We start from the raw sequence: 115,343 nt of genomic DNA on the forward strand, positions 1-115,343 counted from the left end.
GGTGGGGTAAAAAATATTTGATACATCAAGCATAACTTTTCAAACACCCTCTAAGAGGATGTTTGAAAAGTGGTATTCCGTAATTTTCATCACATTGCTACCCCCCTTTCCCCTTGTAAAGGGGGGAAACAATAAAAATCCAGTTCCCTCCCCTTTACAAGGGGAGGGTTAGGGTGGGGTAAAAAATATTTGATACATCAACCATAACTTTTCAAACACCCTCTTACTTAATCAACAGACTGTAGCCAAATTATAAATGTAGTTCCTGGGATATGCGGTAATGTGATAATTGAGTGAATGGCCGGACTGAAAACCTCTATACTTCCCTGCATTTCTGCTATTAGCTGTTTAGCAATACTAATTCCTAAACCAGTTCCGGGTATTTCTGTTTTTGCCTGTACACCTCGATAATGTCTTTCTCCAAGATGTTCTAAATCTTCTGGAGGAATACCAGGACCTGTATCACTAATAGCAATACCTTGTAAATTTCCTTTTTGTTGCCCACATTGGACTAAGATTTTTCCACCGGGGGGAGTATATTTCAAAGCATTATCTATAATATTACTCAACACTTCTGTTAATGCTTTTTCATTCACTTTTACTAAAGGTAAATAGTGGGAAATTTCCGTAATTAATTGTAAATTTCTTTCTTGGGAAATAGCTTGAGCCGATATTAATAAAGGTGCTAATAAATCTGCTAGACAACAATCAGTTAATTGTTCTCCTGTTCCTGGCAATAATAATGCAGGTTTAACTGGCTTTTGCACATTTTCATTAATAACAACCTTTGATTCTGGTAGAGGTAGAGGTGCTAAATCTGCTGTATTTAAATCAATAACCTGATCAAATTGTTGCAATAGCTCTTGCAAGCGATCGCTCTCCCTGACTATACTGGTTGCTACTTCCCGATTAGGATCAACCGGTCGCATTCGCTTAAATAGTAACTTACCAAAGGTGCGAATAGCAGTTAAGGGGTTACGAAGCTGATGCAAAAGATTATCTAATAAATCCCGTTGTCTCTCTTGCAAAATTTGTTCTTGCTGGAGTTGGTGTTGTAACCAAGCCCTCCGCTGGTCTATAATGCAAGCGATCGCTAAAGTTTTGGCAATGCGTTCAATTTCCCCCTCTTCCCGTTGATTCCATTCCCTATCGTCCCTCGCAGTCACCAATAAGCCCATCATTACACCCTCATAAATCAGGGGTAAAACAATTTGGTTATGACTGAGTAAGTATTCATCCTGTTCATCGTGTAAATTTTGTTTTTCTGTTGTTTCCGATTCCACCGACGGATGAGAAGATACAGAAGTCGGTTTTAACAACCTCGGTTGCTGATTTGGGAATGCTAAAACATTAGCAAGCCTTACAGAATAGCTATTCTCTGGTTCACCATATTCATTACTAGAATTTAATGCTATAGTCTCTGGATACACCATTACCGGAATTAGTCGCGCCTCACTTATAGGCTTTTCTACCAGTTCCTGTGTTAAATAAACCACCGTAAAAGATGCCCCCATTCCTTGGGTTAGCAGGGCTATTTGTTCTCGACATAGAGCAAGGAAATCAGAACTGGCAGACATTAGCATGAGTTCAGGAATCTAGGAGGAAGAAAGAATCTAGGAGTCAGGAATCACCGAGTCAGGAGTCACCGAGTCACCGAGTCACCGAGCAAGGAAGAAGAAAATTACCCAGTCCCCAGTCCCCAGTCCCCAGCCCCCAGTCAAGGCTTATAGCTATCTAGTTTAATCTGGTAATGGGCGAAGAGGTAACAAGTAATGGCTGAAAAGGCAGCGATTTTTTAATTTTTAATTCTTGATTTTTAATTGTTTTTTCCCCAGTTGTATCAAAACATTAAAAACTATTGATTTTTTGAGATAGAACTTATATAATGACGACGGATTTTGTAGCCATAACTACAGTCTATAGCTTGAAACAGGAGGACAATAGGTTGGCACGGAGACGCAAGCGGAAGAGTCGTCGGAGACAGGAAGGACGGCGCATACTTGAGCATATTCCTCAGTACAGCATTGAAAGTGGCGAAGATAAACCTGTGACAGCAGCAAGAAAATTTATTCAAGCTGAAGGTATTTTGCCACCCGCGCTGCTACTAGTAAAACGTAATGAACATACAACAGACCGTTATTTCTGGGCGGAAAAAGGTCTGTTTGGCGCTCAATACGTAGAAGAGAATCATTTCTTGTTCCCTAGTCTTAGGACTTTAGAATCACCAACAGCACAAGAACCTGTTGCTGTTGCTGTTGCTGTTGCCAGTAACTAAACAACAAATGACCATCATATCTTGTAAGTGTGACTTCTGAATCTGTGAATAATTAACTGGTAATTTTGACCAGCTTATTCAAAAATTCCTTTTTTTAATTTTGTTGTTGAATTTGCCAGTAGGGTTTAAATGAATTCTCTCAAGTCATGGCATAATTAATTCCTCATCAACTAAATTTGGTTAGATGAATCAGTTTATTATCAGCTTATACACCAAGAGAATAGCGACAGAGCCAAGGTCATCCAAAAAATGAAGCATGAATTATTTATGCTCTCATTAATTTGGACTACTATCAAGCTCTGTCCACCAATTTAAATTTTTCCTTATGACATTTCAGGCATCAGGAAGATTAACAGCACAAGCAAAATTTTTCCTTCCTACTGCTGATTTACTCAAAATTGTAGTCAGAAGCCTACATGAATGTGGAGAATGCTGGTTTTTATCCCCAAAAATCAATCAAGTGTCCAGCGTCTTTAGCTGTAATGCCCTTTGTAACTCAGCAAGTTCATCTCTATGGGCAGTCACAGTAATTATACTTGAGAAGTCTTGTCCACTCAGGATATTTTCCATCTTGAGTGACACCTTCTCAAGTCTTCCAGATTTTTTCCAATACAATAACCCACTTAAAGGCGAAAATAGGATTATTCCCAGAAAAAACTGCCCAAAATCGGGAAAAAGCATTGATAAAACCAACGCCAGACAACCTAAACCCACAGCAGCTAATACAGTCAAAAATACTGCTAAAAACCAGCTAGGGCTGACAAATCCCTCAAAAGTGACTTGATTTTTGGCAGAGTCTACCGCTAAAACTCGATAAGCACGAGAGCGAAAATACTCCTTTAATGAAGTCATGAATGTATTTTCGTCCTGATCCGAAGTCAAGCGCATCATTTCTGTACGGTCTTTAGTTGAAGCACGTATAAAGAAAAATAAACCAACTGATAAGAGGAAAGTTAACAGGAAAGTAGATTGCAAAACGGTAAAATCCATAACTAATTTTTAAGTCGGAAATTTTCAGTAGACTTAAACCATTATCAATTATTCTGGAAACAGGTAACAGCTAACAAACAACAAACGGAAGTTGTTTTTAACTTTTAATTTTTAATTTTTATATGTCACAAAACTCCGAAACACCATCATCTAACATCCGGGCTATCGCCCAACAATTTCGCCTAGCAGGTTGGATTAGTTTCTGGATTCAGTTGGTATTAGGTGTAATCTCTGGAATAATTGTCTTATTATTTGGCATTTTTAGTCAAAAAGCCAACAGCCCCAATAATAATCCAGGCACAGGCTTTGGTGTATTTTTAGCAATTTGTGGCATAATTCTGTTGGGCGTTGGTATTTACTTGGCTTATCGCTACACCAGAATTGGCAAAAAACTAGAATCCCCTAATGCTAGTAATCGTCCCCGTAAGGCGGAAACCGTGCAAGTATTACGTTTGGGACTATGGATAAATTTAGGCGGCATATTAGTCACCCTGTTGGGAGCGCAGGCGATTGTTGGTACATTGGTAGCTAGGTCAATATCTCCTCAAGCCGCAACTACTCAATTATTTGACCCCACTCGGATTATTAGCGGTTTGGATATGCTCATAGTCCAGGCAAATACAAATACTGTATCAGCGCATTTTGCAGGTTTATTAGCATCTTTGTGGTTAATGAATCGGATTAATAAACCATAATTGACAGTGGTTGTAATATCCTAATCTTTGAAAACAGGTAGTTCTAAAATAAATCCTGGTAAAACATTTTCTCCCGATAAACTTGTCGGTAATGATACTATTTCTACAGATTGATTTTGACGGTAAATTTCTACTTGTTGATTTTGAGGATCAATTAACCAACCTAAACGTAAACAACTATTAAGATATTCCTGCATTTTCTCCTGTAATTGACTTAAAGAATCTGTACGAGAACGCAATTCTATGACAAAATCAGGACAAATTTTCGCAAATTTTTCTTTTTCTTTAATGCTTAAAGATTCCCAACGTTCATTAGCAATCCAAGCCACATCAGGAGAACGTTTACCACCATTAGGTAGAGTAAAAACAGTGGAAGAACTAAATACTTTTCCGAGTTTGGTTTGACGATTCCAAATCATCAAATTTCCATTTAATTCTGCTTCTCTATTACCAGTAATTAGATTAGAAGGAGGGAGGATAATTAATTCATCTTTAGCTGTTTGTTCAAATTTATAATATTCGTTAATTTGAGATAATTTATAAAATTGTTCATCACTTAAACCAACATTTTTGATATTTAAAATAACTGATTGAGTTGTCATCATTGCTGAAAACTCCTTAACGCTTAGGTAATGGAGAAGAGTATCTGAACTAATTATCAACCATATTTGGTAATTTTACCACTGATCATAATCAAACGCAGATGAACGCAGATGAACGCAGATAAGAAATGTGATATTAGTATATAGGGTTTAGCATTGTTCATAGGTGTCAACTTAACGTAAAACCCATAGCCCGCCTGGGAATGAATTCCCAGTCTCATAGCAAAAGTCATCTAAAGATGACTAAATAACCCGAAAATTTTTTAGTAAACTTTAGTTTACTTTGGCTATTAGACCGGAACTTAAGTTCCGGGCGGGTTTGGAAGCTAAACAAATAAGCTATTTGTAGCTTAAGTTGACACCTATGAGCATTGTTAAACCCCTACGATTAATCATCTCAATCAAGTATAATTGACAAAACTTAACGAAATTCACCAATGCTGGATATTAAACAAATTAGAGAAAATCCCCAACTGGTACAAGAGAAGTTGAACAGTCGTAGTGGCAAATACGAGATTCAACCTATATTAGATTTGAGTCAGAAACAACGGGAATTGGAAGTAAAACGCAATGAACTCCAAGCCCGGAGTAATGAAATTGGTAAACTGGTGGGACACAAGGTAAAATCTGGTGTTAATCCTCAAGATGCAGAAATTCTGGCTTTAAAGGAAGAAGGAAACAGCCTGAAAATCACATTAAGCTCATTAGAACCCCAGGAAAAGGAGTTAAAAGCCCAAATTCACCAATTACTCTTAGCACTTCCTAACCTTCCCAGTGATTCTACCCCCATTGGTAAAAGTGAAGATGATAACCAAGAAGTGAAAACATGGGGAGATGAATATAAACCCGAAAATCCGAATATTATACCCCATTGGGAAATCGGCGAAAAGTTGGGAATTTTGAACTTTGAAAGAGCGGTAAAAATTGCCCAAACTCGGTTTGTAAGTTTGATAGGTGCGGGTGCAGGTTTAGAAAGAGCATTAATTCAGTTTATGCTTTCTAAACATATTGAAAATGGCTATATAGAAGTTAGTCCACCGTTATTAGTAAATACAGATTCTTTAACGGGAACTGGACAATTACCCAAGTTTGCAGAAGACAGTTTTAAATGTGCAGAGGATGATTTATGGTTAATTCCTACCGCAGAAGTTCCAGTGACTAATTTGTATCGGGGGGACATTATCAACGGGGAAGAATTACCAATTTATCATACTGCATATACGCCATGTTTTCGGCGGGAAGCGGGAAGTTATGGACGGGATATGCGGGGTTTAATTCGGTTACATCAATTCAATAAAGTAGAGTTGGTGAAGTTAGTAAAACCGGAAAATTCTTTTGAGGAATTGGAGACGTTGCTAGTCAGTGCTGAGAGTATTTTACAGGCTTTAAAATTGCCCTATCGGGTGATTAATTTATGTACTGCTGATTTAGGTTTTTCTGCAACAAAAACTTATGATTTAGAGGTATGGTTGCCTTCTGCTGGGAAGTATCGAGAGATTTCTAGTTGTTCTAATTGTGTTGATTTTCAAGCGAGAAGGGCAGATATTCGGTTTAAGGATGCTGGTAAGAAGGGGACGCAGTTTGTGCATACTTTAAATGGTTCTGGTTTGGCTGTGGGAAGGACTATGGCGGCGATTTTGGAGAATTATCAGCAAGCTGACGGGACGATTAAAGTACCGGAGGTGTTGCAGGTTTATTTGGGTAGGGAGGTTTTGTAGATATTTTACCTATCTGAAATTCTGTATAATCACTGTGAATAGTGATTATACAGATAATTTATTGTTAAAATGTTAGTTACAAATATCAGATAAAATATTGTAGGTAGGTAAATTATGGCACATAGAATTTTTCCAAGTTGGGATCAAATGGGCGAACTTCCTGATAAATTCACGGCTGGTGAGATTGCTTTGGCGAGATTCTTAGATAAGTATTTACCAGAAGAATGGAAAATCTACATTCAACCCTTTTTGAATGGTCATCGCCCAGATATTATAGTTTTTAATCCTTCTGTTGGTATTACAATAATTGAAGTAAAAGATTGGAATTTAGTGCATTATCATTTTGCACAAGATACATTATTTGTATCTGACTCTAAAGGTAGCTATCCAATTAAAAATCCTGTTTATCAAGTTGAACAATATCGAGAAAATATTATTGGACAATTGATTCCAGATATCGGAGAAAAAGTTGACAAAACTATAAATGCACTGGGGTTAATTAAAACTGGTCTATATTTTCACAATGCAACAACAGCTTCAGCTAAAGAACTATTTAAGGATTTTTCAAAAGATTATCGTCCAATTTTTGGACATGATGAACTTAAAGCCGAAAATTTATTTAAGATAATTCCAGATTCAAACAAGAATAGCAGTTTTTACTGGAAAAAAGAATGGAATAATGATATTTTGTTCTGGCTTGATCCACCTTTTCATACTCTAGAAAGAACAATTCCATTAGATTTAACATCTCAACAGAAAAATCATGCAGAACCAAAATCAGGTCATTTTCGGTTGCGTGGGGTAGCAGGTAGTGGCAAAACTCAGGTAATTGCCTTTCGTGCCGCAAAACTAGCATCTCAGGGCTTTGATGTTTTAATTGTAACTTTTAATATAACACTATGGCACTATATCAAAGACCTCATACAACGTGCGCCTTTTCAATTTGATTGGAAGAAAATTACTTTTAAACATTTTCATGGTTTTTGTTCAGATATCCTAAATGAAATTGGAGTTGATTTTCCACAAGGAGAGGGAGATGATTTTTTCAGAATAGTAATCCCCAGCTATGTTGAGGAAGCTTTGGAAAAGTCTGGAATTAATTCCAAAAGATATGATGCGATTCTCATTGATGAAGGACAAGATTTTTGTCTTGAGTGGTATAAGTTGCTTGTCCGCTTTCTTAGAGATAGGAATGAATTACTATTAGTGTGTGATAAAAAGCAGAATATATATGGTGTAGAGCTTAGTTGGATAGATGGATCTTTGAAAGGCAAAGGCACACAATTTAGAGGAGACTGGCGTAAGTTGGAAACAGTTTTTCGCTTACCAGAGAAGGTAGCTATTGCTGCTGAAAAATTCAGTCTAATGTTCAATCTAAATCAGGAATTGAAGACTGAGAGAATTGTACAGCAAAGCTTGTTTGAACGCCCACTTAATCCTCACATTGTATGGCTTAACGTTGAACCAAATCAAAGATTGAAACTGATTTGGTACGCATTCAATCAACTAAAAGAAGAAGGATACAAAGCTTCAGATATGGTTATACTGCTACCAAATCATAAAATTGGTATGGAGTGTGTTAATCATTTTGAATCAAAAAATATATATGTAAATCATGTTTTTGATACTGACAATGAGTCATCTCGCTATCATAAAAAATCATTTTGGATGGGTGATAGCAGGATAAAAATGTCCACAATTCATAGCTTCAAAGGATGGGAAATACTAAATGTAGTTCTATATATTGATGATACTTTTTGGGGTGATAATTCACAACTTGATGCCGTTATTTATACTGCGATAACTCGAACTCGTGAAAATTTAATTGTATTTAATGCTCACCCAAGATATATTGAGTTTGGTAACATATTACCGACTAAATGGAATGAACAGTAGCGAATTAACAAATTAAATTATTAGTGCGATCGCTCATTTCATAAGGTGCGTTACATTTCATTAACGCACCTTTTTTATTAATATTTAACTGTCTGAATCAGGATAACCAGGATGAAAGGATTAACAGGATTGTATTTGAGTTTGATATTATGGGATATTTGAATTAGCGCAATTTCAGAAAATGCAGATTAATTTTAAAAAACATCCTGTACATCCTCAAATCCTGAGCATCCTGATTCAGACAATTTTTAGCTACAATTAAAGCATTAGAAGTGATTCAGAAAGCAAGCTATTATCCCCATTTGCTTACAGAAACAAAGTATATGATACATGAAAAAAATCTCCCAATGCTTTGGCTTGATTTTTGCTAATACTTCTTTTACCATTTATTACTTCTGAAGTAATACCTTTTGACCCAAAAATTTCGACGATATCCTTTTGTTTGAGTTGTCTTACTGACATTAACTCATGTAATATATCTAGGGGAGTTACAGCTTTCATTTGATAGACTTTATTTTCATATTGCTCAATTAGTGTTACCAGCAACTGCAAAACTTCAGCTTGTTCATCTGTCAAATTTTCCCCTAAATCCATAAATTTATCTACTTCATTTAGTAGACGCTTATGCTCTATTTCTGTGTCAATTATACGTGGCACAGTTTCAGAAAGTAGCTTAATGTATTCTTCCTTGTTTAGTGTAGTTGTCATATACAACCCCCTTTGGGGTAGAATGTTTTCACTAGGGACATAGTAAAGCCATATCCTAGATGTTTATGAGCTTCTGAGTAGTGTAATTAGACTATTAAGAAGCGAAATCCTCTAATTATTCGTTATTTTTTCCACTTATCTTCATTATATTCACTATGAGTTAATACATCCTCAATCTTAATGGTCTTGACTTTATAGGTAATTTTAGTAATTAACCGAAACTTATTTCCTCCTATATTAAAGACTGTGTACCCTTGTACAAAATCTGCGTGTGGATAAACTTCCCTTACATCTATAATGTGTTTCCATTCTTCCTTTTGAGCAGTTTGGAGCCAAACATTAAGACTAATTTCAGAATCTGGATGAATCTTACTAAATTCAGTTAGGTTTTCGATGCCAATTACTTTCATAATATATTATTAAGTTCGATTTTTTTAGTTTAAACATATCTACTTTACCTTGTGTCCTTATTCGTGTAACTCTATGTTCTCATAAAGAGAACCAAATGTCAAGCCTCTGTAAAGGAATTTTTGGAAATTCATTTCAAATTAGACGAAGTATTGAAATTAGCAGCACGTAAGCGTTGCGTTGCTGCAAGTATGATCGCTCATTTCGTAGGGTGCGTTAATGAAATGTAACGCACCGTTTTTTATTAATATTTAACTGTCTGATAGCGAAGCGTGGCGTTAGCCATATCAGGATATCCAGGATTAAAGGATTAACAGGATTGTATTTGAGTTTGATATTCTGGAATATTTGAATTAGCGCAATTTATGAGGATGTAGATGAATATTAAAAAAACATCCTGTACATCCTCAAATCCTGGACATCCTGATTCAGACAAAATGCAATTTCTGAAAATGTAGATGAATATTAAAAAAACATCCTGTACATCCTCAAATCCTGTACATCCTGATTCTGACAATTTTTAGCTACAATTAAAGCATAAACAACTAACATGAATTAGAGGAAATAATCATGAATACAGCCAAACTTAGCAGTGACGGTACTCATCAAATGGTGATATTACCAACAGATTTTAAAATGACGGGTACAGAGGTTTATGTTAAAAAAATTGGTAATGCTATTATTCTTATTAGTACAGATAATCCTTGGCAAACTCTAATTGATAGTTTAGATCAATTCTCTGATGATTTTATGATGACTAGAGATCAACTTCCTATTGATAAAAGAGAGGAATTTTAAATGCAATATCTTCTCGATACCAACATCTGTATTTATCTGATTAAACAAAAGCCAGAAAAAGTTATAGCTCGATTTCAAACCTTGTCAATTTCTGAAAATATAGATTAATTTTAATAAAACATCCTGTTAATCCTCAAATCCTGAGTATCCTGATTCAGACAAAAAGGATTAACAGAATACAGTATAGTAAATTTACCAAAGTAATCGCATTGGAATAATATGACCAAAACAATATACATAGAAACAAGTATTATTGGTTATTTAACAGCAAGACCTAGTAAAAATCTAATTATTCTGGAATATTTGAATTAGCACAATTTCTGAAAATGTAGATGAATATTAATAAAACATTCTGTACATCCTCAAATCCTGGACATCCTGATTCAGACAAAAAATTAAATTTCATGCTATTATTTATTATAATGTAATCTCAAAAAAAAAGATTATGATTTCAATTAATCAAGCAAAACAACAATTACAGGATTTAATTGATTCAGTCAATCAGTCTCATCAACCTATTGTTATTGCCGGAGACAATAGCAACGCAGTATTATTGTCTGAAGCAGACTGGAAATCTATCCAAGAAACTCTTTATCTTCTTTCTATTCCAGGAATACGGGAATCAATTAAAGAAGGATTAGCAACACCGATTGCAGAATGTGATGGGGAATTAGAGTGGTGAATTGGAATTTAGTTTATACTAAACAAGCTCAGAAAGATGCTAAAAAATTGGCTGCAAGTAATTTAAAAGATAAAGCACAAAGCTTACTTGATATTATTCAAATCAATCCGTTTCAAAATCCCCCACCTTATGAGAAATTAGTCGGAGATTTAGAACGTGCATATTCACGACGGATTAATATTCAACATCGGTTAGTCTATGAAGTAATTGAATCTGAAAATACGGCCAAAATTTTACGAATGTGGACTCATTATGAATAGTATGTTTTTTTATCTGATTCTCAAACATCAATTACCAGCCAAAAAACGCCGTACTCCTCCTAATACTATCATTGGTAAAGGTAAAACATTGGGTGATATTGTTAGTCCTATTGTTAACGCAGAAGAGTGGGAATGTCTCAAATAATAGTCCTTGTAAATTTGCCCCTAACTACAGAAATTCCCCATTTTTTAACTCAAAGTCTGGAAATTGGCGAAATTGCCATGATTCGCTGCTTTCGGGATTGGATTAGACAACAGATGAAAAATTGACATCAGCCGATTGAGTCCCTGCGCCCATTCCCAAACTACAATAAGAATATATTTCCGAATATTTTGATTAATTTGCTCTATGTCAGTTTTAGCAGCGATCGCAGTTTTGGCTATTTTGATCTTAGTACATGAGTCTGGACATTTCATAGCCGCCCGTTCTCAAGGTATTTACGCTAACCGTTTCTCCTTGGGTTTTGGTCCGATTCTTTTAAAGTACCAAGGATCAGAAACGGAATACACTATCCGCGCTTTCCCCTTGGGTGGCTTTGTCGGCTTTCCCGATGATGATCCAGATAGCGAAATTCCCCCCAATGACCCCAATTTGCTGCGTAACCGCCCAGTTTTAGACCGTGCTATTGTCATTAGTGCCGGTGTAATTGCAAATTTAATCTTTGCGTATTTGATGTTGGCTTTGCAATTGGGAATCGTTGGTATACCCCAAGAATTTCAGTATCAACCCGGTGTCCTTGTCAAACCTGTCAATGAACAGTCTGTTGCTTACCAAGCAGGAATTCGAGAAGGAGATATTATTCTGGCTGTAAATGGTCAAGAAATTCCTCTAGGTAAAGACGCAACTACATTATTGACAAAGGAAATTCAAACCCATCCTAATCAGGAAATTGACTTAAAAATTCAACACGAAACCCAACAAACTAACCTAAAACTAACTCCTAAACAGGGTGCTGATGGTAAAGGTCTAGTGGGAATTGAATTAGGTCCCAATGGTAAAGCAATTTATCGCCGTCCCCAAGATATTGTGGAGATTCTCAAAGTTGCAGCTAATCGTTTTCAACAGTTAGTTGTGGGGACATTTCAAGGTTTTGGGCAGTTAATTACTAATTTTGGGCAAACTGTGGGACAAGTCTCTGGACCCGTGAAAATTGTCCAAATTGGCGCACAATTAGCCGCTAGTGATAGCACAAATTTATTTTCTTTTGCGGCAATTATTAGTATTAACTTGGCAATTATTAATATTTTGCCTCTTCCCGCTTTAGATGGTGGACAATTAGCCTTTTTATTAATTGAAGGATTATTTGGTAAGCCTTTACCTAACAAAATTCAAGACGGTGTGATGCAAACTGGTTTGGTGTTACTGTTAGGATTAGGTATTTTCTTAATTGTGAAAGAAACAACTCAATTGGAATTTATCCAACAATTATTTCAGAAATTGTAAATCCAGTAATTGTAGGGGGTTTAGCAGTGTTCATTGGTGTCAACTTAACGCAAAATCTTCATCCCGCAAGGAACTCAAGTTCCTTGCTAATAGCGAAAGTCATCTAAAAGATGACTAAATACTAGGAAAATTTATTAGTCCGTTTTAACGGACTTGAGCTATGAGACAGGGAATTTATTCCCTGACGGGTGTGGAAGCCAAACAAATAAGCCACTTGTACTGAGCTTGCGATGCCCTGAGCCTGTCGAAGGGTCGAAGTATCTGTAACCTAAGTTGACACCAATGAGCAGTGTTAAACCCCTACACCAAATAATAATCTTAAATTTAAAATCTCCGACGTGACTCGTAAATCATTAACTAAAAAACAACGGGCTTTAGAAATTCTTGCCCGTATTCAGTATCTTTATCCTGATGCAACTTGCTCTTTAGATTATGCAACTCCTGTACAATTATTAGTAGCAACTATTCTTTCCGCTCAATGTACAGATGAAAGAGTGAATAAAGTGACACCTGGATTATTTGGGCGATTTCCTGATGTAGAAAGTTTAGCAAATGCAGATTTAACAGAGTTAGAAGAATTGGTACGTTCGACGGGTTTTTATCGCAATAAAGCCAAGAATATTCAAGGTTCTTGTCGAATGATTGTCAATGATTTCAATGCTGTTGTTCCCAACAAAATGGAAGAGTTATTAAAGCTGCCAGGAGTAGCACGGAAAACTGCAAATGTAGTTTTAGCCCATGCTTATGGTATCAATGCTGGAGTGACAGTAGATACTCACGTCAAGCGGTTAAGTCAGCGTTTGGGGTTGACGAAAAATACCGAACCTGTAGGAATTGAAAAAGATTTAATGCAGTTATTACCCCAACCACATTGGGAGAATTGGTCAATTAGATTAATTTATCATGGTCGGGCTGTGTGTAAAGCTCGTTCTCCTGGTTGTAATCTTTGTGAATTGGCTGATTTGTGTGATATGAATTTGTCTCTCGCAGAGTCGCAGAGTCTCAGAGAGTAATATTGGGGAGTATTGGGTTGGGAAAATTTATTTCTCATGTCCCTATAATTGTGAGTAAGGGTGTAGAATAGAGAATGCTGTCTTTCATTACATTAGGGAATTCATGGCGAAAAAGAGTATGATTGAGCGCGAGAAGAAACGCGCCAAAATGGTAGCTAAGTATGCTGACAAGCGGGAAGCACTACTAGAAGAGTTCAGAACAGCAGCATCTCCGTTGCTAAAGCTAGAAGTTCACCGCAAAATTCAACAATTACCCCGCAACAGTGCGCCTACTCGTAAGCACAACCGTTGCTGGTTAACTGGTCGTCCTAGAGGCTTTTACCGTGATTTCGGACTATCTCGGAACGTCCTCCGGGAATGGGCCCATGAAGGTTTGTTACCCGGTGTTGTTAAGTCTAGCTGGTAGTTAGTTGTCAGTGGTTAGTTGTCAGTGGTCAGTTGTTAGTGGTCAGTTGTTAGTTGTCAGTTGTTATTACCAATTACCAATTACCAATTACCAATCACCAATTACCAATAACTAAGATATTATTGACCACAACAATGATCAATTCCCAGACTATCTAAGAGTAGATCGCTAACGGCGTTGGCGATCGCAAACTCCCCAAAAAAGCTTTTAGAAAAATCAAATGATTGCATCTCTGTAACAATAGCAATTACCAGAGAACCTAAATCATTTTCTCCTTCCATGCGTTGTCTCACAAAAATCTGTGATGCCCGCTGGGCTATATTTTGATTTATTGCTTCAGGAATAAACTCTTGATCAAGCCAATGCAACAAGTTTTGTTGTAACCATTCTCCTTCTTCTTGGGGATTTTCCGAAGGTGGTAAGGTAATGGGTGGAATTGCTTGAGTCATTTTTGTTTGTATATTTTATATAGAATTTGTTTGCTGTGGGTAATCTCAGAAGAAGACAATGGAATACGATGTTGCTGCTATTATTCGGGGTTATGCTCAAGGTTATTTTCTCATGTCTGATGAGAGTAATAACCTGGGATGGTATGGAAGTAACGAACGGACTCTAATTCCTTTAGATGAACGCTTTCGCTATCCTAAATCATTACAGCGTGTTCTTAATCAGGAACGATTCACAGTAGCCGTTAACCGGGACTTTTTGGGTGTGGTTGCTGGCTGTGCTAACCGCGATACAACTTGGATTTCTCCAGAATTAGAAAAGATTTATTGGTTACTTTACCAAACTGGTTACGCTTATAGTTTTGAAACTTGGCAAGGTGATGAATTAGCTGGGGGAATTTTAGGGATTGTCATTGGTGGTATTTTTATTGGTGAATCCATGTTTTTCAATATTTCTGAAGGTTCTAAAGTGGCAATGGTGAAATTGGTAGAAAGATTACGAGAAAGAAAATTTCTACTATTTGACGCGCAAATGATGAATCCTCATTTAGCCAGATTTGGTGCTTATCATGTTAGTAGTGAAGAATATGAAATTTTACTAAAACAAGCATTACCAAGTCCTTGTAAATTAATTTGATTGGTAATTGGTAATTGGTAATTGGTCATTGGTGATTGGTAATTGGTGATTGGTGATTGGTGATTGGTGATTGGTGATTGGTAATTGGTAATTGGTCATTGGTAATTGGTAAAGGCAGGGTTTGGGAAGTAGTGAGTTGTCAACCGTGACAGAGAAATTGGATAAAATCGGGTTGATTAATTAGTAAGCGGTTAAGAAATTGTTGAGTGAGAGAAATAAAACTCTTGCCTGTTTCCTAATTAACTTTTTCCAACACAACACAGCTAACAGAAATATCTTTGAACAACCATAATGCGTATTTTAGAGAATCGAACCACCTCAGAGGTTGGTAAATGGGTAACATAAGTCGAATGACCATTGCGAGTGTATATAATACAGGTGTAATGGTAGTTGATTGCACTAAATAACCTCCTGCGAGAATTTCTCCATTGACAATTTTGAAATCGGGAAATAGGCTACTCAATTCCTGGATATCAGGTCGAAACATGGTATCTATAGGATCGCGGTGGTAGGGATATTTATAAGGAACTGTAACGAAAATATAGCCAGATTTAGGGATAATAGAGCTAATTATTTGACATATTTCTTCTCTATTCGTTACGTGTTCCAATAAGTTAGAACACAATACAGATTGAATATTCATTTCTGAAAGTTTCTGTAAAAAATCAAGGTCGCATAAATCCCCCACTAGATCAACACCTGTATCGTTTTTCATGTCCGCATGAATTACTGAGTAGCCCTTTGTTCTAGCAGGTTTGAATAATAGTTCATCAATCCAAGGTTGTTCATGTTCTCTAAATTTTTGGTTTGAACTACCAATATTGAGTATAGGGAATACAGTGTTTGGGTCGAGAGAATAGATAATATTTGCCAACCACCTAGCTTCTTCTTTGAACATAATGATTTAATGCACCGTCATTGGACTATATCAACTAAGAACTAGACTACTAACGATAGAATTAGATTGGTAAGATTATTCACTATAAAGCCATCAAGAACCATGCCCTCTGATATTGCTGTCGAGAAGAAAAAGTTAAAAAATCCACCTTTGCAAATGCACTACTTAGGCGATCGCGTGTTGCGACAACCTGCAAAGCGTGTTACCAAAATAGATGACGAACTCCGCCAAATAGTGCGCGAAATGCTGCAAACTATGTATAGCTCAGATGGCATTGGTTTGGCTGCACCTCAAGTTGGTATCAATAAACAGCTGATCGTCATTGACTGCGAACCAGATAACCCAGATCATCCGCCATTAGTATTAATTAACCCGACGATTAAACAGGTTAGCAGTAAGCTCTCTGTGGCTCAGGAAGGGTGTTTAAGTATTCCCAACGTCTATCTAGATGTAAAACGTCCAGAAGTGGTAACAATCGCCTATAAAGACGAGTATGGCCGCCCCCAAACTTTAAAAGCCGATGATTTACTGGGTCGCTGTATTCTCCACGAACTTGATCACCTTAATGGCGTGGTATTTGTAGATCGTGTAGAAAATTCCTTGACTTTAACCGAGGAGTTATCGAAGAATGGCTTCTCGTATCAAGCAGTGAAACCAGTAGCATAGGGTGGTCTAGTAGTGTATTTAACTCCAAAAAGCGGTTTATTTTTAGGTGGTGCTTGTTTTACAGCGATTGCGGCTGTTGGTTCGGTGTTTGAATTGAGTTATGGAGAACCAAATTTTGGTTTCCAAACCACTGCCATTATCCTAGCTTTGAGCATTCCTCTCACCGTATTCTTTTTTATTGCCGCAGTGAAGGATGCACGAGCTAATATGAAATAAGCATCAGGTATATGAAAAAGGTAAGGGGATGAACGAAGAATACACACTTCACCCTTTTACCTTTTATTTTTTACTAAGTAATGGAACACTATCAAGAAAAGTTACAGCAAATTGCTTGATTAGGTTAAAAATCGGAAAAAAACTACTCAACTACGCTATAATAAATGCTCTCTATACTTCAATAATAACTAATTATGAAAAAAATAGAAATAGAACTAGATCAAGAAACTTATGACAAAATACAACAATTAACTCAGACTAATCATTGTCAAATCTCAGACTTAATTAAAGCCATGATTGAGCAATTGACTCAACCAGAGATTCTCAACGATTCATTTATTGGCAAATGGTCAGATGATGCAGAATTAGTTGATCAACTGATTGAAGATATGTTAAAACATCGAACCTGAAAAATGCTAAATTAACAGTGAAAAATAAAACTTTAATTGATACAGATATTTTATCGGAAATTCGGAAAGGTAAAAATCCCCAAGTTATAGCTAAAGCTATTGCTTATAAAACTATTTTTAAAAATTATACAATATCTGTAATTACAGTCTCAGAAGTTATCAAAGGATGGAGAAAATTAAACCGCAATGATCGGATTCAGGAATTTTTAATAGATTTACCACAAATGGAAATCTTATCTTTAGAACAAAAAGGTGCTGAATTATCTGGATTAATTTATGCCGATTTAGAAAAAACTGGACAAACTATAGGATTAGCAGATGTATTAATTGCTGCAATTGCTATAGAAAATAATTTAATTTTAGTAACAGGAAATACTAAACACTATCAAAAGATTCAATTATTAGGTTATCCTTTACAATTAGATAATTGGAGATACTGATTTTGGGATAATTTAAATTCTGCCAAATAAAATTATGCTACCAACTTCTACCCAAATACTCCGACTTTCCCAAGGACATCTCAACTTACTCGCAGCTTGTCCGCGCAAATTCCAGCATAGCTATTTAGAACAACTGAATACTCCTTTAGATCCTAAACATGAAGAATATCAAATTTTAGGGAGTCGGTTTCACTTACTTATGCAGCAGCGAGAAATGGGTTTACCTATTAATAACTTACTACAAGCAGATCCTCAATTGCAAAATTGGATGACTGATTTTAGGAAAATTGCTCCAGAAATATTTATAACTAATATTGATAATCAAACTTTTCGAGAAAGTGAACATTATCGAACCTTGCAAATTGGAGATTATCTCCTCACAGTTATTTATGATTTATTAATTGCTGATCAAAATCAAGCCCAAATTCTCGACTGGAAAACCTATCCCCAACCACCAAAATCAGAAACATTAGCTCAAAATTGGCAAACAAGACTGTATATGTATGTCATGGCAGAAACTAGCAACTATTTATTAGAAAATATTTCCATGACTTACTGGTTTGTGCAATCAAAAGGGCAAACTAAAAAAATCAAATTTTTATATAATGAAAAAGAACATCAAAAAACAGCAGAGGAATTACATCAACTATTAAACAATCTTACAAAATGGATAAAAGATTATGAATATAATATATCCTTACCGCAAATTAAGGAATCTCAGAAAATCTGTGAATCTTGCCAATATGCAGTGAGGTGTCAACGTCAAAAAATCAAACAAGTGAATATAGATATTAATCAACAGTTTCCTAGTTTGGAAAATATTGCAGAAGTATCACTTTGAACTTTTAAAAATGTTAAAATAGAAATAGAAATAATATCCAAAATTATCAACATGGCTCCATTACCCGATTATCGTCCCAAACAAATGTCCCTAGGTCCCCTAGAAGCAGAAATCCTCAGTATTATTTGGGAATTGAGTTCAGTAACAGTCAAAGATGTACATGATCGGATTCTGGCTGATCCTAACCGCGAATTGGCTTATACTTCTGTTACCACCGTTTTGCGTCGTCTCACGGAAAAAGGTTGGTTAGCTTGTGATAAGCACAGCAAAGCCTTTTATTGGCGGCCATTGCTCACTAAGCAACAAGCAGATATTATTAAAGCCCATGATCAATTACAGCGATTTTTAGCAGTAGGAAATCCTGATGTAATTGCGGCATTTGCTGATAGTTTAGATCAAGCTGCTAGTGACCAAATCGAAGCGATCGCTAAACGCATCCAAGCCGCACGGGAAGCCAGAGGAGAAAAATAGAATTATGCACCTACTCATGATTATCACTGCTGTAACCATTGCTTGCTGGTTACGATCCTCTGGCAGTATCCAGCCAAGAAATTGGCATTTAAGATGGCAAAAAACCTTGTTTTTATTCCTTTTTCCCCCCTTACTCATATTCATGACAGTCACTTCTATAGTCTGTATGGGTACGCAGGGAAAAATGGGCGGAATGTATACCGACTCTTTTAGCTATCTCCTCGCATTAATTTTTCTAGGATTTTTGAATACCGTAGGTATCAACCTCGCTTTTCAGGGCTGGAAAGCCATTAAATCTGCCCGTGAATGTCCCCAAATTACTCTAGATGGTAAATCAGCCCGACTTCTACAAACAGAAGCTTTATTTGCTGGACAAATGGGTTTTTGGCAACCTGAATTAGTTGTTAGTCAAGGACTACTACAAATTCTCTCTCCAGCCCATCTGGAAAGTGTTTTAGCCCACGAACAAGGGCATTATCAGTATAGGGATACGTTTTGGTTCTTTTGGCTGGGCTGGGTGCGTTCTTGTACCGCCTGGTTGCCGAATACAGAGTCTTTATGGCAAGAATTGTTAATTTTACGAGAATTACGGGCTGATAGTTATGCTGCATCTCAAGTAGATCCTTTAGTATTAGCAGAATCCTTGCTGTTAGTCGTGAGGAATAATCTAATTACATCAGATATTTGTTGTGCTGCTTTGGGTGCAGGCGATCGCTTGGAACAAAGAATAGAGGCTTTATTAACACCATCTGAACCAGTATCAGAAACGCAATTACAATCTTGGCATATTTTTTTATTGGCGTTTCTACCCTTGATTACAGTAGTATTTCATACTTAAATGATTTCCTCTCTCCTGATGACGATACAAGGGGTTTAGCACTGCTCATTGGTGTCAATTTAAGACCCACCAGGGAATAAATTCCCTGTCTCATAGCTCAAGTCCGTTAAAACGGACTCATAAATTTTCCTAGTGTTTAGTCAAATTGGTAAGTATCCTCTAGCTCTATTGGAAAAAGTAGCTTAGGACACAATATATGAGATTAATGATCTTCACAAATTGATTTTTTTAGGAAATATTTACCAATATAACTGGTAAATATTATGATAATCTTGGTAAAAGTATACTGAGTGTCAATTCCATGAATAAAAATTTCTCTCAGTCCAGTTTGCCAATCAAAAGAAGAAAGCTACTAGTTTTAATAGCGACAGCATTAGCTACTTTACTACTGGTTATGGGCTTACCAATCCTGACTTCTTCTCCTGTATCAGCACAATCTAATAACAATTTACTCATATCCGCCGCTGCTAGTTTAAAAGAGGCACTGGAAGAAATTAAACCCCTCTACCAACAAAGTAAACCAAACGTCAAAATTAATTATAACTTTGGTAGTTCCGGTGCATTACAGCAACAAATCGAACAAGGTGCGCCGGCGGATATTTTTATATCTGCGGCTAAAAAACAAGTAGATGCTTTAGAACAAAAAGGACTTTTAGTTGCAGGGACTCGGAATATAATTGCTAAAAATCGGTTAGTTTTGGTAGTACCTAAAAATGTTGTTGGTATCACCAGTTTCTACAGTCTCAAAGATGCGAAAGTTAAAAAAATCGCTATTGGTGAACCGAGAAGTGTACCCGCAGGACAATACGCACAACAAGTATTAGAAAAGTTGAAAATTTGGTCAGAAATTAAATCAAAACTGGTTTTTGCTAATAACGTGCGTCAAGTTTTAGCATCTGTAGAAAGTGGCAATGCTGATGCAGGTTTAGTTTATATAACTGATGCCAAAATCTCTGATAAGGTCAAAGTTGTAGTTACAGCAGATGAAAAATACCACTCTCCCATTATTTATCCATTAGCAGTTGTTAAACGTAGCAAAAATGTTGATGCTGCTAAAGAATTCTCTCAATTTTTATCTAGCAATCAAGCTAAAACTGTATTTAAGAAATATGGGTTTATTTTGCCTTAATCATAGGTGAAATTTCAGATTCCCGACTTCTGACAAGCAATGAAAAGTAAAATCGCCCAAACCCTCTTCACTCTTGCCTCTGGTTACTGAGCGAAGTCGAAGTATTGCCTCAAGCCTAGTGCCATAAGGACGATTTTCAATGCTAACCTACTTAGTCAAACCTTAAAAACTATGCCACAGGATTTGTCACCGCTTTGGATATCTCTCAAAACTGCTTTACTAGCAACGTTTATTACTTTCTTTTTGGGTATATCTGCTGCTTATTGGATGTTGGGATATCGCGGTAAAGCCAAATCTTTAATTGAGGGGATATTTGTTGCACCGTTGATTCTACCACCTACTGTGGTGGGATTTTTACTGCTGCTATTTTTCGGTAAAAATGGTCCGGTTGGTAAACTGCTAGAACCGTTTGATACCACAATTGTGTTTACTTGGTATGGTGCAGCGATCGCTGCTACAATAGTTTCCTTCCCATTGATGTATAAAACTGCACTGGGAGCTTTTAGCCAAATTGATGCCAATCTGCTGCGAGTAGCGAGAACGTTGGGTGCGAAAGAATTCACAATTTTTTGGCGGATTAGTTTACCCCTAGCATTTCCTGGGATTTTAGCTGCCACTACCTTAGCATTTGCGCGGGCTTTGGGTGAATTTGGGGCAACTTTGATGTTAGCAGGTAATATCCCTGGACAAACTCAAACAATGCCAATGGCAATATATTTTGCTGTGGAAGCGGGGGCAATGAATGAAGCTTGGTTTTGGTCAATTGTAATTATGATTGTTTCTCTTTCAGGAATTATTATAGCTAATTTATGGCAAGAATTTCCAGCTAAACGCAAACTCACAAAAGTACCAATAAAGCAAATAAAATTAGCAAGTAAATCTGATTCTTTATTAATTGATTCCTATACATCTAGTTTAGTTTTAGATATTCAAAAAAGACTAGACAACTTTTATCTACAAGTTGCCTTTAATACTGACAATCAACCATTAGGATTATTGGGAAGTTCCGGGGCAGGAAAAAGTATGATTTTGCGTTGTCTAGCGGGGATAGAAACACCGAATAAAGGACGAATAATTTTAAATGGTAGAGTATTATTTGACTCAGAAAAGAACATTAATATTCCTATTCATCAACGACAGATTGGTTTTTTATTCCAAAACTATGCCTTATTTCCACACATGACTGTGGCGCAAAATATCACTTTTGGTTTACCGAAATATCTAAATGCTAAAGAAGAGGTAGAAAAGCAATTAATAGCCATGCAATTACAAGGATTTGGCGATCGCTATCCGCACCAACTTTCCGGGGGACAACAACAACGGGTAGCATTAGCTAGGGCTTTAGCCAGCAAACCAGAAGCATTACTTTTAGATGAACCATTTTCTGCCCTGGATACACATTTACGCAGTCAATTAGAACAACAAGTTGCAGAAATTCTGGATGATTATTCTGGAGTAACTTTGTTTGTGACTCATAATATGGAAGAGGCTTATCGCCTATGTCCCAATTTGTTAGTATTAGAACAAGGAAAAGCCGCTCATTATGGTTCTAAATATGAGATATTTCAACATCCTGCTAGTGTAAATGTTGCTCAAATTACTGGTTGTAAAAACTTTTCTCGTGCTAATATTTTATCACCTCAACAGATAGAAGCAATTGATTGGGGTTGTACTCTGGAAGTTAGAGAAAAAATTCCTGCAAAATTATCTCATGTTGGTATTCGCGCTCACCATTTGATTTTCACTAAAGATCCTCAACAAGTAAATACATTTCCCTGTTATTTAGTTCGTACCAGTGAAACACCTCACAGAATGACAGTATTCCTTAAACTTAATTCTGTGGGAAATCATCCCCATGATTATCATTTACAAGGAGAAATTTATAAAGAAAAATGGGTAAATATTCAAGATCAACCTTTTCCTTGGTATGTACATTTAGATCCTTTGAGGTTACTGTTAATGGAGTAAATAATATGTAGGGGTTTAGCAATGCTCATTGGTGTCAACTTAACGTAAAACCCATAACCCAACTGGGAATGATAGCGCAGCGTGGCGTAAGCCATATTCCCAGTCTAATAGCGCAAGTCATCTAAAGATGACTGAATACTAGGAAAATTTATTAGTCCGTTTTAACGGACTTGAGCTATTAGACAGGGAATTTATTCCCTGGCGGGTGTGAAAGCCAATAGATAAGCCACCAATGAAGCTCTTGCTTTACCCCTACTCTTAACTTAATTCCAACAAACCTTGATAACCTGTGACAATACGATTTCCATCTTTGAGAATGTGAACTTCAATTTGATCACTAGCCCAAGTAATTTTATCTGCAAATTCTGGGTTAAAGATATTTACATTTTGATTACTAGAAGAAACGGGAGAATCAGGAGAATTAACTGCTAGAGATTTGACAAAAGGACCATCAATTAAAATATCTAATTCTGCTAACAATTCTTTTGCACCTGGAGGGGCAGAATTAGATTGTAATTGTTGAAGAGTGAAACCAGTAAAAGACATGACATTTAAACCCGCTGCTTTTAACTTTTTCGCTAGAATTGTTAATGCAGGTGCTTGCCAAAATGGCTCACCACCGGAAAAAGTTACACCTGTATTCTGGGGATTTTTGAGAATACTTTCAGCTAGGGTATCAATAGCCACTAAATCATTAATCTCAAATGCCCAGGAGTCGGGATTAAAGCAACCAGAACACTCACGGTTACAGCCTTGTACCCAGACCACAGCCCGACAACCAGGGCCATTAACTTCTGATTGGTCAACATAACCCATAATGTTAAGATAACCGGGGGGAATGTCCGCGAGTCCTAGAGATGGGTTCATGGGCTTGGTTTCCATCTTTTGTCAACTCCTTTTCAACTTTTCCTATTACTTGCTAATATAGCGAGACTCTGAAAAAGTGTGGAGAAAGAAATTATAAGCTTTTTTAAAGATTGATTATTTTGTGTAATCAACCTTTAAGTTATCTTAAGATTTTGCCCAGGAGGGAGTGGATGAACGCGCAGCAGAGATAGCATGAAAGAATGCAAATAGCCTGTGGCTGGCTTGACCAGAATCCCGGCATTTTTGCAGATCGAAAGACCGTAATTCTTTTTCTATGACGTTTTCGACATCAGCAGCTAAATTTAACCTCCCTTCATTGAGATAACATTCAGTTAAAAATAGCAATTTCTCAATATTAATTTCATTGGTTTCCCATTGAATCTCGACAGGAAACTCATAATTTTTTTCTAATGTTCCCCCATGGTAAACATTTTCCATGAGTTTATTGCTGATAATATATTTAACTTTATGGGTGTTAGCCAATTCTAGCAAATCATCAGCAGTTGGCTTCAATCCCAGACGACGACGGAACACAGAATCAATAATTTCATACTTGCTATTGTCTGGAAATACTGTGACAACCACAGCCGCAATTCCTTCAATATTTCCATAACATCCGATGATGTTTTTACTTTCTTCACCGTGAACAAATAAGATATCCATAATATGCACCAACTAAATTAATAACAGGGAATTGAGTTGATAAAATTCTCTTAGATCAGAGTGAGAATGCAAAACTCAATACCGATAATCTACCAGACTTTTTCCAAAAATTGCAGCTTTGTTCAAAAAAAAAGAGCCTTTTTATAAATAGGTTAATTTTAGATTAATTACAAACTAAAATCTATTTCTCTAGATAGATGAAAGGGCAGATTTTATTTTGTTTAATCAAGTGTTGCTCAAGTCAGTCAGATCCCCGACTTCTTTAAGAAGTCGGGGATCTTATTGTTCATAATCTTAACCTGAATAAGAAATATTATTAAGATATCGTTCCGCACCTGCACCTAAAACCCAGCGAATAGTTGTAAAAAACCGAGGCCAATTACCTGTACCATTACCAAAATATTCTGCTGCAACTTTCTCTTCTAAATCATTTATATCAATTGTTTCATCATCAAGTTCTTCATTGATTTCGTCAATTATAGCTAATCGTTGATCTTTTAATCTTGTAACATTAAGTCCAAGGTGATCAATAGTAAAATGAATATTTTCAATAGGAATACCAGCTTTTAAACAAGCGATTTCATCAGGTTTAATTTCACCAGTTAAACTACTGAATTGAAATAAACATAATGTTGGTAAATTCAGAGGATTTAATAACTTACCATCAGGGATAAAACCATCTTTTTTGTGACCACAACAACGGGAATACTTGAGTAATTTTGAATTTTGCTCATGATCATCTTTCCTCGTTTGCTCGTTCTCACACTCTGTATAAGAATGAATTATTGAAGACGCTGCTTTTTTTTATTTTAGTGTTTGTACTTGGGGATAATTAAGAATTTTGGCATCAGCGGTTAATAAATTGCAATTATAATACCTAGCAGTAGCAACAATCATTTGATCAAATGGATCACTATGAAAACCATTTAATTTAGTTGAATCGACTATTATGGGCAAATTTAAATTTAATAATTGCACTCCTGGATAAGTTAATGCTAATTCTAACCATTCATTAATAGCTAATGGTAAAATTAAGCGCTTTTTTTCCACTAATTTTGCTATCTCCCAACAAGAAAGAATACTAATTCCTAAATCATCTTGTTGATAATTTTCTAGCCATTGTCTATGTTGTGCTGTCAATCTTGCATCATTTTGTACCCACCAAACCCAAATATGTGTATCAAGTATAATCATTGTAAAAACTCCCAATCTTCTAAAGCTACAGGTTCAGTAGGATCATCATAGCGGTAAGGCTGAGTATTCTGTAAAGGATAAAGATTGGTATTTTGTGTTTCTAGAGATTTAATTTGATGTTGTGCGGTTTGAGGTTGTAAAATAATCACTTCCACAACATCACCAGCATGGAAAGGCAAACCTTTTAATACCAAAGTTCCATCTTCAGTTAAAGCAGTTTCGATTTTATGAGCATTCATATTATCAATTTGGTGTGTTACAGTTGATTTTATTTTAACATATTACCTCGTTACCGTTAATTGCATTTCTTTGGTGTTAATAATTCTAACTTATTCTCTAAAATCGTCCCTTTCAAATTTGCACCCTGAAAATTTGCCCCCCTAATAGTTGCACCTTTTAAATTTGCTCCTGCTAAATTTGCACCTTTCAAATTAGCCCAACTTAAATCAGCTTCCGTTAAATTGGCTTCCGTCAAATTAGCTTTAGATAAAAATGCGTTTCCTAAATGAGCTTTGGTTAAATTAGCCTTATGTAAGTTAGCTTGATAAAGTTGAGCAGTCATTAATTCTGCTTCATATAAATTTGCTTCACTCAAATTAGCAGTAATTAAATTAGCTGCCATTAAAGTTGCAAAACCTAGATTACTACGAATAAGTTGGGACGCTGATAAATCAGCACCTTTTAAATTAGCATTTTGCAAATCTGTACCAATTAAATTTGCATCATTAATCATAGCATTTTCTAGATTTGCACCACTTAAATCAGCACCAATAAAGTTTCCAAAACTTAAATCAGCCTGTATCAAGATTGCACCACTCAAATTAGCAATACTCAAGTTAGCTTTACTTAAATTAGCTTCAATTAATTTAGCTTGGTAAAAAATAGCATTACTGAGATTAGCATGACTAAAATTAGTTCGCACTAATAAAGCGTGAGCTAAATTTACTTTATTCAAATTTACTCCTTGAAGATTTGCCCCCCGCAGGTTTTCTCCTAGTAGATTTGCACAGCTAAGATCAATTTCAATGTGGGGATTTTTGTTTCTCCATTCTATCCAAGTAACTGCACCTGATCGTAATAAATTGAGATGTTGTTGATTTGCCATTTTTTACTCCTTTACTCGTTCCGCTTACCTTGAGGATTTTCTCTTCCTGGTGAATTTTCAATTGCTGCTAAAGCGCCCGCTGCTCCTGCTAAAATATCCTGTTCTGAGCCACCTAAATAAAGTCGGCCAAAACTACCTACAGCTTGAACTTCCAGAATATTAATTTGCGCGGCTTTTTCTGCTTCATTGGCTGCTAATGCAGCATAAGCCGCTGGTTCAACTTCTAATACATAAAGGGTTTGTCCTGCTAATAGCAGTTGTCCCCGACGGGTACGGTTAATTAGTTGGGTTTGATAAGCGTCAATATTACGGATAATCTGACTAGAAACTACACGAGGTTTGAGACATTCCTCTTTTTTCACACCTAGAAACGCCAAAATTGCATCTCCAGCGGCTCGCGTTTCCCCTTGAGAGCCGGAATGCACTTCTAATAGTCCATATAGCCGTTCTACTACTTGCACTCCAGGACGAACAGAAGCAGATTTTAGGGCTACGTCCGTAATCTTGTTTATTTCGATACCAGGGGAAATTTCAATCCATAGGGATGTATCCCCCGGTAATGGTAAGAAACCCTGGGCTACTGTTCCCATGTATGCGGCGTGTTGAGGTTGTAGATTGTCTAGAAATACGAAGCTGCGTAATTCTATACCCAAGGTCTTAATTCTCCAGTTATGATGGTAGATTTAGATCCCCGACTTCTCGAAGAAGTCGGGGATCTGCAATATATGAGTTTACCGTTAAAGTGGACTGATTTGGTAATTGGTGTGCCTACCCGCTTTACCCAAGTGCCTAATGCTAGAATAAAAAACAGCCAATTACCCAGACGAATCTTGTAAAAACCTAGCTTGAAGTTAATAGAGAGGAGTCTGTAAATTTAACAAGTTTTTTACCGTCTCGGCTTTTAATTACTCGTGCTGGTACGCCCACAGCTACGGAAAATGGGGGAATATCTTTAGTGACAACAGCACCAGCACCTATCACACTACCTCTACCGATAGTGACACCATCCAAAACTTTCACTCCATCTCCTAGCCAACAGTCATCCTCAATCACGATTCCTTGACTAGTAATGCCTTGGTATTTGATTAGCTGTGTTGGATCTGTAAAGTTGTGATTATTAGCATATATCCCAGTATGGGCTGCAATTAAACAATGCTTGCCAATTGTAATATTTCCGGGGCCAGCAATACAAGCACTAGGTCCAATAAAAGTATCTTCACCAATGTGAATCCGAGTATTATCTAACGCCCCAATCACCACATTATGCTCAATCACAACTCCATTTTCTAGCTGAATTCTATTATTTTTATGTCCTCTTCCATCTATACGAACTCCTTTGAAAATATAAGTTCCATTCCCAATTTCAATAGCATCAGCACCTAGAAATTCAACGCCATCTTGAAGATAAACTGAGCTACCTATGCGCGAAAAAATAGCGTGATATAGAAAATTGCGTAACTTTACACCACCAAAAATTGTGGGGATATCACCAAGAAAAGTAGTTAAAAGAAGTTCTTGGAATCTTTTCAATCTTGAGAAATGTTGCCCGTGATTCATGACTTTATTGCTGCCAACTAAATTGTGATATTGGAGATTTGTGGAATTATGAACTGCTCAAATAAAGACATCCCGTATTTGAATCTTGCCGTGTACCATATATATTTCTATGTCTGCATTTTGAGTAAACAGATCAATAGAAAATAATATGGCTAATATGAAGTTTTCCAAATATTTGAAAAACCCAACGCAAGTTTTTAAGGCTAAAAGCTATTAAATACAGGTATTATTTAATTGTTAGACATAATTCTAGAATTACAGCAGTTTGCAACTGTCTGCATTCGTTATATATGTACTACTCGGAAATTAAGGCAATACTTTTTATATTTAGAAATAATAATAAATACTGAATTTTCATGCTTTAAGGCAACATCAAATTTCTAACTATTGCTGCATATAAGTTAGTAATTTGACAAACCATTATAAGTCAGATATTCAATTACCAAATATCAAAGTATTTATTTCAATTCAATTACATCTATTTATGCTACGCTGAAATAGGCGTGAAATTTCTTCACTACCATCCAGATGTAATTGTTGAATTATTCATTAAATTTCCCAGTAAGTACAATCACTTCAAATCAAGGGGGAGTGTCTCCAACTTCCGCCATCACATTAAAATTAATCATCGGAGCAAACAAATAAATACTTCCCCGATTACTATAACGGCTTACTTGCAGCCAATTTTTAGAATCTGCCGCTGTTGTAATCATAGTATGCCAATAAAATTTACTTATGCACTCTTCCTATAAAACGCCTTGATAGTGACATAAATAATGTCCTTCTACTATCCTAAAAGAAAGTTGCAAAATAAATATAAAGTAATAATAAAGTTTAAACATAAATTATGAAGATTTAAAAGTAAACTTAGTTTTATGATTAGTATGGTTACAGCCAGGATACTCTATCAATAAGACATGAGTATAAATAATAATTACGAAAAATAGGGTATTGATTATTGCTGTAGTTTGTGATTTATTAGCCCAATTTAATCTAATTAAAAGTAAAAATTGTATCTATGCTTACAACTTTAATTTTCCGAAATATACTTTTCATTACAGCTTTAAAAGAAAATAATAGCGAGAATAGGGGCAGAAGAAATTATTGTTTATTTATTTACTCTTGTGAAATCATGGTAGCGATATCAGAGAACATTCAGAACCGATTAACTATACAAACTGTAGAAATTGCCCCTAATACCACTGCGATTCGTTCTCTTGACTGGGATCGGGATCGTTTTGATATTGAATTTGGTTTACAAAATGGTACAACCTATAATTCATATTTGATTAGAGGTGAACAAACCGTTTTAATTGATACTTCTCACCAGAAGTTTCGTGATCTTTATTTACAGACTCTCAAGGGTTTAGTTAATCCTAAAACTATTGATTATATAATTGTTAGCCATACTGAACCTGATCATAGTGGCTTGGTAGAAGATATTTTACAGTTAGCTCCCAGAGCCACTGTTTTAGCTTCTAAAGTAGCTTTGCAATTTTTAGAAGGTTTGGTACATGAGCCTTTTTCTAAGCGAATTGTCAAAAGTGGCGATCGCATAAAAATTGGCAAAGATCATGAAATGGAATTTGTCAGTGCGCCAAATTTACACTGGCCAGATACTATTTTTAGCTTTGATCGCCAAACCCAAGTTCTCTACACTTGTGATGCCTTCGGAATGCACTACTGTGATGATCGCACTTTCGACGAAGATTTAGAAGCAATTGAAGCTGATTTTCGCTTTTATTACGATTGTTTAATGGGTCCTAATGCTCGTTCTTTGCTAAATGCAATGAAGAGAATGGGTGAACTTGGTGAAATTAAAATTATTGCCAATGGACACGGACCATTACTACATCATAACCTTGATATTCTTAGAGAATGTTATCACAATTGGAGTCAAAAACAAGCGAAAACAGAAACTACTGTCGGTTTGTTTTATGTCTCTGGTTATGGACATAGCGATCGCATAGCACACGCAATTGGTGATGGTTTACAAAAAGCTGGTGTTGGTGTCGAAGTATTGGATTTAAACACCGCAGAAAGTCAAGAAATTCAAGAATTAGCCGGGAGAGCTTCTGGTTTAATTGTAGGTATGCCTTCTACCAGTGCAATCAAAGCTCAATCTGCAATTAGTTCATTATTAGCAGTTGCTAAAAACAAACAAGTTGTGGGTTTATTCGAGTCCTATGGTGGTGATGATGAACCCATTGATACTCTCAGACGCAAATTTATTGATTTAGGTATTAAGGAAGCTTTCCCGGCTATTCGCATTAAGGAAACCCCCACTGATGCTACCTATAAACAATTTGCAGAAGCCGGAAATGGTTTAGGACAATTGTTAGTGCGGGAACGCAATATTAAACAAATCAAATCTCTCGACGTGAACATGGAAAAAGCGTTGGGAAGAATTAGTAATGGTTTATATATTGTCACTGCCAAAAAAGGCGATATTAGCGGCGCAATGATCGCTTCTTGGGTGACACAAGCCAGTTTACAGCCTTTAGGTTTTACCATTGCTGTAGCTAAAGATCGCGCTTTAGATAATTTATTGCAAGTAGGCGATCGCTTTGTTCTTAACGTTCTGGAAGAAGGCAATTATCAAGACCTGAAAAAGCATTTTCTCAAACGTTTAAATCCCGGTGCTGATAGATTTGCAGAAGTAAAAACCCAAACTGCTAAAAACGGTTCACCCATTCTTACCGACGCACTCGCATACATGGAATGTGAAGTTGTTAATAGCATGGAATGTAGTGATCACTGGATTTTATACTGCACAGTTGCAGATGGAAAAGTTTCCAAACCAGATGGAATTACCGCAGTCCGTCATCGCAAAGTCGGAAATTACTATTAATTAGTCAGTTGTTAGTTGTCAGTGAATAATTTTCTTTCTTCTTTCTTCTTTCTTCTTTTTTTTCTTTCTCCTGACTCCTGACTCCTGACTCCTCATATTTACCCATCTTTCATAATTATTATGACACTTCCAGATTCATTTTCTAACGCTGTTGAATCCGCTAAAAATTGGGTTTCTCAAGTTTTTTCGACCCAACAAGCATCCATGAGCGATTCCAGACCAAGAGACGTACAAATCCTACCAATTGCTACTAACACAAAGGTGATGAGAGCGCGGAGTAAATCGCGGTTAAGATTTGAAATTGAGTATGCTCTAGAACGGGGAACTACTTCTAATAGCTATTTAATAGAATCCGATAAAACTGCTATTACAGATCCTCCAGCAGAAGGATTTACAGAAATTTATTTGGAAGCATTACAGAAAACAATCAATGTGCAAAAGTTGGATTATGTGATTTTGGGACATTTTAATCCCAACCGTGTCCCAACTTTAAAAGCAATTTTACAATTTGCACCACAAATTACCTTTGTTTGTTCTCTTCCCGCTGCGAATAATTTACGTGCTGCTTTCACCGACCAAGATATCAAAGTTTTAGTCATGCGGGGGAAAGAAACCCTAGATTTAGGTAAAGGTCATGTTTTGAAATTCTTACCTACTCCTAGTCCTCGTTGGCCAGAAGCACTTTGTACTTATGACCAACAAACCCAAATTCTCTTTACAGATAAGCTATTTGGCGCACATATCTGCGGTGAAGAAGTATTTGATGATCATTGGGAAACTTTCAAAGAAGACCAACGTTATTACTTTAATTGCCTCATGGCTCCTCATGCAACTCATGTTGAGTCAACTTTGGAGAAAATTTCCGATTTCCAAGTCAGAATGTATGCTGTTGGTCATGGACCCTTGGTACGCACCAGTTTAATCGAATTAACAAAATTATACAGTGAGTGGAGTCGCTCTCAAAAAGATAGAGAAATATCTGTAGCACTTCTCTATGCCTCTGCCTATGGTAACACTGCCACCTTAGCACAAGCAATGGCTTTAGGATTAACCAAAGGTGGCGTTGCAGTTAAATCTGTGAACTGCGAATTTGCAACCGCTGACGAAATCCGCACTGCATTGGAACAAGCAGATGGTTTTATCATTGGGACTCCCACCATAGGTGGACACGCACCTACTCCTATTCATACCGCTTTAGGAATTGTCCTCTCTACAGGTGATAATACCAAACCTGCGGGAGTATTTGGTTCTTACGGTTGGAGTGGTGAAGCTTTAGACTTGGTAGAATGCAAACTCCGAGACGCTGGCTATCGTTTTGGTTTTGATACCCTAAAAGTCAAGTTTAAACCTGATGAAGTTACTCTCAAATATTGCGAAGAAGTCGGTACAGACTTTGCTCAAAGTTTGCGAAAAGCCAAGAAAGTTCGTGTTCCCCAACAAGCTGCAACCCCCACAGAACAAGCTGTAGGCCGGATTATTGGTTCTGTCTGTGTCATTGCAGCCAAGCAGGGAGAATTTTCTACAGGGATGATGGGTGCTTGGGTATCTCAAGCTACTTTTAACCCACCGGGAATTACGGTAGCGATCGCTAAAGATCGAGCCGTTGAATCTCTATTATATCCTGGTGGTAAATTTGTCTTGAATATCCTCCCTGAAGGTGTTCATCTGGAATACATGAAGCATTTTCGCAAGAGTTTCCAACCTGGAGAAGATAGATTTGCTAACTTCCCCAAAGCCGAAGCGGATAATGGCTGTACCATCTTAACAGAGGCTTGTGCATATCTAGAATGTTTAGTGCAGCAGCGGCTAGAATGCGGTGATCATTGGGTAATATACGCAACCGTAGACAACGGTAAATTACTCAAGCCTGATGCTATGACTGCTATTAACCACCGGAAAACAGGCTCATACTATTAATTAGTAATTGCGATAAATTATAGAGCCGTCTAGGAACATTACCAAGGCGGTTTTTTGTAGTCTTTGAGATTTTAAAATTTGTAAAAGTAAAATGTCAGTTGTCAGTTGTTAGTAGGGGCGAAGCATTGGGAAGATAAATTATCGGTCATTGCCAAAAATAGTTCTCCAAATGCTTCGCCCGTACAGTTGTCAGTTGTTAGTTGTCAGTTGTTAGTAGGAATTCCCAATTCTCAATTACATAGATTGACTCAAAAATAGAAATCCTACTTGCAACAAACCGACAACAAAACCTAAAACACCACCTAAAGTGACAATTGCTTGTAATTCATTTCTGACAATTCCCTCAATAGCATCTTCTAATTCAGCAGGTGAGGTGGCTTTTACTCGTTCCACAATCACTTGATCTATAGATAAAATAGGAATTGCTTGAGCAACAATAATTTCTAAATCTTGAGTTAAATACTTTTCTAAAATTAATGCTAAATCCCGTGCCACAACTTCTAAAGAAGTGTTGACAACGGCTGAACTACTTAAGCGATTTAACAAGACAACAGAAATTCTTTCCCAGTCAGCCGATTCTGTTAATTCTTTGAGCAAGTCCCTACCACTATTTTGGAGATATTCACGCACACTATCTCTAATCGTTTTTCGCAGTTGACGGACTGTACCAACAGGAAGATTTTGCAAAGATAAATTTTGTAATAATTCCTTAATGCGATCGCGCATTTTTAAATCTTTAATTAATTCTTGCAATCTTTTATTAGTTGCTTCCTTTTCATCTAAACAAAATGTCCGTAACCGAGTCAAAGTATTCTTCAACCCAAACAGATTTGCCACTACCCAATAAGTACCACTGGTTTTTTCGCGAAAACTCTCATCAATGGTGTGAATTGTCCGATCTGTTAAAAAATCAATAATAACTTGTCGTAATCTATCGGGAGGTAAAACTATCTCTAATAACCAATCAGCTAACCGGACAGATTGTTCTTCACTAAGTTGAAACTCTAATAATACCTTATCAAATATTTGGTTAATTTGCGTCTCTAAAAATGTTTCTTGTCGCGCTAAAACCTTCAAAAGACGTGGTAAAGATTCACCCAATAAATCACGTAAAACTCCCGCCAAAATCTTAGTGCTACGAGGGTTTTTATCACCTTTAACTTGATCAACTACCAGACGTAATAACCAGAAAATTCCGCCTTGTAGTCGTTCAGGTTGCAGGAGTCTTCGCGCCAGATTTTGCATTTCCTCTGGAGTCAGTAGCGATTTCATAATCGCATTAGCAATATTTTGTCCTAACCGTTCCTGATTACTAGGAATTAAACCTGGCGTAAACGGGACTTTTTTCCCCAAAACATAAACTGCTTTATAGGGACGGAATAACATTTTTATGGCTATGTCGTTGGTATAATAGCCAATTAATCCACCCAGGATTGGGGGTGAGATATACAATAAAATTCGAGACAAATCCACAGGCTTTTGGATTAGGTAATGGGTAGTGGGTAATAGATAATGGGTAATTACCAATCATCTAATTACTACTAATACTCCCATCATACCGTTAGCAATGGGATAGTGTGTGACATCCACAAAACCAACTTGATGCGCTAATTCTATTTGCTCTTTCCCAGTAGGAAAGCGGTCTAAACTGGGGCTAATATAAGCATATTCGTCTTTTAAGCCGAGATTAGTGGCCATGGGAACTACAAGATTATCTAAATACCATTGTTGCACTGCGCGGAACTGTTGATTGCGGGGACGATGAAAGTCTAAAATTGCGGCTTTAGCTCCTGGTTTGAGAACACGGTATATTTCTTGGAGACTACTAGGAATATCTTTAACATTTCTTAATCCATAACCCATAGTGGCTGCATCAAAATAATTATCATCAAAAGGTAAATTTAATACATCTGCTTCTACCCAATTAATAGGAGGTAGGGGATAGTAATTTTTGCAGCGCTCTTGAGCAGTATTCAGTAAGTTGGCAGAAAAATCAACTCCGTAAACTTGACCTGTTACCCCTACATGACGTGCTAACCGAAAAGTTAAATCACCACTACCGCAGCACAAATCTAAGCCAGTATCACCAGGTTTAGCTGCGCTCCATTTGACTGTCATTTCTTTCCAAAGGCGGTGTTGTCCCCAGCTTAATTGATCGTTAAGTTGGTCATAAACAGGAGCAATACGATTAAATATAGCGCGGACTTCGTTACTCATTTGTTGAGGGAGTAGGGAACATTAAGTTTTTTGGCACTTTCAGGGGTTAGGCGTTGACAGCGAACTTGGTTTATATATCTCACTTATTTTTTCTGACTATTTTCATAATTAAAACACACATAATAGAAGAATATAGTTTCCCAACTTTATATTTCTTCGCACTCATCAGACAGTATTAACTTTAAAGACGCACTTTTTAATTATGACCGAAACACAGCCCAATCTTCAAAATCCTGCAGAGGATACAGCACAGACAGCCACAGAATTATTAGTCAAGCTGAGACAAAAACAGGGGACTTGGGTGGAATGGGGACAAGCGATCGCTTACCTGCAAAAAAACGGTTACAATCCCCAAGATATCTTTGAAGCCACAGGATTTGAACAGATTCAACAAAATCAGGTGATTGTTGGTTCTCAGGTTTACAATTCTCTGGAAAAATGCGGCTCATCACCAGAAACATTAGCATATTACCAGTACAAAAGTAGTGATGTGTTATATGAGTTACGTGGACTAACTCAAGAAGACCGAGCCAGGACTGCGGATTTGACATATCAATACAAACTTGATGCCGATGTAGTCAGGGATATAGCCAAAGCAGTGAAAGACTATTCTTGGTTTCCTAGTTTACCAGAAGGTTTTAGTAAACATCCAGGAGATGCGATCGCTTATCAATCCTGGAAATATGCTAAACAAAAATCTGACTTATCCGAGCGATCGCGCTTAATTGCCAAGGGATTACGCTTTGCTCACTCCGAAACAGCCAGAAAACAACTAGAACAACTGTTAATGGATTTTAGCGTTACGGCTAAAGTAGCACCGCCTATTTTGCCATTTTATCGGCTAGAAATTGATGAAGACTTACCCCGGATTTTACCAGTAGTAGGTGAATTGCCATTAACTCCACAGGAATTAAAAGCCGTACCATTTATTACCGAAATTCAACCCTTTCGCATTGTTAAATTTGCCGGAGAACAAGCTTGGGTATCTTTACCAGGTTGGAAAGTGCTACTAAATGCCGAAGATCCTGTAGTTGTCATTGGTAAAAGCGATATTTTCCCCAACCCCCATCAAAACAAAGTTGAACCAATTATGATCGTTATAGATCGCGCTCAAAGAGAATGGGATATTTCCAATTACTTTGTGTTTGAAAACGGCGATAGTATTGACTTTCAATGGTTTGAAACTGCACCAGCAATTCCCTTGTTAGGAAAAATGATTGTTTTGGTTCGTCCTAAGAAAGTATTGGATGAAGAATATACCAAAGATGCTTGGCAGATTGACGAGTAATGCAATAGGAGACTTCCAAGAAATAAATTATCCCAAGAAACGAACCACAGAGGCACAGAGTACACAGAGAGAGAATTTTTGCATCAGTTTTGGGACATTTTTTTATTTGGAAGTCTCTAGAAGTCACCGAGTCAGAAAGAAGAAATTAATTTAACAGTTTTGCGTAGATGTGTAAGGGTTTAGCAGTGCTAAACCCCTACCCGTACAATCAAGTAGTTAAGATATTTTTATTATATAAGCAGGTTTAATAGAAGACCAAGGGATTATTTTCTGTTGAAAGTTGATGAATTACGCATTGAAGATGTGATTCTTATATTAAGAATATGGCATGGGAAGGAGTTTCGTGATTTTGGGTAGAAACTGAAGCTAGATAGAGACTACACAAGCTTTTTGTGCGAAAATTAATCCAAGTATTTGGGGAGTTGCAAAAATGGCTTGGGTAGCAGGTGATCAGTTGCAAGGTGGAAAATACACTATTGAGAGAAAGTTAAAAACAGGACGATTTGGCATTAATTATATTGCTAAAAACAAACAGCACGATTTTCTGCTGCTAAAAACTTTAGATGTTAATTCACTTACATCTCTTAATCAATTAGAGAAAGAACGTTTAGAAACTATGTTTATGCGAGAAGCGGTAAAACTTACCCTTTGTCAACATGAACATATTGTCAAATTTTACGAACCTTTTAAAGAAGCAGGTTATTCATGTTTAGTAATGGAATATATTCCTGGAGAAACTTTAGATAAACTGGGAAAAATTTCTTCAGAAGAAGCATTAATTTATATTCAACAAATTGGCGCGGCTTTAACAATTGTACATCAACATCATTTAATTCATGGAGATGTACAGCCAGAAAATATTATTTTACGTGCGGGAAAATCTGAAGCTGTATTAATTGATTTTGATTTAGTTTTAGATTTTGATCATGAATTAACAACGCGACGAGTTAGAGAAAATGTCGAGGGTTTTGCATCTCTTGAGCTTTGCACTAAAAATACTAAACCAACCGCAGCTAGTGATATTTATTCCTTAGCTGCAACTTTTTATTATGCCATAACTGGTCAACTTCCTGAAACTGCTTTAAAACGTAAAATTGACAATAAACGTTTAACACCACCACAAGAGCTTATTTCTAGTATCAGTAATGAATTAAATCTAGCAATTCTTAAAGGAATGGAATTAGAAGCCAAAAACAGACCAAAATCAATAGAATTATGGCTAAAACTATTAAATAGCAATTCTTACAATGCCAATGCAGAAAGTCAAAATGCCAATGCAGAAGATCAAAATGTCAATGCAAAAGGTCAAAGTACTAATGCAGCAAGTCACACTAATAACGGAACAGAAAACAAACTTTCTGTAAATTGGGATAAAAGAATGCAGATTTTAACATTAGTTATAGCTGCAATTGCAGCTTTTGGGGGTTTACTTCAAGGTATAGCTAGTTGGAAGAGTTCAACAACACCACCTCCCAATCCTACTTCTACCAAAAAATAAACAGTTTTTAATCAATAAATAGCTTTTTTTAATTTAATGAAATACAAAGTTATCTGTGTTTATCTGCGTCTATCTGCGTTTAATTCTTTTTTGTATTTTACTTAAATCAGAATTGCTGTAATTTGCTACTCAAAATTAGTATTAATTTGTAAATCAGAGGTGTTTATGACTTGGGTAAAAGGACAAGAATTACAAAATGGTAAATATGTAATTCAGCAAGTTCTCGGACAAGGAGGATTTGGAATTACTTACCAAGCATTACAAGTTAATTTAAAGCGGTCAGTTGTCATTAAAACACCTAATGAATATCTGCAACATGATCCAGATTATGAAAAATATATAGAAAAATTTATTGCAGAAGGACAAATATTAGCAGAGTTATCTAAAGATCCTCATCCTCATATTGTTGGGGTAATTGAACTATTTCAGGAAGGTAATACCTATTGTCTAGTCATGGAATTTATACCAGGTGAAAATTTATTTCAAGTAATTAACCGTAGTGGAGCATTACCAGAAGCAGAGATTATAACTTATATTCGCCAAATTGGAGCAGCTTTGATAAAGGTACATAAAGCGGGTTTAGTGCATAGAGATACTCACCCTAGAAATATCATGATACGAAATAATAGTAAAGCAGTTTTAATTGATTTTGGCATTGCTAAAGAAATAATTTTTTTAAGTAGAACGTTGACAGATAGAGATGCTAATAGGGAATTTGCACCTTATGAACAGATATTTAAAGGAAGTAGAGATCCACGAGTAGATATTTACTGTTTAGCTGCTAGTCTTTATTATGGAGTAACTGGTCAATACCCGACAAATTCTTTAGCTCGTAAAGTTGGTAGAGAGCGATTAATTCCACCGCAGAAAATTATTTCTGGTATCAGCAAGGAATTAAATCAAGCAATTCTCAAAGGTATGGCGTTAGAAGCAAAAGACCGTCCTCAGTCCATGCAGTCATGGATAGAAATGTTAAATTACAAGCATAAAATTCCTAATACAGTGGCAAAAGGTGGTGATGCAGGAAAAAAAATTGTTAATGTAGTGGTAAAAGGTCGCAATGCAGGTATAGAAATTGTTAATGCAGTGGCAAATATTGTTAATGCAGGAACAAAAATTGTTAATGTAGTGGTAAAAGGTCGTAATGTAGAGGCAAAAGATCCAACAGTAACACCTCCACCTCCAGTTGAAGATACTTACAGAAAAGAATACGTTTACTCTAGACCTACAGTAGAGGAAGAAACTATTAGGAATAAACCAGCTAAAACAATTCCTTGGGTTTCGTTGACTATATTATTATTGACTTATTGGCTAATTGGCTACATCATAACCGGCGTTAATACTCCTTTTTCGGTTTGGGCAGTGGCAGTGGCTTGGGCAGTGGCTTGGGCAGTGGCAGTGGCTTGGGCTTGGGATGTGACTTGGACTCTGGTTGGAGCTATGACTGCGGCTGTAGTTGGGACTGTGGTTGGAGCTATGGGTGGAGTTGTGGTTGTGGGTGGGGTTGTGGGTGGGGTTGTGGTTTGGGCTATGGCTGTGTTTGTTGCTGTGGCTGTGGCTGGGGAAGGATTAGAAAAATCATTTAACAAGTTTCATTCTTTTCTGATTTTAGCTGGCACTTCCAACATCGGTTTAGGTTTAGGATGGATAGTATACCGACTCTTTAAGCTGGTTGGATAGTTTGTATGATCTATACAAGAAGTAAATAGAAACCGTATTCTTGGGTAGAGTTAGATAAATGATCCCTAGCTTCCTTAAATAGCCCAAAAACCATCTGCGTTTATCTGCGTTTATCTGCGGTTAAATTACTCCATAAATTATAATCTATTTAAAGAAAGTCAATTAAATCAAGAGAACCTAAATTAGGGTGACATTAGAACAGGCAATTTTAACTGTTAATCAACTTCCTCTTGAACAAAGAGAAATGTTATTAGAAATTATTAAAAATCAAATGATTGAATCTCTTCGTGAAGAAATTGCTGAAGATGCAAAAAAAGCGATTTTAGCCTTTCATAAAGGAGAGTTAAAACCTCAATCTATGGAGAGTATTATTGTTGAATTACAAGCAAGTTTAACAGAAGATTAATGAGAGAATTAGTTTTAACGCCTAATATCAAATTTAGTCATCTTTAGATGACTTTTGCTATTAGACTGGGAATTCATTCTCAGTCGGGCTATTTGTTTTTACTTCCATTAAATCCAAAACCGTCACCATTACATTTAATTTAATATTACGCTTCTGGTTCAATTCCCAAAGCCCGTAATTGTGCAGCCAAGCGATTTGCTCTTTCTTCACCAGTTAATAACAAATTACCTTGCAAATCCCACCACCGCAGCCAGGGTAATTCTGCATTCTGATATTCTCCCTGCCATAAACCTAACTCCACACCCATAGGTGTAATTGAATAATGTCCTCTTTCATTTGCTGACAATAACTGATATTCTCCACCAATTAATTCATAAACTTCTATACTGGCTTTATTCACTTCATAAATGCCGTAAAAAGCGGGTTTAATCACCTGTTCATAAATCCATAATTTACCCTTCCAAGGAGTTTTATCTCGTTCTTCTGCACCATTACCAGAAACAAATTCTAAAGCAACTAATGGCGAAATATGTTCTAACCAACGCACATAAGAACGTCGGATTTTACCATCTAGTAAAGGTGGGACATTGGGTATATAAAACCAGTCTGGAGCTAGTGCGCCAATTTCTGGCGGCTCAGTAATGCGCCAATAAATAGCACTATTTTGACCTATAATATATTGTCGGTCTGGATGATGTTTTTGTAATACTGGGTTGATAGAATCAGTTAGTAGAATACTTTGGGGATGTTCCTGGAAGTTTTTCACAAATGTGCCGTCCGACTCTGGTAGTTGGGTATGATCTGGAAGAGAGGTTTCTGGGTAAGGGCGTAAGTCTTGATCTTCCTGGACATCAGTTGTAAAAGTCATTATGTCCTCCTGCTGGTGTGAGGTTTATTCTAGTTTAGCAAAATTAGGGGGTAAAGCGATCGCCCAGCGCTCCGCAGGCATCGTACGATGTAATAAACCTACCCCTGTAGATATTCCTCTCATTGAGGATATTAACTTAAATCAAATTACACAGCTTGTATAAAAACTAATGACTAATGACCAATCACCTATTACTAAATTAACAGAGAATATCGCCGTCATTCGCGCCCAACTGCGCCCAGGACAGACACAAATGGCGGATTGGCAATCAGGTCCATTGGCGGTGTCTGCTGTGCCTGGAGCGGGCAAATCAACGGGAATGGCGGCAGCCGCAGCGATCGCTATTGCTCGTCAATATGAGTATTATTTAAATACAGGTAATAAGGATTATAAACAGTTAATTGTTGTCACCTTTACCCGTTCTGCAACTGCAAATATTAAATTTAAAATTCGGGAAAACTTAAAAAAATTATCTTTACCACAAACAGGATTTGCAGTTTATACTTTGCATGGTTTAGCCTTAATTATCGCTAGTCGTCATCCTCATTTATCCGGGTTACAGTTAGAAAATGCGACCTTAATTACACCGAATCAAAGTCATAAATTCATTCGGACAGCAGTAGAACAATGGATTGCTAATGATCCAGAAATTTATCTACGTTTACTTGCAGGAAAGCAATTTGATGGAGAAGAAACCGAAAAACTCCGTCGTCAGTCAGTGTTAAGAACGGAAGTATTACCAGATTTAGCTTATACGGTGATTCATGAAGCGAAAAGTTCAGGAATATCACCCGCAGATTTATTCAAGTGGAGTGAACAAACTTCAGATAAATATGGAATTTTGAAAGTTGCAGCCGGATTATATGCACAATATCAAAAAATCATGCAGTTGCAAGATTTCATTGATTACGATGATATGATTTTAGGGGCTTTAAAAGTTTTAAAAAATCCTAGTACCTGCCGCATTGAACAAAATAAAGTTTTTGCTGTTTTTGAAGATGAAGCTCAAGATTCTAGTCCCCTACAAACAGATTTATTAGAAATACTCGCTAGTCAAGAATTTGGAGATAACTTAGATAAATCAGCCTTAAATTTAATTAGAGTTGGTGATCCTAATCAAGCGATTAATTCCACTTTTACACCTGCTGACCCGATTTATTTTCGGGAATTTTGTGAAGATTGTCAAACTAAAGATAGACTGGCAGAAATGGATCAAGCTGGTCGTAGTACACAAATAATTATTGATGCGGCTAACTTTGCTTTAGAATGGGTAAATAATCAGGATTTTGTCAAAACTAATCATAGACAACCACCATTTAGAATTCAGAAAATTCAACCAGTTAATCAAGAAAATGGCAATCCTGAACCTGTGGGACAAGGTTTGGAACTTTATACTCCTAGAGATATTCATCATACAGTTGAATTACTTTCCCAAAGAGCAATTGAACTATTTACAGAAAATCCCCAAGCTTGTGCAGCGATATTAGTGCGAGAAAATCGTCAAGGAAGATGGTTAGCTGCGGCTTTAGAACCAATATGCAAAGAACATAAAATTAAACTTTATGATGTGGGAGAAAAAGAACGCCGTTCTCATGTTCCTCAAGAGATCTTATCATTATTACAGTTTTGTGATCGTCCCCATTCTCCCGATTATCTCAAAGCTACTTTAGATGTTCTCGTCGAACGGCAATTAATTCCGACTCAAGATATTAACACTCTAGCTAGTCTACCCGAAGAATTTTTATATCCAAGTCTTTTAAGCGCACCCCAAATAGAAATAGTGCAAAAAGCAGCTCATCTTTGTCGGAGTTTACTTAGGGCTTATTTAGAACTACCATTTTATCAAATAATTTCCTTTTTTGCCTTAACTTTAAAATATGATCAGGCCGAATTAGCTACTGCTGATAAACTTGCAGAACGGGTAAATTTGCAAATTTTTGGGAATAGTTCTATGGGGGCAATGATATTAGCTTTAAGTGAAATTGTCAGTTCCGAAAGATTTGAATCTGTAGAACCAGAGAATGTGGAAGCACAATATACTAAAGCAGGGCAATTAACAATTATTACCATGCACAAAGCCAAAGGGCTAGACTGGGATTATGTATTTTTGCCTTTTCTTCATGAAAATTTAATTCCTGGCAGATTTTGGATTCCCCCCCAAGGACAATTTTTAGGTGATTTTACTTTATCAGAAGTCGTCCGCGCCCAAATTCGTGCGGGACTTCACAAAAAACCTATACCTGATATTCCTCAAGCTTGGGAAGAATCAAAATACCTGAAAATCGCCGAAGAATATCGCTTACTTTATGTTGCCATGACTAGAGCCAAAAAACTTTTATGGATGTCTGCGGCTCAAAAAGCCCCCTTTACCTGGAGTAAACCGGAGAATTTACAAACATCAGCCCCTTGTCCAGTTTTTGCAGCTTTAAAACGGCAATTTCCGCGCTGAAATTGGGACGGGACTAAAATAATACTCTGATAAGCTTCAAATCCCATGACTTTTCCCAATTACCCAATTCCGGCGAAAAAACCGCGCTAATGCCGATTCTTCTAAAGATAAATAAATTGGTCTACCATGAGGACAGGTCCGCGGGTTGCGGGTTTGTTGCCAATTATCTAATAACGTCTGCATTTCTGGTAAACTCATTTTTGTACCATTGCGAATTGCACTCCGACAAGCAACAGCAACTTGAGCAGTTTGTAAATCTCCTCCCCAACTTAACTCTAAAATGGCATCAGCAGCATCTTCTCGTTGTTTTAACATATTAGGGATGTTTCGCACTGCCCAAAGTTTATCACCAAAAGGTTCAATATCTAAACCAATCCGTTGTAATTGGGAAACCTGCGCTGGTGATAATTGATAAATAATAATTGGAGTTTCCACAGGGACTAATTGCCAATTATCACATAATTGTTCATATAATACTCGTTCATGGGCTATATGTTGTTCTACTAGCCACATTCCTCCAGAATGTTCAGCCACAATATAAGTATTACTCAGTTGAGCAATAGCTTTTAAATAATTTTGATTTTCATTACTTTGGAAATTTTGAGAACTTTGAGAATTGAAATTATATTCACCTTTAGATTCTGCTACTTTTAATAAATTACTAACTCTGGTTGTGTGAACAGATTCTTTTATATTAGTTTCCGAAATCCGCAATGATTTATCAATGGCTTCAGTAATTTGTTCTTGCCAAAAAGGTAGTTCATTCAGATAAATTTCTGTTTTCGCTGGGTTACGATTCCAGTTAATTTGTTCAGGGGAAATAGTTAAATGTAAAAAACAAACAGGATAGCGATCGCGTGGTAATGTTTTATGAAAAGCTGAAAATATTGTCTGTTCTAATTCCGGCGATTTAATCATTCTCCCATTAATTGCCACTTTCACCCAATCAGGACGATGACGATGACATCTATCGGGTAATCCTATCACTAAATGCAAAGACCAATTTTCCCGATTGGGGATTTCTAAATTTACCTCATGTAAATCATCTTGTCGGACTTGGGTGAGAATCTGGGGAATTAGTTTTCCCACAGTTAATGCGGGACAAATCGTAAACCATTCTTTATCATTTTGCCAAACTTGATAATTAACATGAGGATGACATAAAGCTATTTGTTGAATTATCCCTTGTACAGCTTTTAATTGCTGATTTGTCGGAGGTAAACCTTGACGACGGTTTTCACAATTAGCAAATAAATTATTAACTGTTACGACAGTACCAGGAGCGATCGCCGCAAAGTCTACTTCTGTTACTTCTCCTTCATTATTGTAATTAATTCGCCAGCCTTCACTTCCCCCTAAAGGACGACTTAAAACTTCTAAATTTGCCAGAGTTGTTAAACTATGTAAAGCCTCACCCCGAAACCCCAAACTGTTAATCTTCCATAAGTCTGCACTAGAATGAATCTTACTGGTACTATGTGCAGTTGCGGCTTGTTGCAAATCATCCAAATTCATCCCATGACCATTATCAGCCACCCGAACTCGCCACAGTTGCGGCCATAAAGAAACAACAATGCGCGTTGCCCCAGCATCAAGAGAATTTTCCACCAACTCCCTGACAACAGCTACCAAAGAATCAATTACTTCTCCTGCCGTAATTAAATATACAACTTCTGTTGGTAAAGCTTGAATAGTAGATACCATAGGAGGAATTAACAATTAAAAATTAAAAATTAAGTATTTTTTGCATCTAGAGAACATTAGCTTACAATATTATGATTACAAAAGATTAATTTTTAGAATCTGCTGTCATTCTAAAGAAATCCGCATTAAGAAGAGATATTTGGTAGATTTCTGATGATATTAGCCGCAGAAAAAACTTATGAGTATTGATTTAGTTGCTGATGTTAATGACTTAAAGACAAGTCTTCAATGGGGTCAACCTGCTTTTACAATTATTGATGTGCGCGATCGCTCAACATACAATCATAGCCGCATCACAGGAGCGATTTCTATCCCCCTCAATGACTTAGAATCTCGCGCCCAAATATCCCTCTACAGAGAACGCCAAATCTATGTTTATGGCGAAAATGACAGCCAATCAGCCCAAGCTGTGAGAACCTTACAATTCCTCGGTTTTACCACAGTAGCTGAACTGGGCGGTGGCTTATCAGCCTGGAAATCCATTGGTGGTGCTACAGAAGGCGTAGAAGGTTAAAGGAGTAGGGGGAGTTGGGGAGGTAGGGGAGGTAGCGGATAAAAGAATCTTGCCTCCCCCAACTCCCCAACTCCCCCAACTCCCCAACTCCCCAACTCCCCCAACTCCCCAACTCCCCAACTCCCCAACTCCCCAACTCCCCCAACTCCCCCAACTCCCCAACTCCCCAACTCCCCCAACTCCCCTGTTCCCTACTTCAACAACCCAGTTAACAAAGATGCTGGACGTTGACTGTGAGGCCAAGCAAAAGCATGGCGGAAAGCTGCATCTTGACAAGCTTGTAATTGTTGAAAATTAATAATGTCGTAAGTCAAAAGATTTTCATATTCAAACGGGAGACGCATATTATGTAATCCCGCATTATCCGTACAAATAGCGATATCAACTCCCGCTGCAAAACAGCGGTCAAAAACTAACTTGAGTTGGCGAATATCCTGTAAAGTTCCTGTTTTCAAGTAAGTTGTCGGACAAACTTCTAAACATTGTCCTCTTCTGGCAATTTCTGGCAGCAATTCAGGATATAAAAGCGGAATTTGGATACCGTGACCAATTCGCATTAAATAGGGTAACAATTCGGGATAACAACCATCCTTAGTTTCATAAAGATGCCCCGTGGTGTTAATACCCAGTGAATGGGCGTAATTATATAAACTGATCCATTCTGCCATTCTTTGGGCATAATAGCGATCGCCACCAGCCATATCTACCGCACAGACATATTCTCTATTTTGCGCCGCCAAATCAATAATTGCCTTATTTACCTCAAAAGATAAACGGGAGTGCATACAAAGAATTTGACTAGTAACAATGGGATATTCGGGTACATGACTAGATTTACCCACAACATCTACAATCTCCGCCATCTTATCAATTCTTTCACCTTGACTTAAATGTTCAGGAGTTCGCAAATAGGGAGTATAGCGTAATTCCAAATAAGCCAAATTCTCAAAAATATATGCACCGCGTAATAAGCGGTAAATGAAGTAAGGTAAAGTCTCCACCGTTTGCACACTTTCCACAAGGGTATGCAATTCTAGATATTCATCCAAAGTATTACGAGGACGAGTATAAAAATCTTCAAACTCTGCATATTCACCAAAGCGAGAAATCAACTCAGTATTATGACGCTGGAAATATCGCCATAGGACACGAGGGACAACGGAACCACCTAAATGCCGATGTAATTCTGCATATAAAGCCATAGTGGTATTTCACCAGAAAAATTTCATCAATCTTAACAAAAACCACTATAAAAAACTAGGACTTACGAATTGACAAAGTTTACCACTTGTCTATTCCCAATTGCTGATTTATAAAAAGAAATATCAAGCTTGTAGTTTAAATCAACATTTTTTCGCCAATTAGTGAGATAATGAGTTCGTGAGGACAAGAACAGACATAACTATATTGTGAGAGGGGGAAATTGTATGAAACTTCAACTATTAGCCGCTATGGCCTTGATAACTCCCCTGTTTCTAGCTAATTCAGTTCAAGCTGGAAGCCAAAAAGATTTACAGAAACTTTTGTCAACTAGAGAATGTATCCAGTGTAATCTATCAGGACTCAACCTCAGTGGCACTCATCTAATTGGTGCAGACTTGCGAGGCGCAAATCTTCAGGGTGCTAACCTTACAAATGCTAACTTAGAAGGTGCTGACTTGACCGGAGCAAACTTAGCAGGTGCTAACTTAACATCAGCCTTTGTTACCAACGTCAATTTGAAAAAAGCCAATTTAAACGGCGCAAATCTTACCCGCGCCACAGTCAATGATTCCAACGTCTATCAAGCATCAATGGACAATCTTAACATTACCGATGCTGGCATATATAACACAGGGATTGGTATTGGTGGCGAAGATGGAGCTATGTTCCCTGATTGGGATTAATAACAAACCTGCCTGCCCGGAACTTAAGTTCCGGGCTAAAAGCTAAAGTGCGTTAAAACGCACTCTATTTAATTCAAAATAAAAAAATTATCCTATTTATGCTAAAATAGTCGGTTTAAACCGACTTCAGCTTTTAGACAGGGAATTTATTCCCTGGCTGGTGGGCGTTAAAACTCTAGGCGGGCTATTCTCAAAAAAGAGGCTATAGATAATTAAATTGTCTATAACCTCAAAGTAAATCTTGTTATCAAACTAACTGATTAAGCAAACGCCGCTTTCTTTAATACATCCACTTTATCAGTGTGTTCCCAAGGTAAATCCAAATCAGTTCTTCCTAAATGACCATAAGCCGCAACGTCCTGATAAAAACGTCCGCCTCTTTCACTTGGTAAGTTACGTAAATTGAACACATGGATAATTCCCGCTGGACGGAGTTCAAAGTTTTCTTTGACTAAGTTCAACAGAATTTCATCATCCACTTTACCTGTACCGAAAGTATCAACAAAGATACTGACAGGACGCGCTACACCAATGGCGTAACTTAGCTGCACTTCACATTTTTCTGCTAACCCAGCCGCAACAATATTTTTAGCTGCATAACGAGCCGCATAAGCCGCAGAACGATCTACTTTCGTGGGGTCTTTACCGGAGAATGCACCACCACCATGTCGAGAATAACCACCGTAGGTATCAACAATGATTTTCCGTCCTGTTAAACCGGAATCTCCTTGGGGTCCACCAATGACAAACTTCCCAGTGGGGTTAACCAAAAACTTGGTTTCCTCACTTGGTTTGATAGCAATATCACCAAATATAGGTTCTACTACTTCTGTCCACAGGTCAGCCTTAATCTTAGCCTGTACCCCAGCATCATCGGTAATATCCCCAATGGTAGCTGTATGTTGGGTAGAAATTAAGATGGTGTCAATGCCTACAGGTTTGCCATCTTCATAAACAATGGTAACTTGGGTTTTACCATCAGGACGCAGGTAAGGGAGAATACCAGCTTTGCGAACTCCTGCCAATCTCCGGGCAATGCGGTGTGCTAAACTGATGGGTAAAGGCATCAGTTCTGGGGTTTCGTTACAAGCAAAACCAAACATTATCCCTTGATCACCAGCGCCGATTTTGTCGAATAGTTCTTCACTATCCTCGGTTCTGGCTTCTTTAGCAGTATTTACACCTTGAGCAATATCCGCTGACTGTTCATCCAAGGCAATTAGAACACTAGCGCTATCCGCAGAAAAGCCGTTACCAGCGTCAGTATAGCCAATTTCCGCAATTTTTTTACGGGCAAGATGGACATAATTGACATGAGCTTTAGTGGTAATTTCTCCAGTAATTAGCACCAAACCAGTATTGACTACAACTTCTGCTGCTACACGGCTATTAGGGTCTTCTGCTAATAGCGCGTCAATGATGGTATCCGAGATTTGATCACAAATTTTATCTGGATGACCTTCTGTAACTGACTCGGAAGTAAATAAATAGCGTCGAGACAAAGGAATTTCCTCCTGATAGATTCTTTTCACTAATGAAATACATTAGTTACTAATTTCTGAAATCATAACAATAATTACAGTTTTTGCAATAAGTATCTTTTATCCCAGTGTCTAAAGGCTTGTATGTATAACAAGAGGCACTCAGATCCCCGACTTCTCAAAGAAGTCGGGGATCTTGTTGTTCAAGTTCTAAGAGGATGTTTTAAAAGTTTTTAATGTGTAAACAGACCCCTCTCCAAACCTCTCCCCTACCAGGGGAGAGGCTTTAAAACCCCCATTCCCTTGTAGGGAAGGGGGGAAGGGGGGTTAGGTTTTTGGAGATTATGGGTTTCATATAATACTTTTCAAACAACCTCTAAATAGCCTGAGATTTGATCACCGTTACGGTTTTGGTAACTATAAAGGATACAATACTTCACATACACAGTATTGGTAACTATATCTTTATAAAACGACGGTGATGAAAAAAATTCTTATTTTAACCGCTAACCCCACCAACACAAAACCGTTGCGTTTAAGTGAGGAAGTGAGGGAAATCAAAAGTGCTTGGGAGCGTTCCCTAAACCGTGAACAATTTGAAATTAGTATAGGAGAAGCAGTCCGTCCTCAAGAATTTCGTCGTACCCTATTAGATCATAAGCCAGATATTGTGCATTTCTCAGGACATGGTGGAGGAGAACAGGGTTTAGCTTTAATGGCAGATAATGGAGAAGCCTTTTTAGTCAAAGTTGCTCCTTTAGCCAAATTGTTTAAAGCATTACAAGAAATCTTTTTTATTGATTGTGTTTTTCTCAATGCTTGTTATTCAGATGTACAAGCAGAAGGTATTTATCCTTATGTTAATTATGTCGTCGGGATGAATCAAAAAATTGGTGATCAAGCCGCTAAACAATTTGCTATTGGTTTCTACGATACTTTATTTGCAGGACAATCAATTAAAAGTGCTTTTGATTTAGGATGTAATGCCATTGAAATGGAAAATATTCCAGAGCATTTAACTCCGGTTTTGAGGACAAAAGATGCAACGACTAAAAAAGCTTTTATTCAGGGTGTACCTGAGTCGAAATCTGAACCTATTCAACCAAGAGATATTAATATTCCTTTTGAAAATTTAGATGGTCAAGTTCCTCTAAATTCCCCTTTCTATGTTGAACGTCCTCCCATTGAAGCTACCTGTTACACTGCTATTGTAAAACCTGGGGCATTAATTAGGATTAAAGCACCTCGACAAATGGGGAAAACTTCATTAATGAGTAGGATTTTACATCAAGGAGAAAAGCAAGGTTATCAAACAGGATTTATTAATTTATGGAGTCGAGAATTATTTAAAAATCTGGATAGTTTTCTAGAGTCTTTTTGTGCCAATGTCAGTTTAGAATTAGGGATTGAAGAAAAGATAGATCAATATTGGAAACCTCAACGTTATAGCAGTCAAACTAATTGTACAAATTATTTCCAATCCTATCTTTTAAAAGAATTGAAACAGCCTGTAATTCTAGGATTAGATGAGGTAGATAGAATCTTTCAATATAGTGAAATTGCTGATGAATTTTTCACTATGTTACGTTCATGGCATGAAAAAGGCAAAAATAATGAAACTTGGCAAAAACTGAGATTAGTTATTTCCCATTCTCAGGAAGTTTATATTTCTTTGGATGTGAATAAATCTCCTTTTAATGTGGGTTTACCAATTGATTTAAATAAGTTTAGTTTAGCACAGGTTCAGGATTTAGTTAAACGACATGGATTACAATGGTCAGATACAGAAGTTAATCAATTAATGGGGATGATTGACGGTCATCCTTATTTGGTGAGAACGGCATTATATCATATTGCTACTAGCGACTTAACTTTAAAGCAATTTTTAGCAATTGCTCCCACTGAGGAAGGATTATATGAAGACCATTTGTATCGTCATCTTTTGATTTTAGAAGAAAATAAACAACTAAAATCAGCTATGTTAAAATTGGTTAATAGTGATGATGCCGTTACCTTAGAACCGATTTATGCTTTTAAATTAAAAAGCATGGGATTGGCAGAATCAAAAGGTAATAAGGTAATTCCACTATGTAATTTATATCGGCTTTATTTTGGCGATCGCTTGCAAGATTAATTGATGTCATTTAAAAAGCAAAATTTAGGTACTAGTAAAGTTTTGTTACATGATGTTTGATAGAATAGTTGTCAAAGTCCTGTCATGGTATATAATGCAAGTATTATCGGTTCTTTGGTTATTTTTATGGAAAGCCTGGTTCAAAATCATTGAAAGCGCTATTGTGTAGGCATTTCATTGAAAATATCGAAATAATTGTTTATAACTCTTGTCCCGTAAGGGTTTTGTTATCATCGATCCTCAATCACCATAAAAGAGACGCAAGAGCCGTATTATCTTACTTATCAAAGTGCTATGAAAGTAGATATGGAATCTAAATAACCAACAGTTAACAAAAAAATGTCTAGGAGAGATAATTTACACTTATCATTACGTCATACCTTAGAAAAGGATGGTTGGCAAATTACCGATGATCCCTTAATTTTAGCACTAAAAAAAACATTACTCAAAGCCGATCTAGGGGCAGAAAAATTTTTCAGTGCTGATAAAGAAGACCAAAAAATTGCCATCGAAATTAAAGATTTTGATGCTCCTTCTGTAATCAGTGAACTAGAAAAAACCATAGGACAACTTCAACTTTATCAATGGGCTTTAGAAGAACAAGAACCAGAACGAAAACTTTTTTTAGGAATTAGTCAAGCTATTTATTCAAAACACTTTCAAAAACCTATTTTTCAATTGGTTATTAAACGTAATAAAATTAATCTAATTGTTTTTGATCCTGAAAATGAGGTAATTTTACAATGGATAAATCACTAAAGTATACTCAGATTTTAACCCAAGTTTTAAGAAAAGAATCTGCTATTCAACCTCGATTACAAAAACTTAAACTTAGTTCAGTTTGTGATCAAGAATCAGGACAATTTTTGATTATTATGACAGGTTGGGAAAAACAAACTTGGACTGATACTATTTTATTCCATGCTAGATTACTAAATGATAAAATTGTTATTGAAGATGATAATTTTGAGCAAGGATTAACAAATGCTTTAATTCAAGCAGGAATACCTCCAGAAGATATTGTTACCGAAATTCTTCAATAATAAGTAGTGAGACAGAATTAATTACACAATGTCATTGCGTAAGCGTTGCGTTAGCCATATGGAACGAAGTGAAATGAAGCAATTCCAAGGATTGTGACTGCTTGCCTTCCCTCGCAATGACTGTCAATATTTTTGTCCAATTACTGAAGATTATAATATAACGATATGCACTTGAATGAGATACATCATAAGCCCCCTCCTCGCTTGCGGGGAGGGGGTTGGGGGTGGGGTTCTTATATCTCACTCAACCGAGAACCGCTATAGCATAGGAGCTACGCTAATTTATTAGTATTCAACAAGTGAAATGGAAAATTTAAACTCAGTTAATTATGAATATCAAGTAGGTGGTTCGCTCCCAGCTTCTGCTCCTACTTATGTTACCAGAAAAGCCGATAATGAACTATATCAGGCTATAAAAAAGCGAGAATTTTGTTATGTGTTAAATTCTCGACAAATGGGTAAATCTTCTTTAAGAGTTCAAACAATGAAACGACTTAAAGAAGTAGATGGATTTGCTTGTGCTGCTATTGATTTAACTGAATTTGGTTCAGCTAATATTACCCCTTTACAATGGTATTCAGGAATTATTAATGAATTAATTAATACCTTTGAATTAAATGAAAAATGTGATATAGACAGTTGGTGGGATAAATATGATCAAGAATCTTTGTCTGCGGTAAATTTCTTTGGTAATTTTCTGCGAGATATTCTTTTAAAATATGTTGATTCAAATATCGTTATTTTTATAGATGAAATTGATAGTATCATCAGTTTACAGTTTAATATAGATGATTTTTTCGCTTTGGTTCGCTCTTTTTATAATCGTCGAGTTGATAATGTTGAATATAATCGTCTGAGTTTTGTGTTATTAGGAGTAGCTACTCCCAGCGATTTAATTCAAGATAAAACGCGGACTCCTTTTAATATTGGTTATGGCGTAGAATTAACAGGTTTTACTTTTGCAGAATCTCAAGCATTAGCAAAGGGATTAAGTGTTAAAACAAATCAACCGGAAAAGTTATTAGAATTAATTTTAAATTGGACTGGAGGACAACCTTTTTTAACTCAAAAAATATGTAATTTAGTTTTAAATGATCCCTCCCAAACCCCCTTAGAAAGTGGGGAGTATGCAGAATGGTTAGAAAATTTAATCAGAACTAACATTATTGAAAATTGGCAAGCAAAAGATGAACCGGAACATTTACGCACCATTGAAAGACGGATTTTAATTGATGAACAAATGGTAGGTGAATTATTAGATATTTATCAAAAGATGTATCAACAGGGAGAAGTGGTTAGTCAGAATACTGGAGAGGAAGGAAAGTTACAGTTGTCGGGTTTGGTGGTAAAAAGAAATAATCATTTACAAGTTTATAATCCCATTTATAAAGAGGTTTTTAATCAACAATGGATTGATAATCAATTAGCTGCTTTACGTCCCTATTCTGAGTCTTTGAATGATTGGGTAAAATCAGATTATTCACATAAGCACCTGTTAAAAGGTAAGGTGTTAAAAGAAGCTACAGTTTGGGCAAAAGATAAAAGATTAAGCTCTTTAGATAAACGGTATTTAGATGATTCTCAAAAATTAGAATACAAAAGAAATATTAAGAATATATTTGTGGTTTTCGCAAGTGTTGCTACAGGGGTGGTAGTTGGACTTATCGTTGCATTTAGGTGGTATCAGTATAAATATGCTTTTTGTCCTATTGGAGAAAGAATAGAAGGGAGTGATAAATGTGTTAGAAATATTAAAACTAGTGGTGAACAATCTAAAATATTTATCGATGATATAAATTTTCATCTGGATAAGGGAAGCGAATATTTTAAAAAAGGATATTATCAAAAGGCAGAGAAATTTTTTTATTTAGCTACAGAGGCTAATCGTAATGACCCAATTCCCCAAATATATTTGAATAATACTAAAGCTAGGTCAACAGGAAAAAGAAACCCTTTAAAACTGGCAGTTGTAACTGGAATTGATTTTTACGGATATACGTCCAAAGAAATTTTTATGGGTGTAGCTGATGCTCAAGATGAATTTAATAAAAGTGGAGGAAAAAATGGCAGATTGCTAGAGATAGTTATTGCGAATGATGGTAATCAAACAGAAATATCAAAAAAAGTAGCAGAAAAGTTAGTTAATGAGTCAGATATTTTAGGAATTATTGGACATCATGCAAGTGAGAGTAGTGAGGTAGCAATACCCATTTACAGACGAAAAGGATTAGCAATAGTATCTCCTACAAGTTCTAGCAGCAAATTGAAGGACAATGTATTTTTTCGAGTTATCCAAACTACAACAGAAGCAGCCAAACTTTATGCAAAGTATATCAAAAATACTTTACATTCAGATAGTATAGCAATTTTTTACGATCAGAAAAGTGTTTATAGTCAAAGTTTGCAAGAAGATTTTATAAAAGCTTTTGATGATTTAGGAGGAAAAGTTGATATTAATAATACTTCTGTTTTTGATCGGGAACAAACAAGTCTAACAGATATTGATGCAGAAATTGATAATATCATCTCAAACCAAATAAAAACAGTTTTTTTAATACCTGGTGTAAAAACAAGTTCAGTATTAAGAGCTTTTGCAAGAGCGAGTCAGGAAAAAACAAAAAAACTGAACATAATATTCCCTATGTCTGTTTTTGAAGAGCCAACTTTAGATATAGGAGGTGATGCTGTTGAGGGTGCAAGTTTGTCCACACCTTGTGTAAACAAAACATCTTTATATATGAAAGGTGCAATAAAAAGATGGCAACAAAAAAATATTTATTGGCGTACCATGACTGGATATGATGCAACCCAAGCATTCATTGGAGCTATTAATAAATCATCGAATGAACCGACAAGATCAGAAATTCTCAAGAATTTGAAAACTCTGACACTCCCTGTTGAAAAAACCTCTGGCTATGGATTAAATTGGTCAAAGGAAAAAGACTATTTGTATCAATCTAATATTAATAGTTCATATTGTATGTATAAGATTGAAAATGGTCAATTTAAAGAGGTTTTGGTTAAGTAGTCTACCAGAAACTTATCCAATTTATTCCACATTAGGGACAATCATTGATTTTGTTGGGTTTCACTGCGTTATGGGTTGGTTCATAAGGCAATAATGAATGAATTATAACTTGCTTAGTTTCCTCTTCTCTTCTTTTGCGGAGTATTTATCTCGTTCCTAGTCTCTGACTAGGAATGCAGTTGATGAGGCTCTGCCTCTAATCTCATTGAAGACAGAGCCTTCTAGAATTCATTCCCAGTCAGAAACCGGTAACGAGATAAACCGAGAACCGCTAGATGATAATATAAATACTAACTTAATTAAAAGATAATTTACCTTTATGTCACAACTAACGCCGATTCAACTAGAAGACGGAACAATTATTTATATTGAAGCATCAGAAAATATTGCTGTATCTATTCCCCAACCTCCAAAAAACGAGAACCTAGATTTTATAATTCCCACCCCTGAACAAGCAGACCGCAGTTTTGGCTTAGAAAAACTGAATGAAAAACTGAATATTAAAGAACAGGGAGACAAACTCCAAAAAACTATTCAATCCTATTCAAAACATATTATTCAATCCTTCAAAGATTTAGCTTTAGCCGAAGTTTCTGAAGTTACATTAGAATTTGGGGTTAATGTCGGAGGAATGACAGGAATCCCTTATATTGTCACAGGAGAAACTAGCAGTAATATCAAAATTACTGTTAAATGTAAATTTAATCAGAAATAAAAAAGAGGGAACACATTCAACTGTTCCCTCCACTAATTTTTGACACAAACTGCTGTTTTAGACTTGAACCGCTAGTTTTGCTTCTTTAGCTGTCAATCGTTCATAAGCATCACGCATTTTCAACCCTGTCAATACTTGGAATAAACCAGTACCATTATTAGAACCTGGATATTCACGGTGTTGTAATAACAAGTGAGTCATCTCACCTTGATATTTAGTGGATGTTTTGCTCAAATGAGTTTCGATGTAAATTATTTCATCGAGGTTATCAAATTGACCGTCTACTTCCAAAACTGAGACGTAACGACCATAGTAAACATCAGAACCGTAGTAAAGTTGCATACCGGGGTAAGAACAGGTCAGTTTGCGTCCGCAAGGAGTCCACTGAATTGTTGAACCTTCGTCAAACAGGTAGCTGGGTTCAAAGCCTTCTTTATCTTCCCGTTGTAACATCCGTACCCGCAAAACTTTACGTTCTGTATCGTTTTTAATTAAGTTTGTGGGTAATACTTGCAGAACCACGTCAGCAAATTCTCTTTGCGGTTCGATGAATTTTTCAAAATCAGGTTTACGAGAATTGATTTGTGCGAGAACATCTTCATAGCGGTGGCCTCTTTCAGCCATATCCCGTTGGATTTTCCAAGCAATTTTGACTTCATCACTGATATCAAAGTAAACGCTGAAGTCTAGAAGCGCTCTTACCCGTTCGTCATACAAGGGATGTAGCCCTTCTACGACGATAATATGATTTGGCTCAATCCATTCTGGTGGATCAATCATACCTGTCTCGTGGTTATAAATCGGCTTATGTATTTTTTGACCTTCTTTGAGAGCTTTAATTTGCTCATACATCAAGTCAAAGTTATTTGCTCTGGGATCAAGTGCAGTTATGCCTGTTTCTTTACGTTGTTTACGATCTAGGCTATGATAGTCATCTAAACAGATAACTGTCATAAATTCTTCGCCAAATAAATCAATCAACCGACGCAAAAACGTAGATTTACCGCACCCAGAGTCTCCGGCTACTCCAATTAGTACCACGCGTTCCGGCTTAGTCATAAATTCCCTCTAAATACTAAATGTGTCAATCAATAATTTTTCTCACAGCAGATTTTGAATCTAGGAGCTTACCCCAAAAGTATCGTCCCACGTTCTGGCTATCCAGCATAACGATGACAGATTTAAACAAATAACTTATCCGCCTATAGCAGTTACTCGTCCTAATTAGCCTAATTTTATAGCTGGTAAGTATTTAATCTTAGTGTTGCCCTAAATTTTAACAGAAGGGGTGTACTCTCACAAGACTTATGCTCAGAAAGAATTTAGTTCTCTAGCAATTATCTGTTTAACATTCTGCCACAGATGATACATTTTTTTTAGATTTGAGAGAAAATAGGAGTTAGGACTTCGACTTCGCTCAGTGACCAGTCAGAAGAAAGAAGGAAAAAAATAGGTTAGCGCACTGTCATGCTAGAATGGGACAAGTGGTTTTATTTCAGTAACCAAACAAGGTTATAATATACTCTTTAGGGATATTTTCTGAATGGAAAGGCTTGTCCTCATACCCAGGATTTTTGTAGTGCCAATATACTATAAAATCCTGTTTTGACAAGTCTCAAACTATGTATTTTCGGAAAAAAAGATTAAAGTGATTCACTATTAACATTCTCGCAAAGACTTATCCTCTAATTTAGAAGGTGAACAGGTGTGTTTTTTGCCATACCTACTGGTCTTGGGCGAGTGGACAGAGCAAGGCATCATGATGAATGATGTTGTTTTCCCAGATGGCTAGTTTTGTGATCCGAAAATCCGGTAAACTAAAGCTCGCAGAAGGATGGGAATGATTTTTTTTGATAAACGGTTAAGTAAATATCGGAGTGGTATAAGGAATGTACAATCAAGGTGCTGTTGAGGGTGCTGCCAATATAGAATCAGGTAGCCGCGTCTTCGTTTACGAAGTGATGGGTTTGCGTCAGACTGAAGAAACTGATCAGACCAACTACCCCATTCGTAAAAGTGGCAGTGTATTCATCAGAGTACCTTACAACCGCATGAATCAAGAAATGCGACGGATCACTCGCCTGGGCGGTAAAATTGTTAGTATCCAACCTGTTACAGCTTTAGAGCAAGTCAACGGCAAAGTTGAATTGGTAGCTGCTGAGATTACAGTTAGCAGAGATTCACAGCCAGTCAACGAAATAGTTGAATTAGCAACTGCTGACATTCCCGTTAGCACAGAAGTTAAAGCTGAGGTAAATGCTAATGAAGAGGAACATGGTAAAGCCACACCTGTAAGTAATGCTAGTGAAGCTAAAGGCTTTGCTAAATCACCAGCTAAGGAGAAAAAAGGCCAGACCATGACTCAAGCAAAAGCTAAAAAAGATGCTCATGCTGATGTTCCTGTGAACATTTATCGTCCTAATGCTCCGTTTATTGGTAAGTGTATTTCTAATGAAACCTTAGTTAAAGAGGGCGGAATTGGGATTGTTCAACATCTCAAGTTTGACCTATCTGCCGGCAACTTGCGGTATTTAGAAGGTCAAAGTATCGGGATTATTCCTCCTGGCGTAGATAAAAATGGTAAGCCTGAAAAACTCAGACTGTACTCCATTGCTTCTACTCGTCACGGCGATAATCTCGATGATAAAACAATATCCCTATGTGTTCGTCAGTTAGAGTACAAGCATCCAGAAACAGGTGAAACAGTTTATGGTGTTTGTTCTACCTATCTGACTAAAATCAAACCAGGTGATGATGTTAAAATCACAGGTCCTGTTGGTAAAGAAATGTTATTACCTGAAGATCCTGAAGCTAATGTAATCATGTTAGCAACAGGTACAGGGATTGCACCAATGCGGACTTACCTGTGGCGGATGTTTAAGGATGCAGAAAGAAAAGCTAACCCAGAATATCAATTTAAAGGATTTTCTTGGTTGCTGTTTGGTGTGCCAACATCTCCCAATATTCTTTATAAAGAAGAATTGGAAGCAATGCAAGAGAAATATCCCAAAAACTTCCGTCTTACCTATGCTATCAGCCGGGAACAAAATAATCCCGCAGGTGGCAGAATGTATATCCAAGACCGAGTTGCGGAACACGCTGATGAATTGTGGCAGTTGATTAAAAACGAAAAAACCCACACTTACATCTGCGGTTTGCGCGGTATGGAAGATGGTATTGATGCAGCTTTAAGTGCTGCTGCGGCCAAAGAAGGTGTAGTTTGGAGTGATTACCAAAAAAACCTCAAGAAAGCCCACCGCTGGCACGTAGAAACATACTAATTTGTTATTGGTCAGTGGTCATTTGTTATTGGTCATTGGTTATTAGACAATTAAAAGCAGATAATTAGTAGGTAGGGCTTATGGCTCTGCCTACAATTGTTTTATGTAAATTTCATGTGGGTGCAAAATCTGTGGCTGTTAAATTAGGAATACTTGGATTAGGTACAGTCGGAACGGGGACAGTTCAATTGTTGCAAGACAAAGTAGGTCGTCATCCGCTGTTACAGGAAATTGAAATATATCGGGTGGGTGTGCGATCGCTCACGAAACCCCGTGCTGTAGAATTATCTCCAGAGGTGATAACTACGGATTTAGAAGCAATTGTTAATGATCCAGCCGTAGATATAGTTGTAGAACTGATGGGGGGATTAGAACCCGCACGCACACTCATCTTGACAGCTATTAAAAATGGTAAGCACGTAGTTACTGCCAATAAAGCCGTGATTTCTCGATTTGGTGGCGAAATATTCACCGCTGCTAATCAAGCGGGTGTCTATGTGCTGCTAGAAGCTGCCGTTGGTGGCGGTATTCCTGTAATTCAACCCCTGAAACAATCTTTAAGCGTTAATCGCATTAGCGCTATCATGGGCATTGTCAATGGCACAACCAACTATATCCTCACCAGGATGCAAACAGAAGGTAGTGAATTTGATCATGTCTTAGCAGATGCTCAAAAATTGGGTTATGCTGAAGCTGACCCGACAGCGGATGTGGATGGTTTAGATGCTGGAGATAAAATTGCTATTTTGGCATCTTTAGGATTTGACGGGCGAATCAATCGGGAAGATGTCCATTGTGAAGGAATTCGTCAAGTTACAAAAACAGATATTGCCTATGCTGCTAAATTAGGATTCGTAATTAAATTACTAGGAATAGCTCAACATTTAGATGAAGATAACTCCCAACTTTCCGTGAGAGTTCATCCTACCCTAGTTCCCCACAGCCACCCTTTAGCTAGTATTAACGGTGTTTATAACGCTATTCTGATCGAGGGAGAACCGATAGGACAAGTGATGTTATTCGGTCCTGGGGCTGGGGCTGGGGCTACCGCTAGTGCAGTATCATCAGATATCTTAAATCTTGTTGCTACCCTCAAAACCAATACCACGAAACCAAATTCTCTCCTCGCTTGTAGACATCAACATTACTCGCAAATTACCCCCATTACCGAGTTAATAACCCGGTTTTATGCCCGTTTCCTCAGCAAAGACCAAGCGGGAGTCATTGGGAGATTGGGAACTTGTTTTGGTAATTATGGCGTGAGTTTAGAGTCAGTTGTCCAAACTGGCTTTCAGGGAGAACTAGCCGAGATTGTCGTTGTTACCCACAATGTCCGGGAAGGGGACTTTAGACAAGCCTTAACAGAAATTCAAGCAATGGAATCAATAGACAGTATTCCCAGCGTATTACGAGTGCTTTGAAACATAAAAAGATCAAAATATCCCCGACTTCTCAAAGAAGTCGGGGATATTGTCATTCTATTCTTAATTAACAATAAGATAGTTCTTCCTTATCGACTTTATGATAACATTTTTAAAATTGTTTGTCAATACCATAAATCTCTTTTTTCCCGTTGGCGTTTTTGCGTTTTTTAGCGAAACATCATGGGATGATGATGTATACTTAACACGGCTTATTTGTTTGGCTTCCACACCCGTCAGGGAATAAATTCCCTGTCTCATAGCTCAAGTCCGTTAAAACGGACTAATGAATTTTCCTAGTATTTAGTCATCTTTTAGATGACTTTCGCTATTAGCAAGGAACTTGAGTTTCTTGCGGGATGAAGATTTTGCGTTAAGTTGACACCAATGAAGCTCTTGCTTTACCCCTACAAATCTAGGTTTTTCGTAATTTTGTAAAAGTCCATGTCTCAACCGTGTTTAATATAAATCAGGAAGACAGAGAATTTATTCCCTGTCTTCTAGCTAAAGTTCGTTTTAATTGAACAAGAAATTACCACCAAAGAGGTTTAAGTTCGCATTGGCGCTGGTAAATCCAGATGTCCCTGATAAGGTCACTAATAACTGACCAGTACCAAAACCAGTATTACCACCAATACCATCCCCAACTCGCACTAATGTAGAAGTACCTGATGTAATTACATCAAAATTGGCAATACCTGTAAAGTTCAATTTATCACCACCAACACCGCGCACAAATTGATAAACTGTATCTGTAGCATCACCAAGAACGTAATTAACGTTATCCACAGCATTATCGTTTAAACCTAAATACAGGCTATCATTACCGAAGCCACCAATTAGAGTATCTGCACCTGCATTACCAGTGAGGGTATCATTTCCTAAACCACCAGTGAGAACGTTAGCTGCTGTATTACCTGTAATGCTGTTATTGAGGTCATTACCTGTACCGTTAATCGCTGTTGTTCCTTGTAAAGTCAGGTTTTCTACGTTGGTGGTGAGGGTGTAAGTTACACTGCTGAAAACGGTATCAGTTCCTTGATTCAGATTTTCTGTAATGCTATCTGCTGTATTATCCACATAGTAGGAATCATTACCAGCGCCACCAATTAAAGTATCAGCACCCGTACCACCTGTGAGAACGTTATCGGCTGCGTTACCTGTAATGATATTATTGAGGGTGTTACCTGTACCGTTAATAGCGGTTGTTCCGGTTAAGGTGAGGTTTTCTAAGTTGGTTTTTAATGTCCAAGTGATAGAAGATTCAACGGTATCTATTCCACTATTTAAACCTTCAGCAATGATATCGCCAATATTGTCTACGACAAAGGTATCATTTCCTTTACCACCGATTAAAAAGTCTGTACCTGTTCCCCCGTTCAAGTAGTCATTACCATCTCCACCACTTAAATCATCGTTTCCTGTACCACCTTTAACCCAATCATTACCAGTAGTACCATCAAAGCTGACTGTACCTGTAAAGCTAGTTAAATCAAAGCGTTCAAATCCGAATACTGTTGTCCCAGGAATATCTAATTGATTGGTGGTGTTACTGGTATCTATGGAGATAATATCATTAACTGTTCCGCCGGTGATAATTAAAGTATCTGTGCCATTACCACCTTTGATGGTGTCGTTTTGTTGTAAATTGGCAAAAGTGCTGGTGATGGTGTCGTCTCCATAGTCAGCATCTATGATATCCTGTTGGGCTGTGGTGGTGAAGCTTTCGTTATCGTTAAGGTCAGTTACTCCAATGGTTAATTGTCTTTCAAAGAATAACCCACCCTGGTCTGTGGTTCTAACTCGAATGTTGTAACTATTTTGGGTTTCGTAGTCAAATACAGTATTGGTTGTGAGTTGATTATTGGTAATGGAAAATAAACTATTATCAGTTGCACCTGTTCCTGTAACTAAGCTATAGGTAAAGGTGTTTCCTGTATCTGGGTCGGTGCTGGTAAAACTGCCGATCGCTGTTCCTACTGCCAAGTTCTCAGTGATCGCGCTATTGGATAGGGTAAGGTCAGTTGGGGCTTGATTAATGGAAGGATTAGTAAACGTACTCACATCAATAATTTTTAGCCCCCCATCTCCGTCAGCAACATAGGCGTAATCTCCTATCACCCTCACATCAGCTACAGAGCCAGAGGTATCATAATTTCCTGCTAAAGTCGGATTAGTCGGATTACTAATGTTAATGATTTGTAGCCCATACATACCATCAGCAACATAAGCATAATTGCCCACTACAGATACACGGGTCGCATCCCCAGGTGTATTGTAAGTTCCTTTAAGGGTCGGAGCCGATGGGTTGCTAATATCAATAATTAAAAGTCCCTGGGTTTCACTAGCGACATAGGCATAGTTTCCGACAACTTCTATTCCTCTCTGACGATAACTACCACTACCCAAAAAATTGCTGATGAGGGTTGGAGTCGTTGGGTTGCTAATATTAACTATTTGTAATCCTGAGTAACCATTAGCAATATAGGCATAGTTACCAATGATTTGTACATCATAACCCTCACCAGCATAATTTCCTTTGATAGTAGGAGCCGTAGGATTGGTAATGTCAATGATTGATAGTCCTGAGTTAATGTTAGTCACATAAGCGTAATTACCGATTACCCGTAAAGCTGTAGTGCCGTAATATTGACCTGGAATAGCAAGCGTTGCTTTGGAGATGGGATTATTGGGATTGCTAATATCAAGAATTTTTAGCCCCTGATCCCAACTAGCAATATAAGCATAACTACCAACTACCTCTACGTCTTTTGCACTAAAACTTACATTGGGAGTAGAGTTGTAGGAGCCATAGTGACTTTTTAGTGCTGGGCTAGAAGGATTACTGATGTCAAAAATTTGTACTCCCGAAGAATTTTTGCCAACATAAGCATAATTATTCGATACCCATACCGTTACAGATTCCCCACTTGAGGTATCGTAAAATCCTTTTTTGACTGGAAAATCAGGATTACTAATATCAAAAATATTCAAGCCAGTCCCAGAGCCTGCATTATAAAGATTATTGCCAGAAACGTCTATGCCATCAGGCCAGCTAGATGCGTAATCACCTTTTTTGATTGGATTAAGAGGATTGCTGATATCGATAACCTGTCCTCTAGTATAAGCATAATTACCACTCACATTTATATTTTTTACCCAAAAAAAGTCATCAGGCTTGTATGTTGCTTTGAGAAGGGGGAGAGCAGGATTACTGATATCAATGATTTGTAGTCCCGATCTCCAATCACCGACATAGGCATAATTACCAGCTACCTGTAAACCCCAAGCAAGGTCAGGAGTATCGTAACTGCCTTTAAGGGTGGGAGCAGTGGGATTGCTGATGTCAATAATTTGTAGTCCTGATTGTTCATCGGCAACGTAAGCATGGTTGCCTATAACTTGTACCGCAGAAGCCGAACCAGAAGTATTGTAAGTTCCTTTGAGAGTAGGATTAGAAGGATTGGTAATATCAATGATTTGTAGTCCTGATTGTCCATCGGCAATGTAAGCATAGTTGCCTATAACTTGTACCGCAGAAGCTGAACCAGATGTATTGTAAGTTCCTGTAAGGGTAGGATTTGTGGGATTGCTGATGTCCAGAATTTGTAATCCAAAACCTGAAGCAGCAACATAAGCATAGTTTCCTACAATCTGTACATCCTTGGCGTAATACCCAGCACTATCCTGAGTTACAGTAAATTCATAAGTTCCAACAAAAACAGGGCTAGATAGGTTGCTAATGTCAATGACTTCTAAGTTGTCCCCCACTACATAAGCATAGTTGCCCACAATTGCGATCGCATTTGCTATCGTTAATCTGTCCCATTTACCCACCAGAGTTGCCGCTTGTTCAACCGTGATAGATTGCCCATCAATAGAAATCACCGCATAATCATTTTCCGCTTGAATACGAGCCAAATCAGACGCAGTTAAATTCACCCCGCGCACCAAAGCCGAAAATAATTCCCCCTCATCACCAGCACTATCCGAAGTATTGATGTGAGCATCCACAAAATGCCCATATTCTTCTAATATCACCGCTAATAAAGACTGCTGACTCGCCGTTGTCACAAACTGGCCTGATAAATAAATTTTATTCGTGCTAATTGCGTAAGCTCCATTGGCACTGCCCAAAACATCGCTACTTACCACCTCAATCGTGGGAAATTGGCTAAAATCACCCATCTGCCATTGAGAAAGAAACGACTCAGCCAAGACGCGATTATATTGACTACCAAAAGCCTCATCGAAACGCTGCCAAAAACTTTCTAACCCAGCAAAGGCAGTTAATTGCCCATAAACCGCCGTTAAAATCGTCGCAAATGGGGATGCAAATATACCCTGATAACGAGCTAAAGTGTCTGCACCAAACACCGGAGATTTCCCCTTCTTTTCAGGAATATTAACCTCTAACTCCCAATTTCCCCCTAAAGCTGCATTTCCCGTTTTTGTGGCTGACGCGCTAATGGTTGCGTTGGTAATCTCATGTAACTTTCTAATAAACTCTTCCCCAGCGTCCCCGGCAGCGACGTTACAGCCATAGAGTAAAATATTCTGACGTTGCCAGTGTTGTAACTGTTGGGTGTAATTGTGAATATTGGTTAAGTTTAATTGACTATTGCCTAAATACAAGCATCCCGGCGCACCGTGGGAAAGGATATGAATGGTGGTGATGTGGGGATGTTGTTGTAAAATTTGGCTAATTTGCTCAATCCCGTCTTGATTTGGGGAAATAATAACTGATTTTACGCCCTCGATAATTCCTGTTTGTAGGGTCTGATAGTCGGAAACGGAGGCATCAATAAAAACAATAGTTGTCGCGGTTTGACGGAGAAAAGAGTTGTTTAACATATTTTTTTCCTTTTCACTTGGTAACTAAGCTTTCATACCCGCCCGGAACTGAAGTTCCGGTCTAATAGCTAAAGTGCGTTGAAACGCACTGTGATAACATCGAAATCAGAAATTATCCTATTTATCGAATAAGTACCGCCAAAATAGTCGGTTTTAAACGACTTGAGCTATTAGACAGGGAATTAATTCCCTGGCTCAAGTCTCTGATGACATCGAAATTAAAAATTATCCTATTTCTCGAATAAATACCGCCAAAATAGTCGGTTTCAACCGACTTGAGCTATTAGACAGGGAATTAATTCCCTGGCTTGAAGGTACTTGACACTGTTGAGCAGTGGTAAACCTTTACAAATTCTTATCCAAACAGGTTAAATATGTATATGATGGTAAGATGTGTTATTTATAAACACAACCGTGATCTTTAAGTTATAAATAATCTTCTTGTGACACATATTTGGACTTACGTATGTGAAATATTCTAAATTCACAAAAAAACAACGAACTCTTGGCTTTGTAAAAAAGAAAAAAGAAAAGAAAAAAGATCCCCGACTTCTTTAAGAAGTCGGGGATCTAAATTTGTCTAAAGTTGTGAGTTAAGATTTAGAAGTGTGCTTACCGACAACTTGGGATTTGAGGGTGGTAATTTCTTCAGATAACTCCTGTCTGCTGGAGGCTTTGAGTAAATAGCGATAGACAAACCACACAGAATAACCAATACCAATTAATTCAAAGGTAGGTGCTACTAAAGGAACATCATTAAGAGCATCTAATACAGCCAATAGTACCTTAACTGTGACTACTGCTGTCACTACTAAACCAATACTGACAATAGGTTGCTGATATTGACCAAAGAATTTACCTACATAGTCTGGTAATGTCCCCAGAAAACCGGAAATCTGTTGTCCGTATTTCAGCCACTCTTCTTGAGGCTGCATAGGAGGTTGAAGTTTGGTCAAATTCCCGGTTTGAGTGTTAATTTCGGGTATGGTTGTTTCTTTAGACTGGGTTTCTTTAAATTCTGGTTCTTGCATTTTCGTTTCCATGATTTTGAAATTTGAGTTTCTTACCTAATAGTTTGTCAAGATAAAAATGATGGACTGTAGTGTGAGCGTCTCGCTCACGCGGGCAAGATGCCCGCACTACCAAAAACCCGTCAAAATAAATTTAACAGACTACTAGATATTTACAACCAAAAGGCTGTTAATCGGTACTTTCTCTCATTAATCAGGGTGAGAGATTAGGGATTATGGTTTATCTTACATCTACAGTTCTTCACAGTATGACAAAACTTTACACAAAGTCTAGTAACATTAAGTTGCTAGTTAGGAAGCAAGAATAAAACTAAATAGCTTAACATTATATCAAATTTTCTCAAACTTTAGCAATTTAAGTAAATTTTTATTGTTTTTGCCCCATTATGCTGCTTTCGTTTTATTCTTTGTACTGAGTTTTACCCTTACCGATTAACCCGATAACAAATTGTCCTTTTCATCATTTTTATAGTTTATGACCACAAATATTGATTTCCTGAGTCATCTTAACCCTAGTCAACGTCAAGCCGTAGAACACCACTGCGGACCATTGTTGGTGGTTGCTGGCGCTGGTTCAGGGAAAACCCGGGCGCTTACTTACCGCATTGCTAATTTGATTCTCAAACATGGTGTTAATCCCGAAAATATCCTCGCGGTGACGTTTACTAACAAAGCCGCTAGGGAAATGAAGGACAGAATTCAAAGGATATTTGCTGAACAATTAGCCATATCGCAACATGGTAAAAAGTTGGATTTGCTGACAGAATATCAACAAAGCTTACTAAAATCAGAGGTTTACCGCACTAAAATCAAAGATATGTGGTGTGGAACTTTTCACAGTTTATTTTCACGGATTCTGCGATTTGATATCGAAAAATATCAAGATGAAAAAGGCAGAAAATGGGATAAAAACTTTTCTATCTTTGATGAATCCGATGTGCAAAGTGTAATTAAAGAAATAGTTACTAAAGATTTAAATTTAGATAGTAAGAAATTTGAACCCAAGTCTGTACGCTACGCCATTAGTAATGCTAAAAATCAAGGATTTTCTCCCCAACAATTTGAAAGTGAACAGCCCAATTATCGCGGTAGAGTCATAGCTGATGTCTATAATCGCTATCAGGATAAACTTTCCCAAAATAACGCTTTAGATTTTGATGATTTAATTTTAATTCCTACCCGATTATTTCAACAAAATGAAAAAGTTCTAAGTTATTGGTATCGAAAATTTTGTCATATTCTAGTTGATGAATATCAAGATACCAACAGGACTCAATATGATTTAATTCAGCTTTTGGTCACAAATGGAGAAAGCCGTAAAAGTGAATGGAAATGGCAAAATCGGTCTGTGTTTGTGGTTGGTGATGCTGACCAGTCAATTTACAGTTTTAGAATGGCAGATTTTACCATTTTGCTAGAATTTCAGGAAAATTTTGGCGATGGTTTGGCAGATGATGATACTCGTTCTATGGTGAAATTAGAAGAGAATTATCGTTCTTGTGAAAATATTCTCCAAGCTGCGAATGAATTAATTGAAAATAACACTCAACGCATTGATAAAATTCTCAAAGCCACAAGAGAACCAGGGGAAGCAATTTATTGTCATAAAGCTGATGAAGAAATGGCAGAAGCGGCTTTTGTGATTAACCAAATTAGAAATTTAGAAAATCAACACCCGGAATTAAATTGGGGTAACTTTGCAATTTTATATCGAACTAATGCCCAATCTCGACCTTTTGAAGAATTATTAGTAAAATATCAAATTCCTTATACAGTTGTGGGAGGAATGAAATTTTATGATCGTAAAGAAATTAAAGATGCTGTGGCATATTTAAGGGCAATTAATAACCCTGCTGATACTGTAAGTTTATTACGGGTGATTAACACACCGCGCAGGGGCATTGGTAAGGCTACTGTGGATGCTTTGGTGAATGCTTCCCAGCAATTAGGAACAACTTTATGGGAAATATTAAGTGATGAAACATCTGTAAATACTTTAGCAGGACGTTCATCGAAAGCTGTAAATAATTTTGCAGCCATGATTTACAATCGTCAAGAACAAATCAAAGTAGTTCCCGGTTCGGAAATCTTACAAGGTATTTTAGAAGATTCTGGTTATATTAAAGAATTGCAAGATCAAGCTACAGATGAAGCTGATAATAGAATCAGTAACGTCAATGAATTGCATAATGCTATGTTGCAATTTCAAGAAGAAAATGCTGGAGAAGATATTTCTTTACAGGCATTTTTGCAAAGTGCGGCTTTGAGTTCTGATTTAGATAATTTAAAAGAAGGACAAACAGCGGTTTCGTTAATGACTTTACACGCTTCTAAAGGGTTGGAGTTTCCGGTTGTCTTTTTGGTGGGTTTAGAACAGGGGCTTTTTCCGGGTTATCGTTCCTTACAAGATCCTTCATTGTTAGAAGAGGAACGACGTTTATGTTATGTTGGTATTACTCGCGCTCAAGAACGTTTATTCTTATCCCATGCCAGAGAAAGGCGTTTATATGGGTCTAGAGAACCGGCAATGCGATCGCAATTTCTCGATGAAATACCAGCAGAATTACTGACTACCCAGAATAAAGTTACCCGGAGTTCTACTAAAACTACATCTGCAACTCCTAGTAAACAAAGCACTTCTGGAATTTGGCAAGTAGGTGACAGAGTATTACATAAGTCCTTTGGGCTTGGGGAAATTACTCACATTTTCGGAGAAGGAAATAAGGTTTCTGTAGCGATTAAATTCCTGAGTTTAGGACAAAAAATAGTAGACCCCAGAGTAGCGCAATTACAGAAAGTTTAATTTTGCATTAGTCCACGCAGATGGACTTTGCTTGATCAATACCTTGTTCAAATCGAAAAAAGTCTTGATTTGTAGATTGGGTTGAGGTACGTATCCCTGACGGGGGGTGAAGCCATAAGCCAACAAATAGACATCTGGTGAAAATTAAATATGCGTGACTTACAACCCTTGTAGAGACGTTCCATGGAACGTCTCTACATTCTTTTCTGGAGATGTCTAATCCCTTGGGTTGCTGTTGCTTCATCAAAAATTTATATAATTATTGGTGCAATTGTCTAAGCAAGTAGATATACTATCAGTATTCAGGAGAAATATAATATTTGCAGTTGAAAAATTCAGTATTTTCCAGTTTAGAACTTGCGTATCAACAATGCTATAAAAGAAATACGATGAATAGAAACAGGCAACTATTCCCATAAAACTCCAGTAGTTGCTCCCACCAATATATACTCAAAAGGGTTGGGACATGGACTTTTGTAAAATCACGAAAAACCTAGATTTGTAGGGGTTTAGCAATGCTAAACCCCTACCCGCTCAATTATTTATCAGGGAAGCAGTCATGTCTCAAAAACGTCACCCATTGAAAATAATCACAAAAAACTCCACAAAATTTATCCGGCGGTTTTTAGCAAATATAAAAAAACAACTCATTTGGTTATTGCGAACTGTTTTTAGTAGTCAAAAACAACAGCAGGCCGCAAACGCAGGTTTCGTATTGCCAACAGTGGTAATGGTATCGGTAGTAGTAGTTTTATTAACCACTGCTATCATGTTCCGCTCCTTTGACCGGCTGAAAAATGCTAGTAATGTCCGTGTCAGTGAGTCTGTTATCACTGCTGCTACTCCAGCAATTGATAGAGGTAAAGCAAAAATTAGTAAATTATTTCAGGATAAAACTCTGCCAAAAACTACACCAACAGACGATGATCTATATGATGCTCTTGTTAATAACATAGATAAATATACATTTGGTGATGAAACTAAACTAACACTATCTTTACAGGCACAACCATCACTACAAATACAAACAGCTTGGAGGTTTCCTGTTGATACTGACAGCAACGGGAAATTTGATAGCTATACCCTCTACGGTATTTATTTTAAAACTCCACCAGTGGGAATAAATGGTCAGTATAGCAGAGCCAGAAATGCTTTAGAAGCCAGAAATCCACCAGTAGTCAAAGGGACATTAAATGCTAATTGTGGAAGTACCAACACCAGTTTAGTAGGTAATACTGGTTGGGTAAGACAAGATAATGAACTGAAGAAAGCCTTTTTTGTTTATACCGCTACAGCCAGAATTACTGATCCTCCCAACACTACTGACTATGAAGTATATAATGGTAAGATCGCTGGTAGTCTGGGTGGGGCTGTAGAGTATCAACAAGACAGGGTACAAACACCAACAAATAACAATGCTGTTGTTTATGACGATGATCTAGAATTAAATTCCGATACAAATTTGAATGGTGGGGTTTTTACAAATAGTAATTTACTAGCTGCTGGAAGTGTTAGTAATATTAGTAATCTTAAATTATATCAAGTTAGTAGTGAAGCGTCTTGTTTCTATAAACCTAAAAATGCCAAAATTATTGTTGGTGGTAATTTAGCTCTGGGTAAGTTTACTGATGCAAGTGATACGGGGGGAGCGACTGTTGATTTATACAACGGTAAAATAGATAATGTTACTACTGGTACTTTAACAAAATCAGTTACAAATAGTCCCAAAGATACAGCCTATAATAACCTAGCTTATGTAAGGCGGATTAATAAATTAATTGAAGCTCAAATTGCTGCTGATTCTACAGGTGCTAATGATCCAACAGAAGTTAAAAACGGACTTGCACTCAAACAAACAGCATTAGGAATAACTTTTAATAATACAGAGACCACTAAATACCGTCGTCAACAATTAGAAATTTACTTTAAAAGACGGACTCGTCGTGTACCTTATACAGAAGTTGCTTTCGGTGCTACAGAAACATATCCTAACTCATTATTACAAGGTTCTGCTAATACCCTGCGTCCCATTGATAACTGGGTTTATCCTACAGACCCAACAGACGGTAAAACAGGTGTTAATTATACTAATCTATCACTCAACATTAGCGGAACATCCTTAGAACCCAAGGCCAGCGACCCAAAAGAATTGAAGAAAAATAGCGGAAAAGAAGGACTATTGGGTGATAGAGTTCTAGTTAGTAACAATTTACCCGAACTGAGGTGGGATACAAGTAAAAATCAGTTTATTGGTTCATATATTGAGGATACCCAAGATATTAGTGGCATTAAATGGGATTTACCAAGTGGTACTACGCAAACTCGCACACGACCCTCTTTAGTACGGAATTTAGCAGATATTGGTTCTAATGAAAGAGATGGAGACTGGGAATTAGCAGCAGCTAAAGTACCAACAAGTACCACAGAACCCGTGGGTGGTTTACGAGTTGTTACGGGGGCAGGTGTTTATTTGAGTAAAAATGATACTCCTAGTAGTATTAACAGTAACGTAAAAACAATATGGCCTGATAATGTAGGAACAATAAGTTCTACGGATACAACAACACCTTATCTAAAAATGCGGGCTACAGCAGTTTATCACTACAAGTCTACTGGCTACAATGCCCAAACGCCCAAACCTATAGCTTGTGTGAGTAGTTATTACGATCCTACTGATAATAATAGCTACAAAAATATGAACAGTCTACCAGATGCTTTTAATATTGAAAAAGGTTCTCAAGGTAAATCTAATAGGGGTATAGTTTATCCTGCACCCACTAAAACAGTTAGTGATTATGCAACAGCTTTGACATATCTATCTCAATTAAATTATAGTAATGGACGTTTCATAGATGAGGGATTACTAGCTAGAGCATTAAACAAAGCAGCAGCAAATATAACTATATCAGAGCAGTCTGCCATTGATGCTCAGATTTGCGCTCTACAAATTCTAGATGGTAGTCTTAGTCCTAATAATTCCGTTATTCCCCATGGTGCAATTTTTGAAACCTTCTTTTCTGACCAGAGAGAAAATCAAAAAGTTCGCGCTACAGTTTTAGACCTGAATCAACTACGGACAACAACCATTGGTGGTTCAGAATATTTATTACCCAATAGCGGTATTATTTACTCGACTCGTGATGATGCTTTACCAGATATGAGTGCGGGTAATACCGACGCTGAAAAACTTGAAAGAAAACTTGAAAGTCCTGTAGATTATTCAGACGACACCACACGCCGTCCCAGTGCAATTATACTCATTAATGGCGAGAAACTGTGGCGAACAAATAGCTACAAGGAAGAGGAAAAGGGTTTAACTTTAGCTACCAACTTACCAGCGTATATTAGAGGTGATTTTAATCTACACACTCAAGAGGAATTTAACGAAACAATAGCAGATGATTGGGATAACTTCTACACTCGCAGCACTTTTAATAATAACTTTGCTTGTCGTTCTGGTGACTCCAGATTTCCTAATTGTACCACAGGTGATGAATGGCGACCTGCGAATATTTTAGCTGATGCTGTTACTTTGCTTTCTGGAGACTTCGACTTCAAGGAATTGGGTTATGCAATAGGTAGCCAACAAATAGCTAAGAACGATACTACTTTTAATCTGATTATTGCTGCTGGTGACAATCCTGCTAAACCTACAGTAGATAATGGTGGTCTAAATGGTGGTCTAAATAACTTGGTTCGCGTTATAGAGAATTGGACTAGTAGTAAAATCAAGCGCAATGGGGCTTTTATGCAGGTAAAAAAGAGTGCCTATGCTACAGGGACAAATCCACCTCAGAAACTTAATAGTCCCCCGACAAGACAGTGGAGTTACGATGTAGGGTTGTTATTTCAGTCACCCGACTTATTTGCCAGTAAACTCGCAGTCACACCACCTGAACCACCGGATGAATATTTACGGGAAGTTAGCAGAGGTGATACATGGGTAAAAACTTTGTTATGTGCTAGGGAGACTTCTAATCCTCCTACTAATCCTCCTACTAACTTTGCCATAACAGATCAAAAACAACGACCTGATAGCTGTCAATCATAAAACTTATAAGGAGGTGAGAAACAATGATCAAAACCAAACTACAGCCCAAAAATTTATCTTACAATGACTCTGGTTTTACAATTATTGAGGTACTAGTAGGGGTAGTTTTCATTGCTATTCTCTTGGTTACTATATCACCCGTCCTGGTCATGTCCACGGCTGTCCGGGTGCAGTCGAAAACTACAGAAAAAGCTGTTCAAGCTGCTAAGACATTTATTAATGGTGTCAGCAATAATTCAATTTCAGCGCCCACTAAAGTAATTACAGAAACTCCAAATACTCCTATAAATCTAGAAACAGCAATGCCGGTTCCTCAACAAACAGATACAGATTTGTATTTCTTTAAGAAGGATAGCACCATCACGGCTTGTAATCCAATTTCAACTTGTCAACCAGATCAAAATAGCCCATTTGATGAATTTTACATTCAAGCGGCTCAAATAAAGCCCGCAGGTACGAAAACAAGTGATGGCTATCGTCTAGCGATTAGAATATATAGAGAAGACTTGGATTTTGATCAAACTATTCTAGGGTCTAGGACAGGTGGTATTTTAGTTAATAAACAAGCGCCAATCTTGATAACAACAGTTGAGATTAGCGGTAGTACCACTTTTGGCAGTTTATGTTCCCGCTTGGGTTGCGTTCAATAATCAACCTTGTCAATAAATTGGTTTATCCCTGAGGTTAATTCAATCAAATTCACCATTAATTTTCCCATAAAAAGCGAGTAAAATCCCCACCGTGCAATAATTTAATCTAAAACAGAAACATCTGAAAATCTGCCTTTGGTGCATTTAAAAAAGGACAATACAATGATGATCAAGATACTTCAATTTATATTCAAAAATCAATTCAAAGCCTCAAAATCTCTTGATAAATCTGGTGGGTTTACTCTCGTTGAATTGTTAGTAGCTTTAGCGATGTCATCTATAATTATCACACTATTACTAGAGTTTATGATTAGTGTGATAACCACAGATAGCAATGAGCAAATTAAGATAAATTCTGAGCAAGAAATCCAAATAGCACTGGATCATATTTCTCGTGATTTACAACAAGCTATTTATATTTATGATGCTGCTGGTATTGACAAAATAAAATCTCAATTGCGTTACCCAAATGATGATACTAAAACTCCTATATTAGTTTTTTGGAAACGGAATTTTGTTAGTCAGGTGATTCCCACTACATCAGGAAAAGATGATACTTTTGTATATTCATTAGTTGCTTATTATTTAATTAAAGATACTAATACAAATTGGTCACAATCTGCTCGTATCGCTAAATGGGAAGTTAAAGACGGTGTGGAAGTTTCTACAGGAGGTGTAACTTGTTCAGGATATACTAAGAAGTATGTTAATGCTGATAACTGTCCTAATCCAGGTTTTAATCCCTTTAATATAGCTCAATCCAACACTGTAGAAGATGCCATGATCAATTGGCAGAAATCTGGAGATTATAGTAGTGGTAATACGGCTAATGTGTTAATTGACTATGTAGATCAAACCACACCACCACTCGTTCCAACCATACCACCCACACCACCAGCGGCCACCTGTCCAGATAATACCATAACACCTCCAATTACATGGTCAAAAATAACGCCAAGCACAATAACGCCAACGCCAAGTAATGATATGACAGGGTTTTATGCTTGTGTAGATAAAGCCAATACAACAGCAAAGGTATTTATTCGCGGTAATGCCCTAGCTCGTAGAGAAAGTAATCCAAATCTTATAAAATATGAAAATGATAAAAAAAGTTATTTTCCCACGGCTAATGCCATAGTTCAAGGAGCAAAAAGTGGCTATTAATCATTAACTTAAAAAGTTAGTTGTCCGACTCTTGACACTGGTTCATAAAGTAATAATTTCACAATAGCTATAAAAAAATCAAAAATTCAGAAAAAAACGGCATATAAAAAATCATCCCACATCGCAATATATATATGTTTTGCTTGCAAATAATCAGGGATGAATTATTTACAAAATAATCGCTCTAATAGCGGTTTTACTGTGATAGAAACGATTACGGCACTATTAATGATTGGTATACTATCAGGAATAGCTGCACCAAGCTGGTTCGCTTTGATCAAGACTCAGCACTTAAATATTGCCCAAGACCAAGTTTATCAGGCCAAGCGTCAAGCCCAAAGTCAAGCAAAAAAAGAAAAAGTGAAATATCAAGCTAGTTTCCGCACACAGAATAATATTCTGCAATGGGCTGTTCACGAGGAAAAGGAATCTGACCTAAATAATCCTATGATAAAGTGGAATGATTTAGATGACAGTGTGCAGTTAGATCCCAACTCAACATTACAATTGTATAACGGTGTGAGACGAGTCCGGTTTGATGATATTGGTGGTGTGACACCTCCACTCGGCAAAATCACCCTATCTAGTAAATCTGGTGGGACAGCAAAGCGTTGTGTTATTGTTTCCACTATATTAGGCGCAATGCGAACCGCTAAGGATAACTCTTGCAATTAATTTGTATGATTGTAGCGGGCAAGATGCCCGCACCACAACATCTAGCTATTAGGATGATCAAATTTAGATGCGTAACAGCTAACCGGGTATTTAGCCTGGGGTTTTCACCTGACGGGCCATGTCTAAAAAGCTATTCATATTTACCCCTGGACGACGACGAGGACTATTCAGAGGAATGAGATATTTGGTGGCAAAATTGGTTTCCGTGGGGACTGATATTTTCACGGGTTCAGGCTTAATAACTTTTACTGCTGCTGGTGTAACTTTTGGTTCAGCTTTTGGTGCTACTGTTGCTGGTGCTTGAGTAACATTAGCTTCTTCAGCTTCTTCTTTTAGCTCTAAGTAGTAGTTATTACCTTTTTTACCAAAAAGTCCGGTAATAAAACCCACGATACCCGCAATGATATTTTTGATAAAGCCCATAAAAAATGCTCCTGGTTTGAATAGTCTAGAATGTGACCGAAATTATTAAAAATCACGGGTAATATTACATTTGATTGCGTTATCTGCGGTCAATTATTAGACCTACTGCTTGCTAATTAAAAGCCTACATTTACTACTAGCACCGCAGGGCGGAATTAAAAATTAACAATTAAAAATTAAAAAGCAGATTGTATAAGCTCTTTAGGGACTTTTAATGGTTATCTTACTTACGCTGTACTGTACTAGTAATTATTTTTAGGTTTTTTATGTTAACAACGGTATCCGGTAAATAACGCAAATTAATTATTAAATTTTATTATAACTATAAGATTATGAGAATTTATTTAATAAATCTTAATAATTTTTCGGCAGTCACAAATTTGGTATATTTTATATATTTTCGATTACAATACTGAGATAAATAATCAAGATTATGGCAACAAAACAGCAAAATCCCGTTTTATTAGTGCATGGGATTAACGATACTGGGGCAGTTTTCAATAAAATGGCATCTTATCTCAGAGAACAAGGTTTGTCTGTGCATACGGTGGATTTAGTCCCTAATAATGGTGCTGAGGTTCTGGATAAATTAGCGCAGCAGGTAGCTAATTATATAGCTACTACCTTTGAAGCAGAACAACCGTTTGATTTAGTTGGTTTTAGCATGGGTGGTCTTGTTAGCCGTTATTATATTCAGCGGTTGGGGGGAATAGATAGAGTCCAGCGATTTATCACCATTTCTTCACCCCATAAAGGGACTATAGTTGCTTATGGTACTTGGTTAGCTGGTGCTGTGCAAATGCGTCCTAATAGTGATTTTATCAATGATTTAAATTCTGATGTCGAAATGTTAAAGCAGTTAAATTTTACATCTATTTGGACACCTTATGATTTGATGATTTTACCTGCGGAAAGTTCGCAACTTGGTATAGACAAAGAAGTAATTTTACCCGTAATATTACATCCTTTAATGTTAACAGATATTAGGGCTTTAAGAATAGTAGCAAAAGCCTTAATAGCACCACTAAAACCATGAACTTGGATTTACCAAAAAATGCACTTCTTTTGTGTTTCTGAAAGATTCTTAGTCAGTAAAAGTAAATCTTTATATCCGAGAGTAGATGTACCATATAATGTTTGTTTATATCGTCTAGAAGTGTAATCAAAAAATATCGCAAATCTGTCTGAATTTATAGGTGGCTTACCACGATGAAAAATATTAGAAGTCTCGGCAATGATGACTGTACCAGCAATTCCTGTACATGATTTATAAACTTCTGAAGATATAACACCTTGCATAATCTTATCTTGGATGTAGCCAGATGTGTATTTTAAAGAATCAGATATTTTTGAGGTTAAAGATTTAGGAATATATTGAAATGGTCCATAATCTTCGCTAACATCATTTAAGTAAATGATAATCTTTAAGATTTTTCTATCTTCTTGATCTATGTGCCATAATCTCGAACCTGCTTCTAATTGATTGGCAATATCTCGACGAAAATATACACCTTGATAAGCTACTGGTAGACAAATATAATTTTCAACTATATTCAGTAACCGTTGTTCCAGTCCCCACAGGAAAATTTGGGGATACTTCATAATTTGTTCTGAACTAGCATGAACAACAATTTGATCTGAATGATTAAATGTATCCTCTGATATTTTTTGCATCAGGTATTGGGCAGATTTCCACATATCAATAGTAGATGTAATTCCCAATTTGTCTAATGTCGTTATGAAAACTCCTTCTCTTTTGATAATCTCAATTAAATCAATATCGTGTGCTGAAAGAAGAGGCAGATTTTGCAGATTTTTTTCTATAGCTTGTTGATAAAAGCAATCAGCTTGATATTTAAAAAATGGATATTGATAAATTTTCTTGAATATTTTCGTCCTAATTTTCAGTAAAATTTTATCCACAAATTCTTGTCCTTGTATTGTTAGAAATTAATTTCCATTACAAAAGAAGGGAACAGGGAACAGATAAGAAACACTCATTTGCAATGAGTTTTTCCTGTGAGAAAGTTGCCCATTCCCTGTTCCCTCTGAATTAGATTAATTTCAAAACTATGAATACAGCACTTTCCGGTGTTATGAGGTACATATCCAGCGGGCAAGACTTGTACTGAGCTTGTCGATAGCGCAGCGTGGCGTTAGCCATAGTATGCCCGCACTACAAGAGTTTCATAATTCAAGTTTGTACCTCATGAGAGCGAAATTTGCTGTATCTATCAATGGAATTGACATTAAGATATCTATTTTTATAATCATAAAAATCATACTATTGATACTTGTCATAATTAATTGGTTCTGTTTATGATAATTTGCATAAAAAAAGTGGATGTTTTTACCCACTTCACAATATTTATACTATCAGTATATGTGGCTTATTTACTGCCCTCTAAGTTTTATCACCAATTGCAGTATATTCAGTACCTTCAAAAATTGCCTTTGGATGACAATAATACTTAAATTCCATTAAGTTATAAAAAGGGTCTTCTAAAAAGAAAGTGCGATGTTCTAGAAGAGAATCAGTAAAGCGGTTTTTTGGTTCTTCTCGAAATTTTAGATCTTTGTTTTTTGCCCTTGCTAGTAATTCTTGCCAATCTTCTTCTTTGGTGAAAATTAGGCCAAAATGTCGCGGATAAATGGCTTTTTGTGGTGTTAAAATATCCTTGGTAACATGAGCTACTAATTGATGTCCATAAAGATTGAGAATCAAAGCATGAGGGCTTTCTCTTCCGGGTATGCAGCCTAAACCGTCCACATAAAAGGCTTTGGTTTGGGGAATATCAGCAACGGGAAAAGCGAGATGAAATAAAATTTTGTTCATAGATTGAGCAGTTATGTCTGATAATATTATGGCAAAAATACTCATAATTTAGCAGCCATGTTGTCTTTGATTGATTCTTTAAATCCCTGGTTAATGGGATTAGGCTTAAATACGATTTTACTGGGAATAGTAGCCATTATTCCCAAAAAGTTGCTCACGCCCGCAGGTATACTTAATGCTGGGTTATTGGGAATTATCATTTGGGGAACACTAGGTTGGCCAGGATATCTAGTGGTAGTGTTTTATTTTCTTGTTGGTTCTGGGGTAACACGGATTGGTATGGCAGAAAAAGAAGCCGCAGGAATTGCCGAAAAGCGTGCCGGTGCAAGAGGTCCAGAAAACGTATGGGGTTCAGCATTAATAGCGGCTTTGTGTGCGTTGGGACTGTTGGTTTTCCCTGATTTTAAATATTTACTATGTTTGGGTTATGTCGCCAGTTTTAGCACGAAACTATCTGATACTACCGCGAGTGAAGTTGGTAAAGCTTATGGTAGAAGCACCTTTTTAATTACGACATTGCAACCAGTTCCTAGAGGGACAGAAGGGGCGGTAAGTTTAGAAGGAACTCTAGCTGGTATGGTAGCATCAATAGCGATCGCACTCATTGGTTGGGGAGTAAATTTAATTAATCCTCTGGGGATAATTTGGACTGTCTTAGCTGCATTTATCGCTACCAATTTAGAAAGTGTCATTGGTGCAACTTTGCAATCTAAATATACTTGGCTTACCAATGAAGTTGTCAATATTATTAATACCTTGATTGGTGCAACTGCGGCAATTATCATGGCGTTAATTTACCAAAGTATCTTTGTTTAATTATTGACTCAACGCCAAGATTAATTGTTAAGTTTCTTTGAGGTAAGGGTTTAGTAATGCTAAACCTCTATAGGATCTAAAATTTCAATGTAAAAAAAGCCCCATATAATTATCAAGAGGCTAAAGAAAAGATATTCATTGTTAACAGATATTTGACTACATAGACAGATAAGGATCTATATTGCCAACTTCAAATTCACAAGCCCTAGAAACCACATCTGGAGGTAATTTATCAAAACTGATTAATGGTAAATAATCAGGATTATCTATGAGTTCCTTTGCTAATAAAAATCCAGCAATTGTCCAAGTTTGATATTTCCTCGCTTGTTTACCAATTAATCTCCCTTTTTTACCATCGTAATATTCTGGCCATTCATCTTCACTCAGTCTAGCTGTAGCAATTTCAATGGCTTTTTCTGCTAACTGTGGTTTTTTGGTTTTCACTGCTGCTGCTGCTAACATCCACATTAAAACAGGCCAACTTCCGGCATTATGATATGACCAAGGAATGTTTTTGGGATCACATCCTGTGACTACTCGATATTCTTCACCTTGTAAGGCAGGATAACAGATTTTAATAGGCATATCTCCTACTAAATCATCCCATCGTTTTTCAATCAGATTCATAATGGCTTGGGACTGTTCTTCAGTAGAAAGATCAGAAATCACAGCCATCAAATTTCCCAGAGTAAAGAACCGAGTATCCATTTGTGATGGTCCAACATTTCCCGCAAAATAACCACCTTTTTTCGGTAGCCATTTATCTAATTCATAATAAGGTAAAGAATCTGCATAGATATTGAAAAGATTGACCGCAGTTTTTCCGTATTCTTCACCTTTAAAGCGATAAATTGCATTCAGACGATTAATATCTATCCAATAATGCTGACGAATATGTCCACACAATAAAGGTAAGCGGTTATCAATTGCTTCGATAATATCCCCATTCCCTGTGCAAATTAGTAATTCTCTCGCAGCCCGTAAAGCCGCAAAAAATAGAACTTGAATTTCTAAAGGATGCCCATAAATCCCCATGCGTCTATCTATCATACAAGCACCGTCAGGAACTAACAGCGTGGGGTACATATCAAAACGATTGGCCAAACAGATATCCATAATTAACCTAATTCCTGTTTGGAATTCAGGTTGATAAGCTAAGGAAGAATCATTTGTAGCGACGACATAAGCCCGTAATAAAATTAGCCACCATAAACAAGAATCTACAGGTGTAACTCTAGCAATAGCGTGTTCACCAAAATCAGCTTCTAAAAATTCTTCCCCATTGGCAGAAACAACTTTGAAACTGGCTGGAATTAGCCCTCTACCGGGTTTATAGGCATCTAAGGCCTTTTCTTTCGGTTGCAACTTTAATGTTTCTTCTAGGAAATTTTTGACAATATCTGTTCTGCCTTTAATCAAAAAAATTAAAGCCGAAGAAACAAAATCTCGGATAAAACATTGGTCGTAATTTAGGGCTTCTACGGATGAATCATAAGCCGCTAGAGTTCCTACTGGCTGACCTTTGTAGTAGAGAATTGAATTCTCTAATGCAAGCCAAGCTTCATTTTCTATATTTTTACTTGTCTCTAATTTGTTTAGTTGCATTACCAGACTAACTCCATTTGGATAGTAGATTTGTTGGGAGTAGATGCACCTTTAATTATTCTTTATGCCCTTTTCATGATAACTTTGAAATAGCAAATATCAATCCAGTCAAAATACTAAAACTCGGTCAATGTCAAAATCTAACTGCATCATATTTAGCAGTTTTTTCAATCTCTGAAAATGCACTTTATTCTCCGTGTAAAATCACTTCAATAGAGTATATCTGCTTAATCAGGAATTGATCATGGACATGACAAAATATATTATTCCCCTACAACTTAACAATTTATAACGTTTTTTCCGAATATGCAATATAAACAATTAAAAAAAATTGAGGTATTAATACTGATGAAGCGATATATATTTTACAAGCTATTCATAAGCTGAAACCTTTGATATGCTTGATTGACTGCTTGCATGGCAGTTTTGGCACTGACAGAAGTGTTAATATCAGGATGATATAATCTGGCTAATCTCAAGTAGGCAAGTTTGACATCTTTGGGGTGAGTTTTCGGTTCTATGCCTAAAATTTCCCACCATTCCCCAGTTAAGGGTAAATCATCACTGCTGTGAACCTGCCGCCAAATCTTGAGAGTGCCACCTTTACCACCACTAATCAATATTTTACCATCTGGACTGAAAGCTAGGGGACTAAACCCAGAAATAGTTTCTAGCAATTCCCCAGTTTCAAGATTCCAAAGTTTGATAATTCCATCTTGACTACTACTAGCAATAATTTTACCATCAGGGTGAATAGCGATCGCAGAAATAGCCGTTGAGTGTTGATACCAAGTGTAGCATAATTCCCCAGTATGGAGATTCCATAATTTGATTGTACTATCTGCACCACCACTAATTAAACTTTGATTATCTGGAGTAATTACTAATGTATTGACTGCTGCTAAATGCTGATTAATGCTATAAAGTGGTTCACCAGTTTGTAAATTCCAGATTCTGATAGTTTTATCAGCACTGCCACTAACAAGAGTTGTAGAATCAGGACTAATAGCAATAGCTAAAACTGCATCTGTATGTCCATTTAAAGTGTGTTTAATCGTTCCTGTATAACTTCCCCAAACTCTGATAGTTTTATCCGTACTACCACTAACAATAATATTACCATTGGGACTGAAAACAAGTGCATTAACAAAACCATTATGACTATAGGGAGAAGTTAAATAAGAGGTTGTTTGAAAAGTATTATATCAAACCAGTAATCTCCAAAAACCTAACCCCCCTACCCCCCTTCCCTGCAAGGGAATGGGGGTTTTAAAGCCTCTCCCCTTGCAGGGGAGAGGTTTGGAGAGGGGTCAGTCTATACATTCAAAACTTTTCAAACATCCTCTAAGAGAATGTGCGATTATATTTTTTTGTTTCTAATTCCCAACTGCTGATTTTCCGATCTACACTACCACTAATTACCTGTTTTCCGTCGGGACTAATAGCTACAGATAACACAGCTTCAGCTTGTCCAGAAAAAGTATATAGCAACTTTCCAGTTTGCAAATTCCATAAATTAACTTGTCTGTCATTGCTACCACTAACTAAGGTTTTATTATCAGGATGAATAGCAACACTATTCACGGTGGCTGTGTGTCCTTTGAGGGTTTTCACACATTGCCAAACTTCCGTTATTTGAGGAGTTATATTTAATATTTTGGGTTCAACTTCTGGTTTAAATTGAGGAGATTTACCTTTGATTTTGGATTTTAATTGTTTTAATTCTTCCTCAATTTCTAAAGCTGTAAATTTGGCATTTATATCATCACCAGATAGTTCTAGTAATGCTTCCAAATAATAATAATCATCATCATTATTTAAAACTTTTGTTTCCATGCGTTCAAAAACTTGCATGGGAGTTTCCCTAAATTCAGAATCATCTAATAATTTAGCCACACCATAAGCAGCAAGTCCTAAAACTGCACCAATTCCTGTCATTGATACTGTACCAATACCAAAAGCTAAACCAATTTTAGGTGCAACAAATCCTATGCCACCGATAACATTAGAAACGCCAACACCACCAATAGCACCAATACCCATTGCACCAAAAACGGCGCTATCCCCTGCTGTAATTCCTTTAAAAGCACCATAAGCAGCAGCGCCAACAACCGCACCGGCAACAGTTACAGCAGCAGCACCTATTCCCACACCACCAAAGCCTCCAGCTATTCCCATACCTCCGACTGTGGAGGAGATACCCGCACCTGTTAAAGTTCCGGTGGTGATGAATGCTGCACCTGTTGGGGATGTTGGTTTCATGCTTACGTCAGAATCAGGATTTATAGGATTTAAGGATTGAACACTAAGTTGCTGGTAATTTAAGAACTAGATTTTTTTAACTTTTGTTTTTTCCGGCGTTTTTCTGTAATGGCTACACCATGTTCTACGGGATAACCAGCTACGGGAATTACCTGATATTTTCTGTCTGCTTCTAAATTTTTCAGTTCTGTGTAATCAACCCAGTGAATACAATCAACAGGACAGGTATCTATGGCTTCTTGAACTACCTCTTCTATATCTCCATCTTGACGGAGGACACGCGATCGCCCATAATCTTCTTCAATGAAAAAAGTATTTCGGGCAACATGGGCGCAATGTTTACAGCCAATACAGGTAATTTCATCAACATAAACACCTTTTTGCCGCACTAATCCGCCTAATTCCGGTTCTAAACCAGAACGTTCGGGGACATCTCGCAAAAGACTCCCTAATTCTGGTTCTAAACCGGAACGGTTATATTCCTCTTCTGGTGACGACGGCGGCAAATTAGACATTACGCACTCCAGCGTTGTACTACTAGGCGAATAGAACCATCTTTCTGTTGTTGTTGTTCGGCTACCTGGAAGCCAACTTTAGTAGTTTCTTTAACTACTGTTTGATAAGCATAACGTTGAGTTACTTGACGAACAAACCCATCCACAGATAGATTTTGTTGCCAATATTGTAAATCTGCAACTAATTCGTATTCTTGACCATTCCATCTAAAACCGATATCATAACCATTTTGCTGTTCAATTGTGACTTCGGCTGCATGAGTTTGACCACGATAACCCCGCACCTCACCAGGTCCAGGTTTCCAGTCTATTCCCAAGTCAGAAAGGGCATCTTTCAAGGATTCCAGATTACGGATCTGTGTCTTAATTTGGCTAAAGTGTGACATGGTGGTTTGTAATCAATGAAATTAACTAGTTGGAAAACTTACCATTCGCTGTGGGCGGTTTGTGTATCCACCACACTATTTTGTTGCGGGTTAGTGGCAAAAAACTCTGAGGTTGGTTCATTACTCAACACTCGTCCTAGCTGGGCTTCTATGGCTGCTGTTACCTCAGTACAAGATGCACCGATAATACCGGTGACTTTTTCTTGGACTCGACCATCTGGATAAATGATGAATTCTAATGTTTCCATGCTTTGAAAGCCAACCTAGATAGTATATTTGAACTTTGCTGGTTTACCAGACCTACTCAAAATTTAGGGATAGGAACTTAGATACAAATTTGCCACTTGTCTCATAATGTTCCATATTTAAGCACATATATTTCATAATGTTTACAAAAGTTATTATTTTAGATTAGTATTTACGTTCGTTAGTTATAAGTTTCTCTTAACCTGATCAATTAGTCAAGATGAGGACTGCTAAAGACCAAAAATTATCAAAAATCTGATTAAATAAAGCTTGTAGGCAAAATCCCTAGTCAGGAATGAATATGAAAAAAATCTAAAATTCATTGAAAGATCTTATCATTATCATTGAATTGAACCAAGTCATAGGTTTTACACTGGTGATCAGGTATAATTGTTACTGGCTCTGCCATAAATATTCACAGACATTACACTATATTACCAATTTTAAATAAAAATATGAGATTTAGAGACTGGGCGACTAGAGTAATACTAATTTTTTTGATGTTAGCTACCCTAACTTTGGCTGTATTCATTGGGGGTGCGAGACAACAACACAATCAGACAATTGCATCAACATCGGAAGGGACAACTGAGTATCAATATCCACCAGCGCAATTACAGTCAACAATAACTAAACCAGAAAAAAAGCGAAATTTAATCCCGTCTCCCGCAAAGATTAAAAAAATTAATCCTCTGTATATAACTACTAGAGATTTCGCTAATTATACACCTAATTTTGCCCAGGTTACAGTTGATCCTAGCAATTATGGCGATCGCTATACCGCAGATGTTAATGGTGTACCTTGTAATAATCAAGCCATTATTGTCCTTCATGAAACTACTAATTCTACTTCTAGCGCCATTAATTTTTTTCAAACACCTCATGATGATGAAAGTGTTCAAGCCAGTTATCATGCCATCATTACTTTAGAGGGAAAAGTTATTTATTTAGTTCCTCCAGAAAAACGCGCTTTTGGTGCTGGTAATTCAGTTTTTAAAGGTGCTAATGGTGTGGAAACTGTGCAAACTAATCCTAATTTACCCCCATCTGTAAATAATTTTGCTTATCATGTATCTCTAGAAACCCCGACCGATGCTTGGGGGAAAAGTAATATAGAAGCACATTCAGGATATACAGAAGCTCAATATAATTCTTTAGCTTGGTTAATTGCTCAAAGTCAAGTTCCAGATGATAGAATTACAACCCATCGTGCGGTAGATGTGGGGAATGGGAAAGTTGATCCTTTAAGTTTTGATGGTGAAAAGTTTATCAATAAATTGCATTCTTTTCGGCAATTACAAACTTTCAATTAGTTAGCAAAACAAAATTCTGAACATTTAATTTAGTTAAAACTTATGCAGAATCTCAAATAATGTGATTAAATTTAGAGGATATTTAACAAATAGATAGAATGCTTCATGCGTCGAGACTCCATTTTCTATAAACTATTTCAACAGTCTCCAACTTTGCTATTTGAACTGTTGACAAATCCACCCATAAATGCAGATGCTTACCGATTTGATTCGGTAGCTGTCAAAGAACCCAAGTTTGAAATAGATGGAGTATTTCTCCCCCCAGAAAATGAAGGTGCTGGGATTGTGTATTTCTGTGAGGTGCAGTTTCAAAAAGATGAACAACTTTATGAAAGAGTATTTGCAGAATCTTCACTATATTTCTATCGCAACCGCGTTAGATTTAGTGACTGGCAAGCAGTTATAATATATCCATCTCGCAATACCGAACAAAGGGACATTTACCCTCATAGAACCTTACTAAAAGGTGAACAAGTACATAGAGTGTATTTGAATGAATTGGGGGATATTCGTCAATTACCTCTATGGGTAGCATTGATGGTATTGACTACGGTGGAGGAAGAACAAGCGCCAGCAGCAGCACGGGATTTGTTAATAAGAACCCGTGAAGAAGATCCTCAACCATCAAGTCGCGCCATAATAGAGATGATCACGACTATCATGGTGTACAAGTTTGAAAAACTTAGCCGAATGGAGGTAGAGTCTATGCTAGGAATAACACTCAAGGAAACTAGAGTTTACCAAGAAATTAAGGAAGAAGGACGAGAGGAAGGACGAGAGGAAGGACGAGAAGAAGGACGAGAGGAAGCAACTGTTAATGTGATTATTCGACTGTTGACTAAGCGGTTTGGAAAAATCTCTGAGGAAATGCGTTCCTCAATTTCTAGTTTACCTTTGCCGGTTCTCGAAGATTTGAGCGAAGCATTGTTAGATTTTACCAGCTTTGCTGATATCCAAACTTGGTTAAAAGGGCGGGTAAATTAAATTATTTGGGCTGAATATTCGCGTAAGTTGCTAGTTAAGAAAAAAGGGAATAGGTGAAAATCAAAAACTTACCTATTTCCAAAATTACATTTTTTTCGCCAGTTAAGAAGCGTTAATACTGCTAATAGATAATTGCTCATTCAAAATTTTTTTGTTTTTGTAGTTTATCAATTAGAATATGTACTTTTGTTGATGGTTTTGTACATCCATTTTCGTTAGGATGATTTTGCTCTAATTTAATAGCATGACTAATTGCTTTTTCTTGATTGGATTTGAGTTTTTCATATAGCAATTTATCACTTTTATTATAATTTTCTCCTGGTCTTAAAATACCCTCTTTTCTCATTTCTGATTCTAGCTTTGGACGTAATTCTTTGTAACTACTAAAGGGACTGGTAGTATAACAACAATGGAGTAAAAACCAAAATTCAAAACAGGGTATTGATGTTATAGATTCAAAATCATGTTCTTTTGCTGTGCTGAGAGCTTGTTTATATTTTTCCGGTTTATTATCATCATCAAATATACAAAATACTTGATCATATTGTTTTTGTTGATATAGATCATAAGCTGTATTTACAATCTCTAAAGGATCTCCACCATTAGCGGAAACTATTTTAATCTTAATTGTTGATAATTTCAATTCACGTTTTAAAGAATCAAAGTAATTATATTCTGTTTGTTCACCCTCAACTACAATTAAAAGGTCTCCTCTAGGATTTTTATTCCCGGAACTTCGTTTTAAATTATTGGTAGATTTTCCCCGTGACATATTTTTAAAGACTCAACCCATTAATAAAAGGAATAGCACCATAGCGACCTAGTAAATAACCTTTTTGTAAAGATTCATCTTCACGAGGTCGAAAGTCGAACAATGAATATAGTTTTGTCATGCTGTTATCTTTCTCAGTAAACCACACTTGGTCAGGTCTGAATATTTCACCATCTAATAATGTAGTATCATGAGTTGTAAATATTAATTGAGCATTGTTTTTATTAATTTCTGGATTATTAAACATTTTTATTAATGCTTTAGAAAGAACTGGGTGTAAACTTCTATCTATTTCATCTATTATTAATATTTCTCCATTTTGCAATACATATAACCAATATCCTGCTATTTCAAATAAGCGTTTTGTACCATCAGATTCTTCATCAATTTCAAATTCTACCGTTTTATCAGAGTCATTCATTTTATGTACAGTGATAATATCTAATCTGCCAAAATCAGGAATATCTTTGCTTATTGCGTTGATTCCTAGCTTCTGCATTTCCTGTTGAATTCGATGAATCATATCATCATTTAATGTTTCAGGTATAATTTCAATTTTTAGATCAGCAATACCTATATCTGCTTCATTTAGTAATTTAACCATATAATTATAATAACCTTCATTATTTGTATCATCAACTATGAAGGGTGTATCTATATGAAGAATAATTTTTAGTTCATCTTGGAAAAAATCGAATACCTCTGTTAATTGAGGATGATTATTTTGTGCAGCATGAGATATAAATAAAGAATTAGAACGAACAAATCTTTGAATACGCTTTTTTTCCCCTTTTAATCCTTTACCAAAAGACCATTTATAACCTTCATTTGGTTCAAATGTTGGATTATCTGGTAGATATTCACGAGAAAACCAGTTTTGTTGAACTTCATTCGGATAAGCAATTAACCACTCTTCAAATACTCGTTCTCGATTTAAAGAAACTCCATATTCATAACGAATTTTTTCATGAATAAAAATCACTTCAAAACTACTAGGCTTTTTTGCTGTTTCACTATTTAATCTAAATGGTTCAACAGGTAATTTATCCCCAATTTGCATTCTACTAGCTGAGTTAATGACAAGATTTTTCAGAACTTGTATAGCTTTGAGTAAATTACTTTTACCAGAAGCATTTGGACCATAAATAGCAGCACTTGTAACTAAGCATAAATCATCATTATCAGGGACAGGAAAAGTATTACTATCTAGCATGGTTTCATTATCAGCAGCTACCATACTTAATGTTTGCTTTTCTTGGATTGAACGATAATTTTCTACACTAAATTCTACAAGCATGACTTTATTTTTAGTTGGTTATCTGTATATAACCCACAAATTATTATAAATAGTAAAAATTATACTTTTTGTCCTTGCTAATGTCTAGTTAATAGCAACTTTTATTTGTGGGGTTATTCAAGCATACATAAATAATCAACAAATAGCTCTAGTTATAAAACTAAAGCTATGATTAATCTATGGAAATTCAGCAAACCCTACTTACTAAAACTGTAAATGTGCTGTGTTTGAAAAATACCTTTTAAAGAAGAAGGTAGTACACCATCAGCGAAAGTTTGCCTATCTAACTGTACTTGCAAATTACTCAAAGGATCGCTACCTGTCGCAATCAGAAATTCCATTTTCTGAATATAGGGTAAAGTTGCAATTTCATCTAAAATCTGGCAAATTGCTTGCAGGTAAGGATGACCTTTTTGTTGATACCAATTGGATTCAGCAATATTAGCTTGGTCAAAACCTAAATGTACAGTTAAAGAGGGTTGATCAAATAAAGCGATTCCCAAGGGACGGGCTTCTTCCTGTAACAATAAATGTTGATTTTTGGATAAATACCGTAATTTCTCTAATCGTTCATAACGTTCAGTCACCGATTCCGGTTCATCTTGCCAATGTATGGCAACTGTAACTAGATAAGTTTGTAACAGCATATGTCCCAATTTCTTAGCTTTAGTAGCTAGGTAATAGGAATTAAAATCATTAGACTCAATTAAGAGGGGAACACGATCTACCACGTCTAATCCATAACCTTTGACACCAGCAATTTTACGGGGATTATTAGTGATCAAACGAATTTTTTTAATGCCCAAATCCATGAGAATTTGCGCTCCCATGCCATAATCACGCAAATCAGCAGGAAACCCTAAACGCTCATTTGCTTCCACTGTATCCAAGCCCATATCCTGCAAAGAATAGGCTTTCAACTTGTTAACTAAACCTATGCCCCGTCCCTCTTGACGTAGGTAAACAACGACACCTTGACCAGCATTTTCAATCATTTTTAATGCGGCTTGTAACTGCATCCGACAGTCGCAACGCAAAGATCCTAAAGCATCTCCTGTTAAACATTCCGAGTGCATTCGCACCATTACGGCTTCATCTCGGAAATTTGCTGGATCTCCCTTGACAATGGCGACGTGTTCTGTCCTATCTAGGGTGTGACGGTAGCCGTAAATATCAAATTGACCGAACTCGCTGGGTAGTTTGGTAACGATTTCTCGATATATCAGGCGATCATTTTGGAGACGATAACTGATTAAATCAGCAATGCTAATAATTTTCAGGTGATGATTTTTGGCATATTCCATTAACTGATGTAACCGCGCCATTGAACCATCAGGGTTTTGAATTTCGCAAATTACCCCGGCTGGATACAGTCCCGCTAGTCTGGATAGGTCTACAGCGGCTTCTGTATGTCCTGCCCGTTTGAGTACGCCTCCTGGTCTAGCCCGCAGGGGGAAAATATGACCAGGACGACGTAATTCTTCCGGTTTGGTGGCTGGGTTGAGGGTGACTTGGATCGTGCGGGCGCGGTCTTCGGCGGAAATGCCAGTGCTAACGCCCAAATGGGGACCAGCATCAATACTAACGGTAAAGGCGGTTTGGTTAGTATCTGTGAGTTTGCTGACCATTAATGGTAAGTCTAATTCATCAAGGCGATCGCCTGTCATTGCCAAACAAATCAGTCCTCTGGCTTCTACAGCCATGAAGTTGATCATATCCGGGGTGGCAAATTGGGCGGCGCAAATTAAATCACCTTCATTTTCTCGATTTTCGTCATCTACGACAACAATGACACGACCTGCTTTGAGATCGGCCAAAGCGGCATCAATAGGATCAAATTTAAAGGTTTGGGTAATATTAGGCTGTGACACAGAAAATTTCCAGCTATTAACGTAAAGTTTTTTAACAATTTCTTATTTTAGATTGTAGCTTGTTTATCGGAATTAGAGGTTTTGTGAGATAACTAAGTAGGTTAGCATTGAAAATCGTCGTTATGACAAGGCAAGAGGCAAGAGGCAAGAGTGAAGAGGGTTTGGGCGATTTTACTTTTCGTTACATATTTCGGTTTTTTTCCGTTCACCTACTTAAACTGTTACTTGACAATAAAATAGTTCATATATACTATTAATAGTTTAGAGTCCCGTATATACAGATTATTAAGCTATGAATTTCAATGATATAAGTAAATTACTAGGTAAACCCTACTTTCAAACGTCTAATTGTCTCATTTACAATTTAGATTGTTTAGAGGCAATGAAAATTTTACCAGATGAATCAATTAATTTAACTGTCACCAGTCCGCCGTATAATATTGGCAAGGAATATGAAAATTTATTACCATTGGACGATTATATAAATTGGTGTGAAAAATGGATAACAGAAGTTTATCGTCTGACTTTATGTGATGGAGCTTTTTGGCTAAATTTAGGTTATTTATCTATTAAAAATCGTGCTAAAGCAATTCCTATTTCCTATTTACTTTGGGATAAAATTCCTTTTTATTTAATTCAGGAAATTGTTTGGAATTATGGTGCTGGAGTCGCAGGAAGTAAGTTCTTTTCACCTAGAAATGAGAAATTTTTGTGGTATGTAAAAAATTCAGAAGCTTATACTTTTAATTTGGATGATATTCGTGATCCTAATGTTAAATATCCCAATCAAAAAAAGAATGGAAAAATCAAAGTTAATCCTTTAGGTAAAAATCCCACTGATGTTTGGGAATTTCCGAAAGTAACTTCTGGTAAAAACCGATCTTCCCAAGAAAGAACACCTCACCCAGCACAGTTCCCTATTGCTGTAATTGAAAGAATAATTAAAGCATCTTCCAATGAAAATCAAATAATTTTAGATCCATTTCTAGGTTCGGGTACTACTGCTGTGGTAGCTTTAGATTTAAACCGTGTGGTAATTGGGTTTGAAATTCGTGAGGAATATTGTGATATTGCTGCTAATAGAATTGATAATTTTTTGAGTGAGAAAAATAGTAGAGTTAAACAGTTATCACTGATTTGATAAAGGTAATTCAAGTAATTTATAACTATATACATCATTATTTAATGATGCACTTTGTCCAGTTGGTGAATCTTGGCCTTGCCAGTCTTCTTCATCTATCCATCCAAAGCGTACAAGTCTAATTTTAGGTTTAACTAAAGATGAGTTAGATTTTGTAAGATTTTTTTCAATTTTATCAAAATTAACCGTTAGATAGTATCCTGATTTATCTTTCTTGGTTCTTCCTGTTTTACTTTTTTGAGAAACACTTCTATTACCTGCTATCTTCCGAGAATTAGAAGATGTTTTAATTTCTACTGAAAAACTAGGATCTGGTATATAAACTCAATCTTTTTCTTTGGCATTCTCTTCACGTCGCCATAGTTGGGGATATCTACTAGATAACTCTAATGGAATTAATTCATGCAATAAATGACCAATAATCTGTGGACTGGGAAATATATCTTTTCCGATTTTATATCCGCGACTGGTAATACTAGATTCAAATATTTCCTCCCATACGCTCATGACAATTTCATATATTTCATTAACATCTAGAGGATGTTGTTCTATCAGTTCTTTAGTTTTATCTGCCCACTTTTCAACAGGAATACCATAATAAGGAGATACCATTTTTCAATCTAAACCTTTTAATAACTCACTGGGTGATATTCCCAGAGCCTGAGCAATACGGATAATATTTAACAAAGCAATATTTCTTTCACCACGTTCAACACCACCGATGTAGTTGCGATGTAGTCCTGACAGTTCTGCTAACTGTTCTTGGGAAAGATTTTGTGCTTTTCTGATTGTGCGAATGTATTCGCCAAACTTTTGAAGTTGAGAATTTTCTGTCACATAGCAAACATAATCTTTAGTGGTACTGATTTTCTACACACTATGAGTGTGATTATTTTTTAAAGATATTTGTGATTATAGGTACGCCAAAAGATCCGCTTTGCTATACAATGCAGCGAAAGTTCAATAATAAAGTCATCAGTAATTAGCTACTAGCTTGACTGCTGATGATTGATAATAGATAACTAAAAGTGGATAAGGATTTAAGATCATGGGAAATTTAAGACGCGTACCAGTTGGAATTGTTGGCGCGTCAGGGTATGGCGGAGTACAGCTAGTGCGACTGCTGATGGATCATCCTCAAGTGGAAATTGTTTATTTAGGTGGTGAAAGTAGTGCAGGTAAATCCTTTGCTGACCTTTACCCACAGTTCGGTAATATAGTAGATTTGCCCATTGAAGCAGTACAACCGGATATTATTGCTAGTCGTTGTGAAGTGGTATTTCTGTCTTTACCCAATGGACTGGCTTGCCAAATTGCTCCCCAACTTATAGAAAAAGGCTGCAAGGTACTGGATCTGAGTGCTGATTATCGCTTTGGTGATTTGAAAACTTATACAGATTGGTATGGTACAGAAAGAAGCGATCGCACCATAGCCGCGACAGCAGTTTATGGTTTACCAGAATTATACCGCGATCGCATTGCCGAATCAAATCTAATTGGCTGTCCCGGTTGCTATCCTACAGCCAGTTTACTGGCACTTTCCCCACTTTTAAAACAAGGGTTAATAGTCCCCGAAACAGCCATTATTGATGCCAAATCCGGCACATCTGGGGGCGGCAGACAAGCCAAAGTTAACCTGTTGTTAGCCGAAGCTGATAACTCTCTAGGTGCTTATAACGTTGGTAGACACCGCCACACGCCAGAAATTGAGCAGATTTGTAGTGAATTGGCAGGACATGAGGTAAAAATCCAATTTACACCCCACCTCATCCCCATGGTGCGGGGGATTTTAGCCACTGTGTACGCCACTATGCGCGATCCCGGTTTAGTCCGTGATGACCTCATTACTATCTACAGTGCCTTTTATCGTAATTCCCCTTGGGTGAAAATCTGCAATAGTGGCACTTATCCCCAAACTAAATGGGCGTGTGGCAGTAACAATTGTTATATCGGCATAGAAGTTGACCCCCGCACTGGTCGCGTTATCGTCATGTCAGCCATTGACAACCTGATAAAAGGTCAAGCCGGACAAGCGATTCAGTGTATGAACCTGATGCTAGGCTGGGATGAAACCTTGGGATTACCTAAAATTGGGTTTTATCCTTAAAAGGGAACAGGGAACAGGGAAAAAGGGAACAGGGAACAGGGAACAGGGAACAGAAGGCAAGAGGCAAAAGTTAATATTCTCCCCCTGCTTCCCCTGCTTCCCCTGCTTCCCCTGCTTCCCCTGCTTCCCCTGCTTCCCCTGCTTCCCCTGCTTCCCCTGCTTCCCCTGCTTCCCCTGCTTCCCCTACTTCCCCTGCTTCCCCTGCTTCCCCTGCTTTCTTCACTGTCACCTGTCACCTGTCACCTGTCACCTATTTCGGTCCTAAACCAACAGTACCAGCATAGACGGCGCGATCGCCTAATTCATGCTCAATGCGGAGGAGGCGATTGTATTTTGCTACCCGTTCACTGCGACACAGAGAACCGGTTTTAATTTGACCGGCGCGAGTAGCTACAGCTAAATCAGCAATGGTTGTATCTTCAGTTTCACCGGAACGATGGCTAATTACTGAACGGAAACCGTTGCGAGTGGCTAAATCAATGGTTTCTAAAGTTTCAGTTAGTGAACCGATTTGATTCAACTTAATCAAAATCGAGTTAGCGGCTTTTTGTTCAATGCCTTTTTGTAAGCGGGTGGCATTGGTGACAAATAAATCATCACCCACCAATTGTACTTTTGAGCCAATTTTCTGAGTTAGTAATTGCCAACTTTGCCAATCTTCCTCATGTAAACCATCTTCAATAGATACAATGGGATATTGGTCAACCAACTGACCTAAATAATCAATAAACTCAACAGGACTATGGGGTTTACCATCATAGACATACTGGCCATTTTTGTAAAATTCACTAGCAGCCACATCTAAAGCCAAAGCTACTTCTTCACCAGGTTTATAACCAGCTTGTTTAATCGCCGCTACCAGCAATTCTAAAGCCACTTGGTTAGATTCTAGATTAGGTGCAAAACCACCTTCATCACCCACACCAGTCAGCAAACCTTTATCATCTAACACTTTGCTGAGAGTCGCAAATACTTCCGCACCCCAACGCAAAGCTTCTTTAAAAGAAGGAGCGCCAATAGGGACAATCATAAACTCTTGAAAGTCTACGTTATTAGATGCGTGCGCTCCACCGTTGATCACATTCATTAAGGGGACTGGCAATAAATTTGCCAAAGGTCCACCCAAATAGCGATAGAGAGGAATATCTAAAGCTGCTGCACCTGCTTTGGCTGCTGCTAAGGAAATACCTAAAATGGCATTTGCGCCTAAGTTAGATTTGTTAGCTGAACCATCTGTAGCAATCATTGTCCGGTCTAACAATTCTTGGTTGAGGACATCCAAACCTAATAATTTGGGTGCTAATATCTCATTGGCGTTTTTTACCGCCGTGAGGACTCCTTTACCACCATAACGGCTTTTATCCCCATCTCGCAGTTCATGAGCCTCAAATGTGCCTGTGGAAGCACCGCTGGGAACTTGAGCTAGTCCGACTGCACCACCAGCTAAATGTACTTCCGCTTCTAGTGTAGGTCTTCCCCGTGAGTCGAGGATTTCGCGGGAGACAATGGCTTCAATAGCGGTGTCTAGAAATTTAGTCATTCGTGGTTTGTCCTTGATTTTGAGTATGTCGTCAGGGTTTAACCTTTACAGTTTACTAATAACCCAATCGCTAGTTTATGTGTTTCTGGGGGAAAATCGGCTGACATTAAAGAAGATTTCCAATCGTGACGGGTGATAATGCTCGCTGAGTATGGAAGGAAACATGGAATTTGTCAGAATCAGGATTTTTAGGATTATTTATACTGCTTGACTGTTTCTGAAGAAATTAGTTGCTATTTTTAATATTTAGGTACAAGATTCTGAGAATCCTCAAATCCTGTAAATCCTGATTCTGACTAATATGAATAAGAAAAGCGATCGCTCTTTTGAAGTGAATATTGCTATACAGCGATCGCTGTATAGCAATATTCAAGATTTAGCTAACTACCATTGAAGAGAATCTTAATCTTTTAGCCTTTTTGATTCAGAGTGGTAATTATTTCATACCCAATTTGAGTTTTTTGTTTTTTACTCTTAATATTTCGGATTTTAATGGAACTAATTTGATTAGCATTAGTCAAATGTGTTCCACCACAGGCTTCTTTTGTTAAACCACCAACATCCAATTTACGGACTCCTGATTCATCAACTATTGTCAGCGGCATACTATTTCTAATTACTTCATCAAGTCTTTCCTCTAGCATTAGCTTTAACTTATCTTCATCAATTGGACTACCTATAAATGTGACTTTAGCTTCTCCAGGAAAGTGATGTCCTTGGACGGCTTTTAAATTTGGTTCAATTTCTTCAGCTAAAGCAGCTAATATGTGTCCTGCGGAATGTAAAGACATTTGTTGAAAACGCCATTCTTCATCAACACGCAGTATAACCATACTTCCAATTTCAAAATCAGGTTTCTCCTTCACAATGTGATTAATTTGAATGAGATTGGGATTAGTAGGATCAAGAACTTCCTTTTGCACAAAGTCAACTTCCATGTCATTTATTCTTCCCTTATCTGAACGTTGACCTCCTCCTTGAGGGTGAAATATTGTTTCATCAACATGAATAGAATAGACATTATATCCACCGAATTCTATCTGCTGAATATCCGTAACTTTAGCTGTTGATTCATATTGGTACTGATGAATCATATACAATGGATTTGTGACAAGCTGCATAATTTAATTTCCTTGACTTAGTTTTGGCAAAATTTAGATGAATTTTTGAGACTACCTACTATTATTAATTCATTGAGAAAATTCTAACTCCAGTAGGTAAGTGGTAAATTATCGTTTCGATAACCAATAAAACATGAAGCTGTTAATCTATGTGTATTTCCTGGACGAATTGAATGAAGATTTTGGGCATTAAACAGAATTAAATCACCAGTAAATGCTTTAAGACTAGTTGATGGTTCTGGTAAATGACAATGATTAATACCATAAAGACCATCCGACTTATTTTGATAAGATCCATGATCTAAGCCAAATGACCAAAGTTCCAAATCACCTCCATTTTCAGGGACTTGAAGATATATATTCGCTGCTAACTGGGTTTTTATTGACTTTAAACTAGACTCATTTGAAACATTCCATGTAACCATATCTTGATGTGGAAGCACGTATGTTTCTGGTTCTATAACCCGACATAAACCCACAAACATTAATTGTTGATTATAACGTTCAATATTTGCTCCAGATGGCCATATTTCATCTAATTCTAATCGCAGAATATCTATAGGTGATAAGGATGGAGTAAAGTATTGCCGGATTCGATCAATTGATGGTTTAGCTGAGGTAAAATACTGACTTGCAATTTTCTCTGATGACTGAGTTTCAGAAAAAGATAAACCATATCTACCAACTTCACCAGGCGCATAAGCATAAAATTCATACTCATCTCGTAAAATTGTATCTGCACAGTTTTTTGCTTTATTTATGGGAAAATAATTAGGAACCCATATAGCTAATATTTCACCTCTTATGAGTTTTTTGAGAGACTCTAAATCTAATTTTTCTTGTTGGATGTAATTCATGTCTGATCTCCAATATTATTCAATTGAGTCAATTTTTACGCATATTGAATTTAATAGCAATTCAAAAAGTTCATAACTTTTATTTGTCAAAATTGCAACAAAATAGTAAAATTTTCATAAGATTCAGAAAAATATACTAAAAATTCAGAAAATTCAGTTATTATCAAATTAGTTGGGTAAATTTGTAATTATTCGTACATCTCTAACAAATGACTGCGGAAGAAGCATTGAAACTAGTGGAAGTTGCCAATAGCTGGGTTTTTGCCAAGCTAGAAGAAAACCTCTCAGATATCCAGAAGGCCATAATTCAACAGATATTAGAAGGTCAAAAGCTTAAAAATATTGAGTTTCTAGGCTATGCAAATAGTTCTATTCAGCGTGAATATGCGCCTAAGTTATGGAGACTGTTAGAGGAGGTAACAGGAGATGAAAAGGTCGGCGTGAAAAACCTACAGGTGATTCTAGAGAGATTGCAAAAACGCGAATTACCGAAAGTTTCAGACACCATAACAGCACAAGCTGAGGAAAGAGAAGGAGAAAACAGTCAAATACAAGAGATTTCAGAATCTTATATAGAGAATGTTCTATGCCATTCATCTGAGCGTGATTTTGTCGGACGTGACGCAGCTATTACCCATATCAACAAACTTGTAAATGAAGGTAGAAAAATAATTGTTATCCAAGCCGCAGGAGGAGTAGGAAAAACAACCTTAGCAAAGCAATATCTAACTCAATTTGACTTGATATTACCACTAGAAATGGCGAAAGATAAAGAAACTATTACTGCTGTTGAAAGTGTGGTTGAAGAATGGCTAAAACAATATTTTAAAGAAGAACCCGGAAGAGAATTTGGAATTACTTTATCAAGATTAAAAACACAATTAAAAACTCGCAAAGTAGGAGTATTAATTGATAACTTAGAACCTGCACTAGATGAAAAAGGAAGATTTGTTGAAAAACATAACGGTTATGTAAGATTATTGGGAATTTTGGCTGATGAAAATGTGCAATCTGTTACCCTAATTACTAGCAGAGAACGCTTATGTGATGACCGTGTGAATGGTATTTATCATTATCCTTTATCTGTGTTGGATGTAACCGCATGGAAAGAATTTTTTACATTTTATCAAATTAAAATTGATACCTTTTCATTGGCAGCAATGCACAAGGTTTATGGGGGTAATGCAAAAGCAATGGATATCCTCCTGGGGGTAATGAGAGAAGATTATAAAGGGGATATGGCCGCTTATTGGCAAGAAAATTGTACTTTCGTGGAAACGGAATTAAAAAATTTAGTTGAAAGTCAATTTAACCGGTTACAAATATTAGATACAGAAGCATATAAACTGCTTTGTCGGCTGGGATGTTTTCGTTATCAAGATGTACCCAGAGTTTCTATTGATGCGCTTTTAGCTTTACTTTGGGATATTTCTGAAGAGAAACAGAAAAATGTAATTAAGTCTTTGCGAAATCGGTGTTTAGTGGAGTTTGAAAAGGGAGAATACTGGTTACATCCAGTTATTCGGGAACAGGCGATAGAAAGATTGAAAGCAAGTGGAGAATGGGAAGAAGTAAATCATAAAGCGGCTGAGTTTTGGACTGAGAGCGTAAATACTATTGAAGCTATAAATGATGCTATAAGAGCATTTGAAGCTTACCATCATTATTTAGCTGTTCCTAATTATGAAGAAGCTGCTGCTGTGATTATAAAAGGGAGAGATAATAAATGGGAGCAAGGTGAGTACCTTGGTAGATCTTTCTATAGGATAGGTTTATTACAGCCAATGATTTCTGGAATTTTATTGTTATTAAATAATTTGAAAAATTGCTACTATTTAAGCTATCTTAATAACATTTTAGGAGATATATATTGGCATACTGGAGATATTAATAAATCTATTAAATGCCACCAAAATTCGAGATTTTTAGTAGTCAATTATTTAAGTTTAAAACATCAGATAAACGAAGAGCAGGATTTATTATTTAAACTCAAAAATCTTGAAATAGGGTCTTTTATGAATATAGGTATCTGTAAACTTGATTTATGGGAACTTGAAGAAGCAATCAATTTTTTTGAGATAACTGTTTCTATGTCTAAAACAACAGGTTATGATAGATGTTTAATTCCTGCACTTTTTGGCTTATCTTTTGCAAAATCATCTTTAAACTGGAAGGATGCAAAAAATGCAGATTTTCATTTAATTGCCAACTTACACTTTTATACCACTACAGTTGATAAAAAAGTAACTACATGGGCTACCATATGGCTTGTATATTTAGGTTTAACATATAAAAATTTGAGAAGTATAGAAAAATCTTTTGAAATGTATAACCAAGCTATTTCTTATGCAGAAGAAAGTAATTATACTCAAGTTAAAGCTAAAGCATTTACTGGTTTAGCAGAACTATATCGAATACAGGATGATTTTGAAAAAGCACTTTCCCATCATTCAGAATCAATCGAACTATTAGATAAAATCGGTGCTAAATGTGACTTAGCAGAAGCATATTACCAACTAGGTTTAACATATCAAAAAATGGGTGAAACCGAAAACAGCCACACCAACTTTAATGAAGCTATCCAACTATTCAACGAAATGGAAGCACCCAAACAAGTTGAGAAAGTGCAAAAAGCGAAAAGAGAAAATATTGATTCATAAAATGTAGGGGTTTAGCAATGCTAAACCCCTACCGCGTTGATATATAATCCTGAAAAATGCTATAATATAAACCAATCGCAAGCTATGTATGAAATATGAAAATAATTCTAGATAACTTAGAACCCAACTTAGTCGAAAATCTCAGATATCAAGCAGAACAACATGGACGGACTCTAGAGACTGAGTTGAAACTAATTTTAACACAAGCTGTTACCAAAAATCCTCAAGAAAATTTTCAGGAACAAACATTAATTCCCCTAGAAATATTAGCAGCACAGGTAAAAGAATCCTTAGATAATACAGGATATAATTCCCATGAGCAAATTATTGATTTAATTCAAGATGTCAAAAAAGAAATGGCTGAAGAACATTTATTAAAAGCACATCATCACAATGAGTTATGATATTCCTCAACGTATTTGTCATAATTTTTTCCAAAACTTCTGATTTTATTTTACACTTTATTTTAAGCTACAGAAAAATCTGTAAACTGCCGATATTCAGGACGAATAAACGCTAAAATAATATCATCCTTTTCTACTCCTAATTCCAATAATTCCGCAGTTATACCCCTTTCCGTACCATCCCATTCAATGCAGATTTTCCCATCAATAATTCGCAAATGAAACACCACTGCATGAACTCTACCTGTTTTATCCCAACCTGTATCCATTAACAAATAATTATCAGATTCTTGATCACAAATACATAAAGCCTCAATTTTTCCATGACTAGGTTTATACTTAGCGTGATTTCCAACAATACTAATTATAATTCTTCTGTATTTTTCTAACTTATCCATTGTACAATTACCTCCTGAATTGGATCGAAAATAATGTAATTAATCTGCTGTTGATCACTTAAAATATCTTGAATAGCTGGTTTAAGAAAAAAGTCTTGATAAGCAGCTTCAGGAATCGCTAAATATAATTTACGTTCTGGATTGATTCTTTTAATTAAACTAACATAAATATTATATTGTCCTAATGTTTTTTCTAATTCTGTAATTAAAGAAGGGCTATTAAAAACTTTTATTTCAATTACAATATTTTGCTGCATCTTCTGGGCAGCAAATAATTTTTCTGCTCCTAAATCAGCATATAAACGCAAGCCTTTGTATTCTAGTATAAAGGGGTCATCGGTAATTACCCATCCATCTTTGGTTAGAGCATTTTTAACTTGATTGTGATATAAATCGTACTGTGGCATTACTAAATCAAGAATATTAACTTTAGCTTAACAAAAACCACCTTCATCACCCACACCTGTCAGCAAACCTTTATCATCTAACACCTTGCTGAGAGTGGCAAATACTTCCGCACCCCAACGCAATGCTTCTTTAAAAGAAGGCGCACCGATAGGAACAATCATAAACTCTTGAAAATCAACGTTATTAGATGCGTGCGCTCCACCATTGATCACGTTCATTAAGGGGACTGGCAATAAATTCGCCAAAAGTCCACCCAAATAGCGATAGAGAGGAATATCCAAAGCTACTGCACCTGCTTTGGCTGCTGCTAAAGAAATACCTCAAATGTGCCTGTAGAAGCCCCGCTAGGAACTTGTGCGAGTCCCACTGCACCACCAGCTAAATGTACTTCTGCTTCTAGGGTAGGTCTTCCCCGTGAGTCAAGGATTTCGCGGGAGATAATGGCTTCAATAGCGGTGTCTAGAAATTTAGTCATTCGTGGTTTGTCCTTGATTTTGAGTATGTCGTCAGGGTTTAACCTTTACAGTTTACTAATAACCCAATCGCTAGTTTATGTGTTTCTGGGGGAAAATCGGCTGACATTAAAGAAGATTTCCAATCACGACGGGTGACAATGATCCCTGATTCTGACATATATTTCTACATTTTTGTATGTTATAATTTTCAGAAAATAGCAAAGATTATTTATGAATACAGTAGAAATTCGTCAACAAATTCAAGAATATGTTGATAAACTGTCACCAGAAAGATTATTAGTGGCTGTTGATTTTTTGGCGTATTTGGCAGATAAACAAGATAATGATGCTACTGAAGAGTTATTGAAAATTCAAGGATTTAAAGAAGATTTTGCTAAAGCGAAAGAAAATGTTAAAGAAGGTAAGGTAATTTCTGTTAATCAACTTAAACGAAAATATTAACTATACGGTTGTTATTGGCATTGATGCTCAAGATTTTTTTGAATCTGCTTCTGCTACTTTACAAAAGAAGTTAGACAGATGTTTTGAAATTTTAAAGATTGAGCCGCGTAATTATCCTAATATAAAAGCACTGAAAGGTGAATTCTCAGGTTATTATCGTTATCGAGTGGGTGACTATCGAGTGATTTATGAAATTGATGATAATTCAAAGCTGGTAACTATTTTGCTGATTGCACATCGAAGTAAAGTTTATGAGTAGTTGCAATAAATATTCGTCCCTTCCCACCGTAACTTATCTCATTTGTAAATACTCTTTAAATACAGCAGATAAATTAAATAAAACTTTTTCTTGGACAACTGTTTTCAGTAAATATTGAATGTGAGATAATTCTTCATCTTCAAAGTCCATATCTGCACATTTTTCTTGAGTGATTAAAATTAAACTACTTTGATGTTCAACTTCTGTTATCATTGTGAAAAAATTTTGATAATTTTTATATTCATTTTGATAACTTCCTGCAAATTGACCACTAGCAAAAATATTTTCCAGATTATCAATTAGGTATAAGTGCGATTACAGCAGAACAAGTAATTACTGTCAGGTCTGTACGTCAGAGACTAGGAGGAAAAACAACATCTGTACCAAGTTCTAATTTTGAGAATTCAGTTCCATCTTCTTCATCTTCTTTAAGTTATAAAACCGATGATAAAGCAGTAAAGAAGCTGTAGCCAAATTATTCAATCCGATTAGAAAATTAGATGCAGAAAAAACCCCTATCGCGTTGATATATAATTCTGAAAAATGCTATGATATAAGCCAATCCCAAGCATTGTTATCAATTTAATTACTACCAAATTTTCCCCATATTCAAAACAAACCCTGGTAAAACAGATTCAAAACTCACAGTGTCAGGATTTTCTAAACACTCTTCTATTTGTCCAGGACGATAAATATAAACTCGGCGATTTTTGCGGTCAATTAATAACCCTAATTGGATTCCTGGTTCTTGCATATATTCCTGCATTTTCTCTTTTAAAGGCTGCAAATTATCAGAATTTGACCTTAATTCAATGACAAAATCAGGACAAATAGGTGCAAATTTCTGTTGTTGTGTAGGTGTGAGTTGATTCCATCTTGCTAATTTTATCCAGGAAGCATCAGGAGAACGTATTGCACCTGTGGAAAGTGTAAATCCCGCACTGGAAGAAAAGCCAATTCCTGAACCATTTTCATCTGACCAAATTGCTAACTGTCCAATAATATGAAATTCTCGATTTCCCGTTTCTGAATCAACAGGTGGCATAATTAATATATTTCCGAATTCATTCCTCTCAATGCGTAAATCACGGTTTTCTTGACAGAAATCAAAAAACTCTTCATCTGTCATTTGCATTGATGAGGGAAAATGTAATATCAAAGGTGATGAAATCATAATTATTTCCTCCATCTGAAATTAAAATCAATTTTACCACAAGCTCTTGCTGAAATTAGTTAATATATAGTTACCAACGGTTGAGCAATTAAAAGCAGAATTAAACGCAGATTTCGTGGAAATTCCCTATAGAATATAAGATACAGGAATTAAACAAAGGGTAAATATGCGATTACTACATACAATGCTGCGGGTAGGTAATTTAGAAGAGTCCTTAACATTTTACTGTGATGTACTGGGAATGAAGTTACTCCGTCGGAAAGATTATCCAGCGGGAGAATTTACCCTGGCTTTTGTCGGTTATGGAGAAGAAAGTGATCATTCAGTTTTAGAACTCACCCACAACTGGGGCGTAGAAAAGTATGATTTAGGTAGTGCCTATGGTCATATCGCCTTGGGTGTGCATAATATTTACGCTACCTGTGAGACCATTGGACAACTGGGTGGTAAAGTAGTCCGAGAACCAGGACCAATGAAACATGGTTCAACGGTAATTGCTTTTGTGGAAGATCCAGATGGTTATAAAGTTGAATTGATTCAATTAAAAACTCCAGAATAATTTAGGGTAGAGGGTAGGAAGATAACTTCTTTATCCATTACCCAATTCCCCCCTAAACTTAAATTACAAGTCTAAAATCTAAAATTTTACAAATGCAGCCTACAGATCCTGATAAATTTACTGATACAGCCTGGGAAGCGGTAACAAAATCCCAAGACGTGGTTCGTGCTTATAAACAACAACAATTAGAAGTTGAACATTTAATTCTCGCCCTTTTAGAAGAACCTACCAGCCTAGCTACAGCCATTCTCACCCGTGCGGAAGTTGATTCAGTCCGATTCAAACAACAACTAGAGGCTTTTACCCAACGTCAACCCAAGGTTGGAAAAAGTGATCAACTTTACCTGGGGCGAAATTTAGATTTACTTTTAGATAAAGCCGATGAAATTAGAGCCAAAATGAGAGAGGAGGAAATCTCAGAAGGGCATATAATTTTAGCGTTTGGTAATGATGAACGGGTTGGTAGAAGATTATTTAAAAGCTTAAATATAGATATTGCTCAAGTAGAACTTGGGGTTAAATCTGTTCGCGCTACTCCCAAAATCAAAGCATCTCCAAAAGCAGAAGCGGATGTGCAAGAGGAAGCTTTAAAAAGATTTGGACGAGATTTGACAGAACAAGCCAAAGCAGGAAAATTAGATCCTGTGATTGGGAGAGATGATGAAATTCGCCGGGTAATTCAGGTATTGTCTCGACGTAGTAAAAATAACCCTGTGTTAATTGGTGAGCCAGGAGTTGGCAAAACTGCGATCGCTGAAGCATTAGCCCAAAGAATGGTAAATGGCGACGTTCCTGAGTCTTTAAAGAATCGCCAATTGATTTCCTTGGATATCGGTAGTTTGATTGCAGGAGCAAAATACAGAGGTGAATTTGAAGACCGTTTAAAAAATGTCCTCCGTGAAGTTACGGAATCAAACGGGCAAGTAGTTTTATTTATTGATGAACTGCATACCGTAGTCGGGGCTGGTTCTAATCAACAAGGGTCAATGGATGCCGGAAATTTGCTTAAACCTATGTTGGCGCGGGGCGAGTTGCGTTGTATTGGGGCAACCACCTTAGATGAATATCGCAAATTTATTGAAAAAGATGCAGCATTAGAAAGACGTTTTCAACAAGTATATGTAGATCAACCAACAGTAGAAAATACAATTTCGATTTTGCGAGGTTTGAAAGGGCGTTATGAAGTGCATCATAACGTCAAAATTTCCGATTCCGCTTTAGTGGCTGCCGCAACTTTATCAGCGCGTTACATTGCCGATAGATTTCTACCAGACAAAGCTATTGACTTAGTTGATGAAGCCGCAGCGAAATTAAAAATGGAGATTACATCCAAACCTGCGGAATTAGAAACCATTGACCGGCGTTTAATGCAGCTAGAAATGGAAAAGCTGTCATTATCTGGAGAAGAACAGAGTATTTCTCCAACTAGAGAACGATTAGAACGAATTGAACAAGAAATTGCCAGTTTAACAGTTAAACAGCAAATATTTAATGAACAATGGCAAGGGGAAAAGCAGATTTTAGAATCTATCAGCGGGTTAAAGAAAGAAGAAGATGCCATGCGGGTGCAAATTGAACAAGCAGAACGAGACTATGATTTAAACAAAGCCGCTCAATTGAAGTACGGTAAGTTAGAAGGTGTGCAACGAGAACGAGAAGTTAAAGAAGCGAAACTTTTAGAAATGCAAACTCAAGGTTCGACTTTGTTGCGCGAACAAGTCACCGAAGCCGATATTGCCGAAATTGTCGCTAAATGGACAGGAATCCCTGTAAATCGCCTTTTGGAATCAGAACGGCAAAAATTACTGCAATTAGAAAGTCATTTGCATGAACGGGTAATTGGTCAAGAAGAAGCCGTTTCCGCCGTCTCTGCGGCGATTCGTCGCGCCCGTGCGGGGATGAAAGACCCCTCTCGCCCCATTGGTTCATTCTTGTTTATGGGACCAACTGGCGTGGGTAAAACCGAACTCGCCCGCGCCTTAGCTCAATTTCTCTTTGATTCTGATGATGCTTTAGTGCGTTTAGATATGTCTGAATACATGGAAAAACACTCAGTTTCCCGCTTGGTGGGTGCGCCTCCCGGATATGTGGGTTATGAAGAAGGGGGACAACTTTCGGAAGCAATTCGCAGACATCCTTACTCGGTGGTGCTGTTAGATGAAGTGGAAAAAGCCCACCCCGATGTATTTAATATCTTGTTGCAAGTTTTAGATGATGGTAGAGTTACTGATTCCCAAGGACGGGCTGTAGATTTTCGGAATACTGTCATAGTCATGACTAGCAACATCGGCAGTGAACATATTTTGGATGTATCTGGGGATGATTCTAAGTATGATTTGATGCGTAATAAGGTGATGGAAGGTTTGCGAAGTCACTTCCGTCCCGAATTTCTCAACCGCATAGATGACTTAATTCTTTTCCACGCTCTTAATCGTTCAGAAATGGGGCATATTATCCGTATTCAACTCAAACGGGTGGAAAATCTGCTCAAAGAACAGAAAATCTCTTTCGAGATATCCCAGTCCGCTTGTGATCATCTTGTGGAAGCTGGTTATGATCCAGTTTATGGCGCACGTCCATTAAAACGGTCAATTCAACGCGAGGTAGAAAATCCTCTGGCTACGAAGTTACTGGAAAATACTTTTGTTTCTGGTGATACTATCATCATTGATAAGGCTGAAACTGGGTTAAGTTTTAGTAAAAAAGTTTAGGCATTTTCATTAGTAAATAGGGGGCTTTCTATGGAATTGATTTCTTCTTTAGGGATTACAAGTTCGCAATATCTTTCCAAGGAAAGATTTATTAGTTATCATCATCGGTCGCGGTTATTGTTTTCCTTGGGTAGTCAAGTTAAAAATGTTCTAGAAATTGGTATTTTTAATTCTTTGTTTACAGAAATACTCCGACAAAGTAATTATAATGTAACTACTGCGGATATTGACCCCAATCTCAAACCAGATATAATGTTGGATTTGACGGCGGACTTTATACTACCAAAAGATAAGTTTGATGCAATTGTTCTGTTTCAGGTACTAGAACATTTCCCTTACGAAAAATCTGAATTAGCATTGCAAAAACTCGCCGCAATTACTAAGAAATATTTGGTGATTTCGATTCCCAATGCTACTGAATATCTATCATTGCAAATCAAAACTTCTTTTCTACTTAAAGCCAGACATTTACTCTGGGAAATTCCCCAATTTTGGAGTACAACACCACTTTGTGATGAACATTATTGGGAATTGGGATTGAAAGGATATCCCAAAAAGCGGTTTTTGGAATCTGTTGCTAAAGCTGGTTTGATAGTGAGGGAAGAATATGTTGATCCTACTTTCCCATATCACTACTTTTTGATCTTAGAAAAAATATAAGTGCGATCGCTTGTCTAATACCAATTCTGTATAAAGATGCCCCAAATTTAGAAAGGAACGAACCACAGAGGCACAGAGAACACAGAGGAGGAAAAGACAAGGTTACAAAATTCAACGCAGCTTCATAAAGAAATGGTATAAGATCATGAGAATATCCTACTCGGTTTTCTTTTTGGTGGGACGTTTCCGTTCTGATTTCTTCTTGAAACCTACTGCTTGGGCTGCATCACTATCTGACCCAAATTGACCTTTTACTGCTTCTTTCATGGCTAAAACAGCATTATGGAACTCCCATTCTGCTTGTTTGGCTGCATCTGCGGAGGCTTTAAATAATGCTTGTTTTTCGGTTTCTTCTTGTTGTCTTGTCACCATTTCTGCATAAGCTTTTTGTAATGCTTCTGGTGTGGCTGCTACACGAGCAGTGGTATAACCAGTTACGGCTTTGAGTCCGTTGTAAGAATCTATATCTTGCTGGAGGTTGCTAGGGGTGATGCGGCGACTAGTATCTGGGGCTGGCATGATAACTTTGTTGTTAAAAATATTTGTATCAGTTTACTATACAATGTGTATTTATGGCAATACGTTATTTAGATTTTTTATTTGAGTAGATTTGGATTGCTAAACAATGCTTGTGTATTGATATCTAATCTTTTTGTTTTTTTATGCAATGCTTAAAGAATAAATGACAATGATTTAAAATTACAATTTAATCTTTTTAGCATTGCTAACATTAAGTCATCAGCTATCTGTTTATTGTGGTTTCTGTTGCTTTAACCAAGTTTCTAAATCAGCAACTTGTGAAAAATCTAACAAAGCATCTGCTAAATTTTCCAGTTGTTCTATAGACAATGATTGAATTTGCTCGATTAATGATAATTTAATTTCACCAAATCGGCGATTTAATTGTCGTAAAACTAGACGTTCTTCTCCTTTTTGTTCTCCTTCTAGTCTAGCTTGTTCTTTATCTCGTTGATAAAATGGTGCTAATCGCATAATTAACTCCTTATTTTCTATATTTAAGATAGTTCTTCCTTATCAAGTTCAGGATAACATATTTTAAATGAGATGTCAATAGTTTTATTACCTTTTTTTGGCGATGCTTTTAAGGTGTTAAGAGTTAATGTTTTATTGGTTTGGCAAATAGGTTTATTATTTTTTTCTCACGCAGAGACGCAGAGGCACGGAGAATTAAGTTGTTTGTTTGCGAGATAGTTCTTCCTTATCAAGTTCATGATAACATATTTTAAATAGGAAGTCAATAGGTTTATTACCTTTTTTTGGCAATGAGTTATGAATGGATGATGAAAATATTTTTCTGGATTGTTATCTGATGCTTTTGGAATAATTGTCTGAATCAGGATGTCCAGGATTATAGGATTTGCAAGATGATGGAAGATAGTTCTTCTTTATCAAGATACTTCGGGAATAATTGTCTGAATCAGGATATCCAGGATTTAAGGATTTGCAGGATGATATGTATAAGAGTCATTATTGTGGATGATTTAGGGGTTTTACTTTAATTATTGCGTTATTTTCTATCTAAGCAGTTTTATATTTATGGGTTTGGTAGTTGTTCTCAATGGTTTTTGGTAAGTTAATGGTGAATTACGCAAAGCAGAATTAGTTTTGTGAGAGTTTCCCACAAAATCGCACTATATTTATTTAACTCAAGCATGATCTTTTTGAGGATTTTAGTAATTTATCAAGTAATTTGACACTTATAATCCTGTAAATCCTTTAATCCTGGACATCCTGATTCAGACAATTTTATGATTGTATCGTAAACCTGTTTTTATGTATTGTCATCAGATGCGTCTGTTTGCTGTTGCAAAGATTCTCGAATAGATAACAATAGTTCAGGATTATTTTCTATTCTTTCTAGTAAGGTTAACGCTATTTCTTTATTAAATGCGAGAAAGTTTGCTTGTTGTGCAAGTTTTTGGAGAATATCAATCAAAGTTTTTTTATTACAATGTAAAAGTCCCATTACATAAAATAACTTTACACCAACTGCTACGTTTTGTGTATCAGGATGTTCATTACCTAATCTGGTTTGATATATTGCCAATGCTTGTTGAGCTAAATTTTCAGCTTCTGAATATTTACCTTGAGATTCATACAATCCTGCCAAATTATTCAAACTGGAAGCAACATCGGGATGATCATCACCTAATTGGCGTTTCCAGATATCTAAAGATTGCAAATAAAGAGGTTCAGCATCATTGTAACGTCCTTGAGATTCATACAATCCTGCCAAATTATTCAAACTGGAAGCAACATCGGGATGATCATCACCTAATTGGCGTTTCCAGATATCTAAAGATTGCAAATAAAGAGGTTCAGCATCATTGTAACGTCCTTGAGATTCATACAATCCTGCCAAATTATTCAAACTGGAAGCAACATCAGGATGATCATCACCTAATTGGCGTTTTCTGATATCTAAAGATTGCAAATAAAGAGGTTCAGCATCATTGTAACGTCCTTGAGATTCATACAATCCTGCCAAATTATTCAAACTGGAAGCAACATCAGGATGATCATTACCTAGTTGGCGTTTTTTGATATCTAAAGATTGCAAATAAAGAGGTTCAGCATCATTGTAACGTCCTTGAGACCTGTACAATCCTGCCAAATTATTCAAACTGGAAGCAACATCGGGATGATCATCACCTAATTGGCGTTTTCTGATATCTAAAGATTGCAAATAAAGAGGTTCAGCATCATTGTAACGTCCTTGAGATTCATACAATCCTGCCAAATTATTCAAACTGGAAGCAACATCAGGATGATCATCACCTAATTGGCGTTTTCTGATATCTAAAGATTGCAAATAAAGAGGTTCAGCATCATTGTAACGTCCTTGAGATTCATACAATCCTGCCAAATTATTCAAACTGGTAGCAACAGAGGGATGATCATCACCTAATTGGCGTTTTTTGATATCTAAAGATTGCAAATAAAGAGGTTCAGCATCATTGTAACGTCCTTGAGATTCATACAATCCTGCCAAATTATTCAAACTGGAAGCAACATCAGGATGATCATCACCTAATTGGCGTTTTCTGATATCTAAAGATTGCAAATAAAGAGGTTCAGCATCATTGTAACGTCCTTGAGATTCATACAATCCTGCCAAATTATTCAAACTGGAAGCAACATCAGGATGATCATTACCTAGTTGGCGTTTTTTGATATCTAAAGATTGCAAATAAAGAGGTTCAGCATCATTGTAACGTCCTTGAGAATAATACAATAATGCTAATTTATTAAGCGTATTAGCCAGAGCATCTTGTTGTTGAAATTGAGTTTGCAAAACTATTGCTTGATTCAAATATTTTTGAGCTAGTGCTAATTCCCTTTCCCTATCTGCTGATTTTCCTGATTGTACTCGTTCAGAATATAAATTACCTAACTGGCTATAGAGAGTTTCTAGTTTGCTACTATTTGCTCCCCATTGGTTAATGGCTTCTGCTAAAGATGCTTCTAATTGTTCTGGGGAAAAAATCGAACTTGCTTGATTATCTAGAATTACCTCAGAATTGCGATTGATTAATAACTCACCTGTCACTAAAGACGGTTCAGGCTGAAAATGAAATACACCATTTCGCCAACTCCAGAAATCAGGTGCTTGCTTGGCAATTTGAGCGTAAATACGTGATGGTATCCATAAAATAATCGGCATTTTTAGTTCTCGCAATGCTTCCCTTGTCCATTGCAAATAACCAAAAAACTTTTTCAACAATTCATCTTGATTGAATGATCCTAATTTTTCTGCACCTAATACTGTGGCTATGGCATTTTCTTTTAATGTAACTTGTTGTGTGATGGCTTGCTTTAAACTAGGTTCTTGACTATCAAGATAAACTCGATAAATATTGTCAGTATATGCTAATTCCTTTTCATAATTAGCTATAATATTTTCACGCTGACGATCTGCATCACACACAGCAATGAAAATCTGTAACATCCCAATGCCAGCTTCAATGGAAACTAACAAACTCATATAAGTCTGTTTATTTGTGTTGATAATGGATTCATTGGTTAAGGTGTTCATTAAATTAACTCTTCTAACTTTAACTGTTGAATTACAAGAGGATGAAGATCATACCAACTCTCAGCATTTCTATATTCAATCACATAAACATTGTGGAGCAAATCAAGAAATTCTTGCTGTTTAGGATCATCAGGGCGATAATTCGTATATGTTTGTTGTAAAATCTCCCGGTCAGTTTTGCTCAAAGTAATTGTCATATCATTTCGCAAAATATCAAGTGCTTGCTGCAAAATTGTCGCATCAATTTGCACATCATCAATCGGTTCTAGCTTCCTTGCTTTTTGTCGTAACTGCACTAATACTAAACTACAACATTTTTGAGCAATGCGAACCAATTCCCGAATGACACCACCACTAGATAAAGCAATCTCCAGCAAAATATCATCTGCTAATAAAGTGCTATCAATTCGTTTCCGCAAAATCTCCTGTAATTTAGCTATTGTTGCAGTTACAGGTTGAGCTTCGTTTTTATGACTTTCACCTTTAGGATAAACTTTTAAAACTGGCATCACAAAAATCGGATTACTCGTTTCATCTTCGATATGTCTTTTTAAAACACCATCACGAATTGTGGCAATAGGAATTGTATAAATAACAAAGAAATTAGGTTGTAATAGTGCTTTAATATTTTTGAGAAATATACTTTCAATAGCTGCTAAATCTAGTTTATCTAAATCATCAATAATTACCACAATCTGTTTTTTACAAGCTAAAGAAACTTCTGTAGCAATCAGATTGAGAGTATCTATTAAATCTCGAAAATCACGTTTAAATTTAGTTTCTATAACTTCGCGGATACTTGCTTCAGCCTTTAACTTGCTTTTCAGAAAACTCCAAAAATCAAAACCTACTTCTAATTCAGCCCCAATTTTACTTTCTTCAATTTCTGTCCGTTCTTGAAACCAATTAAAAAATCTTTGTTTTTTGTTAGCATCAATCTCAATTTTTTGCTCCTCCGCTTTATCCATAATTTGGACAGCAATGGCAAAAAGAATATTAATATGATTGATAGCTGTAGCTTCAATTAAATCAGATATAGAAAAAAAGATTGTCAGATAATTATCATCAAATTCTCTGGCAAATTCTGCCAACAATGTAGACTTACCACAACCGCGATGTCCTGCAAAAATTAATTGATTGGTATAATCATTACCATCCAAAACTCTCTGTTCTAATTCTGCAATGAAATCATCACCATAAGGAACTCGAAAATCTGCGGTTTCTTCTGTTGTTACCAAAGGTTGCAATTGCAGATTACGAAATGCTTTTTGAAACGCCTCAATCCGATCAGTTGCCATTGTTTATGCTCCTCATATGTTGACAGTTTTTATGTTATGTCAGTTATATCAATTTTATCTATCTAAAATCAAATATTATTCCTATAGATAATTCTTATTCCACAAATCGGGTAATACTGCTAACACCCTCACATTAATGCTAAAATTCACTATATTACGCAGTTGGGCTTTACCACTGTCTTTAGTCTTCAGTCCCCAGTCTAGCATGATGGTAGTGTAATCCGAATCATAATGAAGAGGTATTCCTGACCCCAAAAAGGATAAAATCACGGAAAAATGATTTTCATAAAATATATCTGCAAGTAAAACCGACGGATAACTATGTTAGAACAAGGCAATATCAGTATTCATACCGATAATATTTTCCCGATTATCAAGAAGTCTCTCTACTCAGATCATCAAATCTTCTTGCGGGAACTGGTATCCAACGGGGTAGACGCTATCCAAAAGTTAAACATGGTATCCCGCGCTGGGGAATACAATGGGGAAATTGGTGAACCAGAAATTACCATTAGCATTGATAAAGACAACAAAATCCTCTCCATTACTGATAATGGCATTGGAATGACAGCAGAGGAAGTCAAAAAATATATTAACCAAGTTGCTTTCTCTAGTGCTGAAGAATTTATTCACAAGTATGAAGGTAAGGCAGATCAACCTATTATCGGTCATTTCGGTTTAGGTTTCTACTCTTCCTTCATGGTAGCGAAGCAAGTAGAGATTGATACTCTTTCCTATCAAGAAGGCGCACAAGCTGTGCGTTGGAGTTGTGATGGTTCACCCAAATTTGTTTTAGATGAATCTCCTCGCACCACTCGTGGAACTACAATTATTCTCACATTGGAAGGAGAAGAAGAGGAGTTTCTCGAACCAGCACGAATTAGGAATCTTGTCAAGACTTACTGCGATTTCATGTCAGTTCCCATTAAAATGGATGGGGAAGTTTTAAATAAACAACAAGCTGCATGGCGTGAATCTCCCAGTAATCTTAAAGAGGAAGATTATTTAGAGTTTTACCGCTATTTGTATCCTTTCCAAGAAGAACCCTTGCTGTGGGTGCATTTGAATACAGATTATCCCTTTGTGATTAACGGGATTTTGTATTTCCCGAAAATGCGTCCTGATGTAGATGTTACCAAAGGACAAATTAAATTATTCTGCAATCAGGTGTTTGTCAGTGACAACTGTGAGGAAATTATTCCCCAGTTTTTAATGCCCATGCGGGGCGTGATTGATAGCACTGATATACCTTTGAACGTTTCTCGGAGTGCATTACAAGGCGATCGCACTATTAAGAGAATAGGAGATTATATCGCCAAAAAAGTCGGCGATAGACTCAAAGAATTATACCGCGATAACCGCGAACAATACGTAACAGCCTGGAAAGACTTGGGAACATTCGTGAAATTTGGCGTTCTCAACGATGATAAATTCAAAAAACAAGTTGAAGACATCATCATCTTCCGCAGTACAGCCAAATTAGAAGCCCCTGTAGCCGACACCGCAGCCGTTGAAGTTCAATCTACCGATGGTGATGTTTGGCAAGATGTTACCCCAGCAAACGCGACTAGCATCCCCTACACCACCCTGAAAGAATACCTAGAACGGAACAAAGAACGTCACGAAAACAAGGTATTCTACAGCACCGATGCAGCTACTCAATCCACATACATAGAACTGCACAAAAATCAAGGTTTAGAAGTCCTCTTTATGGACTCCTTCATTGATACCCACTTCATTAACTTCCTAGAACAAGAATATCGGGATGTTAAATTTACACGGGTAGACTCTGACCTCGATAATACCCTCCTCGATGACAAAACCAGCGAAATTGTTGACCCCACCACCAACAAGACCAAAGGAGAAGTCATTAAAGAACTATTTGAGAAAGCCCTC

At 36.8% G+C, this 115,343-nt stretch carries 108 protein-coding genes and 4 pseudogenes (1 of these 112 cut by a window edge); 59 read left to right on the forward strand and 53 right to left on the reverse strand.

Going from position 1 to position 115,343, the window contains the following annotated elements:
* Positions 1–227 precede the first annotated feature (227 nt).
* A complete protein-coding gene (locus ANA_RS11015; RefSeq protein ID WP_015080138.1) occupies positions 228–1,583 on the reverse strand; it encodes a sensor histidine kinase in 1,356 nt (451 codons plus the stop codon).
* Between the two features lie 362 nt (positions 1,584–1,945).
* Here ANA_RS11015 and ANA_RS11020 point away from each other — a divergent pair, with 362 nt between their 5' ends.
* Complete coding sequence (locus ANA_RS11020; protein WP_015080139.1) at positions 1,946–2,275, forward strand: DUF3155 domain-containing protein; 330 nt, start codon at positions 1,946–1,948, stop codon at positions 2,273–2,275.
* A gap of 456 nt (positions 2,276–2,731) precedes the next feature.
* Here ANA_RS11020 and ANA_RS11025 read toward each other — a convergent pair whose 3' ends face one another.
* Positions 2,732–3,265, reverse strand: a complete 534-nt coding sequence (locus ANA_RS11025) for a cofactor assembly of complex C subunit B (RefSeq protein ID WP_015080140.1) — start codon at positions 3,263–3,265, stop codon at positions 2,732–2,734.
* 122 nt (positions 3,266–3,387) lie between these two features.
* Between ANA_RS11025 and ANA_RS11030 the strand changes: the two genes are divergently transcribed.
* The gene (locus ANA_RS11030; protein WP_015080141.1) at positions 3,388–3,960 is read left to right on the forward strand and encodes a DUF3611 family protein; all 573 of its coding nucleotides are present in this window, start codon (positions 3,388–3,390) and stop codon (positions 3,958–3,960) included.
* A gap of 20 nt (positions 3,961–3,980) precedes the next feature.
* Here ANA_RS11030 and ANA_RS11035 read toward each other — a convergent pair whose 3' ends face one another.
* Positions 3,981–4,565: a Uma2 family endonuclease gene (locus ANA_RS11035; RefSeq protein ID WP_015080142.1), complete on the reverse strand. Its 585-nt coding sequence runs from the start codon at positions 4,563–4,565 to the stop codon at positions 3,981–3,983.
* Positions 4,566–4,999: 434 nt separating this feature from the next.
* Between ANA_RS11035 and serS the strand changes: the two genes are divergently transcribed.
* Together serS and ANA_RS11045 are read left to right on the forward strand one after the other, a co-directional pair.
* Complete coding sequence (gene serS, locus ANA_RS11040) at positions 5,000–6,280, forward strand: serine--tRNA ligase (RefSeq protein WP_015080143.1); 1,281 nt, start codon at positions 5,000–5,002, stop codon at positions 6,278–6,280.
* A gap of 114 nt (positions 6,281–6,394) precedes the next feature.
* The gene (locus ANA_RS11045) at positions 6,395–8,176 is read left to right on the forward strand and encodes a UvrD-helicase domain-containing protein (RefSeq protein ID WP_015080144.1); all 1,782 of its coding nucleotides are present in this window, start codon (positions 6,395–6,397) and stop codon (positions 8,174–8,176) included.
* Positions 8,177–8,482: 306 nt separating this feature from the next.
* Here the strand turns inward: ANA_RS11045 and ANA_RS11050 are convergent, their stop codons facing one another.
* Positions 8,483–8,884, reverse strand: a complete 402-nt coding sequence (locus tag ANA_RS11050) for a helix-turn-helix domain-containing protein (protein ID WP_015080145.1) — start codon at positions 8,882–8,884, stop codon at positions 8,483–8,485.
* Positions 8,885–9,006: 122 nt separating this feature from the next.
* The gene (locus tag ANA_RS11055; RefSeq protein ID WP_015080146.1) at positions 9,007–9,294 is read right to left on the reverse strand and encodes a type II toxin-antitoxin system HigB family toxin; all 288 of its coding nucleotides are present in this window, start codon (positions 9,292–9,294) and stop codon (positions 9,007–9,009) included.
* Positions 9,295–9,862: 568 nt separating this feature from the next.
* On the opposite strand from ANA_RS11055, the gene ANA_RS11060 reads away from it, so the two are divergent.
* The 8 genes from ANA_RS11060 to rpsN all read left to right on the forward strand — a co-directional run bounded on the left by ANA_RS11060 (position 9,863) and on the right by rpsN (position 13,895).
* The gene (locus ANA_RS11060; protein WP_015080147.1) at positions 9,863–10,090 is read left to right on the forward strand and encodes an antitoxin; all 228 of its coding nucleotides are present in this window, start codon (positions 9,863–9,865) and stop codon (positions 10,088–10,090) included.
* A 445-nt stretch (positions 10,091–10,535) separates the two neighbouring features.
* The gene (locus ANA_RS11065) at positions 10,536–10,772 is read left to right on the forward strand and encodes a type II toxin-antitoxin system Phd/YefM family antitoxin (RefSeq protein ID WP_015080148.1); all 237 of its coding nucleotides are present in this window, start codon (positions 10,536–10,538) and stop codon (positions 10,770–10,772) included.
* On the forward strand, positions 10,769–11,032 hold the full coding sequence (locus ANA_RS11070; RefSeq protein WP_015080149.1) for a Txe/YoeB family addiction module toxin: 264 nt from the start codon (positions 10,769–10,771) through the stop codon (positions 11,030–11,032). The genes ANA_RS11065 and ANA_RS11070 overlap by 4 nt, the downstream gene beginning before the upstream one ends.
* Positions 11,025–11,177 carry a hypothetical protein gene (locus tag ANA_RS26545; RefSeq protein WP_015080150.1) on the forward strand — a complete coding sequence of 51 codons (153 nt, stop codon included), beginning with the start codon at positions 11,025–11,027 and terminating at the stop codon, positions 11,175–11,177. Before ANA_RS11070 ends, ANA_RS26545 begins: the two co-directional genes overlap by 8 nt.
* A complete protein-coding gene (locus ANA_RS25900) occupies positions 11,165–11,302 on the forward strand; it encodes a hypothetical protein (RefSeq protein ID WP_174782923.1) in 138 nt (45 codons plus the stop codon). The genes ANA_RS26545 and ANA_RS25900 overlap by 13 nt, the downstream gene beginning before the upstream one ends.
* Before the next feature lie 79 nt (positions 11,303–11,381).
* Positions 11,382–12,476, forward strand: coding sequence for an RIP metalloprotease RseP (rseP, locus tag ANA_RS11075; RefSeq protein WP_015080151.1), 1,095 nt, complete (start codon positions 11,382–11,384; stop codon positions 12,474–12,476).
* A gap of 338 nt (positions 12,477–12,814) precedes the next feature.
* Complete coding sequence (gene nth, locus ANA_RS11080) at positions 12,815–13,489, forward strand: endonuclease III (RefSeq protein WP_015080152.1); 675 nt, start codon at positions 12,815–12,817, stop codon at positions 13,487–13,489.
* Positions 13,490–13,592: 103 nt separating this feature from the next.
* Positions 13,593–13,895: a 30S ribosomal protein S14 gene (rpsN, locus tag ANA_RS11085; RefSeq protein ID WP_015080153.1), complete on the forward strand. Its 303-nt coding sequence runs from the start codon at positions 13,593–13,595 to the stop codon at positions 13,893–13,895.
* A 119-nt stretch (positions 13,896–14,014) separates the two neighbouring features.
* Here rpsN and ANA_RS11090 read toward each other — a convergent pair whose 3' ends face one another.
* Positions 14,015–14,344 (reverse strand): hypothetical protein, encoded by a 330-nt coding sequence (locus ANA_RS11090; RefSeq protein ID WP_015080154.1) that lies wholly within the window; start codon positions 14,342–14,344, stop codon positions 14,015–14,017.
* A gap of 58 nt (positions 14,345–14,402) precedes the next feature.
* Here ANA_RS11090 and aat point away from each other — a divergent pair, with 58 nt between their 5' ends.
* Positions 14,403–14,978, forward strand: coding sequence for a leucyl/phenylalanyl-tRNA--protein transferase (gene aat, locus ANA_RS11095; protein WP_015080155.1), 576 nt, complete (start codon positions 14,403–14,405; stop codon positions 14,976–14,978).
* A gap of 235 nt (positions 14,979–15,213) precedes the next feature.
* On the opposite strand, the gene ANA_RS11105 is transcribed toward aat, so the two are convergent.
* Positions 15,214–15,876: a hypothetical protein gene (locus ANA_RS11105; RefSeq protein WP_015080157.1), complete on the reverse strand. Its 663-nt coding sequence runs from the start codon at positions 15,874–15,876 to the stop codon at positions 15,214–15,216.
* 102 nt (positions 15,877–15,978) lie between these two features.
* Here ANA_RS11105 and def point away from each other — a divergent pair, with 102 nt between their 5' ends.
* The 9 genes from def to modB all read left to right on the forward strand — a co-directional run bounded on the left by def (position 15,979) and on the right by modB (position 22,855).
* Entirely contained in the window at positions 15,979–16,542 is a 564-nt protein-coding gene (def, locus tag ANA_RS11110) for a peptide deformylase (RefSeq protein WP_015080158.1), read from the forward strand.
* Between the two features lie 12 nt (positions 16,543–16,554).
* On the forward strand, positions 16,555–16,758 hold the full coding sequence (locus ANA_RS11115; protein ID WP_015080159.1) for a hypothetical protein: 204 nt from the start codon (positions 16,555–16,557) through the stop codon (positions 16,756–16,758).
* A 194-nt stretch (positions 16,759–16,952) separates the two neighbouring features.
* Positions 16,953–17,168 carry a hypothetical protein gene (locus ANA_RS11120; protein WP_015080160.1) on the forward strand — a complete coding sequence of 72 codons (216 nt, stop codon included), beginning with the start codon at positions 16,953–16,955 and terminating at the stop codon, positions 17,166–17,168.
* A gap of 17 nt (positions 17,169–17,185) precedes the next feature.
* Positions 17,186–17,608 (forward strand): PIN domain-containing protein, encoded by a 423-nt coding sequence (locus ANA_RS11125; protein ID WP_015080161.1) that lies wholly within the window; start codon positions 17,186–17,188, stop codon positions 17,606–17,608.
* A gap of 34 nt (positions 17,609–17,642) precedes the next feature.
* Complete coding sequence (locus tag ANA_RS11130) at positions 17,643–18,449, forward strand: PD-(D/E)XK nuclease family protein (RefSeq protein ID WP_015080162.1); 807 nt, start codon at positions 17,643–17,645, stop codon at positions 18,447–18,449.
* 51 nt (positions 18,450–18,500) lie between these two features.
* Positions 18,501–18,920 carry a BlaI/MecI/CopY family transcriptional regulator gene (locus tag ANA_RS11135; RefSeq protein WP_015080163.1) on the forward strand — a complete coding sequence of 140 codons (420 nt, stop codon included), beginning with the start codon at positions 18,501–18,503 and terminating at the stop codon, positions 18,918–18,920.
* A 4-nt stretch (positions 18,921–18,924) separates the two neighbouring features.
* A complete protein-coding gene (locus ANA_RS11140; RefSeq protein WP_041457982.1) occupies positions 18,925–19,758 on the forward strand; it encodes a M56 family metallopeptidase in 834 nt (277 codons plus the stop codon).
* Positions 19,759–20,092: 334 nt separating this feature from the next.
* Complete coding sequence (gene modA, locus ANA_RS11145) at positions 20,093–20,887, forward strand: molybdate ABC transporter substrate-binding protein (RefSeq protein WP_015080165.1); 795 nt, start codon at positions 20,093–20,095, stop codon at positions 20,885–20,887.
* Positions 20,888–21,058: 171 nt separating this feature from the next.
* Entirely contained in the window at positions 21,059–22,855 is a 1,797-nt protein-coding gene (gene modB, locus ANA_RS11150) for a molybdate ABC transporter permease subunit (RefSeq protein WP_015080166.1), read from the forward strand.
* Between the two features lie 258 nt (positions 22,856–23,113).
* Here the strand turns inward: modB and ANA_RS11155 are convergent, their stop codons facing one another.
* From ANA_RS11155 to ANA_RS11180, 6 genes are all read right to left on the reverse strand, one after another.
* Positions 23,114–23,737, reverse strand: coding sequence for a 4Fe-4S single cluster domain-containing protein (locus tag ANA_RS11155; protein WP_015080167.1), 624 nt, complete (start codon positions 23,735–23,737; stop codon positions 23,114–23,116).
* A gap of 129 nt (positions 23,738–23,866) precedes the next feature.
* A complete protein-coding gene (locus ANA_RS11160) occupies positions 23,867–24,385 on the reverse strand; it encodes a hypothetical protein (protein WP_041457984.1) in 519 nt (172 codons plus the stop codon).
* 804 nt (positions 24,386–25,189) lie between these two features.
* A complete protein-coding gene (locus ANA_RS11165; RefSeq protein ID WP_015080170.1) occupies positions 25,190–25,579 on the reverse strand; it encodes a type II toxin-antitoxin system VapC family toxin in 390 nt (129 codons plus the stop codon).
* Entirely contained in the window at positions 25,576–25,818 is a 243-nt protein-coding gene (locus tag ANA_RS11170; protein WP_015080171.1) for a hypothetical protein, read from the reverse strand. The genes ANA_RS11165 and ANA_RS11170 overlap by 4 nt, the downstream gene beginning before the upstream one ends.
* Before the next feature lie 56 nt (positions 25,819–25,874).
* On the reverse strand, positions 25,875–26,684 hold the full coding sequence (locus tag ANA_RS11175; protein WP_015080172.1) for a pentapeptide repeat-containing protein: 810 nt from the start codon (positions 26,682–26,684) through the stop codon (positions 25,875–25,877).
* Between the two features lie 11 nt (positions 26,685–26,695).
* Positions 26,696–27,337 (reverse strand): microcompartments protein, encoded by a 642-nt coding sequence (locus tag ANA_RS11180; protein ID WP_015080173.1) that lies wholly within the window; start codon positions 27,335–27,337, stop codon positions 26,696–26,698.
* 18 nt (positions 27,338–27,355) lie between these two features.
* On the opposite strand from ANA_RS11180, the gene ANA_RS26550 reads away from it, so the two are divergent.
* The gene (locus tag ANA_RS26550; protein WP_158310524.1) at positions 27,356–27,520 is read left to right on the forward strand and encodes a hypothetical protein; all 165 of its coding nucleotides are present in this window, start codon (positions 27,356–27,358) and stop codon (positions 27,518–27,520) included.
* 4 nt (positions 27,521–27,524) lie between these two features.
* Here ANA_RS26550 and ANA_RS11185 read toward each other — a convergent pair whose 3' ends face one another.
* Together ANA_RS11185 and ANA_RS28200 are read right to left on the reverse strand one after the other, a co-directional pair.
* Complete coding sequence (locus ANA_RS11185; protein WP_015080174.1) at positions 27,525–28,241, reverse strand: acyltransferase; 717 nt, start codon at positions 28,239–28,241, stop codon at positions 27,525–27,527.
* Positions 28,242–28,822: 581 nt separating this feature from the next.
* Positions 28,823–28,954, reverse strand: a complete 132-nt coding sequence (locus tag ANA_RS28200) for a hypothetical protein (RefSeq protein WP_015080175.1) — start codon at positions 28,952–28,954, stop codon at positions 28,823–28,825.
* 419 nt (positions 28,955–29,373) lie between these two features.
* On the opposite strand from ANA_RS28200, the gene ANA_RS11190 reads away from it, so the two are divergent.
* From ANA_RS11190 to ANA_RS27075, 3 genes are all read left to right on the forward strand, one after another.
* The gene (locus ANA_RS11190) at positions 29,374–31,092 is read left to right on the forward strand and encodes a diflavin flavoprotein (protein WP_015080176.1); all 1,719 of its coding nucleotides are present in this window, start codon (positions 29,374–29,376) and stop codon (positions 31,090–31,092) included.
* Positions 31,093–31,296: 204 nt separating this feature from the next.
* Entirely contained in the window at positions 31,297–33,009 is a 1,713-nt protein-coding gene (locus tag ANA_RS11195) for a diflavin flavoprotein (RefSeq protein ID WP_015080177.1), read from the forward strand.
* Between the two features lie 105 nt (positions 33,010–33,114).
* Complete coding sequence (locus ANA_RS27075; protein WP_168651451.1) at positions 33,115–33,267, forward strand: hypothetical protein; 153 nt, start codon at positions 33,115–33,117, stop codon at positions 33,265–33,267.
* On the opposite strand, the gene ANA_RS11200 is transcribed toward ANA_RS27075, so the two are convergent.
* Together ANA_RS11200 and ubiE are read right to left on the reverse strand one after the other, a co-directional pair.
* The gene (locus ANA_RS11200) at positions 33,244–34,482 is read right to left on the reverse strand and encodes a DUF445 domain-containing protein (protein WP_015080178.1); all 1,239 of its coding nucleotides are present in this window, start codon (positions 34,480–34,482) and stop codon (positions 33,244–33,246) included. The genes ANA_RS27075 and ANA_RS11200 overlap by 24 nt on opposite strands.
* 54 nt (positions 34,483–34,536) lie before the next feature.
* Positions 34,537–35,226: a bifunctional demethylmenaquinone methyltransferase/2-methoxy-6-polyprenyl-1,4-benzoquinol methylase UbiE gene (gene ubiE, locus ANA_RS11205; protein ID WP_015080179.1), complete on the reverse strand. Its 690-nt coding sequence runs from the start codon at positions 35,224–35,226 to the stop codon at positions 34,537–34,539.
* Positions 35,227–35,428: 202 nt separating this feature from the next.
* On the opposite strand from ubiE, the gene ANA_RS11210 reads away from it, so the two are divergent.
* From ANA_RS11210 to ANA_RS11225, 4 genes are all read left to right on the forward strand, one after another.
* Positions 35,429–36,514 carry a RuBisCO accumulation factor 1 gene (locus tag ANA_RS11210; protein ID WP_015080180.1) on the forward strand — a complete coding sequence of 362 codons (1,086 nt, stop codon included), beginning with the start codon at positions 35,429–35,431 and terminating at the stop codon, positions 36,512–36,514.
* 430 nt (positions 36,515–36,944) lie between these two features.
* The gene (locus ANA_RS11215) at positions 36,945–38,012 is read left to right on the forward strand and encodes a serine/threonine protein kinase (RefSeq protein WP_015080181.1); all 1,068 of its coding nucleotides are present in this window, start codon (positions 36,945–36,947) and stop codon (positions 38,010–38,012) included.
* A 165-nt stretch (positions 38,013–38,177) separates the two neighbouring features.
* On the forward strand, positions 38,178–39,692 hold the full coding sequence (locus ANA_RS27645; protein ID WP_015080182.1) for a serine/threonine protein kinase: 1,515 nt from the start codon (positions 38,178–38,180) through the stop codon (positions 39,690–39,692).
* 187 nt (positions 39,693–39,879) lie between these two features.
* Positions 39,880–40,098, forward strand: a complete 219-nt coding sequence (locus ANA_RS11225) for a hypothetical protein (protein WP_015080183.1) — start codon at positions 39,880–39,882, stop codon at positions 40,096–40,098.
* Positions 40,099–40,243: 145 nt separating this feature from the next.
* Here ANA_RS11225 and ANA_RS11230 read toward each other — a convergent pair whose 3' ends face one another.
* Entirely contained in the window at positions 40,244–40,966 is a 723-nt protein-coding gene (locus ANA_RS11230) for a Uma2 family endonuclease (protein ID WP_015080184.1), read from the reverse strand.
* Positions 40,967–41,135: 169 nt separating this feature from the next.
* On the opposite strand from ANA_RS11230, the gene ANA_RS11235 reads away from it, so the two are divergent.
* Positions 41,136–43,415 (forward strand): ATP-dependent helicase, encoded by a 2,280-nt coding sequence (locus ANA_RS11235; protein ID WP_015080185.1) that lies wholly within the window; start codon positions 41,136–41,138, stop codon positions 43,413–43,415.
* Between the two features lie 36 nt (positions 43,416–43,451).
* On the opposite strand, the gene mutL is transcribed toward ANA_RS11235, so the two are convergent.
* On the reverse strand, positions 43,452–45,119 hold the full coding sequence (mutL, locus tag ANA_RS11240) for a DNA mismatch repair endonuclease MutL (RefSeq protein WP_015080186.1): 1,668 nt from the start codon (positions 45,117–45,119) through the stop codon (positions 43,452–43,454).
* A 178-nt stretch (positions 45,120–45,297) separates the two neighbouring features.
* Between mutL and ANA_RS11245 the strand changes: the two genes are divergently transcribed.
* Complete coding sequence (locus tag ANA_RS11245; RefSeq protein ID WP_015080187.1) at positions 45,298–45,633, forward strand: rhodanese-like domain-containing protein; 336 nt, start codon at positions 45,298–45,300, stop codon at positions 45,631–45,633.
* Between the two features lie 191 nt (positions 45,634–45,824).
* Here the strand turns inward: ANA_RS11245 and ANA_RS11250 are convergent, their stop codons facing one another.
* Complete coding sequence (locus tag ANA_RS11250; protein ID WP_015080188.1) at positions 45,825–46,835, reverse strand: adenosine deaminase; 1,011 nt, start codon at positions 46,833–46,835, stop codon at positions 45,825–45,827.
* A 225-nt stretch (positions 46,836–47,060) separates the two neighbouring features.
* On the opposite strand from ANA_RS11250, the gene ANA_RS11255 reads away from it, so the two are divergent.
* Positions 47,061–47,519: a pentapeptide repeat-containing protein gene (locus tag ANA_RS11255; RefSeq protein ID WP_015080189.1), complete on the forward strand. Its 459-nt coding sequence runs from the start codon at positions 47,061–47,063 to the stop codon at positions 47,517–47,519.
* Positions 47,520–47,779: 260 nt separating this feature from the next.
* Here the strand turns inward: ANA_RS11255 and metK are convergent, their stop codons facing one another.
* The gene (gene metK, locus ANA_RS11260; RefSeq protein ID WP_015080190.1) at positions 47,780–49,021 is read right to left on the reverse strand and encodes a methionine adenosyltransferase; all 1,242 of its coding nucleotides are present in this window, start codon (positions 49,019–49,021) and stop codon (positions 47,780–47,782) included.
* A gap of 460 nt (positions 49,022–49,481) precedes the next feature.
* Between metK and ANA_RS11265 the strand changes: the two genes are divergently transcribed.
* The 5 genes from ANA_RS11265 (at position 49,482) to ANA_RS11285 (ending at position 55,920) form a co-directional block, all read left to right on the forward strand.
* Complete coding sequence (locus tag ANA_RS11265; RefSeq protein ID WP_015080191.1) at positions 49,482–51,134, forward strand: AAA-like domain-containing protein; 1,653 nt, start codon at positions 49,482–49,484, stop codon at positions 51,132–51,134.
* Between the two features lie 339 nt (positions 51,135–51,473).
* Positions 51,474–51,893 (forward strand): XisH family protein, encoded by a 420-nt coding sequence (locus tag ANA_RS11270; protein ID WP_015080192.1) that lies wholly within the window; start codon positions 51,474–51,476, stop codon positions 51,891–51,893.
* Complete coding sequence (locus ANA_RS11275) at positions 51,878–52,177, forward strand: element excision factor XisI family protein (RefSeq protein WP_015080193.1); 300 nt, start codon at positions 51,878–51,880, stop codon at positions 52,175–52,177. The genes ANA_RS11270 and ANA_RS11275 overlap by 16 nt, the downstream gene beginning before the upstream one ends.
* A 304-nt stretch (positions 52,178–52,481) precedes the next feature.
* Positions 52,482–55,205, forward strand: coding sequence for an AAA-like domain-containing protein (locus ANA_RS24555; RefSeq protein WP_015080194.1), 2,724 nt, complete (start codon positions 52,482–52,484; stop codon positions 55,203–55,205).
* Between the two features lie 319 nt (positions 55,206–55,524).
* Complete coding sequence (locus ANA_RS11285) at positions 55,525–55,920, forward strand: CU044_2847 family protein (protein WP_015080195.1); 396 nt, start codon at positions 55,525–55,527, stop codon at positions 55,918–55,920.
* A 57-nt stretch (positions 55,921–55,977) separates the two neighbouring features.
* On the opposite strand, the gene ANA_RS11290 is transcribed toward ANA_RS11285, so the two are convergent.
* Positions 55,978–56,979 carry a phosphoribulokinase gene (locus ANA_RS11290; RefSeq protein ID WP_015080196.1) on the reverse strand — a complete coding sequence of 334 codons (1,002 nt, stop codon included), beginning with the start codon at positions 56,977–56,979 and terminating at the stop codon, positions 55,978–55,980.
* An 830-nt stretch (positions 56,980–57,809) separates the two neighbouring features.
* Here ANA_RS11290 and petH point away from each other — a divergent pair.
* Both petH and ANA_RS11300 read left to right on the forward strand, forming a co-directional pair.
* The gene (petH, locus tag ANA_RS11295; protein ID WP_015080197.1) at positions 57,810–59,201 is read left to right on the forward strand and encodes a ferredoxin--NADP reductase; all 1,392 of its coding nucleotides are present in this window, start codon (positions 57,810–57,812) and stop codon (positions 59,199–59,201) included.
* 131 nt (positions 59,202–59,332) lie between these two features.
* Positions 59,333–60,622: a homoserine dehydrogenase gene (locus ANA_RS11300; RefSeq protein WP_041458383.1), complete on the forward strand. Its 1,290-nt coding sequence runs from the start codon at positions 59,333–59,335 to the stop codon at positions 60,620–60,622.
* Positions 60,623–61,138: 516 nt separating this feature from the next.
* On the opposite strand, the gene ANA_RS23565 is transcribed toward ANA_RS11300, so the two are convergent.
* Both ANA_RS23565 and ANA_RS11310 read right to left on the reverse strand, forming a co-directional pair.
* Positions 61,139–65,476, reverse strand: a complete 4,338-nt coding sequence (locus tag ANA_RS23565; RefSeq protein ID WP_015080199.1) for a DUF4347 domain-containing protein — start codon at positions 65,474–65,476, stop codon at positions 61,139–61,141.
* Between the two features lie 593 nt (positions 65,477–66,069).
* Complete coding sequence (locus ANA_RS11310) at positions 66,070–66,507, reverse strand: CAAD domain-containing protein (protein WP_041458385.1); 438 nt, start codon at positions 66,505–66,507, stop codon at positions 66,070–66,072.
* A gap of 475 nt (positions 66,508–66,982) precedes the next feature.
* Here ANA_RS11310 and pcrA point away from each other — a divergent pair, with 475 nt between their 5' ends.
* The 5 genes from pcrA to ANA_RS11335 all read left to right on the forward strand — a co-directional run bounded on the left by pcrA (position 66,983) and on the right by ANA_RS11335 (position 75,850).
* A complete protein-coding gene (pcrA, locus tag ANA_RS11315; RefSeq protein WP_015080201.1) occupies positions 66,983–69,310 on the forward strand; it encodes a DNA helicase PcrA in 2,328 nt (775 codons plus the stop codon).
* 559 nt (positions 69,311–69,869) lie between these two features.
* Positions 69,870–73,361, forward strand: coding sequence for a hormogonium polysaccharide biosynthesis protein HpsA (hpsA, locus tag ANA_RS11320; protein WP_015080202.1), 3,492 nt, complete (start codon positions 69,870–69,872; stop codon positions 73,359–73,361).
* A 23-nt stretch (positions 73,362–73,384) separates the two neighbouring features.
* The gene (locus tag ANA_RS11325; protein WP_015080203.1) at positions 73,385–74,011 is read left to right on the forward strand and encodes a type II secretion system GspH family protein; all 627 of its coding nucleotides are present in this window, start codon (positions 73,385–73,387) and stop codon (positions 74,009–74,011) included.
* A 162-nt stretch (positions 74,012–74,173) separates the two neighbouring features.
* Positions 74,174–75,175 carry a hormogonium polysaccharide secretion pseudopilin HpsC gene (gene hpsC / locus ANA_RS11330; RefSeq protein ID WP_235081808.1) on the forward strand — a complete coding sequence of 334 codons (1,002 nt, stop codon included), beginning with the start codon at positions 74,174–74,176 and terminating at the stop codon, positions 75,173–75,175.
* A 159-nt stretch (positions 75,176–75,334) separates the two neighbouring features.
* On the forward strand, positions 75,335–75,850 hold the full coding sequence (locus tag ANA_RS11335) for a pilus assembly FimT family protein (protein WP_015080205.1): 516 nt from the start codon (positions 75,335–75,337) through the stop codon (positions 75,848–75,850).
* Between the two features lie 90 nt (positions 75,851–75,940).
* Here the strand turns inward: ANA_RS11335 and ANA_RS11340 are convergent, their stop codons facing one another.
* Positions 75,941–76,273, reverse strand: a complete 333-nt coding sequence (locus tag ANA_RS11340; protein WP_015080206.1) for a hypothetical protein — start codon at positions 76,271–76,273, stop codon at positions 75,941–75,943.
* Between the two features lie 433 nt (positions 76,274–76,706).
* Between ANA_RS11340 and ANA_RS11345 the strand changes: the two genes are divergently transcribed.
* Positions 76,707–77,309 (forward strand): esterase/lipase family protein, encoded by a 603-nt coding sequence (locus ANA_RS11345; protein WP_015080207.1) that lies wholly within the window; start codon positions 76,707–76,709, stop codon positions 77,307–77,309.
* A gap of 8 nt (positions 77,310–77,317) precedes the next feature.
* Here the strand turns inward: ANA_RS11345 and ANA_RS11350 are convergent, their stop codons facing one another.
* Positions 77,318–78,196 (reverse strand): hypothetical protein, encoded by an 879-nt coding sequence (locus ANA_RS11350; protein ID WP_015080208.1) that lies wholly within the window; start codon positions 78,194–78,196, stop codon positions 77,318–77,320.
* Between the two features lie 481 nt (positions 78,197–78,677).
* Positions 78,678–79,109 (reverse strand): VOC family protein, encoded by a 432-nt coding sequence (locus ANA_RS11355; RefSeq protein WP_015080209.1) that lies wholly within the window; start codon positions 79,107–79,109, stop codon positions 78,678–78,680.
* Between the two features lie 57 nt (positions 79,110–79,166).
* Here ANA_RS11355 and ANA_RS11360 point away from each other — a divergent pair, with 57 nt between their 5' ends.
* Positions 79,167–79,925 (forward strand): TIGR00297 family protein, encoded by a 759-nt coding sequence (locus ANA_RS11360; RefSeq protein WP_015080210.1) that lies wholly within the window; start codon positions 79,167–79,169, stop codon positions 79,923–79,925.
* Between the two features lie 156 nt (positions 79,926–80,081).
* On the opposite strand, the gene ANA_RS11365 is transcribed toward ANA_RS11360, so the two are convergent.
* The 7 genes and pseudogenes from ANA_RS11365 to ANA_RS11390 form a co-directional block, all read right to left on the reverse strand.
* Positions 80,082–81,530 (reverse strand): glycoside hydrolase 100 family protein, encoded by a 1,449-nt coding sequence (locus ANA_RS11365; protein WP_015080211.1) that lies wholly within the window; start codon positions 81,528–81,530, stop codon positions 80,082–80,084.
* Between the two features lie 365 nt (positions 81,531–81,895).
* Positions 81,896–82,207 (reverse strand): J domain-containing protein, encoded by a 312-nt coding sequence (locus ANA_RS27650; RefSeq protein WP_051155177.1) that lies wholly within the window; start codon positions 82,205–82,207, stop codon positions 81,896–81,898.
* A pseudogene (locus ANA_RS27655) lies at positions 82,202–82,684 on the reverse strand (WD40 repeat domain-containing protein); the annotation flags it as partial. The gene ANA_RS27650 and the pseudogene ANA_RS27655, both read right to left, overlap by 6 nt.
* A gap of 190 nt (positions 82,685–82,874) precedes the next feature.
* The gene (locus tag ANA_RS11375) at positions 82,875–83,792 is read right to left on the reverse strand and encodes a hypothetical protein (RefSeq protein ID WP_041458388.1); all 918 of its coding nucleotides are present in this window, start codon (positions 83,790–83,792) and stop codon (positions 82,875–82,877) included.
* Between the two features lie 59 nt (positions 83,793–83,851).
* Positions 83,852–84,307, reverse strand: coding sequence for a ferredoxin (locus ANA_RS11380; protein ID WP_015080212.1), 456 nt, complete (start codon positions 84,305–84,307; stop codon positions 83,852–83,854).
* The gene (locus ANA_RS11385) at positions 84,307–84,693 is read right to left on the reverse strand and encodes a DUF1257 domain-containing protein (RefSeq protein WP_015080213.1); all 387 of its coding nucleotides are present in this window, start codon (positions 84,691–84,693) and stop codon (positions 84,307–84,309) included. The genes ANA_RS11380 and ANA_RS11385 overlap by 1 nt, the downstream gene beginning before the upstream one ends.
* Before the next feature lie 38 nt (positions 84,694–84,731).
* Positions 84,732–84,941 carry a DUF2997 domain-containing protein gene (locus ANA_RS11390; protein WP_015080214.1) on the reverse strand — a complete coding sequence of 70 codons (210 nt, stop codon included), beginning with the start codon at positions 84,939–84,941 and terminating at the stop codon, positions 84,732–84,734.
* Between the two features lie 453 nt (positions 84,942–85,394).
* Between ANA_RS11390 and ANA_RS11395 the strand changes: the two genes are divergently transcribed.
* Both ANA_RS11395 and ANA_RS11400 read left to right on the forward strand, forming a co-directional pair.
* Positions 85,395–86,252, forward strand: a complete 858-nt coding sequence (locus tag ANA_RS11395; protein ID WP_015080215.1) for a peptidoglycan recognition protein family protein — start codon at positions 85,395–85,397, stop codon at positions 86,250–86,252.
* Positions 86,253–86,357: 105 nt separating this feature from the next.
* Positions 86,358–87,236, forward strand: coding sequence for an Rpn family recombination-promoting nuclease/putative transposase (locus tag ANA_RS11400; protein ID WP_015080216.1), 879 nt, complete (start codon positions 86,358–86,360; stop codon positions 87,234–87,236).
* 136 nt (positions 87,237–87,372) lie between these two features.
* On the opposite strand, the gene ANA_RS11405 is transcribed toward ANA_RS11400, so the two are convergent.
* The 3 genes from ANA_RS11405 to ribBA form a co-directional block, all read right to left on the reverse strand.
* Entirely contained in the window at positions 87,373–88,008 is a 636-nt protein-coding gene (locus ANA_RS11405; protein ID WP_015080217.1) for an RloB family protein, read from the reverse strand.
* Between the two features lie 4 nt (positions 88,009–88,012).
* Positions 88,013–89,305 (reverse strand): AAA family ATPase, encoded by a 1,293-nt coding sequence (locus ANA_RS11410; protein WP_015080218.1) that lies wholly within the window; start codon positions 89,303–89,305, stop codon positions 88,013–88,015.
* 197 nt (positions 89,306–89,502) lie between these two features.
* Positions 89,503–91,176, reverse strand: coding sequence for a bifunctional 3,4-dihydroxy-2-butanone-4-phosphate synthase/GTP cyclohydrolase II (gene ribBA / locus ANA_RS11415; protein ID WP_015080219.1), 1,674 nt, complete (start codon positions 91,174–91,176; stop codon positions 89,503–89,505).
* A gap of 382 nt (positions 91,177–91,558) precedes the next feature.
* On the opposite strand from ribBA, the gene ANA_RS11420 reads away from it, so the two are divergent.
* Positions 91,559–92,317: a DNA-methyltransferase gene (locus ANA_RS11420; RefSeq protein WP_235081814.1), complete on the forward strand. Its 759-nt coding sequence runs from the start codon at positions 91,559–91,561 to the stop codon at positions 92,315–92,317.
* Here ANA_RS11420 and ANA_RS27660 read toward each other — a convergent pair.
* Both ANA_RS27660 and ANA_RS11430 read right to left on the reverse strand, forming a co-directional pair.
* Positions 92,306–92,929 (reverse strand): annotated as a pseudogene (locus ANA_RS27660) (ScaI family restriction endonuclease). The gene ANA_RS11420 and the pseudogene ANA_RS27660 overlap by 12 nt on opposite strands.
* Before the next feature lie 3 nt (positions 92,930–92,932).
* Complete coding sequence (locus ANA_RS11430; protein WP_015080221.1) at positions 92,933–93,154, reverse strand: helix-turn-helix domain-containing protein; 222 nt, start codon at positions 93,152–93,154, stop codon at positions 92,933–92,935.
* A gap of 211 nt (positions 93,155–93,365) precedes the next feature.
* Here ANA_RS11430 and argC point away from each other — a divergent pair, with 211 nt between their 5' ends.
* Positions 93,366–94,424 (forward strand): N-acetyl-gamma-glutamyl-phosphate reductase, encoded by a 1,059-nt coding sequence (gene argC, locus ANA_RS11435; RefSeq protein WP_015080222.1) that lies wholly within the window; start codon positions 93,366–93,368, stop codon positions 94,422–94,424.
* 70 nt (positions 94,425–94,494) lie between these two features.
* Here argC and ANA_RS27665 read toward each other — a convergent pair whose 3' ends face one another.
* The 4 genes from ANA_RS27665 to ANA_RS11455 form a co-directional block, all read right to left on the reverse strand.
* Positions 94,495–94,653 (reverse strand): hypothetical protein, encoded by a 159-nt coding sequence (locus ANA_RS27665; RefSeq protein WP_041457993.1) that lies wholly within the window; start codon positions 94,651–94,653, stop codon positions 94,495–94,497.
* A gap of 21 nt (positions 94,654–94,674) precedes the next feature.
* Positions 94,675–95,964, reverse strand: a complete 1,290-nt coding sequence (gene eno / locus ANA_RS11445) for a phosphopyruvate hydratase (RefSeq protein ID WP_015080223.1) — start codon at positions 95,962–95,964, stop codon at positions 94,675–94,677.
* A gap of 410 nt (positions 95,965–96,374) precedes the next feature.
* On the reverse strand, positions 96,375–97,085 hold the full coding sequence (locus tag ANA_RS11450; RefSeq protein ID WP_015080224.1) for a serine-tRNA(Ala) deacylase AlaX: 711 nt from the start codon (positions 97,083–97,085) through the stop codon (positions 96,375–96,377).
* 83 nt (positions 97,086–97,168) lie between these two features.
* On the reverse strand, positions 97,169–97,942 hold the full coding sequence (locus ANA_RS11455; RefSeq protein WP_015080225.1) for a 2OG-Fe(II)-dependent halogenase WelO5 family protein: 774 nt from the start codon (positions 97,940–97,942) through the stop codon (positions 97,169–97,171).
* A gap of 209 nt (positions 97,943–98,151) precedes the next feature.
* Here ANA_RS11455 and ANA_RS11460 point away from each other — a divergent pair, with 209 nt between their 5' ends.
* Entirely contained in the window at positions 98,152–100,602 is a 2,451-nt protein-coding gene (locus ANA_RS11460; protein ID WP_015080226.1) for a tetratricopeptide repeat protein, read from the forward strand.
* Positions 100,603–100,697: 95 nt separating this feature from the next.
* Entirely contained in the window at positions 100,698–101,006 is a 309-nt protein-coding gene (locus tag ANA_RS11465) for a FitA-like ribbon-helix-helix domain-containing protein (protein WP_015080227.1), read from the forward strand.
* 62 nt (positions 101,007–101,068) lie between these two features.
* Here ANA_RS11465 and ANA_RS11470 read toward each other — a convergent pair whose 3' ends face one another.
* The 3 genes and pseudogenes from ANA_RS11470 to eno (ANA_RS24570) form a co-directional block, all read right to left on the reverse strand.
* Complete coding sequence (locus tag ANA_RS11470) at positions 101,069–101,404, reverse strand: XisI protein (RefSeq protein WP_015080228.1); 336 nt, start codon at positions 101,402–101,404, stop codon at positions 101,069–101,071.
* Positions 101,392–101,811 carry an element excision factor XisH family protein gene (locus tag ANA_RS11475; protein WP_015080229.1) on the reverse strand — a complete coding sequence of 140 codons (420 nt, stop codon included), beginning with the start codon at positions 101,809–101,811 and terminating at the stop codon, positions 101,392–101,394. Before ANA_RS11475 ends, ANA_RS11470 begins: the two co-directional genes overlap by 13 nt.
* Positions 101,812–101,844: 33 nt before the next feature.
* A pseudogene (gene eno, locus ANA_RS24570) lies at positions 101,845–102,287 on the reverse strand (phosphopyruvate hydratase); the annotation flags it as partial.
* Positions 102,288–102,498: 211 nt separating this feature from the next.
* On the opposite strand from eno (ANA_RS24570), the gene ANA_RS11485 reads away from it, so the two are divergent.
* Together ANA_RS11485 and ANA_RS27670 are read left to right on the forward strand one after the other, a co-directional pair.
* Positions 102,499–102,729 carry a hypothetical protein gene (locus ANA_RS11485; protein WP_015080230.1) on the forward strand — a complete coding sequence of 77 codons (231 nt, stop codon included), beginning with the start codon at positions 102,499–102,501 and terminating at the stop codon, positions 102,727–102,729.
* A gap of 19 nt (positions 102,730–102,748) precedes the next feature.
* Entirely contained in the window at positions 102,749–102,988 is a 240-nt protein-coding gene (locus tag ANA_RS27670; RefSeq protein ID WP_256380206.1) for a type II toxin-antitoxin system RelE family toxin, read from the forward strand.
* Between the two features lie 33 nt (positions 102,989–103,021).
* On the opposite strand, the gene ANA_RS11490 is transcribed toward ANA_RS27670, so the two are convergent.
* Together ANA_RS11490 and ANA_RS11495 are read right to left on the reverse strand one after the other, a co-directional pair.
* Positions 103,022–103,201, reverse strand: coding sequence for a hypothetical protein (locus ANA_RS11490; RefSeq protein WP_041458002.1), 180 nt, complete (start codon positions 103,199–103,201; stop codon positions 103,022–103,024).
* Between the two features lie 376 nt (positions 103,202–103,577).
* Entirely contained in the window at positions 103,578–104,162 is a 585-nt protein-coding gene (locus ANA_RS11495) for a Uma2 family endonuclease (protein ID WP_015080232.1), read from the reverse strand.
* A gap of 166 nt (positions 104,163–104,328) precedes the next feature.
* Between ANA_RS11495 and gloA the strand changes: the two genes are divergently transcribed.
* From gloA to ANA_RS11510, 3 genes are all read left to right on the forward strand, one after another.
* Positions 104,329–104,721 carry a lactoylglutathione lyase gene (gene gloA, locus ANA_RS11500; RefSeq protein WP_015080233.1) on the forward strand — a complete coding sequence of 131 codons (393 nt, stop codon included), beginning with the start codon at positions 104,329–104,331 and terminating at the stop codon, positions 104,719–104,721.
* 92 nt (positions 104,722–104,813) lie between these two features.
* Complete coding sequence (gene clpB, locus ANA_RS11505) at positions 104,814–107,432, forward strand: ATP-dependent chaperone ClpB (protein ID WP_015080234.1); 2,619 nt, start codon at positions 104,814–104,816, stop codon at positions 107,430–107,432.
* A gap of 30 nt (positions 107,433–107,462) precedes the next feature.
* A complete protein-coding gene (locus tag ANA_RS11510; RefSeq protein ID WP_015080235.1) occupies positions 107,463–108,092 on the forward strand; it encodes a class I SAM-dependent methyltransferase in 630 nt (209 codons plus the stop codon).
* Positions 108,093–108,248: 156 nt separating this feature from the next.
* Here ANA_RS11510 and ANA_RS11515 read toward each other — a convergent pair whose 3' ends face one another.
* The 5 genes and pseudogenes from ANA_RS11515 to ANA_RS28205 all read right to left on the reverse strand — a co-directional run bounded on the left by ANA_RS11515 (position 108,249) and on the right by ANA_RS28205 (position 113,654).
* Positions 108,249–108,611, reverse strand: a complete 363-nt coding sequence (locus ANA_RS11515; RefSeq protein WP_015080236.1) for a hypothetical protein — start codon at positions 108,609–108,611, stop codon at positions 108,249–108,251.
* A 231-nt stretch (positions 108,612–108,842) separates the two neighbouring features.
* Positions 108,843–109,097: pseudogene (locus ANA_RS11520) on the reverse strand (DUF4351 domain-containing protein); the annotation flags it as partial.
* A 787-nt stretch (positions 109,098–109,884) separates the two neighbouring features.
* A complete protein-coding gene (locus ANA_RS11525; RefSeq protein ID WP_015080238.1) occupies positions 109,885–112,149 on the reverse strand; it encodes a tetratricopeptide repeat protein in 2,265 nt (754 codons plus the stop codon).
* Entirely contained in the window at positions 112,149–113,447 is a 1,299-nt protein-coding gene (locus ANA_RS11530) for a P-loop NTPase fold protein (protein WP_015080239.1), read from the reverse strand. The genes ANA_RS11525 and ANA_RS11530 overlap by 1 nt, the downstream gene beginning before the upstream one ends.
* 81 nt (positions 113,448–113,528) lie before the next feature.
* Positions 113,529–113,654 (reverse strand): hypothetical protein, encoded by a 126-nt coding sequence (locus ANA_RS28205; RefSeq protein WP_256380180.1) that lies wholly within the window; start codon positions 113,652–113,654, stop codon positions 113,529–113,531.
* Positions 113,655–113,768: 114 nt separating this feature from the next.
* On the opposite strand from ANA_RS28205, the gene htpG reads away from it, so the two are divergent.
* A protein-coding gene (htpG, locus tag ANA_RS11535; protein ID WP_015080240.1) for a molecular chaperone HtpG crosses the window boundary here: on the forward strand, positions 113,769–115,343 show its 5' portion. The gene runs 393 nt beyond the window's last position; the window shows 1,575 of its 1,968 coding nt (coding positions 1–1,575); it begins with the start codon at positions 113,769–113,771; the stop codon falls past the right edge of the window.

Source organism: Anabaena sp. 90 (assembly GCF_000312705.1).
Lineage (GTDB): Bacteria > Cyanobacteriota > Cyanobacteriia > Cyanobacteriales > Nostocaceae > Dolichospermum > Dolichospermum lemmermannii.

What these genes read in the sequence shown, in the direction of transcription:
- ANA_RS11015 (WP_015080138.1), bottom strand. Translation starts at nt 1,583, where the DNA reads ATGCTAATGTCTGCCAGTTCTGATTTCCTTGCTCTATGTCGAGAACAA.
- ANA_RS11025 (WP_015080140.1), bottom strand. Translation starts at nt 3,265, where the DNA reads ATGGATTTTACCGTTTTGCAATCTACTTTCCTGTTAACTTTCCTCTTA.
- ANA_RS11030 (WP_015080141.1), top strand. Translation starts at nt 3,388, where the DNA reads ATGTCACAAAACTCCGAAACACCATCATCTAACATCCGGGCTATCGCC.
- ANA_RS11035 (WP_015080142.1), bottom strand. Translation starts at nt 4,565, where the DNA reads ATGATGACAACTCAATCAGTTATTTTAAATATCAAAAATGTTGGTTTA.
- serS (WP_015080143.1), top strand. Translation starts at nt 5,000, where the DNA reads ATGCTGGATATTAAACAAATTAGAGAAAATCCCCAACTGGTACAAGAG.
- ANA_RS11045 (WP_015080144.1), top strand. Translation starts at nt 6,395, where the DNA reads ATGGCACATAGAATTTTTCCAAGTTGGGATCAAATGGGCGAACTTCCT.
- ANA_RS11050 (WP_015080145.1), bottom strand. Translation starts at nt 8,884, where the DNA reads ATGACAACTACACTAAACAAGGAAGAATACATTAAGCTACTTTCTGAA.
- ANA_RS11055 (WP_015080146.1), bottom strand. Translation starts at nt 9,294, where the DNA reads ATGAAAGTAATTGGCATCGAAAACCTAACTGAATTTAGTAAGATTCAT.
- ANA_RS11060 (WP_015080147.1), top strand. Translation starts at nt 9,863, where the DNA reads ATGAATACAGCCAAACTTAGCAGTGACGGTACTCATCAAATGGTGATA.
- ANA_RS11065 (WP_015080148.1), top strand. Translation starts at nt 10,536, where the DNA reads ATGATTTCAATTAATCAAGCAAAACAACAATTACAGGATTTAATTGAT.
- ANA_RS26545 (WP_015080150.1), top strand. Translation starts at nt 11,025, where the DNA reads ATGAATAGTATGTTTTTTTATCTGATTCTCAAACATCAATTACCAGCC.
- ANA_RS25900 (WP_174782923.1), top strand. Translation starts at nt 11,165, where the DNA reads ATGTCTCAAATAATAGTCCTTGTAAATTTGCCCCTAACTACAGAAATT.
- rseP (WP_015080151.1), top strand. Translation starts at nt 11,382, where the DNA reads ATGTCAGTTTTAGCAGCGATCGCAGTTTTGGCTATTTTGATCTTAGTA.
- rpsN (WP_015080153.1), top strand. Translation starts at nt 13,593, where the DNA reads ATGGCGAAAAAGAGTATGATTGAGCGCGAGAAGAAACGCGCCAAAATG.
- ANA_RS11090 (WP_015080154.1), bottom strand. Translation starts at nt 14,344, where the DNA reads ATGACTCAAGCAATTCCACCCATTACCTTACCACCTTCGGAAAATCCC.
- aat (WP_015080155.1), top strand. Translation starts at nt 14,403, where the DNA reads ATGGAATACGATGTTGCTGCTATTATTCGGGGTTATGCTCAAGGTTAT.
- ANA_RS11105 (WP_015080157.1), bottom strand. Translation starts at nt 15,876, where the DNA reads ATGTTCAAAGAAGAAGCTAGGTGGTTGGCAAATATTATCTATTCTCTC.
- def (WP_015080158.1), top strand. Translation starts at nt 15,979, where the DNA reads ATGCCCTCTGATATTGCTGTCGAGAAGAAAAAGTTAAAAAATCCACCT.
- ANA_RS11120 (WP_015080160.1), top strand. Translation starts at nt 16,953, where the DNA reads ATGAAAAAAATAGAAATAGAACTAGATCAAGAAACTTATGACAAAATA.
- ANA_RS11130 (WP_015080162.1), top strand. Translation starts at nt 17,643, where the DNA reads ATGCTACCAACTTCTACCCAAATACTCCGACTTTCCCAAGGACATCTC.
- ANA_RS11135 (WP_015080163.1), top strand. Translation starts at nt 18,501, where the DNA reads ATGGCTCCATTACCCGATTATCGTCCCAAACAAATGTCCCTAGGTCCC.
- ANA_RS11140 (WP_041457982.1), top strand. Translation starts at nt 18,925, where the DNA reads ATGCACCTACTCATGATTATCACTGCTGTAACCATTGCTTGCTGGTTA.
- modB (WP_015080166.1), top strand. Translation starts at nt 21,059, where the DNA reads ATGCCACAGGATTTGTCACCGCTTTGGATATCTCTCAAAACTGCTTTA.
- ANA_RS11155 (WP_015080167.1), bottom strand. Translation starts at nt 23,737, where the DNA reads ATGGAAACCAAGCCCATGAACCCATCTCTAGGACTCGCGGACATTCCC.
- ANA_RS11160 (WP_041457984.1), bottom strand. Translation starts at nt 24,385, where the DNA reads ATGGATATCTTATTTGTTCACGGTGAAGAAAGTAAAAACATCATCGGA.
- ANA_RS11165 (WP_015080170.1), bottom strand. Translation starts at nt 25,579, where the DNA reads ATGATTATACTTGATACACATATTTGGGTTTGGTGGGTACAAAATGAT.
- ANA_RS11170 (WP_015080171.1), bottom strand. Translation starts at nt 25,818, where the DNA reads ATGAATGCTCATAAAATCGAAACTGCTTTAACTGAAGATGGAACTTTG.
- ANA_RS11175 (WP_015080172.1), bottom strand. Translation starts at nt 26,684, where the DNA reads ATGGCAAATCAACAACATCTCAATTTATTACGATCAGGTGCAGTTACT.
- ANA_RS26550 (WP_158310524.1), top strand. Translation starts at nt 27,356, where the DNA reads ATGATGGTAGATTTAGATCCCCGACTTCTCGAAGAAGTCGGGGATCTG.
- ANA_RS11185 (WP_015080174.1), bottom strand. Translation starts at nt 28,241, where the DNA reads ATGAATCACGGGCAACATTTCTCAAGATTGAAAAGATTCCAAGAACTT.
- ANA_RS28200 (WP_015080175.1), bottom strand. Translation starts at nt 28,954, where the DNA reads ATGATTACAACAGCGGCAGATTCTAAAAATTGGCTGCAAGTAAGCCGT.
- ANA_RS11190 (WP_015080176.1), top strand. Translation starts at nt 29,374, where the DNA reads ATGGTAGCGATATCAGAGAACATTCAGAACCGATTAACTATACAAACT.
- ANA_RS11195 (WP_015080177.1), top strand. Translation starts at nt 31,297, where the DNA reads ATGAGCGATTCCAGACCAAGAGACGTACAAATCCTACCAATTGCTACT.
- ubiE (WP_015080179.1), bottom strand. Translation starts at nt 35,226, where the DNA reads ATGAGTAACGAAGTCCGCGCTATATTTAATCGTATTGCTCCTGTTTAT.
- ANA_RS11210 (WP_015080180.1), top strand. Translation starts at nt 35,429, where the DNA reads ATGACCGAAACACAGCCCAATCTTCAAAATCCTGCAGAGGATACAGCA.
- ANA_RS11215 (WP_015080181.1), top strand. Translation starts at nt 36,945, where the DNA reads ATGGCTTGGGTAGCAGGTGATCAGTTGCAAGGTGGAAAATACACTATT.
- ANA_RS27645 (WP_015080182.1), top strand. Translation starts at nt 38,178, where the DNA reads ATGACTTGGGTAAAAGGACAAGAATTACAAAATGGTAAATATGTAATT.
- ANA_RS11230 (WP_015080184.1), bottom strand. Translation starts at nt 40,966, where the DNA reads ATGACTTTTACAACTGATGTCCAGGAAGATCAAGACTTACGCCCTTAC.
- ANA_RS11235 (WP_015080185.1), top strand. Translation starts at nt 41,136, where the DNA reads ATGACTAATGACCAATCACCTATTACTAAATTAACAGAGAATATCGCC.
- mutL (WP_015080186.1), bottom strand. Translation starts at nt 45,119, where the DNA reads ATGGTATCTACTATTCAAGCTTTACCAACAGAAGTTGTATATTTAATT.
- ANA_RS11245 (WP_015080187.1), top strand. Translation starts at nt 45,298, where the DNA reads ATGAGTATTGATTTAGTTGCTGATGTTAATGACTTAAAGACAAGTCTT.
- ANA_RS11250 (WP_015080188.1), bottom strand. Translation starts at nt 46,835, where the DNA reads ATGGCTTTATATGCAGAATTACATCGGCATTTAGGTGGTTCCGTTGTC.
- ANA_RS11255 (WP_015080189.1), top strand. Translation starts at nt 47,061, where the DNA reads ATGAAACTTCAACTATTAGCCGCTATGGCCTTGATAACTCCCCTGTTT.
- ANA_RS11265 (WP_015080191.1), top strand. Translation starts at nt 49,482, where the DNA reads ATGAAAAAAATTCTTATTTTAACCGCTAACCCCACCAACACAAAACCG.
- ANA_RS11270 (WP_015080192.1), top strand. Translation starts at nt 51,474, where the DNA reads ATGTCTAGGAGAGATAATTTACACTTATCATTACGTCATACCTTAGAA.
- ANA_RS11275 (WP_015080193.1), top strand. Translation starts at nt 51,878, where the DNA reads ATGGATAAATCACTAAAGTATACTCAGATTTTAACCCAAGTTTTAAGA.
- ANA_RS24555 (WP_015080194.1), top strand. Translation starts at nt 52,482, where the DNA reads ATGGAAAATTTAAACTCAGTTAATTATGAATATCAAGTAGGTGGTTCG.
- ANA_RS11285 (WP_015080195.1), top strand. Translation starts at nt 55,525, where the DNA reads ATGTCACAACTAACGCCGATTCAACTAGAAGACGGAACAATTATTTAT.
- ANA_RS11290 (WP_015080196.1), bottom strand. Translation starts at nt 56,979, where the DNA reads ATGACTAAGCCGGAACGCGTGGTACTAATTGGAGTAGCCGGAGACTCT.
- petH (WP_015080197.1), top strand. Translation starts at nt 57,810, where the DNA reads ATGTACAATCAAGGTGCTGTTGAGGGTGCTGCCAATATAGAATCAGGT.
- ANA_RS23565 (WP_015080199.1), bottom strand. Translation starts at nt 65,476, where the DNA reads ATGTTAAACAACTCTTTTCTCCGTCAAACCGCGACAACTATTGTTTTT.
- ANA_RS11310 (WP_041458385.1), bottom strand. Translation starts at nt 66,507, where the DNA reads ATGCAAGAACCAGAATTTAAAGAAACCCAGTCTAAAGAAACAACCATA.
- pcrA (WP_015080201.1), top strand. Translation starts at nt 66,983, where the DNA reads ATGACCACAAATATTGATTTCCTGAGTCATCTTAACCCTAGTCAACGT.
- hpsA (WP_015080202.1), top strand. Translation starts at nt 69,870, where the DNA reads ATGTCTCAAAAACGTCACCCATTGAAAATAATCACAAAAAACTCCACA.
- ANA_RS11325 (WP_015080203.1), top strand. Translation starts at nt 73,385, where the DNA reads ATGATCAAAACCAAACTACAGCCCAAAAATTTATCTTACAATGACTCT.
- hpsC (WP_235081808.1), top strand. Translation starts at nt 74,174, where the DNA reads ATGATGATCAAGATACTTCAATTTATATTCAAAAATCAATTCAAAGCC.
- ANA_RS11335 (WP_015080205.1), top strand. Translation starts at nt 75,335, where the DNA reads ATGAATTATTTACAAAATAATCGCTCTAATAGCGGTTTTACTGTGATA.
- ANA_RS11340 (WP_015080206.1), bottom strand. Translation starts at nt 76,273, where the DNA reads ATGGGCTTTATCAAAAATATCATTGCGGGTATCGTGGGTTTTATTACC.
- ANA_RS11345 (WP_015080207.1), top strand. Translation starts at nt 76,707, where the DNA reads ATGGCAACAAAACAGCAAAATCCCGTTTTATTAGTGCATGGGATTAAC.
- ANA_RS11355 (WP_015080209.1), bottom strand. Translation starts at nt 79,109, where the DNA reads ATGAACAAAATTTTATTTCATCTCGCTTTTCCCGTTGCTGATATTCCC.
- ANA_RS11360 (WP_015080210.1), top strand. Translation starts at nt 79,167, where the DNA reads ATGTTGTCTTTGATTGATTCTTTAAATCCCTGGTTAATGGGATTAGGC.
- ANA_RS11365 (WP_015080211.1), bottom strand. Translation starts at nt 81,530, where the DNA reads ATGCAACTAAACAAATTAGAGACAAGTAAAAATATAGAAAATGAAGCT.
- ANA_RS11375 (WP_041458388.1), bottom strand. Translation starts at nt 83,792, where the DNA reads ATGAAACCAACATCCCCAACAGGTGCAGCATTCATCACCACCGGAACT.
- ANA_RS11380 (WP_015080212.1), bottom strand. Translation starts at nt 84,307, where the DNA reads ATGTCTAATTTGCCGCCGTCGTCACCAGAAGAGGAATATAACCGTTCC.
- ANA_RS11385 (WP_015080213.1), bottom strand. Translation starts at nt 84,693, where the DNA reads ATGTCACACTTTAGCCAAATTAAGACACAGATCCGTAATCTGGAATCC.
- ANA_RS11390 (WP_015080214.1), bottom strand. Translation starts at nt 84,941, where the DNA reads ATGGAAACATTAGAATTCATCATTTATCCAGATGGTCGAGTCCAAGAA.
- ANA_RS11395 (WP_015080215.1), top strand. Translation starts at nt 85,395, where the DNA reads ATGAGATTTAGAGACTGGGCGACTAGAGTAATACTAATTTTTTTGATG.
- ANA_RS11400 (WP_015080216.1), top strand. Translation starts at nt 86,358, where the DNA reads ATGCGTCGAGACTCCATTTTCTATAAACTATTTCAACAGTCTCCAACT.
- ANA_RS11405 (WP_015080217.1), bottom strand. Translation starts at nt 88,008, where the DNA reads ATGTCACGGGGAAAATCTACCAATAATTTAAAACGAAGTTCCGGGAAT.
- ANA_RS11410 (WP_015080218.1), bottom strand. Translation starts at nt 89,305, where the DNA reads ATGCTTGTAGAATTTAGTGTAGAAAATTATCGTTCAATCCAAGAAAAG.
- ANA_RS11420 (WP_235081814.1), top strand. Translation starts at nt 91,559, where the DNA reads ATGAAAATTTTACCAGATGAATCAATTAATTTAACTGTCACCAGTCCG.
- argC (WP_015080222.1), top strand. Translation starts at nt 93,366, where the DNA reads ATGGGAAATTTAAGACGCGTACCAGTTGGAATTGTTGGCGCGTCAGGG.
- eno (WP_015080223.1), bottom strand. Translation starts at nt 95,964, where the DNA reads ATGACTAAATTTCTAGACACCGCTATTGAAGCCATTGTCTCCCGCGAA.
- ANA_RS11450 (WP_015080224.1), bottom strand. Translation starts at nt 97,085, where the DNA reads ATGCAGCTTGTCACAAATCCATTGTATATGATTCATCAGTACCAATAT.
- ANA_RS11455 (WP_015080225.1), bottom strand. Translation starts at nt 97,942, where the DNA reads ATGAATTACATCCAACAAGAAAAATTAGATTTAGAGTCTCTCAAAAAA.
- ANA_RS11460 (WP_015080226.1), top strand. Translation starts at nt 98,152, where the DNA reads ATGACTGCGGAAGAAGCATTGAAACTAGTGGAAGTTGCCAATAGCTGG.
- ANA_RS11465 (WP_015080227.1), top strand. Translation starts at nt 100,698, where the DNA reads ATGAAAATAATTCTAGATAACTTAGAACCCAACTTAGTCGAAAATCTC.
- ANA_RS11470 (WP_015080228.1), bottom strand. Translation starts at nt 101,404, where the DNA reads ATGGATAAGTTAGAAAAATACAGAAGAATTATAATTAGTATTGTTGGA.
- ANA_RS11475 (WP_015080229.1), bottom strand. Translation starts at nt 101,811, where the DNA reads ATGCCACAGTACGATTTATATCACAATCAAGTTAAAAATGCTCTAACC.
- ANA_RS11485 (WP_015080230.1), top strand. Translation starts at nt 102,499, where the DNA reads ATGAATACAGTAGAAATTCGTCAACAAATTCAAGAATATGTTGATAAA.
- ANA_RS11490 (WP_041458002.1), bottom strand. Translation starts at nt 103,201, where the DNA reads ATGATAACAGAAGTTGAACATCAAAGTAGTTTAATTTTAATCACTCAA.
- ANA_RS11495 (WP_015080232.1), bottom strand. Translation starts at nt 104,162, where the DNA reads ATGATTTCATCACCTTTGATATTACATTTTCCCTCATCAATGCAAATG.
- gloA (WP_015080233.1), top strand. Translation starts at nt 104,329, where the DNA reads ATGCGATTACTACATACAATGCTGCGGGTAGGTAATTTAGAAGAGTCC.
- clpB (WP_015080234.1), top strand. Translation starts at nt 104,814, where the DNA reads ATGCAGCCTACAGATCCTGATAAATTTACTGATACAGCCTGGGAAGCG.
- ANA_RS11510 (WP_015080235.1), top strand. Translation starts at nt 107,463, where the DNA reads ATGGAATTGATTTCTTCTTTAGGGATTACAAGTTCGCAATATCTTTCC.
- ANA_RS11515 (WP_015080236.1), bottom strand. Translation starts at nt 108,611, where the DNA reads ATGCCAGCCCCAGATACTAGTCGCCGCATCACCCCTAGCAACCTCCAG.
- ANA_RS11525 (WP_015080238.1), bottom strand. Translation starts at nt 112,149, where the DNA reads ATGAACACCTTAACCAATGAATCCATTATCAACACAAATAAACAGACT.
- ANA_RS11530 (WP_015080239.1), bottom strand. Translation starts at nt 113,447, where the DNA reads ATGGCAACTGATCGGATTGAGGCGTTTCAAAAAGCATTTCGTAATCTG.
- ANA_RS28205 (WP_256380180.1), bottom strand. Translation starts at nt 113,654, where the DNA reads ATGCTAGACTGGGGACTGAAGACTAAAGACAGTGGTAAAGCCCAACTG.